This window comes from Oceanicaulis sp. UBA6590 (assembly GCF_002433705.1).
In the GTDB taxonomy this organism is placed as follows: domain Bacteria; phylum Pseudomonadota; class Alphaproteobacteria; order Caulobacterales; family Maricaulaceae; genus Oceanicaulis.
This window is the reverse complement of sequence record NZ_DJIQ01000028.1, coordinates 9,944-91,748: the sequence shown is the minus strand read 5'-3', so window position 1 is coordinate 91,748 and position 81,805 is coordinate 9,944. Positions and strand designations below refer to the sequence as shown.

Genomic DNA, 81,805 nt, shown 5'->3' with positions numbered 1-81,805 from the left:
AGCACGGTGGCGGTGGTGGTGCCGTCGCCCGCTTCGTCATTGGTGCGGGAAGCGACTTCGCGCACCATCTGGGCGCCCATGTTCTCGAACTTGTCTTCGAGCTCGATTTCCTTCGCCACGGACACGCCGTCCTTGGTGGTGCGCGGAGCGCCGAAAGATTTCTCGATCACCACATTGCGGCCTTTCGGGCCCAGGGTGACTTTCACGGCGTCGGCGAGGATATCCACGCCCTTGAGCATTTTTTCGCGGGCGGAAGCGCCGAACTTAACGTCTTTGGCAGCCATTGTTCGTCCCTATCTATTGAGTAGATGTCAGTCTTTGAGCGGAAGGGCGGCGATTAGCCGACCACACCCAGAATGTCGGACTCTTTCATGATCAGCAGATCCTGACCTTCCAGAGTGATCTCGGTGCCGGACCATTTGCCGAACAGGATGCGGTCGCCGACCTTGACGTCCATGGCGATCAGCTCGCCCTTGTCGTCACGGGCGCCCGGGCCCACAGCCACGACTTCACCTTCTTGCGGTTTTTCCTTGGCGGTGTCGGGAATGATGATGCCGCCAGCGGTCTTGGATTCTTCCTCGACGCGCTTCACCACAACGCGGTCCTGGAGAGGACGAAAGTTCATTGCCGGTACTCCGTTTTTGAGCTTTGGCTCGTGTGAAGAACTGTTTGAGCGAGCCGGGAGAGGAGCGTTAGCACTCTCCTGCCCTGGCTGCTAACAGCCGCGGAGGTAAGAGGCTGGCGAGGAACCGTCAAGGGCTCCGGGCGACATTTTTCCGCCCATATTTTCAGCTTCTTCGGAGCCGGTTCAGACTGGGTTCATGCGCCCGTCGCGCATACTTGTTAAGATAGAGCTATCTAGACGCGGAACTTTCAGATTAAGTCTGCGTTTTAGGGGACGCTTACGGGAGAGAATATGATGTTTCGTTCTTTGATCGCCGCTGTCATGGCGCTGGGCCTTGCTGCGGCGTGCACCACCACTGACCAGTACGGCAATGTGACCCGCAACAACACCGGCACCGGCATCCTCGCCGGCGCTGCGGCCGGCGCGCTTCTGGGCACGCTGGCGGGCGGCGATGACCGCCGCAACGCGCTGATTGGCGCGGGCGTGGGCGCCCTCGCGGGCGGCGGCGTCGGCAACTATATGGACCGCCAGGAAAACGCCTTCCGCGAACGTCTGCGCGGTTCGGGCGTGACCGTGCGCCGCGTCGGCAATGACCTGTATCTGGTGATGCCGGGCGATGTGACCTTCGCCACCAATTCCGCACAGATCGACCAGCGCTTCGGCCCGGTCCTCAACGATGTGGCAGACGTGCTGATGACCTATCCGGCCACCTATGTGGACGTGATCGGCCACGCGGACAGCGTGGGCGACGCCAGCTACAACCAGACCCTGTCAGAGCGTCGCGCCAGCTCTGTCGCCGCCGAGCTGATCGCGCGCGGCGTCATGCGTGACCGTCTGTATGTGGCCGGCATGGGCGAAAGCCAGCCGATCGCCTCCAACGACACCGACTCCGGCCGCGCGGCCAACCGTCGGGTCGAGATCAAGATCGCCCCGCACACCTCGTAAGCTGCGAGGCGGGAGACCGCGGTTAACCGAGGGCGCGTCCGCATGTGCGGGCGCGCCTTTGTTTTTTCCGTTTGTCCACGGCTCACAGCGTTAACGTTCTGACAAGCCCCGTTAACGCAGCTTAGTATCGCCGAAATGAGTGTGATTCGCTGCGCTTAGGCCGAAGTGGCCGAAGCGGCGACATTCAGGAGCGACGATGCCGCGCGCAAGCGACATATTGGTGATCCTAACCTATGCGATGGTCGCCATCGTCGCCGCGCTCGCGTTTGATCGTTTCGGGCTGATGTCGGCCGAGCTGGCCTGGATGATGGGCGCGCTGGTCTTTCTCATCGGCGGACAGGTCCACGCCTCGGTCGCCCGCGCCGAAGAGCGCAAGGTCTTTGAGGACGAGATCCACCAGCTCAAGGCCGCAAACCTGACCATGCTGGATGAGCTGAGCAGCGCACAGGACCGGATCGAGGCCCTGGCCGAAAGCGCCTCCGTCGGCAATCCCGCCCAGCCTGCGGAACCGGCTTCTGCGCTGGAACTCAATCAGCCGCTCAATGCGGGCGCGGACGCCCATGGCGCGGATGAGCGCCTGGTCGCAGAGATCCTGGCCCGGCTTGACGGCGGTCGCGGCGCGCCGCTTGAGGCCCAGGCTCCGGACGCTGCGGATCTGGTGCGCCGGGCGCTCGATGACAATCGGGTGGATCTCTATCTGCAGCCGGTTGTCGGCCTGCCCCAGCGGCGAACCTATTTCTATGAGGGCTATACCCGCATCCGGGACGAGAATGGCCAGGTCATTGCGCCGGGCAAGTTCCTTGCGGCGGCGGAAGATGCGGGTCTGATCACCGATGTGGACAATCTCTTGCTGCTGCGCTGCGTGCAGATCGTGCGTCGCCTGACCAAGTCCGATCGCCGCGTCGGCGTGTTCTGCAATGTCTCGATCCGCTCGCTGGCGGATGAAGATTTCTTCCCGGCCTTCCTCGATTTCCTGCGGCGCAATTCCGATCTCGCCGGCGCGCTGATCTTCGAGATGCCGCGCGCCCAGTTCGAGAACCGTTCCGCCACGGCGGCGCGCAACATGGCGCGGCTGGCGGATTTCGGCTTCCGATTCTCCATCGATCAGGTCAACGATCTCAATATCGACCTCGCCGAGCTGCAACGCGCGGGGGTGCGCTTCATCAAGGTGGCGGGCGACCGTCTGATCGCCGCCGCCCACGGCGCCGAACCGATCGCTGGCCGGGAGCCCGGCGCCCTGCGCCCCGAAGACGTGGCGGGGCTTTTCGCCCGCTATGGCGTGGATCTGGTGGCCGAGAAGATCGAGTCCGAAAGCACGGTCGTCGAGGTGCTTGATCTCGATGTGGCGTACGCCCAGGGCCATCTATTCGGCGCGCCGCGTCCGGTGCGCGATGAAGTGCTGAGCGAGGCGGACAACAAGCTGCGCCGCGCGGCGGGTTGATCGGGAAAAGCCTGCCCTGTTAGGGTCAATCACTGATCGCGCAACGCCGGAGGATGATCCATGGCGATGCAAGACACCAACCCGGACACTCCAGGCCATCAACTGCCTGTCTGGTTGCGCGCTGCCCATCTGGGCTTTGGCGCGCTGATGCTGGTTATCGCGGTGCTTCTGCCGGGATTCTTCGTGCCCGTGGCCTTTGTGGCCGCTTTGGTGGTGTTCGCCTTCTTGCAGATCGGCAACACGCTTCATTTCAGAGGCGGCCTGTCGTCACCGGCGCACTGGCGGTCACGGGTCTTTGTCTCGACGTCAGTCAGCAGCCTGGGCGTCATGGCCTTGGCGCTTCGCTATGCAATCGTCCTGGGACTGTTCGGCCAGGCCTAGGGCGTCAGGCCGGCTCCAACTTTCATTTGACGCTCTGGCGGGGCTCACCTAGTCCACGGCCATGACCCAATTCCCCTATCTCTCCGACCTCGCCGCCGATTACGACGCCATTCTGTGTGATGTCTGGGGCGTCATCCGGGACGGTTCCGACCTTCTGCCTGAAGCGCTCGATGCCTTGCGCCAGTATCGCGCTCAGGGCGGGACCGTGATCCTCGTCTCCAACTCGCCGCGGCGGGCGTCCTCGCTGGAAAACTTCCTGCATCAGATGGGCGCCGGTGATGATGTGTGGGATGGCGCGGTCAGCTCGGGCGAGGGGACCCATGCCCTCTTGAAAACCCGTGCGCCCGGCCCCGCCTTCAAGCTGGGTCCTGACACGGATGATGCGCTCTATCGTGATACGGGGCTCGACTTCGCCAGGCTTGAAGACGCCGCCTTCATCTCCTGTACGGGCCTGTTTGACTGGTCACAGGAGACGCCGGAGGACTATGTCGACCTGCTGACGGAAGCGAAATTGCGCCGGCTCGACATGATCTGCGCCAATCCTGACATTGTCGTCCAGTTCGGCGACGGGCTTCGCTATTGCGCAGGCGCGCTGGCGGAGAAGTATGAGGCGCTGGGCGGCAATGTAATCATGGCGGGCAAGCCCCATCCGCCCATCTACGACCTCGCCTATCGCGAGATCGAGCGCCTCCGCGGTGAAGTCGTGGACAAGTCCCGCATTCTCGCCATCGGCGACGGCCCGGTCACCGATATCAAGGGCGCCCAGGCGGAAGGCGTGGACGCGCTCTTCATTGCGGGCGGCATTCTCGCCGAACAGTTCGGGGATGCCTTCGATGCTGACAAAGCGGCCGCCCTCCTGAAGGAGGACGGCCTTGATGCGCGCCATGTCGCGCCGAAGCTGGTCTGGTGATCAGCCCTCGATTTCCCAGGCGCCGTTGACCGTAATCGACACGACAAGCTCGCCGCCGGACACCGGAGTGGCGCTGTCTTCCATGGCCATAGCGCGTGAGAACATCACCGGCTGGGGCGCATAGCCGCCGCTTTCAGAGAAGTTCAGAAGGCGCGTCACGGTGAAGCCGCCGGCTTCCGCGTAAAGATCGCGGGTCTCGTAAAGCTCGGCCACGGCGCGACGACGCGCTTCGGCCTCGGCCTCATCGGCCTCGGAGCTTGAAAAGGTGACGCCATTGAGCGAATTGGCGCCTGCTTCAAACAGGGCGTCGATAGCTGGCCCGACACTGTCCACGCCGCGAACCAGCGCTGTCACGGTGTTCTGGGCGCTATAGCCGGTGATCTGGCGCGTGCCGCCATCGCGGGATGACACCTGCGAATAGATCGGGCTCACATTGAGCTGGCTGGTCTGGATGTCCCGCGCGTCAACACCGGCTTCTTCCAGGGCGGCGAAGACCGCCTGCATGCGCTGGGAGTTGGCGCGCAGGGCCTGCGCAGCGGACTGCGCTTCCGTCACCACGCCTGCAGACACCTGCGCCTGGTCAGGACTGATGCGAACCTCGCCCGTGGCGGACAGGTTCAGTTGCGCGATCTGTTGTTCGGAGGGGCCGGTCTGCGCCAGCGCTTGTGCCGGCAGGACAGTGGAGCCCAACAGGGCGACGGTCAGAAATGCTGTGCGGATCATAATAGCTCTCCCAGTCTGTGTTTAACCAATATGAGCGTTGTCAGGCGACAGGCTCATGACCGAAACGCGGTTCTTTCATGGCCGTTCCCTGAACGGATGTTCAGCTGCGCTTCGCCGTCATCCCCGCTTTGCCAAGTTCGCCTCACGCGCTATCAAACATCCAAGCTGATTTTTCAGCGGGCCTGTAGCTCAATTGGTTAGAGCCGGCGGCTCATAACCGCTTGGTTGGGGGTTCGAGTCCCTCCGGGCCCACCATTTTTACGATTTGTTATCCATAACGGTCATCGTCCGGAAGGTCAGCGACACGCAGCGCGTGCGCGGCGTGCGGTCATGCGCGCGGGCGTGTCTTGTCGTGCGCCCGGATTTGCCAGCCTGTCCGATTGAGTGATACGGAGTCGACGGTCATAGAGCATGACGGGTTTCGAACAGCGTGAGGGCGGGGGGATGGCTGAGAGCACAAGAGGCGGTGGTCTGTCACCCGTCCCGCCCAGTGATGATGCTGAGCAGACTTCAGCCTGGGAAACCCTGAATCATGAGTTCCAGGGGCCGCTTAGAGGCTTCTTCTCAAAGAGGGTTTCGGATCGTGACGAAGTCAGCGATCTCATACAGGACGTGTTCCTGAGACTGATCCGTCGCGGCGATCACGGAGAGATCGATCATATCCGGGGCTATGTGTTTCAAGTTGCTCGAAGCGTACTGGCCGATCATCTGCGACGTCATCAGGTTCGTCGAACGGATGCGCATGAGCCCTTTGATGTCGAGCAGCATGGCGGTTCGGATTTTTCTCCCGAGCGCGTCTTACTCAGCAAGGAGGAGTTGAACCGTCTGATGCAGGCGCTGCAGGAATTGCCTCAGCGCACTCAGGATGTTTTCGTGCTCCGCGCGTTCGAGAACTACAAGTATGCAGATATTGCGCGCCTGATGGCGATCTCCACCCGGTCTGTGGAGAAGCATATGGCTAAGGCGCTCGCCTATGTCGGCGCAGCGCTGGATCGGGACGAGACGGGCCGATGAACATGCGTACGCCAGAACTCGCCAGACATGAGATTGACACGCACCGTGAAGCGGCGGCGCTGTGGAGCGAGCGTTTGCGTGAAGCGGGCGCGGATCCTGACTTGCGTGCCCGTTTCGAGGAATGGTGCGGCGACGACCCTGCCAAGCGTGAGGCCTTCCGGCAGGCTGAGGCCGCCTGGCGTCTTGCACGCTCGGTCGCCGATGAACCCGAGATGCTTGAGCTGCGGAACAAGGTTTTGTCGCGCGCGGCGTCCGAACGAAAGCCAGTGTTCAGCGCGGCGCGACTGAGCGTGCTCGCAGCGAGTGTTCTGGTCTGTGTCGGGTTTGGTTTCGTGCTGGCCAACTGGGCCATGCCTGGCGAATCCGTTGAGCCTTCGATGGTGATTGCCGAGCAGGCGGCGTCTGACTTCGAAACACAGATAGGCGAGCGGTTGACGACGCCTCTTGCTGACGGGTCCACGATGACCCTTGGCACATCCAGCCGGGCGCGTGTCGCCTTTTCAGACCAGGAGCGGCTGGTGGAGCTGGTGTCGGGACAAGCCTATTTCGACGTGGCCCACGAGGACGGACGCGAGTTCGTGGTTCTGGCTGCGGGGCGGCGCGTGACGGCGGTCGGCACAGCGTTTGAAGTGCGTGTGGACAGCGCGCAGCTTTCAGTCACCCTTGTTGAAGGCAATGTTGTCGTCGATGCGCCGGTGTCGGTTGACCAGGGCGCCGCAGGAGAATTTGCACGATCCGAGCGCGCCGAACTCTCCCCCGGCGAACAGCTGGTGCAGGTCGCAGACGCTCCGCCGAGCGTGGCGACAGTGGATGCTCGCCGGTTGACGAGCTGGCTGGATGGCTTGCTGATCTTCGAGGATGAGCCGCTTTCGGCCGCAGTGGCGGAAATGAACAGATATGCCCGCCGTCCCATCGTGATCGCCGATGAGCAGCTCTCAGCCTTGCGATTGAGCGGCGCCTTCAGCGCAGGTCAGTCCTCTGGCTTTGTCGAGGCTCTGGCGGAGTATTTTCCTGAAGTGCGGATTGATGAAACCGATCACGCCATAATCCTGCGCAGCGCGATCTAGCGCCAAAGTCTCAGACCGGCTGAAAGTTTTTTCGTCCCGCATGTTCGGGTTCGGCAGCCGGATGCGTCTTCCCTGTCATGGGCCGCAAACAACAAGACCAGCGGCTGGCATGGGGAGACTTTCATGGTTCGTACGAGCTTTCGTGCAGCGGCGTTGAGCACCGTTGCATCACTCACGCTTCTGACAGGGTCCGACGCGGCATTCGCGCTCGTGCAGTCAGATCCGGGCGCACAGGGGAATGACATTGCGTCCTCGTCTGAACTCGCCGTGGATTTTGATATTGCCGAGCAACCGCTTCAGACGGCGCTGATCGAGTTTGCGCGCCAGAGCGGACAATCGCTTCTCTATTCGCCGGACCTCGTTGAGGGACACACCGCCAATGCGGTTCAGGGCCGGATGACGCCGACGCTGGCTTTGTCACGCCTGGTGTCTGGTGCTGACCTCGATATGCAGCGCAGCGCATCAGGCGCGATCCTGCTGCGCCAGGCCGCGGCTGTGGAAGCGCGCGACACCCCTTCATCACAGCCGACGAATCCAGCACCGACCCGCCCTGAGGGCGCGGCGTCAGAGAGTTTGATCGAGGCCAGTGCCGAAGCTGAGCCTGATGTCTTGCAAATGGACACGATCACGGTGACCGGCACCAGCATCCGGGGCGTGAATCCGGAAAGCTCACCGTTGGATGTTTACTCTCGAGAAGACTTTCAGAGGCTTGGCGTTCTGACGACAGACCAGCTCCTGCGCGCCATTCCACAGAACATCAACACCACAAGCTCGATTGGCGGGCTCGCCGTCAGTCGTGAACTCAATGCCCGTTCGGTCAATGCCGTTGATCTGCGCGGTCTGGGCGCGGGATCGACCCTGACGCTTCTGAATGGACGGCGTTTGCCGCTGGCGGACGTGGGTGAGACGGCGGATGCATCGCTCATCCCTTTGGGAGCAGTGGAGCGTGTTGAGGTGCTTACTGATGGCGCATCCTCGATCTATGGCGCGGACGCTGTTGCTGGGGTCGTCAATTTTGTCCTGCGGGATGACTTTGAGGGGGCGGAAACCTCGGTCAGCTACACCACGAGAGGCGATGGCGGCTATTCGGCGGGGCAATTTGATCAGGTTCTGGGGACCAGCTGGTCTGGAGGCGGAGTGATCGCCTCGCTCTCTGCTGCGACGTCCGGCCCGTTCCTGACGGATGAAGTCGACTTCAGCAATACGCCCGATACCTATCTGGCGCCGCTGGATCAGCGCTATTCCGCCTTTGTCTCGGGGCGCCAGGATCTTGGCGCGTCGGCCGAAGTGTTTGCTGACATTCTGTACACCGATCGGCACACGAAAACCTCGACGCGAGAGGACGGGTTCTTTCAGGCCACATCACTGAGCAACACCCAGACCGAGCAGGTGGTCGCCACAATCGGCGGGCGTATCCAGCCGGTGCGTGACTGGCAATTCGAGCTCCTGGCGACTTATGGCGATTACACGAACAACCTGAACATTGTCAGGTTCTTCGATGACGGGCGCCTGCGTGAGACGAACGGCGCCCAGGATTTCAGCTCGCTCGAGGTGACAGGGAAGCTCGATGGGACTCTGCTCTCCCTGGCCTCCGGGGATGTCGGATTCGCTCTGGGCGGCGGTTATCTTGAGCAGGAACTCGGATTCGGTCCGATGCGGGCTGACCGGGCGACGAGCTACGCCTTTGGCGAGTTGGCTGTTCCATTGATCAATGAGGATATGGCGGTGCCTCTGGTTCAGCGTCTCGAGCTGAACTTGTCCGGGCGTTACACCGACACATCTGATTTTGGAGACAGTTTTGATCCGAAAGTCGGCTTGCTCTGGGCCATCAATGATGAACTCAAGCTGCGTGGCACATATGGCCAGGCGTTTCGCGCCCCCACTCTGCCCGATCTGATCCCGAGCGAGACCAGCTATGTGATCTTGCCAGTCGAGGGACCGCTCGGGACGTTTCCGGATCCATTCTCCAATGATCAATCGACGGTGTATTACGTCGTGGGACCGATCAGCAATCCTGACCTGGGACCTGAAACCTCCGAGGCTTTTACATTGGGCTTCGATTTCGCCCCGGCGCGCATCGAAGGCCTCACGCTCTCGAGCAGCTATTTCAATATCGACTATACAGACCGGATTGCTCAGCCGCCTGACGCGTTCGAAATCGCAGCGGATCCGGAGACCTATTTCGACCTGATCACGGATGAGGTTTCGCCCGCGATCATCGCGGACACCCTGCCAGGGGCGCTCGGCCTGTTTGACGCCCGGACCGGCGACTATTCAACGACGCTGGATCCGGACGCGATCGCGGCCGATGTCACCCACATCATCTATAACGGCCTGACGAACATCGCCTCACAGCAGACCTCCGGCTTCGACGTTTCGCTCGACTATAGTGCGCCTACGTCATTCGGCGCTTGGAATGTCGGGGCGGCGTTCACCTACATGCTCGAAAACAAGGAGCGCATCAGCGCTGGCGCGCCGGTCGTGGAGCGTGTGGGCACGCTCACCTACCCGGTCGAGTTTCGCGGGCGCCTGAACGCCGGGTTCCAGCATGGCGGCTGGTCCAGCCAGCTCCAGCTCAATTATGTCGACAGTTACACCAATACGTCAGTAACCCCGGCTGAGCCGGTGGATCGCTGGGTGACGGTCGATCTGATCACCGGGTTCTCCTTCCAGGAGCGCCATGGCGATCTGCTCTCCGGAGTGAGGGTGGGGTTCAACGTCCGCAATCTGTTCAACGAGGATCCGCCTTTCGCGCGGTCGAACTCGGCGTCGACGATCGGCACTGATCTGGGCGTGAACTACGACCCGACAAATGCCGACCCCTTCGGCCGCCTGTTCACCCTCAGCCTCAGCAAGGAGTGGTAGCGCCATGTCCCGACATCAAAGGGCCTGTCAGACAGACCTTGTGGCGCAGGACCGCCTGAAACGGCGATCGCTCGCCCGTGTCCTGTCGCTCGCTATCGCCAGCGTATCGCTGCTCGGTTTTGAGGCGGTCGCGCTCGAGATCAATGAAGACGGAACGCCGCTCGGCGACTGGTATGAAGAGGCGATCCTTCTGCGTGCCGATGGCGCAATCATCGACACGGCCAGCGATACGCCAAGCCGTTCGGGCGTCTGGTTCGAGGAAGACAAGAACGGGCATGCCGGCCCCACCTTCCATGACTATGATGGAGACGGTCTTGAAGATCTGATCATCGGCGGTTCGGCAGGGCGTTTCCGGCTCTATCTCAATGAGGGCGAGCCCGGAGCGCCAGTGTTCTCAGGCTATGAGTGGATCGAGGCGGCAGGGGAGACGGCGATCGTCCGCAACTGGTGTTGCGTGGCGGCGGGCCCCAGTTTTGCAGATATTGACGGAGACGGTCATGCCGATCTTACCGCCGGCTCGTATTCTCCGGGATTGATCTACTGGTTCCAGGGTCAGGATGGCGGCTTTCGGGCGCGACAATCGCTGACGGACTGGGGCGGCCTTGATGTCATTACTCGGCTGAACGAAGTCGATGAGGGTCCCCATCTCGCTTACGCGGCCAAGCCCGCCTGGCTGGACTGGGACGATGATGGCCGGCTGGATCTCATCATTGGGAATGCTCAGGGCGATCTCGTCGTGCGTCGCAATCATGGTCCGGCGCACCAACCCGGCATCACACCCGTTGAGGGGCAACCGGTCTTCGCCACCTTCAGCTGGGGCGGCAGCCATCAGCTGGACGTTTTCGAAGTGGTGGAAGGCGGCGCAGGACCGATGCAGGACGAGGAATATCTCGTGCCTGCCGTGGGAGACTGGGATGGCGACGGGCATCCGGATCTGATCGTCGGGACACAATCCGGCGCTGTCTACTTCCTGCGCAATCTGGGTGGAGAGGAAATCGCCTTCGCAGCGCCTGAGAGGCTGCTGCCTTCTGTGCGCGGCGGAGAGCATATTCCCGCACACGTGGTCCGCCCCGGGCAATACAGCCCTGTTCGAGGCTCGCGCGCGTCGGTCGCCCTGACAGATTACAACGGCGATGGCGTTCTGGACCTGGTCGTTGGCGACTGGTCTCGCAGCCTGACGCTGAAGAGCGGGCTGAGTGACGCCGAGCTTGAAGCGTTCGAGGCCTTGCAGGACGAGCTTGTGGCGCTCGACCGCAGAGCCGGCGTTGAAGGTCCGGACGAGCCGTTCCGGGATCGGTTCCGCAGCACCTTTGTGTACTTCGACAATGAAGACCTGCGTGAGGAAATGCAGGCGCTCGAACAACGGCTGGGTCAGTTCCTGGAGCCGGTGGACAGTACGCGCCTTCAAATGCTGCGCGGCTATGAGAGGCAACATGGTCATGTCTGGGTCTATGTCCGTTAGAGGGGGGGCGGCCGCGGTGGCGTGTGCTGCAGCAATCAGCGCTGCAGCACACGCCCAGCCTGTCAATGTCGAGGTCGTTGCGCCTGAGTCGGTAGCGCCCGGGACGCCGTTCGAGATCGAGGTTCGCGTTGAACTGGAAAGGGGCTGGTATCTGTACGCCCCCACAGGGGTGAATGCCGGTCAGGGGCTTGTCGAGACGTCCGTGTCGATGCGCGATCATGAGTATGCGCAATTCGCCGACGCCCGGTTTCCCGAGCCCATCTCCTTTGGCGCTTACGATATCCTGACAGGTGAGGTCGTCAGCCTGTTTCAGCCTGTGAGGTTTCACCCCCGCACGCCATCCGGAGACATGCTGATCCGAGGCATGGTGGAATACCAGACCTGCGACGGCGACACGTGTCTGCCGCCTATCGAACACCCGATCCGGGTTTTGCTGCGTGTTGAAGACTAGGCGCAACCGGTTGAGCTTGAGGCGCGTCTCAGGCAGGCTTCAGAACGCTGTTCGCATGCTGGCTGTCGCCCTGGCCCTGTCGCTCTCTTGCCTCGCGCCCAGCCGCGCACAGCCTCTACCCGAAAATGCGTCGCCGGTAGAGGCGACCCTTAGCCCCGTGTCTGTCCGCATGGAGCCGGGTGGCGCCGCCGATGTGCGCATCAGGCTGGAGCATCAGCCCGGCTGGAGCACGTTCTGGATCAATCCCGGTGCGGGTGAAGCCATTGTCGCACGGTGGGAGGCGCCAGAGGGGTGGAGCGTCGAAGCCGAGGGGTGGCCAACGCCGCGTCGGATCATGGACGGGGAGGGGCGTGTTTTTGGCTATGGCTATGATGAAACCCTTTTTCTGCCGTTCCGGATTGTGGCGCCGAACACTGCGCGCCCGGGCGACATCAAGAGCGTAGAGCTCGAGATTCAGTGGCTTGCCTGTCGTGAACGGGACTGTGTTGAGGGTGGCGCAAGCCTGTCGCTCGATGTCGAGGTGTCCGCTTCAGCAGAGACCTCACGACCAGAAATGAACCCGGACGTTCTTACCCTCCCGGAGAGCGCTGATCAGTGGCGGTTTGATGCGAGCACCGCGCAGGGTGAAATCAGGCTGCAGATCATCGCTCCGGAAGTCATCGATGATCTGTACTTCTTCCCTGTAGAGCCCGTCATATGGCACGCGGATCCACAGACGGTGACTCGGGTTTCCTCAACCGAGCATGAGCTCTCCGTGCGGGCTGACCCTTTTTATCAGGGGGACAGGTCTCGCCTTTCCGGCGTTCTCGCTTTCACCGACGGGGAGGGCGCCTATCGGGGTGTGAGTGTTGCTCTGCCGCTGGATGCGCAGAGCCCTTCCAGTGAGGTCGCCGCCTCTGCAACGGCTCAAGGCGTATGGAAGGCGATCATGTTCGCTTTTCTGGGCGGGCTGATTCTGAATCTTATGCCCTGTGTCTTGCCGGTGCTGTCACTCAAAGCGATCGCTCTCGCGCGCACCGCCAGCCTGAAGCCGGCCGCGATGAGGGCGGATGGCTGGGCGTATGCTGCAGGCGTGTTGTCATGTTTCGGACTGATCGGACTGGCGGTCCTGATCGGCAGAAGCGTCATGCCAGCTGCCAGCTGGGGCAGCCAATTGCAGAATCCCGTCGTCGTCATGGGCTTGGCGCTTCTGATGACGGGCGTGGGTTTGAACCTCTTGGGCGTTCTGAAGCTCGGGGGCAGCTTGCAGCGGCTCGGGGGCGCTCTTCAGACGCGTCAGGGCCTGCGCGGCGCGTTCCTGACCGGCATGCTCGCCGTTCTTGTGGCGGCCCCTTGCACGGCGCCATTCATGGCGTCGGCTTTGGGGTATGCGATGATTGCATCCCCTCTGGGCGCACTGGCGGTGTTTGTGTCTCTGGGCGGCGGTTTGGCCCTGCCGTATCTCGTTATCACGCACGCCCCGGCGACGCAGCGCCTGTTGCCGAAGCCTGGCCCATGGATGCAGGCCCTGCAGCAGGTTCTCGCCTTTCCCATGTTTGTAACCGCGATCTGGCTTCTCTGGGTGCTCGGCGCGCAGACCAGTCATGATGGAATGGCCATAGGCCTTCTGGCATGCCTGGCGCTGGCCGCTGCGGCCAAGGCGCTGTCCCATGGAGGGCGGGTTGGCCAGACCCTGGGCGCAAGCCTGATCGTTCTGGGGGCGAGCAGCGTGCTTCCCCTGGCCTGGCTCTCAGACGCTTCTGCATCCGCCGAGCTCGTTGAAAGCCAAGGAGGAGAGGGCTTCTCCCGGCAGGCCCTGGGATCGCTGCTCGCAGACGATCAGAAGGTCTTTCTCTATTTCACGGCTGACTGGTGCATCACCTGCAAGGTGAACGAAGCGACGGCGCTCAGGACGCAGGCCACGCTTGACCATTTTGAGCGCAATGACATTCGCTTGATGGTGGGCGACTGGACCCGTGAGGATCCGGAGATTTCCCGCTTCATTGCCGAGTACGGGCGCGCAGGGGTGCCTCTTTATCTCTATTTCGAGCGGGGGGCGGGGATTGATGAAGGCGTGATCCTCCCGCAGGTGCTGACAGAAGAGATTATCCGTCAGCACACGACCCAGTCGCTCCAAGGCGCCGAAGCCGGTCAATAAAGCGTCTCGCGTCATCGCGGCGTCATCCCAAGACCACCATTTTGTTGAAACCGCCGGGCAGCGCACACGATGCCTGAGGCGTTGAGGACGTCTTCGAGAAGAGACCATCCTGAATCCGGATACGAAAAGCCCCCGTCGAGATGGGGGAACCTCGACGGGGGCAGGGAGGGAAGGAGCAGCTTGGGCGCTCCTAGAATTGCATCCGTCCTCCCAAGCGGATGGCCCCACCGGACTGGTCGCCGTCAAAGGCTTCCCCGGAGAGGCTCAGCACCAGCCCCGCGCCCGTCTCAAAAGAGGCTCCGAGTTCCAGACGGGTGTAGGATCCGGCCGGCTCGTCCTGCAAAGCCAGCTGGCTCGCGCCAGAGGCATAACGGGCCGTGTTCTCACCTGCGAGCTCTTCCACCCGATAGGCCGCTGCACTCGGACGAACCGTCCAGGCGCCGGCAGTGAAGGCGTGACCGACCCGGGCGCCAATCTCGGCCTTCAGGCTATTGCCGTCTTCCAGATCGAACGTGCCGGTGGAGAACGCCGCCTCGTCCAGGGAGGCGGAGACCCAGCTCATCGACACTGTCGGTTCGACATGGGCATTACCGGACTGGAAACGGGCGCCCAGCTCGCCATTCAGACCCCAGGTGGTGACATCCACATTGCTACGCTCATTCGCGCTAACGACGTTAAGGTCGAGCGTCCCGGTATCGAGCTTGCCGATCACGTTGGCGAAATAGCGCTGGGTGCTCCAGCCGCCATAGCCAGACAGGCTGACCGCCTCCATCTCCATCTCGTTGCCTGTGCCGTCAAACTGAGCGCGGCCATCGACATACCCCAATGCGGCTCCGAAATGCGCCGCGCCGGTACGCCAGGTCAGGCCCGCTGAGACCGAGTTGGCGCTGAGATCGCGAGACAGGGTCTGGGACAAGGTGGCCCCGGCATGTTGCGTGCTCAGGCTCACGTCTGCGCCGTTCCGGTCCGTGCTCGCGGCCTCGATCCAGCCTGACAGGCCGTCGCCGCTTCCGCCTTGTGTTGAACGAGAGAGGGCGGCCTGCTGGCGGATGACCTGTACGCCTTCATGCCAGAGGTCTGTGGCGACGCCGCCGGCCTGGACAATCTCAAAGACCTCCACGTCGGGATTGGCGGCCAGGGTGAGACGGTTCGCAGACTGGCGCAGCGTCCACTGCATGAACCCGGCGTCCGCGGTTCCTGCGCTGATGCGGAAAGCGTCATCCGCTACAGGTTCGGTGAAGGTGATCAGGTCCACGCTGGCGTCAAGTGTCAGCCCGGCCTCGGCCGCGATCTCCACTTCGGTCGTGCCCTGAACCAGCCCGAAGGTGATGTCATCGGCCAGGACGCCACCGGCGCCGTCGCTGAGGACGTCGAACGCCAGCACACTGCCTTCGCCGCCCATGAAGGCGATGTCTGACAGATCAAGGCTGTCGCCGGCATCCCCATTGGCCAGGCTGAAGAGGCCCTGGTTTTCAAAACGCTCGAGACCGTCAAAGGCCGCGGCGCCATCAGTCACGAAGACCGAGCCGGTATTGACCAGGACATCCTCGCCGTCGCCGAACAGGCTGGTTCCGGAGGCGAGAAAGCGCCCGGCGATCTGAAGCGTGTCATCCCCGTCCGTCAGCTGGATGCGGCCTTGCAGAACGCCGCCTTCATCCACGGTCAGCGAAGCGCCGCTCGTGACCGGGGTCGCCGTGCCGCCCAGCGATTGCGCCGCGAGAACGCTCACCGGGTCTTCAGGGATGATCGGATCGTCTGGCACAAGGCCGGGCTCGATCACGATCGCGAACGCGCCGTCCGCACTGTCCACCTGACCGCCATCAGCGATAATCAGCTCGATGGCGCCGGCGCTGGCGATGCGAACGCCGGCCCCCAGCTCGGCACGGACATGGCCCTCGACCGTGGCGGTGACATCGCCGGTCTGGCTGACCAGATGCAGGCCGTCAGCATCCTGCCCGGACACCGAGATGTCGCCCGCCTGGACTGTGATGTCGCCTTCGGCCGTTTGTGCGCGAATCCCGTGGGCGCCGGCGCCCAGCGTCGTGACCGACTGGCTCTCTATGGCGACAGCCCCGTAATCGCTGCGGGCGTCGATGCCGTGGGAGGCCGGACCTTCGAATTCGAACAGACCACTCACGCTCAGGCCGAACTGGTAATCCGTGGTGGAGAAATAACGGGTGCGTTCGCCCGTAGTGGTGACGGCGCCGCTGATGATGGTCACATCGCCATTGGCATGGGCCGCAATGCCGCGTGAGGAATCACCCGATGTGCTTACCGAACCGGCAGTGATCACGATGTCTCCATCAGGGATCGCACCGGGCAAGGGTTCATTTGCTGCGGCCTCGCCGGTCCCGAAGGACACACCGTCCTCGCCGGAACCCGGACCTTCATCCGGTTCGCCGTCCCCGATGATATACTCATCCGGATCGCGCATGAGCGGACCTTCGCCGCCATTCAGCCCGGTGCGGTTGATGGCCTGAATGCCATCGGACACATCGCCGGTGGTGACGATCTCACCGACCTCAATGTTCGCGCCTGACTGGCTCGCCGAGAACACCCCGACGGATTGCCGTCCGTCTGTCTGGATTTGACCCACACGGATATCGTTGAAGTTCTTCAGAGAAACGGCTCGGACGCCCGTTATGTAATCGCCGTCTGTCACGATGGAGTTGGCGCGGATATCGGTTCTTCCCCCGTCGCCTTCGTCAGCGCCGCTGAGCGTGCGGATGCCGCCCCCGCCGCCTTCACCGATCACGACGACATCACCGATCTCGGCCAGGATCGAGGCGTTGACGGAGATCACTTCCACACCGGTCATCTTGGTGCCCTCGGTGCGGACGCTATTGGCCTGCACGCGGGCCTGACCGGTGACGGCGCCCACGGAAATGGCCTCGCCAAAGGGATCGGTTTCTCCCGGCGCCGTGTTCTCAAGCGTTGAGACCGCCGTGATGCTGTCGACGATGACGTGTGCGCCCAGATCGCCGCGGGCCCGTAACCCAATGACGCCGCCCACGCCGTCAACGTCCACGGTTCCAGCGGTGACATCGGCGCGACCGCCGGTCGCAAACACATTGATGCCATTCGTGTTCAAGCCGCTGGCAGTGACCTTGTCAGCCGTTACGGAGATGTCGGAATTGAAACTGCTGGCGGCGATGCCGATGACATTGCCATTAATCATGGTCGAAGCCGGGCCGCCGCCGGGATTGGGATCCACAGGCAGTTCGCCGCCGCCATCTCCGGGGATATAACGGTCACCTGAGACATCAATTTCAGTCACGTTGATGGCGATGTCACCATTGAAGGCGACCGCTTCAATGCCCGCGGAACTGTCGCCGGTTGTGGAGATCCGGCCTGCATTGACGGTGACGCCGCCATTGCTCGATTGCAGGCTTATGCCAGCGGACAAGGCGCCGTCCGTGGTGACGTCATTGACTTGAACGGACAGGTCTCCGCCTGCATCGGCATAAATGCCGGCCGCGCTTACGCCGGCCGTGGCGATGGTGTCCGCCGCAATGCTGACATCACCGAAGGTGTTGACGAAGATGCCGTCAGCGCCGTCGCCGACCGTCGAGAGGCTTCCTGAGCTGATCCGGACGTCTGATCCGCCGCCCAGACCGATGACGGAAATCCCGTCGCTATCCTCGCCCTGTGTTATGATGTCGCCGCTGATGATGTCGACTTCGCCCGTCTGGGTGAGAACCTGGATGCCGCTCGAGGAATCTCCGGAGGTTTCGGCCAACTGGCTGTCAACAATGACGTTCTTGTCCGCTGTCACCCGAATGCCCGCGGAGTCAAAGCCTGCTGTGGAGAGCGCTTCGCTTAGTACAAGGACGTTTCCGGACTCACTGAGGAGTGAGATGCCGGTGGAGAAATCTCCCTGAGTTGATACAGCCCCGCTGCTAACGCTAACGTCACCAAAACGACTGCGAGCCAGAAGCCCGATCGCGCTTTCACCTGATGTCTGGATTTCATCGCTGATCACTATCGTATCGGTTTGTGCCGAGGCATGAATGCCGGTCGCGCCCGAGCCTGCGGTTGAGACGAAACCGCTTTCCACAAAGACATCGGCGCCATCGCTTATCGCCAGGATGCCCATGGCGGCGCCATTGGGAGTCGCCGGCAGGGTGTCTACCGGTTCACTGGGCGGGAAGGGATCGCCGCCTCCATCGCCCGGAGGCAGATCGCCGCCATCGCCAGGAGGCAGGTCTCCGCCATCACCGGGCGGCAAGTCGCCCCCATCGCCGCCTGCTATGGCTTCCCCCTGTGTGGAGACGCTGCCGCTGCGGACGGCCACGCTGCCATTGGAGCGGGCCAGGATGCCGATCGCGCCATCGCCCCGGGTCGCCAGGGTCTCGCTTTCCACATAGGTGATCTGGCCTGTACTGGACGCCACGATGCCGTGCGCCTGTTCGCCTTCGGTCTGTACGGATTCGCTGCGCACATAGGCGCTCATGCCGGCCTCTGCGACAATGCCATGGGCGCCGTCGCCAGAGGTGGTCACAGCGAGACTGTCGACAATGACAAAGTCGCTGGCTTCAGCCTGGATGCCGACGGCGTTCAAGCCGGATGTCTTCACTTCATTGCTCAGCAGCTGGACATCGCCGGACTCAGCGTGCGCCTGAATGCCGATGGCGCTGTCGCCGCTGGTCGTGACAGATTGGCTTTCAAGCGTGATAACGCCCGCCATGGCGGTAGCGTGAATGCCTATGGCGTCGGCGCCGGCAGTCGTCACATTGCCGCTGAAAACCTGTGTCCGGCTGCTGGGGAAAGCGCCCTCATTGCGAGCGACAATGCCCCTTGAGCCGATGCCGGCCGTTTCCACATCGCCGCTGACAATCAGGACTTCGCCATCATTGGCGAAGGATTGCGCGAAAATGCCGTCGGACATCGCGCCATGGGTCAGCACGTCCTGGCTGTTGATGGTGACGCCGCCCAGAAAGGACCGCCCCAGGATCGCCGGTTTGCCGTCTTGATCCGTGACCAGAGGCGCGTCCACGACGATATCCACGTCCCCATCGGTCTCGACATGGATGCTCTGGCTCGGGGCGTCCTGAGCGCTGGCCCCAGGCTGCAGGGCCAGCAGGCCGCACCCAAGGGCGCTCGACAGGAGCCGAAGTCTCAAGCCTCGGTCCTTCACCAGGCCGGCTTGAATCAATGAAAACTGTTGCATGCTTGGACATTCTCCCCTCTGTGCCTGGGCGTGGCTTTGGAAGCCCGCCCGTTGAAGCGGGACATACTCTGCGTGCGGGGGGAGCGCGCCAGCGCAAAGTCATGAACGCGGCCATGAGCGCGATCAGAGGCTGGAAATGCCACCAACGACCTGATTTATCGGGTGAACGACCTAGCGGGCAAATTGAATGGCCTGCACGGTCCGGTCTAGTATTGCCGGATGGGGACCACACACATACCGGACCGTCGGCAAAGGCCGTCTTTCATACCCAATTCGCCGCTCGTCAGAGAAACGCTCATTGCGTTCGGGCTGATCATGCTGTGCTGGGGGTTCTATTTCTTCACTCGGATCGTGCTCGACTTTGTGCGCGTCAGGGATGTGCTCGGCTTTCTTCCCGGGCGTCTCGTCGTGATCGGCGTGGGCGCCTGTCTGTCCTTGTGCATGTATGCCGTGTTGCGCTTTTTCTGGGGGCGATCAGTCTGGCTGACGGCCGCCCTCGTAGTGCTGGCCTCCACTGTCACCGCCATCCCCTTCGCGGTCTTCAACTGGTGGATGATCACGACATTTTCGGCGGCCAATCAGCCCTTGCTTCTGCATAGCTTGGTGGCCTGGTCGGCGAGCGTGCACATTTTCTTCGCCCAGAGCGTCGTGCTGGTGGCGTTCCTGTATGCGCGGCAGCTGAGGCAGCGTGAAGCGGATGCGATCCAGGCCGAGAAGTCCCAGCGACAGGCCGAGCTGCGCGCGCTCCGCTATCAGGTCAATCCGCATTTCCTGTTCAACGCGCTGAACTCGGTCTCCGCCTTGCTGACGTCGAGGCGTGTGGAGGAGGCTGAGCGCATGGTGGACATGCTGGCGAGCTATTATGAGCGCGCCCTGATCGCGCCTCAGGCCGAGCTGGCCCCGGTCCGGGACGAGATAGAGGCCCAGCTGCGCTATCTCGATATTGAGCGGATCCGTTTTCCCGACCGGCTGGAGGTCGAAGTGGTTTTGCCCGAGGCGCTGGAGCAGGCGCTGGCGCCAACCTTGATGATCCAGCCCCTGATCGAGAACAGCATCAAGCACGCCGTCTCCGCGCACACGACGACCGTGACCGTTCGTATCGCCGTGTCAAAACTGGCGGATTCACTGGTGATCGAGGTTTCGGACCGGTGTGCCGAGGCGCCCGATGCGAGCGCCCGAGCAGGCACGGGGACAGGCCTGAACAATATCAGAAATCGTCTGGCGGCCGTGTATGGCGATCAGGCGGCGCTTGAAGCGGGCCCGGTTGCGGGCGGCTTCCGCTCTGTGCTGGCGCTGCCATTGCGTTTCAAGGAGAGCCAGGATGAGAGTCTGCTTCGCGGATGACGAGCCGCTGGCGCGTGAACGCATGCGCAAGATGCTCGCCCTTGATGAGGATATCGAGATCTGCGGCGAGGCGCAGAATGGCGAGGACATGATCGCCCTGATCCAGGCTGAGGAACCCGAGCTGGTCTTTCTGGATATCGAGATGCCCAAGCTCGATGGCTTCGATGTTGTGGAGGCGCTGGCGCAAGCCACCTTCCGCGATGAGCCGCCCTTGTTCATTTTTGCGACGGCCTTTCCGGCCATGGCGGCCCAGGCCTATGACACGGGCGCGATCGATTTCCTGACCAAGCCCATCCGGCCCGCCCGGCTCGAGCTTGCGTTGTCTCGCGCACGGCAGCTTCTGCGCTCCCGTGAAGCGATGAGCCGTCTGGAGAAACTGCAATCGCATCTTGAGGGATTGCGCGAGACCCGGTCGCGCTCCAGCCAGGGACCTGTGTCCATCTGGGTGAGCAATGGCGGACAGAATATCCGGGTGGAGCCATCCCAGATCGAATACGTGTCCGCTGAAGCGGAGTATATACGCTTGCATATTGGCGAGCGCAGCCTGCTGCACCGGCAATCCATCAGCGCCTTTGAGGAAGAGATGGCGGAGGAAGGCTTCATTCGCGTCCATCGCTCCTACATCGTCCCCGCTCGCGATTGCATCCAGACCTCACGCACGTCATGGGGCGGGCTTCTGGTTCATTTGCGCAACGGCCAGGTCATTCCAGTCGGGCGCAAATTCAAGGACAAGCTTCAGGCCCTCATGGGCTGAGCTGCAAAGGCAGGGGGCCGCATCGCCTTTGCGATGCGGCCCCTTTTTCATGCGCGTGCAAACGGATCTAGAAGGGCAGTCGGATTTCGAGGCGGCCGCTATTGGCCGAGAAATCGCCGTTCCCAAGTCCGTCGAGCCGGACTTCGCCTGACAGCATTGCGCCGTCTGACAATCTGGCCCGCAGGCTCAGACCCGCATCCGCCCGCAGCGCGCCTGTGGAGATGCGCTGGCCCAGCTCATCCATCAGGGCGGCAGGGTCGTAATCCCAGACGCCGTTCAGGCTCAGGCCCGGCTCCCACCAGCTGCCGTTCCGACGTTCAAAGCGATAGGAGACCTCCGGTCCCGCCTGCAGCCGTCCGATCCAGATCGTCTGTTCGGGAATCTCGATGCCCAGCGAATCCGTGTAACCGCCCTGTGTCTCCTCGAAATGCGCCAGGGAGATCGAGGGCCGGACACGCCAGTTGGCCGATTGCCATTCCCCGCTCAGATTGGCGCGGATCATCAGCCGGTCCGTGTCGAACTCATCTTCATAAAGGCCAAGCGGATCGACAGTGTTCTGTGACTGGCCCCACATCGCCAGCATATCGAGCCAGGCGCCGTCGGCGAGACTCCAGACCATATAAGGCCCGGCCATCCAGCCCTCGCCCTCGACGCGAGCCCCGCGCAAGGCCCCGGCGCTTTCCGCGATCTCGCCTGAGCGATCATCCATCCAGTCGCGCTGGACCATGACCCCTACCAACGCACTGTCACCCAGTGTCCAGTCCGCGCCGATCTGCAACAGACCGAAATCACTGGACACATCTCCCCCGTCGCGATCATCGGACAAGGCGCTGAAATCAGCGCGCATCCAGACGTCAAGTCTGTGACGATCCTGGTCATGAAGGTCCGCAGTCTCCGGCATTTGAGGCTGGGCTGCCTGCACATGATTGCGAATGCCAGACAGGCTGGTCGCCAGGCTCAGCGCCTTGCGGCCGCCCTCGATATGGGCGCTGAACCGGCCGGGGGTATCGGTCTCGCGTTCGCGCAGGCGTTGGGACAGATCCGGAGCCGCCGCCAGAATGCGATCAGCGCGCCGGATCATGAAATTGTTGATGGCGCGCTGGGTCGCCAGCCGGACCGCATCCTCGTCACGGGTATTGGAGAATGTGCAGGTTATGGCTTCGTTCGGATCAAGGTCGATCAGGACCCGCCCGTCGCTCAGCGTGATGACCGAGCCGTCATCCGTATCGCCCGAGCAGCTGATTTCATCGAGACGCCAGCCTTCAGGCGCGGACTGGCTGACGTCATAGAGGCCCGCTTCCTTTTCAAAGCTGGCGGAGGCGGCGGAGCCGCCAACCGTCGTCAGCTGGAGGCCGTCAAGATCCGCATCGCTGGAGGCGTAGAGGAAGGTGGCGTCGCGCTGGACGCCGCCCGGCGTTGTCGCAACCAGCTGGATGGAGCCGAAACGCTCCTCGATGGTCACGGTCAGGGGGATCTCCACAATGATGGATTCCGTCGCCGCCCGGCCCGTCGCGCTGGGTCTCATCAACGGGCTTGCAGGCAGGTCGCGAACGACCGTGATGACGCCCGAATAGACGCCCGCGGGCAGATCGACCGCTTCGGGCAGGACCTGCACATTCAGCAAGATATCGCCAAGCGCCGGAATGACCCCGGACACAGGGTCAACCGCGATCCAGGGCACGTCGACCTCGACACGGAAGTTCAGCGACTGGCTGCCCGGATTGCCGATCCGGACCTCCGCCTTGATATCGGTCACATCGCCCGTGGTCTGGTCGATCACGATCTCCACATCCTCGGTGCCGGTGATCGCTTCTATGATGGCTTGGGCGGCTTCATTGCCATTGCCAGCCTGATCGGACGCGGCCGCGCTCGCGACCTCAACCGTGATCAGGCCTGCGGTGGCGGGCGTGATCAGAGCAGTGAAGCTGCGATCGCTTTCAATCATGAAGTCGGAAACGGCGCCATTGGTGACAATGATGTCGGATGCTTCAAAGCCGCTCACCCTCTCATCAAAGGTGAAGCGGGCGGTGAAGGCGCCTTCCGTTGTGGCGCCGGGCAGGTCGATGGTCAGAACCGGCGCCGTGCTGTCGACGCTGACCCTCAGCGTGTCTGCGGCAAGGTTGGGGTTGCCGGCTGCATCCACGGCGACACCCGCCGCCAGGTCAATCGTCACTTCGGCATCGGTCGTTGGCGTGATTGTCACTGCATACTGCGCCTCAGAGCCGGTCAGGGCGGAAGCTGCGCCATTGCTGACAGCCAGGTTTTCCAGAGCCAGACCGCTCACCGGTTCGGAGAAGTTGATCGTCACGTCGAAGGGGCCCGCAGCGAGACCGTTTCCGGCCCGGCTCAGAGTGACAGTCGGCGATGTGGCGTCGTTGAAAGTGGAAAAGCGGTCTGCCGCCAGATTCCCGTTCCCGGCCGCGTCTTCAGCCGCATTGGCCGCCACGTCCACTGTGACGGGGCCGTCATCGGATGGGGTGATGAGAGCCGTATAAATCTGTTCTGAGGTGGCGTTGAAGTCAGACGCCGATCCGTTGCCTACCTGTATGTCGTCCAGGGTGAAGCCGGATACGATCTCGGAGAAGGTGATCGTCACTGCGAACGGACCGGACAGAGCTGCATCAGACGGACCGCTAATCTCTGCGCTCGGCGCTGTGTTGTCAGTGGTGCGCGACACTTGCGCGGCGGCGCTGTTGGAGTTTCCGGCGGCGTCTGTTGCGACGCCGGCGCCCAGATCCACCGTCACGACGCCATCGTCACTTGGCGAGATCGTCACTGTGTAAGCCGAAGGACTGAGCGAAGTCAGGTCTGACGCAACGCCATTGCTCACCGTCAGGTCGCCAAGAGCAAACCCTGTCACAGCCTCCGTGAAGGTGATCGAGAGCGTAAAGGGTCCCGACGCCGGGGCGTTCGAGGCCGTGGAAAGCGTCACGCCAGGCGAAGTGTTGTCCAGAGTGTAGCTCTGGTCGACGCCGGGTTCGCCCGCTGGCAGGGCGTTGCCTGCCAGGTCCGTGATGTCCTGTCCGCCGGAAAGATTCAGGCTGACCGAGCCGTCCAGCGCCGCCAGATCTCCGCCCGAAAGGGTCAGCGAGTAGTTGGCGCCGGAACCGGAGAGCACGCCTGTCGCCGTTGTGCCCGGATTGTTGAAATCATCGGCAGTGACATTAGACACTGCTTCACTGAAGCTGATGGCGAACACCAGCGTATCCGAATTGGTCAGCGCGTCGCTGGGGCTTTGTCTCTGAAACGCCGTCAGCACCGGAGGCGTCGCATCAGTCGCCGTGAGCGAGGCGGTCGCTGAGGCGCTCGCGCCCAGTGAAGAGGTCAGGGCGCCGGATGTCATGGTGAAGGCGCCTGCTGAATCCGGAATGACGTCGACGCTGATGGAACACGTCGCGCCGGCTGCAACCGAGCCGCTGCCATAGCTGAGGCTGCTGGCCCCGCCAGAGGCCGTCAGCGCGCCGCCCGTACAGGTGGTAGCGGCGTTTGGCGAGGAGGCGAGGGTCAGTCCGGAGGGCAGGGTGGTTGTAAAGCCGAGCGCCGTTGCAGGGACCACGTTACTCCCATTGTTGATCGTGAAGGTCAGGGTCGCCGTGCCGCCGACCGCGACCGTATTGGGTGAGAAGGCGGCGGTGAAACCGGGCGCATTAGGATTGCTAATGATGTAGCTGCGCTCGTCGGTTCCGGAAGGCGTTGTGCTGGCGAGCGCGTTTGCGGACGCATCGGCAATGTCATTGCCGCCCGCGATGTTCAGCGTGATGGTGGCGTTCAAACCGGCCATGTCGCCGCCCGAGACGGTGACGTCATAGGTGCTGCCCGACCCGGTCACGCCTGTGGACGCGCCGGAGGGCCCGCTGATGGTGAAGTCCGCCGCGCCGACATTGACCACGGATTCGCTGAAAACCACGCGCCAGGTCACGGCGTCCGCGTCTGTGGTTTCGCTGGCGGGGGTCAGGCGCGTGATGGAGGTGACGGTCGGCGACGTGCCGTCCGTCACGGTCAGTCCGCCAGATGCGGTCCCGCTATTGCCCAGCGATGACGTCAGGCTTCCTGTCGTGTTTGTGTAGTTTCCGGCCGTGCTGGAGGTGACGTTCACCGACACCGTGCAGCTGCCGGAGGCGGATACGGTTCCGCCGCTATAGCTGATGCTTCCCGCGCCAGACGCAGCGGTCAGGGTTCCCCCTGTGCAGCTGGTTGAGGCGTTGGGCGTCGCCGCGACGATCACATTCGCGGGCAGGGTGTTGGTGAAGTCCAGCGATGTGGCGTTCACCACATTGGCGCTGTTGTCGAGGGTGTAGGTCAGCGTGCTGGCGGCGCCTTGAGCCATGCTCGACGGGGAAAAGGCCAGGCTGAAAGCGGGCGGCGTCGGATTGCTGATAAGGAAAGTGTTGTCATTGGCGCCGATCGGCGTGGTGTTGCTCAGCGCATTGGCCGATGTATCGGCGATGTTCTGGCCTGGGGCGAAGCTCAGGGTGACCGTGCCGTTCATCCCGCTCAGGCTGCCGCCCGTGGCGCGCACCGTATAGCTCGCGCCTGAACCCAGTACCGTGATGGAGGGCGCAACGCTGGCGCCGCTCACCACGAAGTCCGTGCTGTCCACATTGTTCACGGTTTCATTGAACGCCACGGCCCAGTCGAGCGTGCTGGCGCTGGTGGGCGATGTGGTTGGGTTGGACCGCGTGACCGACTGAACACGCGGCGCGGTGGCGTCCGCATCATCATTGTTGATCGTCAGGGTGGCGGTGTCGCTGATGTCTACGCCCAGGCTGGTGCCCGCCAGATTGCTCATGGCGATGTTCACCGTCTCGGCGGCCTCGATGGCGCTATCGCTGGTGGGCGTGACGGTGAAGGTCTGCGTTTCGCTGGCCGTGCCTGCGAAGGTGAGGGTTTGCCCCGAAACCGCGGTGTAATCTGAGTTGGCCGTCGTCGCGGTTCCATCGCTGGTGGACACATCGACCGTGAAGCCGCCCTGCACGGCGTTGGACAGGGTGGCGGTGAAGGTGACCGCGCCTGCATCCTCGTCGCCAAAGGCGTCGGCGATGGTCACAGCCGCCGTATCGTCATTGTTGAAGGTCACCGTGGCGGTGTCGGTGATGGTGACGCTCAGGGCCGTCGCGGCGAGATTGCTCATCGACACGCTGACGGTCTCGTTCGCTTCCAGCTTCGTGTCCGAGGTCGGGGTGATCGTGAAGGTCTGGGTCTCACTGGCCGTCCCGGCGAAGGTCAGGGTCTGGCCGGATAGGGCCGTGTAGTCTGAATCCGCGGTTGTCGCCGTCCCGTCTGCGCTTGAAACATCGACCGTAAAGCCGCCCGCCACGGCATTGTCGAGCGTGGCGGTAAGAGTAATCGCGCCATTGTCCTCATTGGCGGAGACGTCAGCGATCGTGACGGCGGCGCTGTCATCATTGCTGATCGTCAGGGTGGCGGTGTCGCTGATGTCGACCGTGCCGGACGCGCCAGTGAGATTGCTCATGGCGATCATCACGGTCTCGTTCGGCTCGACCTTGGTGTCCGCGCCGGGCGTGATCGTGAAGGTCTGTGTTTCGCCCGATGTCCCGGCAAAGGTGAGGGTCTGGCCCGAAACGGCGGTGTAGTCCCCGTCCGCCACCGTCGCGGTGCCGTCCGCCGTCGACACATCGACGGTGAACCCGCCCTGCACCGCTGCGGACAGGGTGGCCGTAAAGGTCACTGCGCCCCCGTTCTCGGCCTGGGACACATCGGCGATGGTGACGGCGGCGCTGTCATCGTCCGTGATGGTGACGGTCGCCTGTTGCGTTCCGCTCTCGGTCGCGCCATCGCCCCCGCTGACGCTGGAAATGTCGACGATGATGGTCTCATTGCCTTCCGCGATGGCGTCCGAAGCCGCGCTCAGGGTGACCGAGCCGGTCGTGCTGCCGGAGGGGATGGTGATGGAGGTATTGCTCGCGGTGTAATCGGTCCCGCCGCCGGACGCCGTCCCGCTGAAGGCGAGGTTCACCGTGGTCGCCGTGGAGGCCGTATCCGACAGGGTGGCGGTGACGGTCGAGCTGCCGCCCGTCTCGCCCATGCTGGCTGGCGAGGCGGCGAGCGTGACGGTGGGCGGCGTGCCCACATTGCTGATGGTGACTTGGGAAATGGGCTGCAGGGTGTTGCCGTCCGAGGGCACGATGCGGAAGCCGTAAATGCCGTCAAAATCCGTATTGGCGCTCAGATTGATCTCGGTCTGGCTGGAGCCCGGAGAATAGGCGACGGCCGAGCCGATCGGCGCATAGGACGCGTTCAGCGGCTGAATGGTTGTCGAGGCGGTGGCCGCGGTCCAGATGCTGTCGAGGTCGAACTGGCTGGCGGACCGGAATTCGAGCGAGTTGAACAGGCCCGCGCTGCCTTCGCCGCGAATCCAGCCCGCGCTGGGCGCGCCTGTCAGCGTGCTGGTCCCGAGCCGCAGCCGCGTCGTGGTGGCGCCGGGATCGGTCGCGACCACAACCGTCCAGCCCTGTACGGTGGTCGAGAAGGAGCCGCTCGTGCTCTGGTCAATCACAAAGCCGTTCGTGCCCGTGTTGAAGTCCGTGGTTTGCCCCCAGGCGGTCCCACACAACACTCCCGCGAGCGCCATGACGGCCGTGCGCGCCGCATTCCAGACCCAGCTGTTCATAATCGTCCCTCTCCCTCGCGCCGTCTCAGCGGCGCGGGACCCAAAATCTAAGGGAAGCTCTTGTTGTCAGGCGTGAGTGTTCACGACAGAGCGGACGAGTGCACAGGCAGAGCCTGTGACGCTGCGGATTCCTGCATCATGAACTGATGGCCCCCCAGCCTGATCTGCCGCAAAGCCTTGAGAGACTTCCACGTAACAAGGGCTGGATAGGGCGCCGGCCAGGCGCCAGAAAGCGGCCTGGCCCGAGAATGTCATGAACACCCTGATTTACCCGATAAACGACAAGGCGCCCCTCATCAGGGAGGCTGATCGGAGATGTCCGGAAGGCAGGGGTGGTGAGAGTCTTCCGCGCCCCACGCTCAGGTCAGCCGCCTCATTCCGGGGTGATGCCGAATATGACGGCGCCACCCTATTCAGGCGGGGTAAACCGATCTCCTGCTCCGGCTCGGTGAACCTATTGTCCCGAACCGATCAGCTTGATCTCGGTCTGGCGACCGTCGAGGAAGCGGATGGTTTCACCGTCAAAGAAGGCGTCTTCCTCGGTGCGGAAATCCACGATCTGGCCGCCCCATTCGGGTACGGCGTTATAGGAGGTCAGCTCGATGGACCAGGCGGTGTTGGCGTTTATCAGTCCCGCGCCGCGCGGATCGGCGTCCTGATTGTCCCAGAAGCCGATGGCCGGGCCTGCGCCATGGCCGTGCGTGCCGATGGGATGGGAATAAATGGACGGGTCGAGCCCTTCCGCGATCGCCTCTTCGCGCGCCCGCGCGAGCACCTCATTGCCGCTCAGCCCCGTTTCAAAATGCGACATCAGAATGTCCTGAACCCGATTGCTGGCGGCGAGGCCTTGGCGCAGCCCTGCGGGCGCTTCGGTCTCGCCGGGCCTGAGCACATAGGCGAGATGCTGGGTGTCGGTGCTGAGCCTTAGATAGGTGATGCCGAAATCGGTCCAGAGAAGATCGCCCGGTTCGATCACGGTATCGCCGCGCAGCATGCCGTCTGCGCCTTCGCGCTGAATGCCGATGGAGGGGTGGAACCAGGGTTCCAGGCCCAGGCGGGACAATTCCTCGCGATACCACCACACGACGTCGTCAGCGGTGGTCACGCCCGGCGTGATGACGGCATTGGAAAAGGCTTGGTCGATGAGGGCGTGGGCGATGCGCACCACGCCGGGATAGATTTCAAGCTCCGAGGGTGTGCGGGTTTCCAGCCAGCGCACGGCGAGCGTTTCACCCGAGACGATGCGCTCGTGATAGTCGGCGGGCAGGGCGTTCATCATGAGCCGGTACTGGCTCAGCGTCATGCCGTCGCCAAAGGCGGTCAGATCGGAAAAGTTGATGGCGATATTGGCGGGGTCTCTGTCTGCGATGATGTCGGCCACGGCCTGCCACTGGTCCGGCTCTTCGTCGGGATCCCAAGACGGTTCGAACAGGCCCGCCAGACCATAGCGGCTGACGGTCAGCCGCTCGATGGGCTGGCCCTCGCCGGGATCTGAGAAGATGAGGATTGTGCGCCGGCGCGCCGCCATGCTGCGCGCATCCAGCAGGCTTTCCACTACCGGCTCCTCGAAATATTCCCGCGCCATCAGCACCCACATGGAGACGCCCTGTTCGCGCATGATCTGCGGGATGATCGTGTCCAGCCGCTCCTCGAGAATGCGATCGATCACCTCGGCCCGGTCGCGCAATGGCAGGATGGGCGGAAGCTCGGGATGGCTGTGCTCGACCTCGCTCATGGGAAATACCGGCGGAGACGACTCCTGCGCCTGGGCGCTCGTACCCGACATCAGGACGGCCAGCAGCGCCGCCTTGAGCGCGCGTGCGGGGAGCGTGTTCAAACGGGGCATGGCTTGCTCTTTCGGGGCTCGCTAGAGGCTGATCAGAATGCGCTCCGTCCGGCTGACGATCAGAACCCGGACGGGGGATGGACGCCATAATCGCGGCGCTGCGACAGGAATGTCCAGACGGCGTGCGCCTCTTGCCGCGATCTGATCGCGTTCAGGCCTCAACGGAGGCGTCCCGACCTCAGCATGGATGCAAGCCAGGCCGGTCCGTGTCTCAAGCGATAGGCGGCAAGGTTCAGCGCTCGGGTAAACGATACCCCGCCTTGGACAGTTCCAGCTTGCTCTGATCGAAACCCTGGGCCGGGATCGTTTCCTGATCACGGCTGGAAAGTTCGGACCACTGCGTCAGCAGACGCTCGGCCATATCCTCGCCATCGGGGATGTGGATGCCGCGGGTGAGGGTGACATGGCTCAGCTCGAACCCGCCCGCGCCCGCGCAGACGATCTGGGCGGATGGGGCTTCAGTCGCACACAGGGCGAGAACGGCCGGGCTGACCCGATCCGGGTTCAGCAACTCCAGTTCTTCGTCCGGCAAAATGCCTTCCATCATCTGTGTCGCCGCAGTCGGCGCGAGACAATTGACGTGGATGCCGTATTTGCGGCCTTCGAGAGCGAGCGTCTTCATCAGGCCGACAAGACCCATTTTCGCGGCGCCGTAATTGGATTGGCCGAAATTGCCGAACAGGCCTGAGGACGAAGTGGTCATGACGATGCGGCCATAATTCTGCTGGCGCATGGTCTCCCAGACGGCCTTGGTGCAGTTGGCGGCGCCCGTCAGATGCACGTCCACCACCAGCTGGAAGTCGGCCATGTCCATTTTGGCGAAGGTCTTGTCGCGGAGTATGCCGGCGTTATTGACCAGGCCATCAATCCGGCCCCAATGCGACAGGGCCAGCTCGGCCATGGCCGTCATGGCGTCAAGGTCGGTCACGGACCCCCTGAAGGGCAGGGCGGTCCCGCCCGCCTCCTTGATCTCTTCAGCGACCGAGTTGGCGCCCTCGCCCAGATCATTGACGACCACATGAGCGCCCCTGCGCGCCAGCAGCACGGCATGGGCGCGCCCCAGTCCGCCGCCCGCGCCCGTCACGATCACAACCTGTCCTGAAAGATCAATCATGTGCGCTCCTTCCCTGGCGGTGAAACCGCCATTTCTCCCCATGCGTCTTGGCTTCAAGACCTGACGAGACCCTCCCTAGCATGCTGAAACTGCGGATGTGAATTCATTCGCTCACATTAGAATGAATGTTGACACCCTGCGTCAGGGCTGGCTTATTCGACGGGATGAATCCGTGAGGGCAGGCCTTTATCCGGGGCCGGACCGTGTTCCCGCGCGCTCTCCTTTATCGCCCTCCGGCGCTGACAGTGACGCCGGGTCAGAGGCGCAATACGATAATGAGCCCATGCAAGCTTACGCCCTGACGATCGACAAGTTTCTCGCACATGCAGCCAAATGGCATGGAGACGTCGAGATCATCAGCGCTAGCGGTTCAGGGGCGCCGCAACGGATTGGCTATGCGGCGCTCTGCGAGCGGGCGAACAGACTCTCCGGCGCATTTCTCGCCCTGGGCGTATCGCCGGGCGAATGTGTGGCCACCCTGGCGTGGAACACACAGGCGCATATGGAGGCCTATTACGCCGCGATGGGCGCGGGTCTGATCTGCCATACCCTCAATCCGCGTCTCACGCCCGCGCATTTGTCCGAGATGATCAATCTCGCCGAGGACCGGGTTCTCGCGGTCGCCGCCAATCTGGCGCCTCTGGTCTCAGAGCTGCTGCCGCTCTGCCCCGGTGTCGAGCACGTGATCTGGCTGGATGAGCCGTCCTCCATACAGAGCTGCAAGCGTCAGCCTGATGTGAAGTTCTGGGACTATGACACCCTGCTGCTGGAACTGGGGCGGGAAACGGCCTGGGGCCAGTTCGACGAGAACCAGCCGGCGGGTCTGTGCTTCACGTCCGGCACGACGGGCAAGCCCAAGGGCGTCCTCTACACGCACAGGTCCAATTACCTGCATACCCTGCGGGCGCTCCAGGCGGACGCGGTCGCGCTCACGGGTCAGGAGACGCTGCTGGTCGCCGTGCCCATGTTTCACGCCAATGGCTGGGGGTTGCCGTTTGCTGCGCCGGCAGTGGGAGCCAAGCTTGTGCTGCCCGGACGGCAGGCGGATGGAGCCAGCCTCGCCCGGCTCATGCGGGATGAGCGAGTCACCCTGGCTGCAGGCGTTCAGACGGTCTGGCTCGGGCTTCTGGATCATCTGGATGAAACCGGCGAGGACCTGCCGGATCTCAAGCGCATCCTGATCGGCGGATCGAAATGTCCCGCCAGCCTGATCGAACGAATGCAGACCCGCCTGGGGGTGACGGTTCAGACAAGCTGGGGGATGACCGAGCTGTCCCCGGTGGGCGCCATTGCGCCGCCCGGAATGGCGGACGGAATGACCGAGACGGCCGGGCTGGCCCCGATGGGGCTGGACCTTCTGCTGACCGATGCGCAGGGCCAGCCGCTGCCCGTTCAGCGCAATGTGACCGGCCATCTGAAGGTGCGCGGCCACAGCGTGGTGGGTGAGTATTTCAAGAGCGGCGGATCTGCGCTGGATGAGAACGGCTATTTCGATACGGGCGATCTGGCGGTTATCGACTCGCAAGGCCGATTGACGATCACGGGCCGGTCCAAGGACCTCATCAAGTCTGGCGGCGAATGGATCAATCCTGCCGAGATCGAGGATATTGTCGGACGACAACCCGAAATCAGTCAGGTCGCAGTGATCGGCAAGTCTGATCCGAAATGGGGAGAGCGCCCCATACTGGTCGTCGAGCCCAGCCTGGGTCACAGCCCGGATACGCAGAGCCTGCGCCAGCTTCTCAAGGGACATGTGGCCGACTGGTGGATTCCCGATGAGATGATCGTTGTCGAGGCCATGCCGCTCGCGCCGACCGGAAAGATCGACAAGCGCAAGCTGCGCCGTGACTACTCCAGCTGAAGCAAGAAAAAGCCGCGCCTCTCAGCAAGGCGCGGCGGAAGGTGCAGGGATGATCGCGGCGTCTATGGGCAGTCGCGTTGCGGACGAGGCAGGGGAGGCGCCAGTATCCCCACATTCCAGTTCCAGGCCTGATCGCCCTTTTCCCTGCGCCGGCAGACCACTTCATCCATGAGCTCGAACATGCCGGGCATCAGGTCTTCCTGAGCCTGAGGCGTCTCGGCGAAGTGCATGTAGGCTTGGGCGTCGCCGTATCGCGGCCAGTCAGACCAGCCCGGCGCCTGGGGCGCGCCGGACTTGATGAAGCTGACCCAGTAAGCATGGACGGCGTCGACGAAGGCCGTTTCCTCTTCTGTTTCGGGCAGGGGCGGCCAATAGGGCGGCGTGCGGTCCGCCGCATGAAAGACATAGGGCAGTTCCGCCGCATGGAAGGCGTGCAAATCCGCTTCATCCGCCGCCGGATAGCCATGGTCGAAAAGATAGAGATAGCCCGGTTGGCCCAGCGCTTCCTGGGACCGGACAAGCTTTTCGCCGGTCCAGCCATACATGGCGTCCCGCACAAGATCGAAAAGCGTGTCCTGAAGGTCTTCGCCCGGATAGAGCGCCAGAACGTCGTCCGCGAGATCGCGATAACGATCCCGGATTTGCGGCGCATAGGTGGAGGGGCGCTCCGGTACAGGGGCCGCCAGCATCCGGAGTGACCGGATCTCGCCTTCGTTGAAGCCGGCAAGCACGGGAACCGGCGCCTGCTCTCCGTCTTCAAAGGTTTCCACCAGCTGGCGTTCGAGCACGAAACCATCAACAGTCCCGGAGGGCAGATAGCGCTCGGCGACGGCTCTCTCGGTCAATTCTGCAGCGTCCATCTCCCGCAAGCCGTCAATGGACATATGCCCGAGTTGAGTGGACACATAGCGTCCGATGGCTTCAGCCGCGAACTCGCCATGATTGGCTTCGGAGAGCTCCGGCGTCGAGATCATGTACGCGCTCTGGGCGATGGCCTGATCGAACAACCCCTCTGCGAGCGGTGACGCCAGCAGATACATGACCGAGAGCCCGCCTGCGGATTCCCCTCCAATGGTCACCCGGTCAGGGTTTCCTCCGAACGCGGCGATATTGTCCTGCACCCAGTGCAGGGCCGCGATCTGGTCGAGCAGGCCGTAATTGCCGGAGACGCCGTGATCGGATTCTTCACTGAGATCGGGATGCGCCATCCATCCCAGAACGCCCAGGCGATAGTTGATCGAGACCACGACGATCCCCTGGCGCGCCATGGCGGCGCCGTCGTAAAGGGCTTCGCGGCTGGATCCGGCGGACAGCGCGCCGCCGTGAATCCAGACGAAGACGGGCGCGTTCTCGGCGTCATCCGGCGTCCAGATGTTCAGGCTCAGGCAATCCTCGCTGACCGGGCTGACATCGGAATAATAGATGCTGGTGCTGGGCCGGGTGCGCTGGATGCAGGCGGGGCCGAACTCTGTCGCCGCCAGCGGTTCAATCCAGGGTTCAACCGGACGGGGCGGAGTCCAGCGCAGCACGCCGAGGGGCGGCTGTGCATAGGGAATTCCCTTGAAGCTGAGCACGCCATCGCGTTGCTCGCCGATCACGGGGCCTGCGGGCGCGTCTATGCGCGGGCCTTGCGCAGGATCCGCAAGGCTTTGACCGCAAAGCATCAGGGCGCCCATCAGGGAGGCGCAGCACTGCGCGAGTCTTCGTCTCAAGAGGGTCATGGCTGAGCGCCTTTCTTGGCTGCCTCCTGCCGCTTGATCAGACGCGACAGGGCGAGAAACAGGATGATCGCTAGGACGTAGAACGGGACCAGTGTGTAGAGCGCGATCTGAAGGGAATTGTCGGGGAAGCTGGCCCGGAAGAAGTCGCTGGCGGCGCCCACATAGGTCGGCCCGAGCCCCAGTCCGATGAAGTTCATCACGAGCAGCAACAGGGCGCCGGACATCACGCGCTGGTCCGGACGGACTTCCTCCTGCACCAGCGCAACTGAGGATGAGAGGTAGAAATAGTTCAGAAAGCTCGGCCCGATCAGCAGGGTCAGCGCCAGCGGCCAGCTCGGGGCCCAGACGAAACCGATATAGAACGGGATGCACAGAGCCAGAGAGGCAGCGGGTATCAGCGCATATGCCTGCTTGTGGATCCTGGTGAACCGGTCAATCGCCCAGCCCGAGACCAGGATGCCCGCGCCCATGCCGAAGCCGACGACAAGCGCATACCACAGGGCGACATCGCTCAGGCTCATGCCTTTCTCGCGCATCAGGAACAGCACGGTGAAATTGCCGAGACCGTAGGTGATGAACTGGGTCGACCCGCTCCCCAGGGCGGCGAGCATGAGCACGGGATGGCTGAAGAACATTCTCAGCGTCGACCAGAAGCCGGACTGGCCTGCCGGGATGGCGGCCGCCGGACCGTCAAGACCGCCGCGCTTGGGCTCCTTGATGAACACAGCCACCACCACCGCGGCGACCAGCCCGACGGCGCCCAGGACGATGAAGGCGTCACGCCAGCTGAAGGCGGCGGCGACGGAGGCGCCAAAGCCAATGCCCAGGGCGGCCCCGATGGGCGGCCCCAGATTGAACAGTCCCAGAGCCGTGCCGCGCCGGCCCTTCGGGAAATAGTCGGTGATGATGGCGTAGGAGGGCGGGACGCCTCCGGCCTCGCCAAAGCCCACGGTCATGCGGGCGACCACGAGCTCGCCATAGGTGCGCGCGAGTCCGCACGCGATGGTGGCGGCGCTCCAGATGGCGCAGGCGGCAGCCAGGATCCCGACCCGGTTGGTCTTGTCCGCGATCCAGCCGACAGGGATGGCGATGAAGCAGTAGAAGAAGGCGAAATAGAGCCCGCCGATCAGCCCGAGCTGGCTGTCTGAAACCCCCAGAGTGTCCTGTATGGGTTTGGCCAGAATGGACAGGAGTTGACGGTCCAGGAAGTTCAGGACGTAGACAAAGCACAGAATGGCCAGCACGATCCAGGCCCGGGCTGTCGGCTTGTGTTCGACGACGGCTCCGTCAGGTCCGATATCGGGGATGACGCCAGGCTCGGCAGGCGTTGCGGCCGCGTCGGCTGACGCGTCAGTCGTAGTCATCAGGTCTCCCTTCCCCTGTAAGTCTGAGAGGGAGTGACGCCACTCACCCACCGCACCGGCGACGCTCGGCGCATGTGGACGGCGCGACGTCCGTTCCTCCCCTGATTTCAGACCGTTCTGGTTCTTGTGGCCCCATCATGGGGGGTGGTTTTCGCTCAAGTCAACATTCATTAAACTCTGAGTGAATGAAATGGCGGACAGGTTTCACGACCCGGCTTTACGTTTCACAGGAGGGCTGTACGTTCACGCCCACCCCCAGAAACCATTGTTCTCCGGCTTCACGCTGACGGCGGACCCATTCGCCATGAACCTCATACATGCCCGGGAACAGATCATGAGAGAGCCGTGGAGTTTCCGAGAAATGCATGAAGGCCTGTCCGTCGGAATAGGGCGCCCAGTCAGGCGCGTCCGGCGCAGTTGGTAAGCCGGTTTTTGCAAAGCTGGTCCAGTAGGCGACCATGGCGTCGGAAAGCGCTTGATCCACAGGGCCTTCAGGCATGGGCCAGTTCGGGCTGCGAGCGGCCTCGGGGCCGACCTGGCCAAAGACGAAAGTGAGCTCGCTGGCGTGAAAGGCGCAGAGCCCCTGTTCGCGTGCGGCGTCATAGCAATGGTCAAAAAGATAGAGATAGGAGGGCTGTCCGATCTCGGCTTGCGCGGCCGCAAGGCGCTCCCCGGCCCAGCCATAGATGGTGTCCCGGAAGGCATCGAGCGTGGACTGAACCGGATCGTCTGCAGGGTAGACCGCCAGATAATCATCCGCCAGATCGCCATATCCGCAGCGAATGATGGCTTCATAGGCTTCAGGGGAGTCCGGCGCCGTGGGCAGGAGCCGGGTCTGGGTGCGCAGCTCGTCCCTGTTGAACCCTGCAAGAAGGGGAACGGGGGCTTGCTCACTGCGCTCCAAAACTGCGAGCAACTGATCGGGCAGGACCAGCCCGTCTATGACACCCTGGCTGACAAACCCGGCGCGCGCCGCCCCTTGGGTCAAGCTGTCGGCGTCCATATCGCGCAGCTCGGACAAGCGCTCTGCACCCAACGCTTCAGACACGCTCAGGCCTGTGCTTTCGGCGGATGGCAACCCATGGGCGGCCTCGCGCAGCCGCGGAAAGGCGCGCAGATTGGTGCTTTCGATGATGGCCCTGCTGAAGAGGCCTCGAGAGAGCGGAGAGATCAGGTGATAGCTGACGGAGAGCGCGCCTGCGGACTCCCCCATGAGGGTGACCTGATCGGGATCGCCGCCGAAGGCGCTGATGTTGTCCTGTACCCAGAGGAGCGCGGCGATCTGGTCGAGAAAGCCGTAATTGCCGGACACTCCCTCGGGAGATTCCGCAGACAGCTCGGGATGCGCCATCCATCCCAGTGCGCCCAGGCGGTAGTTGATCGAGACAAACACAACATCCTGATGCGCAAAGACCGCTCCATCATAAAAGGGCTGGGCCGCCCCCCCGATGCGCAGCGAGCCGCCATGGATCCAGACAATGACCGGCAGGTTCCGGGCGTTTTCCGGCGCCCAGACATTCAGGCTCAGACAATCCTCGGACTGGACGATGGGCGGATCGAAATAGATGCTGGACCTGGGAATGCTGATCTGTGTGCAGCTGGGGCCAAACTCCGACGCATTCCGGACGCCGGGCCAGGGGGCAACCGCTTGCGGCGGCGCCCAGCGCAAGTCTCCCACTGGCGGTTGGGCATACGGTATGTTCTTGAAAATGTTGATCCCGCCCTCCCGGCGTCCTTCCAGGACGCCCGTCTGCACAGTCACGCGCGGTTGAGCTGTCGGCTCAGCTCCGCCTTGTCCAATGGCTAGACCGGTCAGCGAGGCCATCATCATTGCGGCGCTGGCGAGTTGGAGAGCGAGCATACGGATCATGGTTTACCTCAGGGCCTCTTGAAGCAGGCGTTGGAAGGCGAAGCTGGTCTCCGCAACCGCGTCAGGGGAGACGCAGCGGGCGTCATCTTCCCTGACATGGTGATAGCGATGAACGCCGAAGACGCCGGCGACATTTCGATAGCCCGCCGCCAGGACATTGCTCAGCTCGCCGGCGGACAGCTCATCGCTGGAATAGGGCGCGGATAGTCCGGCCAGGCCGCGGAAACTTGCACGCGCTGCTGGCAGAAGGGACGGGCTGACGACCAGATAGCGCTGGGAGTCCGTGCCGGGCAGAGGTTGAAGTCCGCCCACGCTGTCGTGCCAGTCGCGCGCCGCGAGATTGGCGCCCAGATGCAGCCAGAAGTCGGTCTGTTCCGGCGGCGGTGCATGGTCTCGCAACAGTTCCTCTGCGCCAAGGTACTGATATTCATGCCCGCTATTGCATACGAAGAGCAGGTCATGGCCGGGCGCATGACGGGTCGCCCATCGCGCCATATGCAGGAAAGCGGCGACGCCGCCGCCCCGTTCTCCGGCGCAGGTGAACCATCCCGAACGCGGGGTCGAGATCACCAGCCAACGGCCCGCGCCACGATCCAGTCGGCCCATCAGATTGAATGCCGGGCGTCTGCCCTTGACGCCGGTCAGTGTCAGCCGCCCCGATGAAGCTCTGTGGGCAGCAGCCAGAAAGGGTGCTGCATCTTCAGGCGCCAGAAGCGCGATCGGCGCCTCGTAGAGCGGATCGCGTCCGTCGGTGTTCAGGGCGATGATCTTGCCGGAAGGGCCATTTGTAATGATCACGCACGCTCGGGCGCCGGCTGCGAAGGCGGCGCGCACCGGATCCGCAACGCCTGACCAGAACATCGAGGACCAGCGCGCATGCGCCAGATCAATCAGCGCAATTGCGCCAGACAGCGCATGAGAGGTCTGACCTTGGGCGTCTACGCGCACCAGGGGGGCCGTCAGCCCTTCCGGCGGCGTGGGAACCACGATGGGTTGAGCCCAGACATGCGCCTCTCCGCCTTCGGCGCTGAGCGTGCAGTTGCGCGGTTCGAAAAACGGCGCTGAGAAGCTTTGACGCTGAGTTTCAAACCCGAGATCGGCCAGGCTCTGCTCCATCCAGTCTCCGCAGGCATTGTCGCCGGCGCCGCCTGAGCGCTTTTCGCCGAAGCCGATATACCGTTCGAGGTCCTGGCGAATGAGCGCCGCTGGATCCGGTGTCTGCGCCAGCGCCGCGCCGGTGCGGGCCACGACAGGCGTGACGGCCGTCGCCGTCAGGAACTGACGCCGGGTGGCGAAGCCTGTCTTGGAGCGCCGATCAGTCATCAATCTTCCTCCTGAAGGTCTCAGGGAGAAAGAGCAGACCGATCACAGCGGTCAGCCCGGCGATGACAACCGGATACCACAGCCCGAAATGGATGTTCCCCGTGGCCGCGACCATGGCGAATGCGGTGGTGGGCAGGAACCCGCCGAACCAGCCATTGCCGATATGGTAGGGCAGGGACATGGAGGTGTATCGCACCTGAGCGGGGAAGAGCTCGACCAGCATGGCGGCGAGCGGGGCATAGGCGGCGGTGACCATCAGCATGATCAGAACGATGATGCCGATCACCAGCGGCCGGTTGACCTGTTGCGGGTCAGCGGCGTCCGGATAGCCAGCATTGACGAGCGCGGTGTGAACTTCGGCCTGGAAGGCGCTGATGGAGGTTTCAAGCGCAGCGTCGTCCAATCGGGCCGGGATCGGGGCTTCGAGTGTCACGGCTTCGCCAATGCGCACCCGGGCGGGCTCGCCGGCTTGCGCGCGCTGATTGATATAGTTCACGCCATTGCGAGCCAGATACGCCTTCGCGATGTCACAGCTGGAGCCGTCAAACCGGTTCTTGCCGATGGGATCGAACTGGATCGAGCACTCTTCGGGATCCGCCAGCACCGTGACCGGGGCGGTCTCAACAGCCCGGGCGAGTGCGGGGTTGGCGGCGTGAGTCAGCGCCTTGAAGAGCGGGAACAAGGTCAGCGCCGCCATCAGGCACGCGGTGAGAATGATGGGTTTGCGCCCGATCTTGTCGCTGAGCCAGCCAAAGAAGACGAATGTGGGCGTGGCGATGACGAGCGCGATCACCAGAAGGATGTTTGAGGTCGCCGGGTCCACATCTGCAATGCGCTCAAGATAGAACAGCGTATAGAACTGTCCTGTATAGCCGATCACCGCCTGCCCGGCGACGCCGCCAAAGAGGGCGACCAGGATCATCTTCAGGTTGGACCAGCGGCCGAAAGCGTCCGCCAGCGGCGCCTTGGAGACCGTGCCCTCATCCTTCATTTTCTGAAAGGCGGGGCTCTCCGCCAGCTGAAAGCGGATCCACAGCGAAAGCGCGAGCAAGAGAATGGAGAACAGGAAGGGCAGGCGCCAGCCCCACTCCGAGAACGCCTCTTCTCCGATGAGGGCGCGAAGCCCGATCACCAGCAACAAGGCCGTGAACAGGCCAACTGTGGCCGTGGTCTGGATGAAGCTGGTGTAGAAGCCCCGACGGCCTGCTGGCGCATGCTCGGCCACATAGGTGGCGGCGCCGCCATACTCGCCGCCGACCGCCAGCCCCTGCACGAGCCGCAAGCCGACGAGAAGGATGGGGGCCGCCACGCCGAGGGTTGTGTAATCGGGCAGGAAGCCGACCGCGAAGGTGGACAGCCCCATCAGGCCCATGGTGACCAGGAAGGTGTATTTGCGTCCGACCAGGTCGCCCAGCCGTCCGAACACCACCGAGCCGAGCGGACGGATCGCGAACCCGGCGGCAAAGGCGGCCAGAGCCAGGATGAACGCTGTCGTTTCGTTCACGCCCGAAAAGAAATGCGTGGAGATGTACGTGGCCAGAAGGCCGTAAAGATAGAAATCATACCACTCGAACATCGTCCCCAGGGACGATGCTGCGATTACCTTGAAGTCCTTGCGTTTTATGGAGTCTTCAGCTCCTGCCTTGCGCACGGTGTCCGTCATGGCCGCCTCCCCTGTGACCCGGCAGGTCTGACGCCTGTCTCGGGCTGGTCGCGCTAGCTCATGGCTAACGTCATTTATTTTCGCTCACGCGAGAGTTAATGACAGAATGTCGGAATTCTCTGCCGCGTCAAGCATTGTTCCCTGAAGGGGGAGTAAGGGGAGGGGTGGGTTTAGCCGCCGCAGATTTCCCGGAAACCCGCCGCCATGAAATGGGCCATCCGGGATTTGACGGCGGCATAATCCTCGGACTTGCAGGCCCCGCCGGAGAGTTTGTCGATCCGTCCGGTGCGCGCGAGCGTCAGCATCAGCGAGCCGCTGACGAAATGGTAGCCCCAGAACAGGTCTTCCTTGCTGGCGTGAGGCAGAGCTTTCTGAAGCAGGTCGATCAGGCGCAGGACGACAGGGTCGAAGTGTTCATCCATCATCTTCGCACCCCATTCAGGGGTGTTGGCGACCTGGGCGCTCAGCGCGCCATAATTGCGCCAGCCCTCCCCGCCTTCGATGTAGAGGTCCAGATCGGTGTCCAGAAAGGCGTGCAGGGCGCCCTCGACCGTGGGTTTGCCGTCACACGACGCCTCATACGCATCCAGCGCTTTCATGCGGCGTTCGCTCGTCACGGCGGCGCGGCGTGCGAAAACCGCATCGAAAAGGTGCTGCTTGTCGTCGAAATAATAGTTCAGAAGCGTGTGATGGACGCCCACATCCCTGGCGACATCCTTCAAGGTGACGCCATGCAGTCCGTTTCGTGAAAACAGATACTCGGCCACATTCAGAATCTGCTCAATCGTTTCGGCACGCTTTTCAGCTTTTGTCTGTTTCTTGCGCTGGTTTGTGCGTTCCGCGGCCACTGAACTTCCTCTTGCATCTGTCAAACGAGACCAGGATCCAGCCTTAGTCTTACCCGCCTGACGTGGGGCTATACAACAGCTTCAGCCTCATATTTCGCCACTTAAGCATCTGACGACGCCGGAACATGCCGGCCTGGATGATGGTCTAAAAAATACGCAATCAAGTTATTCACACGCTTGTCAGTGAATATGATTGAATTTAGGGTGACCTCACAGACAAGAGGTTGGCGTCAGACCAGCCTGGGGAGGAATCGAAATGAAAAACGTGCTTTGCGCGTCCGTGTCCGCGGTCGCACTGCTGGCTCTGCCGTTCATGGCGATGGGCCAGGAAACCCAGCCTGAATCCGAGGAAAACGCTCAGTCCAGCCAGGCTGGCGGCGATGTCATTCTGGTCACCGCCACCCGTCGCGAGATGGATGTCCAGGACATCCCGCTGAGCGTCACCGCCTTCAATCAGGATGAGCTGACCGAGAAAGGCATCGTCGGGTATGAGGGGCTGGCCCTTGAAACGCCGGGCGCTGTCCTGAACAAGCCAACCGCGAACTTCAACACCTTCTCCGTGCGGGGCATCGCGACGAACGGCTATGGGGCCAACCTTCAGAACACGGTGGCGGTCTATATCGATGAACTGCCCATTTCCGCGAATGGCAACTCGACCCAGCTCGATTCAACCCTGTTCGATGTGGAGCGCGTGGAATTCCTGCGCGGCCCCCAAGGGACGCTCTTCGGATCCGGCTCGCTCGCCGGCGCGGTGCGCATCCTGACTCACAGCCCGGATCTGGACGAATTCGAAGGCGAGGTGCTGGTCGATTGGGGGCAGACTGACGGCGACGCCTTCCGTCAACGCTATAACGGCATGCTGAATGTGCCGATCGTCGAGGACAAGCTGGGTCTGCGGGTCGTCGGCTTTTATCGCAATGAAGAAGGCTGGGTCGACAATATCGGCACGGGCGTTGAGAACGCGAACACGCTCGAGAACTGGGGCGGCCGCGCCATCCTGCTCTGGGAGCCGACGGACCGCACCTCGGTGCGCCTCATGGCGCTGCATGAGACCAGCGAGCCCGAAGACTCCCAGCTGATCAATCCCACACTGGGCAGTGACCGGGACCAGCGAAACACCCGCAGGCCGGATATATTCGCCGCCGAGCTCAACTCTCTGAACGCGACCGTGGACCATGATTTCGGATTCGCGAATTTCACGAGTTCGACCACCTATTCGCTCTACGATCAGAAATTCATCATCGATCTTGATGCGACATTTGGCGGTGCGGTGCCGTTCGCCCTTGATGCGCTGGCCTATGACGAAGCCTTTGTGCAGGAGATGCGTCTTGTCTCCGCCAACCCCGGTCCCTGGGAATGGGTGGTGGGCGGCTTCTATTACTACAAGCGCCGTGATGTGGATTCCGCCTATCGCTCGGACCCGGCCTTCCTGGCCGCCCGGGGCATGACGAACCTGCCCAACGAGTACTACCAGGTCACCAACACCCATTTCGTCACCAATGAGCTGGCCGCGTTCGGCGAGCTGACCTACCGGTTCAATGACAATCTCTGGGTGACGGGCGGCTTGCGCTACGGGCGGCTGGATGTGCAGGGCTTCACAGAGGACAGCGGCTATACGAGCAACTATCTCGTGAACGCCCTCTACGGCATCAACGGACCGCTGACCATTGGCCAGAACACGCCGCTCACGGGCGATAAGGGCGTTGAAGAAGGGCCCTCCTACAAGTTTTCGGTCTCCTACAGCCCGGTCGACAACATGACGATGTATGCGACCTACTCCACCGGCTTCCGTACGCCGGCGGTGAACGCACGCGGCGGTGCGCCCAGCACGGTCGATCCGACGGACATCATCATTCCTGACGGCGCATCCTCGGATGAGCTGGAAAACATCGAGATCGGTCTGAAGGGGCGCTGGTTCAACAATCGCCTGCACGCCAACATCGCCGCATACACGATTGACTGGAGCAATATTCAGGTTCAGGCCAACCGTGTGTCCGATCAGGTCCAGTTCGCCACCAATATTGGCGGAGCGACCTCGCGCGGCGTCGAGTTGGAAATCAACGCCTTCCCGACCGAAGGCCTGCTGATCGGCATGAACGCGTCCTGGAACGATTCCGAGGTGGATGATCTGTCCGCCACCGAGGCGGCCATTTCAGGTGCGGTTCGCGGGGCGCCCCTGTCCTTCCCAGAATTCCAGGGCGCGATCTATCTGAACTATACGCGTCAGTTGACGGCCAATATTGAAGGCTTTGCTGCCGTCAACGCCCGTCATGTCGATGGCTTCGTGAACCAGTTCCCCAATGTTCCCGGTCGTCCCGGTGTGCAGTCGCCGACCTATGCGCCGACCGAGGACTATCAGAGCGTGAACGCCTCCGTGGGAGCGTATATCGGCGATAATGTCACCGCCACGCTGTACGTGGAGAACGCGTTCGACAACGACTCCCTGGTCTATGCGCACCCGGAAGCCTTTGCGGACGCGCGGTTCAGCACCCTGCGCCCGCGCACAGTCGGCGTGCGACTGGACTACAAGTTCTAGACGCGCTGTTGCGCCTGACGTGAACCTCAGTCATGTCGGGCGAGGCCGCCGGGATGCGTTGCGCGGGGGTGCGGCGTATTCTGGCGGCTTTGACGTTTCTGCTCGCCCGGAGACAGCCCATGATCGAACTTCAGGCCCGATGCGGGCCCATTCTCGGCGAGAGCCAGGACGGTGTGACCTGTTTCCGGGCCATTCCTTACGCTCAGGCGGCGCGATGGACGCCGCCGGCGTCAGTGCGGAACTGGACCGTGCCGCATGATGGCCGGTCTCCGGGTCCGGCATGCCCCCAGCCCCGTCGGCGGACGGGCAGTCTGTATGAGGATCCGGACGCGTCAGAGAGCGAGGACTGCCTGCATCTCAACATCTGGACGCCGGACGACGCTCAGGACGCTCCGGTCATGGTGTGGATCCATGGCGGATCCATGATCTGGGGCTCCAACGGGCAAAGCCTCTATGATGGCGCAGCCCTGGCGCGCCAGGGCGTTGTCGTGGTCTCGATCAATTATCGGCTGGGTGTTCTGGGCTATCTCGCCCACCCTGAACTCAGCGCCCGGTCGCAACAGGGCGTATCTGGAAACTATGGCCTTCTGGACCAGATCGCGGCCCTGAAATGGGTGCGTGAATTCATTCGTGATTTTGGCGGTGATCCGGCGCAGGTGACCCTTGCAGGTGAGTCAGCGGGTGCGCTGAGCGTTTTGTACCTGATGGTGTCGCCGCTGGCGCGCGGACTGTTTCACCGGGCGATCGCCCAAAGCCCCTACATGCCAACCCATCCGCGTCTCAGAGAGGCGGAGCAGGGAGTGGATTCCGCGGAGGCTGTGGGTCTGGCGCTCCAGAGAGCGCTTGGCGCGCCGGATCTTGATCACCTTCTCGCCCTGCCAGCCGCAGACCTCGTGCAGGCCGCCCAGGATCAGGGTTACCTGCCCTGGGGTGCGATTGACGGCCTGATCCTGACGGGCCAGCTGGCTGAGCTGTTCGAGACCGGGCAGCAGGCGCGGGTTCCGTTGCTCACAGGGTTCAATGAAGGCGAGTTGCGAAGCCTGCCTTTCCTGCTGCCGCAAAAGCCCGCCTCGGCGTCACAGTATCGTCAGGCCATCAAGGCCAGCCATGGACGCTTCGCCCCTGACATGCTGTCGCACTATCCCGACACGGACTTGGAGGAGAGCCGGCTCGCTTTGTTGCGAGACGCCTTTTATGGCTGGAGCGCTGCGAAAATCGCGCAATGCCAGTCCGCGGCGGGTCTGGAGGCGTATCTGTACTATTTCGATCATGGCTACGAACCGGCGCGATCCCAGGGGCTTCACGCGTTCCATGGCTCCGAGCTGCCCTATGTCTTCAATACGCTTCAGTATACGGCGAGTGCATGGCCGTCGCCGCCTCTGGATGAACGCGAGCAAGGCCTTGCCGATCTGATGTGCGGGTACTGGAGCGCCTTTGTGCAAGGCCGGGTGCTGGATGATGCCGGACCTGTCTCATGGCCACGGCACGGAAGGGATCGAGCCATCATGCACTTCACAGAAGCGAGTGCGACGAGCATGAGTCTGGATGTCGACGTTTTCGAGCTCCACGACGCGGTTTACAGGGCGCGACTTGCCCGGGGCCTGGGATGGTCATGGAATGTGGGTACGGCGTCTCCGGTGATCTCTGCGCGAGAGGCTGGACGGGACTGAATCTCTGCATGCCCTGTTGCGTCGGGCCGACGCAGGGCAGGATCGAGTGGAATGAGTGAGAAAGAGGCGTTGTGGTGACAAGCGGGACCCAGGCGACGAAAAGCAAGATGACGAAGGCCGAGCGTCGCGCGGAGTCCATTCGACACATTCTCGATTGCGCCGAGCGACTGTTTGCCGAACGCGGGTTTCACGGCGTGTCCCTCAAAGACATCGCTGCTGACGCGGACGTTCATCATACGCTGATCCACTATTACTTCGGCGACAAGAATGCCGTTGTGGACGCCGTTTTCGCCCGGCGCGCGCCGCTGTCATGCCAGCGACGGATGGAAGCGCTCAAGGAGTATGAAAGGGAGGCCGCGGGCGCTCCGACAGTGGAGGGCGCGCTGTCGGCCTTCCTGTCCTCCGACTTCGACCTCTACCAGGAACAGCCTGACGAGTGGAAGTATGCGCTCGCGCTGGGCGCCCAGGTGGCCAACGCCCCGGACTGGGGCGCAGACATCATGGAGAAGCATTTCGACCCGGTCGTGCAGCAGCTCATTGATATCCTCGAAGTCGCCTTGCCCGCCTGCAGCCGGGAAGACCTGTACTGGGGCTATCATTTCGTGACCGGGGCTTTCATGCTCACGCTGGCGCGGACGGGGCGGATCGACAAACTGTCGGATGGTCTGTGCCGCTCCGACGATCTGCCGTCCGCCCGCAAGCGCTTGTCCGCCTTCATGGCGGCCGGTTTCCGGGCGCTGCACGCCTGCCGGCAGGCCGGCCTCAGCGCTCAGGACATGCTAGAGCAATTGCCCGTCATCCAGGGTGAAGGCTGATCCGGTGATCTGCCGGCCCGGCGCGCCGGCCAGCATCAGCAGCGCGGCGTCCAGCCCGTCCTCGTCCATGAGGCGGCGGCGCGGGAAGGTCTGGATCTGACGTTGTCCGCCTTCGGTGGCGAACCAGTCGGCGTTGATTTCCGTCTCGATATAGCCCGGACAGATGGCGTTGACCGAGATCAGGCGCCTGGCCCATTCACGCGCCAGCGCCTTGGTCATGGACACCACAGCCGCCTTGGAGGCGCAGTACGCCGACAGGGCGGGGAGCTGTGTGAACGCTGCGATCGAGGCGATGTTGATGATGCGCGCACGCCCCGCTTCCGCTTCGCCATTCTTCAGCATCCGTCGCGCCGCTTCGGTCGCGCCGAAATAGACGCCTCGCACATTGACGTTGAACGTGTTGTCAAAGTGCTCCTGGCTCATTTCCAGGGCCATGCCGTCACCGCCGACGCCCGCATTGTTGATCATGATGGAGAGCGGGCCGAGTTCGGCCTCGACCTGATCCAGAGCGGGGCCGATATCTGCAGTTTGAGAGACATCGAGAGCGCAGGTCATGGCCTTGCCGCCCCTGGCGCGGATCTCCTCGACCAGCGCTTCCAGCCGGTCGGTGCGTCGCGCCATCACGGCGACGGCAGCGCCTTCTTCACTCAGCTTCAGGGCGAACCGGCGCCCCAGCCCGCTCGATGCGCCGGTGATCGCCGCCACGCGGCCCTTGAGTTGGAAATCCATGGCTCTTCTCCCCTGGTCTCTTGCTGGTCAGCACGCCAGCTTATGCGACCGGGAGGATATTTCATTCTCACACATGTGAAAATCTTTTCGGTGTGATTTCCTCATCTGAAAGCACCACGCCCGGGCCGCGTCCTGAGACGGGCCCGGGCGTTGCCCGAATGGTCTGTGTTGAGGCTATGGGCGGAGCGGCCTAGCCCTAATCGGCCTCCACATAGACATATTCGTGCTGACTATCGCGCGCTGTCAGTGTGCGAAGCCCGTCCTGTTCGCCGATCTCCGCTTCCAGACTGATGATGCCGGGGCCCACCGACACGATGGAGACGGTGCCGTCCGCGTTCACACGCGTGGCGATGGGGGCGCGAATGGCGCCGGCCTCGACCCAGGTCTCGCCATCCTGTTCGAAAATGCTGAGGGGCCCCAGGCCCGGGCTTTCATAGCGAGACGCCAGGGCGTCGAGCACTTCGGGATCGCCGGGCAGGGTCAGGCCTTCGCGCCGAGCGCTGGCCTGGGCTTGCAGGCTTGCCGCCATGGCCTCGATTTCCGCCATGGCTTCAGGGCGGCCATCATAGAGCACTTCCACCAGACGGCGCAGGAAGGGTCGCAGAATGGCTGCGCCTGTATCGGCATTGGTCAGGATCACCGCGCCGACGCCGGCCTCGGGCAGGGCGTACCAGTTGCTGTGATAGCCGACGAGCGTGCCGCCATGGGTGACGACGGGGACGCCCCAATGCTCTTCATTGAACAGACCCATGCCGTACCAGACGCCTTCGCCGACCTGAACGCCGGGCTCGCGCCGGGCCAGCAGGTTTTCCTCGCTGACGAGACGCTCGCCCTCCGGCGTAAGCCCCCTGGACAGCTCAAGCTGGACGTAATGGGCCATATCCGACGCCGTCGAGAAGGCCCCGCCCGCCGGACGATAGGGATAGACGCTCTGATTGAAATAGTTGGACATTACGGTCTGTTCGCCGTCGATGTTCAGCCCGTGCGGCGGCGCCCAGTTCCCCGCTTCACCCTCAGCGTAATCGAAGGTGGTGTCATCCATGTGGAGCGGTTCAAAGATCAGCTCTTCCATGGCGCGGTCATAAGCGGCGCCCAGCTCCATGTCGGGATAGGCGAGCGCACCGCCCACATAGCCGGCGGCCGCCGCCATATTGTTGTTGTACTGGAACAGTTCTCCGAAAGCGCTCGTCGGCGCGGTTTCGGACAGTTGGCGGAAGACGTCTGAAGCGGGCGTATCAAGATCCGCGAGGATGAAGCCCCAGTCCTTGCGCGGCAGGCCCGTACACGCGCAGAGAAGGTGACGGACCAGCGTGGCGTTGGTGGTTTCATCCGAGCCCAGACGGAAGGACGGATAGAGATCGACCACAGGCTGGTCCCAGTCCAGCAGGCCCTGATCCACCAGGATGGACAGCAGCAGCGTGGACATGCCCTTGGTGTTGGACGCGATCATGAACTTGGTGTCTGCGGTCACCGGCGCCTCACCGCCCAGCTCGCGTACGCCGACCCCGCCTTCATAGACGACCTCGCCCTGATCAATCAGCGCCAGCCCGACGCCGGGGACATCCAGCAGCTCTGCGGCTTCGGCGACGAAATCGCGGAGCGCGGCGATGCGCTCCGCGGTCAGCGGATGGGCGGTCTGACCGGAAAAATCCTCCTGCTCGAAGCCTTCCGCGCGAACGGAATCACGCACAAGGGACAGGGCGGCGGAGCGCACATTGGCGGTCGACTGGGCGCCGTTGACGATGATCACCGTCCAGTTTTCGCCCTGACGCAGGGCCAGGGCGCTGACGATCGCCTGTTCGGACGGGGCGGTGACATAGCTGATCGAGACGCGTTCTTCCCAGCCATTGTCCGGCGCGGCGTTGGTGGTCAGCTCGACCTCGCGTCCGGCGTCCGCATCATAAAGCGCCCAGGCGGCGTTAGCGGCGGCCAGCGCGTCCTCGGCCGGTCCGACCTCGATCACCGCTATGTCGAGATTGCCTTCGGGGGCGGTGACGACCGATACGCTGTCTGATTGCTCGAGGCTCCAGTTCTCGGGCTGGGTCAGCTCAGGCGCGTCCTGCGCCAGCGCCGGGGTTCCGAATGCGGCCGCCGACAGCGCGACCACGGAGGCGAGGGTTTTCAAATCGGGCAGGGTCATCAGTCTTGCTCCTCGGCCGCAAGGCGGCGATAGGCCATGTAAGGTTGGGAATTGAAGGACAGGACGAGCGTCTCGTCGCCACCATGGAACTGGATGCGCTCATAGGGTCCGCCATTGCGCGCGCCCGTGACCTTTTCATAGGTCAGCGGTCCGATCCGCTCCCAATAGGTCGTCTCGCCCTGATTGGTGATTTCCAGCCCGTCTTCGCCGACGCGCTCGACTGTAATGTCATAGGCTTCGTTCGGCGGGCGCGAATAATTGCGGCGGTTCACGCGATAGGTCCCTGCCGGAGACACTTCACCGGCGGGGCGCGCCTGACGCGGGGCAGGGGTCTCGGGGAAGACCCGTCCGATAATGGCGTTGGACAGGTCGGTGCGCGCCGCCGAACTTTCAGCGCCGCCTGTTGTGGACACGAAGAAACCGAAGCCGTGTTCCGGCGCCAGGATCAGATTGGAGTGAAAGTCGCCGGTATTGCCGGCATGCCCGACGAGCCGGGGGCCCTCTTCGCGCACCACATAAAAGCCGTGCGCCATGCCCGGCAGGTCCAGTGCGTTGCGCAGACTGTCGCTGAACAGTGTGGACACCGAAGACGGTTCGAGAATGCGCGCGCCCTCATAGGCGCCGTCATTGAGCATGGCGAGCATGAAGCGCGCCATGTCATGTGCGGTCGAGGAGGCGGAGCCCGCGGGCATGATATTGCTGAACAGCTCGAAAGGCTGCTCGATCAGGCGTCCGTTCTCCAGCTCGTATCCCCTGGCCATGCGCGGCTGAAGCGCCTCTGGCAAGGGTTCGCGGAAGCTGGTGGAGGTCATGCCCAGCGGCGTGAAGATGTGACGCTCGACATAATCGGCGAACGGCTCGCCGGACACCCGTTCGACGATGTAACCGGCCAGAGCCGTGCCGTAATTGGAATAGGCCGCTTCCTTGCCGGGCGCCCATAAGCGCTCGGGCACATTGTCCCTGATCCAGAGATCGTAGGGCGTGAGTTCTTCGACGGTGGGCGCGGTTATGCCGCTCACATCGCTCATGCCCGGACTGTGAGACATCAGGTCGACGATGCGGACCGGCGCGCCCTCAAAGGGCGGAATCTCGAAATCGAGATAGCTGTTCACATCCGCGTCGAGCGCCACCCGCCCAGCTTCAACCTGTTGCATCAAAGCGGTCCAGGTGAAGAGCTTGGACACCGATCCCGGGCGGAACAGGGTCTGCGCCGGGTCCACTGGCGCGCCAGCCTCGATATCGGAAAAGCCGTAGCCGGCCGAGAACAGGATCTCGCCCTCATGCACCACGGCCAGGGTCGCGCCCGCCAGTTCATGGCTGACGATCTGCTGGGCCATCACGCCATCAATGAAGTCTTGAAGGCCTGCCAGATGAGCAGGCTGCATCTCGCTGAGCGCGCCCCCTGCGCCCCCGGCTTGCGCCTGGACGGGCGCCGGCAAGGCTGTGATCAGGGCGAAGGCGGCGATGGCGCCACGCCAGACGGTTCTCTTCTGTTTCCAGGTCACACTTCTCTCCCCATGTGACGGGTCGCCGGCCCGCCTTGTTCGGCGGTGTCCGGGCGGAGCTGGGCTATTGCGTCGGTCGCCGGACCGGTCGTCCGGGCCGGACCTCGGTATCGAGCCGGCCTTCGCGAACGACCGGCGTCCCGCCGACGATCACGTAGGAATAGCCAGTCGATGTCCGGGCGGGCGCCTCATAGGTCGCCTGGTCGCTGACCGTGGCGAGATCGAAAATCACGATATCCGCGTCCATACCCGCTTGCAGGCGTCCCTTGCGGCGCATCTGGGGCACGGCGTCCGCCAGGATCCGGGCGGGGATGAGGCTGGTTTTCGCCAAGGCCTCACTCAGACTGATCGCTTCGCGCTCACGCACATATTCACGCAGGAACCGCGAGAAGGTGCCGGCGCTGCGCGGGTGAGAATCCGCATTGTCAGGCAGCGGCCAGGTCTCCGCCGGCAAGACCTCTCCGTTCACCATCCAGTCGCCGCCGTCAGACGCGATGGCGCCGCCCGGAAACAGGATGGACTGGGACAGGATGGCCCGGTCGGCGGGGTCGTTCTCGATATCGAGGAAGTGCACCACGATCGTGGTGTCCGGGGCCTCCGCCTGCAGGCGGTCGAAGGCCTCATCGCTCAAGGGCGTTCCGGCGAGGGTGAAATCGGATTTCTCGATGCCGCCGAACCGGGCCTGCCAGTCTGCGCCTTCGAACAGCGCTGTCCCGATGGAGGTCGAACCTGCGCCATACGGATAGGCTTCCACCGTGATGTTCACGCCGTGCGCCTGAGCCGCCTCGATCATGGGGCGAATGACATTGATGTCGCGCAGGCTGATGCTGTTGAGGTGGGAAATGTGCATGTCCGCGCCCGTGGCGGCGGAGACGGCGATCATTTCCTGAAAGCCTTCAAGCGAGCTGTCCGGTTCGAGATTCGACAGATACCGCGCATGGGTGAAGCTGGGCACGTCATAGGCAGCGGCCAGCTCGTGCAGGGCGTAATATTCCGACCGTCCCGATCCGGGCACATAACCCAGTAGAACGCCAATGCCGAGCGCGCCTTCATTCAGACCGTCCCGCACGCGTTCCAGGACGGTGGCGGTCTGCTCTGCACTGGCCGGCGTGTAGCGCCAGTCCGGCCCGTCCTCATGGGCGTGAAGCGCACCGGCCTCATCAGGCTCGGCGCCGGTCAGCACCGCGTTGCGGGCGGCCGCCCAGTTGACCGCGGCGCCATAATTGATCGTGCGGCCCTCTTCGGCGGCGTCTGCATAGAAGTCCGCAACAGGATAAACCCCGGCCTCAAGCTCAAGGGCGGTCGTAACGCCATCCAGCGCCTGAACGCGGCCCGCCAGGAGGGTCTGGCCATGCGCGTGAAGGTCGATGAACCCGGGAGCGACGACGAGACCCGTTGCGTTGATCACGAGTTCCCCCTCGATCGGGTCTTCGGTGATCAGCGCAATCTCATCATCGCGGATCGCCACGTTGCGGATCGCGTCGAGACCGGTTTCGGGATCGATCACGCGTCCTTCGAGGATGACGATGTCATAGGGCTGGGCGACCTGAGCGAGTGCGGGGGCTGAAGCCGCCGCGAGCGCCAGTCCCAGCGTCAGTGTCTTGAGCATGGTCCGGACCTCCTTGCAGGCGTTGGACCGGCCTTCCGGCCTAGTCGCGCTTGGTGAAATCGAGATCGTGGAAATCGAAGGAGAAGTCAGTGGTTTCTGACACCGCCTGCATGGTCATGCCGGTGACCTGTCCGTCTTCCACCGTGAAATCCACATAGGCGTCCGCATTCAGGCTGCGGTCCGGCCAGCGCGCTACAAACCGGTCCGGCGCAACGGCGATCAGCGGTGCATCCAGCACCTCGGACCGGCTCATGTCGATGAACAGGCCGTCCTCGCGCTGCTCGATGGTCACAAGCCCGTACCAGGGATCGATATACTCTCCGGAATAATCATCCAGATCGCGCACCGGCTCGATAGCGACATCGGCCGTTTCGCCAGCGCCTGAGTCCTCGAGGGCCGTTTCACGATTGGCGGCGTACACGCTTTGCAAAAGGCCCAGCCAGTCCGCTTCCGCCTCGGGGGCTGCGGCGTCGCTGAGCAGCTGCAGGGCCAGAGCGGTCGAGGCGTAGGTCGACACATTGCTGGTCACCACTACGGCTATGTCCTGATCGGGAAGGAGGCCGAGATAGGAGGAGGCGCCCAGAAGGCCGCCGCTATGGCCGACGAAATACTCGCCGTGAAAATCCCGCACAGACCAGCCATGCGCATAGAGCGAGAAATGGGAGTCTGCGAGCTGCGCCAGCAGGGGGCTCACAGATTGCGGCGTAACGGGCGACCACAACTCTGCAACCTGGCCTTCTGACAGCAGGCGTTCGCCATCCGGACCCACGCCTTCATTGAGCCAGAACTGGGCCCAGGTCGCGAGGTCGGCGATGGAGCAGCTCAGCCCGCCTGCCGGAGAGGTGCTGTCGCCAATGATGTAAAGCGGGTCGATCGGGACGGCTTCGGTCTGTCCCGGCGCGCGGGTGTGCTGGGTGACGGTGTTCTCCGCCGCTGCGGCTTCGGAAGGCAGGGCTTCGCAGCTGTCCATGCCAAGCGGCGTGAAGATCCGGTCGTCAATCACATCGTGCCAGGGCTGGCCGGCTGCGCGTGCGACCACTTCGCCGGCGATGATGTACATCAGATTGTCGTAGGCGTATTCGGAGCGGAAGCTGGTGGCCGGCGGGATGTTGCGGATCGCAGCCAGAATGTCTGAGACTTCGGGCTTTCCATCGGGGAAGACCAGCAGATCACCCGCGCCCAGCGGCAGGCCCGAACGGTGGGTGACGAGGTCCCGCACAGAGAATTCCGCGGTGATGTAGGGATCGGACATCTCGAATTCCGGGATGAAGTCCCGGACCGGGTCATCCCAGTCCATCACCCCGTCATCAACCAGCATGGCGATCGCCGTGGTCGTGAAGGCCTTGCTGACCGAGGCGAAGGGAAAGATCGTGTCAGTGGTCACCGGCACATCCGGCTGACGGACATCCCGCACGCCATAGCTGTTCATGAAGACGATTTCATCGCCCTTCACGACCGCAACGGAGAGCCCGGTCACGTCAAAATCCTCGACGGCCTGCCTGGCCGCCGCGCTCGCTCGTTCGGCTGTGAGTTCCTGAGCGGACGCAGTCGCCGAGCCCAACAGCAAGGCGGTCGCGGCCGCAGCATATGCAGTGCGTGTCATTGTACTCTCCCCTCGGTGCGCGAAGCGGCGTGTTTTTTATTTCCAGATTTCGCCAAGCACGCGTTTGAAGTTGCCGCCGAGCATGAGCGCGATATCGGTGTCGGAATAACCGCGCCGGATCAGCCCTTCGGTCAGATTGAAGATTTTCTGCGGCGTATCGAAACCATCGGTGTCGATGCGGCCTCGGAAGGCGTAGGACTCGTCATACCCGCTGGTCAGTCGGGCATGTGCGGCAGGCGAGACATCGTCATATCCGTCCGCATCCATGTCCGTGCCGATTCCCACATGCTCCACGCCGACAAGGCGCGCCACATAGTCGTAATGGTCCAGCATGTGCTCGATGGTCGTGGGTTCGCGGTCGCGTACGAAATTGCGTACGCCGGAAATCCCCATCACGCCGCCTGAGCGCGCCATGGCCTGGATCGCCTCGTCGGGCTTGGCCCGCGGATGGTCGCCGACCAGGGCGCGGGCGTTCGAATGCGTGATCAGGACAGGCGCGGTGGACAATTCAAAGGCGTCCAGCGTGGTCCGGTCGCCGCAATGGGATACATCCACCGCCATCCCCACCTCGTTCATGCGGGCCACGATGGCGGCGCCGAAATGGGTGATCCCCCCATCCACGCGTTCGGTGGAGCCGGCGCCGATCCGGTTCTGTGAATTGTAGGTGAGCTGGCTGACCCGCTGTCCCAGCGTGTAGAACTCGTTCACATCGTCCGGCGTATCGAAATGATGGGCGTTCTGGACCCCCACGATATAGCCGAGCCGGCCCTCTTCCATCACGCGATCGAAATCCTCGACCGCGTCGATGCGGCGGAACACGTCGGGGCGTTCGGCGGCATAGGCGTTCAGTCTCGCGATGAAGGAGAGGGCGCTGTCGCGTCCGCCCAGACCCACCGCAGGGTGGAAGACATTGACGCCGGAGCTGCGCAGTTTCTCAAGATGCTCGTCGGTCACGCCCAACCCGTCTTCGAGCTTGGGACGCGGACTGTACATGGCGTCGAGCATGTCGCCGAGATCGGCGATGATCGAGAGCATGTCGATGACGACATTGTTCTCGATCAGCTCGATCGTGCGGGCGGAATAAGTGGTCTGAGATTGAGCGAAGACCTTGAACTGACCCGAATTGATCATGGGCGCTGCAAGCGCTGCGGCGAGGCCGCCCTTCAGAAGGCGGCGCCGTGTTGCGCCAGTCTGTTTCGCTGCGGTCCTGTGCGTCAGATTGGCCATGACAAACTGCTTCCTCATCCCCGGTATGGTGGGTACGCTAACGGAAACAGATCATTTAATACAGCCTTATTTTAAAATAAGGCCTCCATACCAATCTCTGCTGGGGCGGATCATGAGCAAGACGGCGCAGAACAAGCAGGCGAAACCGGCGGCGACGGATCCGGCTTCGGCCTATGACGTCATCATGGACGCCATCGTGACCCAGAAGCTCGCGCCCAGTCAGAAGGTCAGCGAGAACATTCTCACTGAAATGTTCGACATCAGCCGGACCACGGCGCGCAACATCATGGAGCAACTGACCGCCCAGCAATTCCTGGTCTCTGTGTCGCCCAGAATCACGCGCGTCGCCCCGCTGACCTTGCTGGACGTGAAGCAGAATTTCGCCATGCGCAAAATGCTGCAGCCGGAGATCTTCGCCATGGCGGCGTCCCAGGTGGATGCCGATCTGATTGCGCGGATGAACGAGGACACCTCCCACAAGGCGCCGCTGGATGACGATGAAATTGCGCTTAAACTTCTGAAAGCCAACAAGCAATTCAACGTCTACATGGCCCAGCACGTGAAATACCCCCTGCTGATCCACTGGATCCGGCAGCTGGAGGACACCACGATGCGGATTTACTGGCTGTATGTGAAACTGAACCGGACGCTGCCCTATTCATGGGAGCATCAACGCGCTCTGGTCGAGGCAATCCGCAAGGATGCAACGGACGAGATACGCGCCCAGGTTCACAAGATCCTGACCAGCTCAGAGGAGCGGGTTCTGGACGCCGTCTTCATGCATGACCAGCTCTATACCCAGGACCTGAAGGTTCCCGGTCAGCCCTGAATTCCAGCCTGAATCGAAATCCGGAACCGCCCCGCGCCCTGTGCGCGGGGCGGTTTTGTATGTGCGTAACGCATTGAGCCTGTGCAGCTCTTCAGCTTTCTGCTCCGGCTCGGGATAAACAGTTCTATCGAAATTAGAGTTCATCCTTCCCATCGCAATAAAACTGCCATAAGGTTTTTTAAGGCAGCCAAAAGAGCCGATATGCGCCATGGCCGCGAAATGGGGAGACCAACATGACCAATCATCTGAGAATAGCGCTGCTGGCCAGCGTTGCGTTCGCGGCCCCCGTGGCCGCCCAGGAAACGAGCCCGGACGCCGACGTCCGGTCTGTGACGGACGATGTGATTACCGTGACCGCGCGGTTCCGGGAGGAGACGGTCCAGGATATCGGCGCCAGCGTCGCCGGCATTTCGGGAGCGGAAATCCGGGAGCGGGGCATTCAGGACATCGAGGATCTGGCGCGAAGCATTGCCGGCATGGCGAACGTGAAGACGCGTCAGAACTCCAATGACATTGCGATCCGCGGCGTGCGCAGCGCAGGCAGCGGATATGAAACCAGCACGGTCTTCAGCGTTTTTGTCGATGATGTCTCGGTCACGGGCGCCGGCAATCTGCGGGACTTCAGTTCTGTTGACCTGAACCGGATCGAGGTCATTCGCGGACCGCAGCCGACCCTGTTCGGTGAAGGCGCGGTCGGCGGAGTGATCCGCTATTTCACCAACGATCCCGATCTGGACGGTCCGCGCATCACCGGCGAAGCGGCGGGGCGCTATGAAACCATTACCGATGGCGGGACGGCCTACACGGTCCAGAACGCGACCTCGCTGGTGCTCGTGCCGGGCAAGGTCGGCCTGCGCCTGTCCGGTTTTCATCGCAACGATGACGGCTTCATCGACAATCCCAGCGAGGGAGAGGACGTCAACGATTTCGAGACCAGCGGCGGTCGCGCCGTTCTTCTGGCGCAATTGTCGCCCCGGCTGGAAGTCAGGCTCTCGGCCTTCCTGTCCCGGGACGAACTCGGGGAATCCACCCAGATCGATCCCGGCTCGGATCCCGAGGACCTGACCTTCTCGGCCTCGCCGCGCTCTGGCAGCTACACCGACGATTTCGATCTGTACGCCGGGCGGGTCACCTACAGCTTTGACGCGATCGATGTGACCTCGATCACCGGTTATTACGAGCGCAGCACGGCCTCGGCCCTGTTCAGCGCAGGCAATTCTTTCGGCCTGGCGCCCTTCTTTCCGACGATTGACACGACGGCGTTCAACACGAGCTCAAGCGAGTTCGAACAATTCTCCCAGGAGTTCCGGTTCGTGTCAGACTTCAGCGGTCCGCTGAATTTCACCGCCGGCGTCTATTATCGCGATCGCGAGGATGTCAGCGGTCAATTCCTGACCGGCGACGGGTTCGTCACCGTGACCAATCCGTCGAGCTCGAATCTTGCGACCCGCTTGTCCAGCACCCAGTCTGAACAGTATTCCGCCTTTGCCGAATTCACGTTCGAGCTGACCGAGCGTCTGCGCCTGATTGGCGGCGTCCGCTATGTGAACGACACCGTCACAGCCATTCTCCAACAGGATGATGTGGTGAACCTCGTTCCCCAGTTTGACGGCCAGGGCAATCTCATTCCCTGGACGGAAAGCAACCCGATCGGCTTTGTCAGCACGCTGGATCTTTTGACCGGCGCCGGCTTCGGCACCGAGTTCGAGTTCGAGCTTGAAAAATTCCTGCCGCGTGCCGGCGTGGAGTTCGAGCTGTCCGAAGACATGCTGCTCTACGCCAACATTGCGCAGGGCGCGCGCAATGGCGGCATCGGCAACGCCATTGCCGCCCTGGGCGCATCGGGCGGCAGCCAGGATGTGTTCTTCCAGAACCTGACCTTCGACGATGATCAGGTGCTGTCGGTGGATGCAGGGGTGAAAGCCTCCTGGTTCGATGGTGATCTGATCACCAATCTCGGCGTCTTCCACACCACTTATGAAGACACCCAGATCCAGGTGAACACGCCGGCCAACAACACGGTGAACGGGCCTGAACAAACCATTCTGGGTCTTGAGCTGGAAACCCGGCTGCAGGTCAATGACAGCCTGTCGACCTTCCTGAACCTCTCGGTCATCGACGCCGAGTTCGATCAGGGCAAGCTGATCACTTCCGCGCCCGGCGGGACCTATGGCCAGTTTGACCTGCGCAAGGGCAATGCTCCGGCCAATATTCCCGAATACACGCTTGCCGCCGGTTACTCCTTCGAGCGGCCGATCGGCGCGTCAGGCTGGAGCCTGAACTCCAACGGCTCCTTCCAGTATGTCGGGCAACGCTTCTCCAACGTTCAGAACTTTGAGTCCGCGGAACTTGATTCCCTGGAGCTGCTGAACCTGCGGATTGGCGTCTCGAATGATCGGTGGGGTCTGCACCTGTACGGCACGAACCTGCTGAATGATGTCGAGGCGGTCAGCATCGGATCGAACCCGCTCCAGCAGTTCGTGACGGCGGACGGCGCGCTTGATGCGCCCATCATCGCCGCGAGCGTCAACCGGCCGCGTGCGGTCGGGCTGAGCCTCTCCCTGCGCTACTAGGGGACGCGGCGACATGTGTCCGGCGAGCTTTCCCCTGGGCTCGCCGGACCGGGGCGCGGCAGTCGAGCCGGGTCCAGACATGAATGCGTTAGCGAATGACATGACCTCCATTTTCAAGACCTACCTTTTGCCAGGCCTGGTGTTCCAGTCCGTCATTATTGGCGGCGGCTACGGCACGGGACGGGAAATCGCGGAATACTTCCTGTCTCATGGCGCGCTTGGCGGCTTGCTGGGCTTTGGCGTGACGGCGTTGACCTGGGCCGTGCTGCTCGCTGTCGGCTTCGAGTTCGCCCGGGTGTTCAAGGGCTATGACTACAAGACTTTCTTCTCGGCTCTGCTGGGGCCGTTCTGGCGTCTGTTTGAAATCCTGTATCTTCTGATCGCCCTGCTGGTCCTGTCGGTGCTGGGCTCCGCCGCCGGGCAGATGATCGCCACCGCTTTCGGGGCGCCCACCGTGGTTGGCGCGCTGGGATTGCTGTTGACCATTGGCGTCCTCGCCTTTTTCGGAGGCGGCGCGATCGCGAAGGTCATGACCTGGTGGTCCGTGCTGCTGTTCAGCCTGTACGGCGTGTTCTTTGTCTGGGTCAGCGTTTCCCAGGGCGAGGCCATAGCCTCCGCCCTTTCAGGCGCGAGCGCCGAGGGCAACTGGGTGCTCGATGGCGTGCGCTACGCCGCTTACAATCTGGTCGCATTCGCCGCCGTCCTGTTCGTCCTTCCGAACCTGAAGACGCGGCGGGAAGCGGTGACGTCCGGCGCTATCGCCGGGGCGGTCAGCATATTGCCCGGCGTTCTTGTCTTCATCGCCATGCTGGCCCGGTTTCCCGGCATCGAGACCGAAGCGGTTCCGGTGGTGGTCCTTCTGGGCTCGCTCAATGCGGTCTGGCTCGCGGCGGCCTTCCAGATCGTTCTCTTCGGCACCTTCGTTGAAACCGGGGTCGGGATCATCCACGCCATCAACGAACGCGTCGCCATCGCGCTCAAGGCCAGCGGACGCCGTCTCCCCCAATGGGCGCGCTTCGTGCTCGCCACCGGATTTCTCGCCATCGCGATTTTCCTGGCCGAGGCCGTCGGGATCATCGACCTCATCGCGGGCGGCTATGGCGCCCTTTCTTACGCCTTCATCGCAGTGGTCGTCGCGCCATTGCTGACGCTCGGCATTTTCAGGATCGCAGCGTCTGACAATCCAGTTACGGAGGAACCCCGTGTCTCTCGCCAGTCATGACGAACTCCACGGCGAAGCCGTCGCCCCGGACGGGCTCAGGGCGGTCCAGCTCAAGCCTCCCTATCTGATCTATTTCGGGGATGTCCGCGATTACGGTCACGCCAAGACAGGTCTCGGCCTGATCCAGTGGCGACGCGAGCTCTGCGCTGGGCAGTTGCGCGCTGCCGGATGCCAGGTCGATGGCGGTCTGCGCGATATGAGCGTGACCGAGGCGGCCGCCCAGGGGCTGGGCTCGATCATAATCGGCGTCGCCTCCGAGGGCGGCTCAATTCCGCGCGCCTGGGTGAAGGATCTGGCCGAAGCGGCGCGCGCCGGTCTCGATGTCGTGTCCGGCATGCATGTGCGCCTGTCAGATTTTCCGGAAATCGCCATGGCGGCGCGCGCGTCCGGCGCGCGGCTGATCGATGTGCGGACGCCGCCAAAGACCATTCCGATCGGGGTCGGGACAAAGCGCCCGGGCAAGCGACTTCTGACCGTGGGCACCGATTGCGCCGTCGGCAAGAAGTACACCGCCCTGGCGATTGAACAGGAAATGCGTCGGCGCGGACTCGACGCCGATTTCCGCGCCACCGGACAGACCGGCATCATGATCGCCGGAACGGGCGTGCCCATGGATTGCGTGGTGTCCGACTTCCTGTCCGGCGCCGCCGAGATGCTCTCGCCGGCGGCTGCGTCGGACCATTGGGACGTCATCGAAGGTCAGGGCGCCTTGTCTCATCCCAGCTTCGCCGGGGTCAGTCTGGGCCTGCTTCACGGCGCACAGCCTGATGCGCTGGTGCTCTGTCACGACCCGTCGCGCACCTATCTGCTGGGCGCTCAGGACCGTCAGGAATTTCCGATCCTGCCGATCCCGGAAGCCATCGAGCAATGCCTGACCTTCGCCCGCCGGGTGAATCCCAAAGCGCGCTTTGTGGGGCTGTCGGTGAACAGCTCCTCGCTCTCCGATGCCGAGCGGCGCGAGCTCTTTACCCGCTATGAACGCGAGACGGGCCTTCCGGTCGCCGATCCGATCCGGGACGGCACGGCCCGCATCGTCGACAAACTGCTTGAAGAATAGGACTTCCCCATGCGTTTGAGCGTGCATCGCACAAGCTGGCCCATGACGGCGCCTTTCGTCATCACGGGGCATGTCTTTGACAGTCTCGAGGCTGTGGTCGTGACCCTGGAGCGTGAGGGCGTCTGCGGATCGGGAGAGGGCGTGCCGGTCTACTATCTTCAGGAAAGCGCCGTCGAAATGCTGGACCAGATCGAGGCGGTGCGAGCCGAGATCGAGGCCGGGATCACCCGGGAAGGGCTGCTGGATCTGATGCCGGCCGGCGGGGCGCGCAACGCGGTTGATTGCGCCTTGTGGGACCTGGAGGCCAAGAGCACCGGTCAATCGGTCTGGGACATGGCGGACATCCGCCCTCAGCCGTGCCGGACGGCGTACACGCTGGGCATTCAGAAGCAGCCCGATCTCATGGCCGCACAGGCCACACGCGCTCGGGATTTCAAGCTCATCAAGATCAAGCTCGACGGCGTGGATCCGGTAGAGAGGGTCATGGCGGTGCGCAAGGCGCGCCCGGATGTCCAGATCATCATAGACGCCAATCAGGGCTTCACATTCGACATGCTGCAGTCCGTGCTCGAGCCCTTTGCGGCGCTGGGGGTGGCCATGGTGGAGCAGCCCTTGCCGCGCGGCGATGACGCGGCGCTGGAAGGGTTCAAGTCCCCGATCCCCCTGTGCGCGGATGAAAGCTGCCTGCATCGCGGCGAGCTGGCTCAGGCTCTGGGCCGCTATGACATGATCAATATCAAGCTCGACAAGACAGGCGGGCTGACGGAAGCGCTCCTGCTGGCGCGCGAGGCGCGGGCGGCGGGCAAGGGCCTGATGGTGGGCAATATGCTGGGCACATCCCTGTCCATGGCGCCAGCCTTTGTCATCGCCCAGCTCTGCGACTTCGTCGATCTGGACGGACCGCTCAATCTCAAATCCGATACTGCGCCGGCCATGCGCTATCATGAGGGTCTGGTCGAGGCGCCGACCCGGAATTTCTGGGGGTGTGCGTGACCCTGCACCCCCCCTGCCTGTTCGCGCGTGAGCGTGGGAGTGCGGCCTCATGATCGGAGCGGAGAACATCTTCGGTCTCATGGCGGCGCTTCTGGGCATATGCGCATTGGCCGCGGGTCTGGAACGCACAGCCTGGGGACGCCGCATCTCCGGAGCAGGGATCATCCTGCTGACGGCGCTGCTCGCGGCGCAGTTCGGCGTCATTCCCAGAAGCGCGCCGCTCTATGGAACGATCTGGACCTATCTGGTGCCTCTGGCGATCGCGCTGTTTCTGCTCAAGGCGGACCTGATCAAGGTCTTCACCGAAGGCGGGCGCGTCCTGATCGCGTTCCTGGCCGGGATGGCGGGCACGATCGCCGGTGCGGCGCTCGCGGCGCTGATCGTTGATCTGGGCGTCAATGAAGCCCGGATCGCCGGCGTGTTCGCCGCCACCTATACCGGCGGCTCCCTCAATTTCGTCGCCGTGGCGGAGGCGGTGGGCCTGCAGGACAGCTCCCAGCTCTCGGCTGCGCTCGCCATCGACAATATCTTCGGCGTCGGCTTCATCCTCCTGCTCAATCTTGCTGCGGGCTGGAGCCTTTTCCAGCGCTGGTATGGCTGGCGGGCGGACTGGCTTGGCGAACGCCTCCTTCCCGTAGAGGACGCAGACGCCGGCGGCGCCAGCCTGTTCGGTCTTCTGTCCGCGCTTGCGGTTTCAGCGGCGGCTGTTGCGGTCAGCGGCGCCGTTTCAACCGCGCTGGGCATCGCCAATTACGAGATGCTGGTCCTGACGGTGATCGTGACCGTCCTTGCAACACTCGGTCGCTCAGTGCTCGCAGGACTGAAGGGCGAGGACGTGCTGGCGATGATGTTCATGTATCTGTTCTTCGCCATAATCGGCGCCGGGGCGGATCTGGGCGAGATGCTGCAGGCCGCGCCGGGCATGTTCGTGATGGTGGGCTGCATCTTCGTGGTGCATGCCCTTGCGGTCCTGGCCGTCGGGCGGTTGTTGAAGTTGAACTATGCCGAGATGGTCACCGCCTCTCTGGCCTGTATCGCCGGCCCGCCCATCGCGGCGGCGATCGCAATTCTTTTCAAATGGCGAAACCTGGTCGCGCCCGGAATCCTCACGGGGATTCTTGGCTATGTGCTGGGCAATTTCGCCGGCGTGGGTCTGTTCACCCTGCTCCAGGGCGGCGCCCCATGAGCTTTCACCTGAAATGTCGGGAGGCGTTGATGTCTTTGAGAACGCACATGAAATGGCTTGGAAGCCTGGTGCTGGCGCTCAGTTGCGCCACCGCGCTGGCGCAGGAGGGCGGGGCCGATCCGCAACCGCTCGACAGCCCGGTTCCGCGTGTTGAAACGCCAGAGCCTGTCTCGCAGGGGCCGGCCAGTCTGACCCGCACCGATGTGGACGCCTGGCTGGACGGCTTCATGCCCAATGCCATGAGCGTGGCCGATATTGTCGGCGCTCAGGTTGTGGTGGTGAAGGATGGCGAGATCCTGACGGCCCGGGGCTTCGGGTACTCCGACCTCGAGGCGCGCACGCCGGTGGACGGGTCTGGAGACATGTTCAGGCCGGGCTCCATCTCAAAGCTCTTTACCTGGATCGCGGTCATGCAGCAGGTGGAAGCGGGGCGGATCGATCTCGACGCGGATGTGAACACCTATCTCGATTTCGAGATTCCCGACGCATTCGACGCACCGATCACCATGCGAAACCTGATGACCCATACGGCCGGTTTCCAGGAACGGCTTTACAACCTGATCATCGGGGATCCTGCGCTCAACCTGTCGCTGGAGGAGTTTCTCAAACAGGCGCCGCCGCCCTCACGGATCTTCCCGCCGCGTGAAACGCCGGGCTATTCCAATTACGGTACGGCGCTCGCAGGCTATATCGTTCAACGCGTCACGGGGCAGGGCTTTGAGGACTATGTGGACGAGCATGTCTTCGCCCCCATGGGCATGGAGCGGGCGACCTTCCGCCAGCCTCTGCCGGCCGAGTTCGAGCCTTTCATGGTCAATGGGTATGCCAGCGCATCTGATGGCGTGGCCCAGTATTACGAGCTGGTGCCCATGTCGCCCGCCGGATCGGTCGCCGCGAGCGGCGAGGCCATGGGCCGGTTCATGATTGCGCTGCTCGAGCGCAATCCCGAGGTCATGTCGGCGGAAACCTGGGAGCAGATGTACGAGACGCTCTACCCGCTGACGCCCCCCTTGAACGCGATGGCGCTGGGCTTCTGGCAGCTCGACAAGGGCGATTTGCGCATTCGCGGGCATGGCGGCGACACCAATTTCTTCCACTCCGACCTCAACGTCATGCTTGATGACGGCGTGGGCATCTATGTCACGGTGAACAGCACCGGGCCGGCCGGTGAAGCGGGGGCGCTGCGCTTCGCCGTGACCACGCGGTTCGAGGAACGCTATTTCCCCGAAGTCACCCAGCCGGTCGGGCCGCGCCTGGATACGGCGATGGAGCACGGCGCGCTGGTCGCCGGGACCTATGAGAGCTCGCGCACCATCGAGACCAATTTCGCCGCGATCTTGCGCTTTGCCGGTCAATCGACAATCTCGCAGAACGCCGACGGCGATCTGGTCTTTCCGCTGTTCGGCCCACCCGTGGTCTGGCGAGAGGTCGAGCCGTTCGTCTGGCGACATGTGGGCGGGTATGAACGCATGGCCGCCGTTCTCGATGAGGACGGTCAGGTCGAGTATGTGACCTTCGAGCCGGTCTCTCCGATCATGCATCTGATCCCTGCGCCCTGGTGGCGCACGGCTTCACTGGTCACCCCGGTCCTGATTCTGGCGATCCTGGCGCTTCTGTCGACATTGGCGCTCTGGCCGGTCCGCGCGATCGTGCGCTGGCGCTACAAGCGGGCCTTCCCGCTGACGGGGCGGGAGGCGCTGGCCTATCGCGCCGCTCGCGGCGGCATTGTGCTGGTCTTCGCCTTTCTGCTGATCTGGGGGCTGACCTTCCAGACCATGTTCGCGAACCTGACGGGCTTGGGTTCGGGCTTCATCAGCCAGCTCTACATCGCCATCGCCGCGCAGTTCCTGTTGTATCTTGCGCTGGCGGCGACGGTCTGGAACGCCTTCGTGGTGTGGACCAGCGCCCAGAGCTGGTTCGCCAAGCTGTGGAGTGTTGTGATCATCGCCTCGGTGGCGATGGTGCTCTTCTTCGCCGGCACGAACGGTCTGCTGAGCTGGGAGACCAGCTTCTAACTCCGCCGACCCTGGCGCGTCTGCGTTCCGCTGATCCCCCCGGCCTCCGCGCCGGGGGGATTATGCGTTCAGGCGGGCTTTGCCCGGTGCAATCGCAAGGATTTTTCCGTGCTGGAGGCTAGACTGTCCCCCAGCATGGAAGGTCAGCACATGAAGCTTGGATACGGATTGTTGTCGGGCGTTGCAGCCCTGGCTCTGACAGGTTGTGACGCCGCCCCATCCACGCCGAGGCTTGAAGGGGCGGGGCGGTCCCTGGAATTGACCCTAGCGCCTGTCGCGGCGCCGGAGGGCGCCCGCATCGATGCAGTCGAACTGACCTATGTGTTTGAAGGCGTCTCTGTCAGCGCGGGGGAGCCCTTGTTCCGCCTGCCCCTCATCGCCAGCAATGTGGACACAGTTGCGACGGTTCTTGATGAGCTCATCGCCGCGGATGATCTGGGCGAGATCCCGCTCAGCTTCGAGGATGTCGATCTGCCCGAAACCGCCGCGCGCGACGCGGTCAGCGGCGGTCCGACCCGGCAATGGATCGCGGGGCGTGACACGCAAGGCCCGGTGACCGTGCGCTATACCGTGCCTGCGGACGCCACTCTGCCCCCGCGCGGACCGGCGCCGCCCTTCGGCTTCAGCAATCAGGGTGAAGGGGTGTCCGCCGCCGGGCATGTCTTTGTCATCCTGCCGCCGGGCGATGAGCGCTATGACACGGTGATCAGCTGGGACATGAGTCAGGCGCCGGAAGGCGCGCGCGGCTTCAGCTCGCTCGGGGAAGGCCGGGTCGAGGCCTCCCAGCCGATGAGCGGGCAGGAATTGCGCATGAGCTTTTACATGGCGGGCGCGCTCGATAGCTGGCCCGAACCGACCCCGGATACCGGCTTCTTCGGGGTCGTGCAGGGTGAGCCGCCCTTTGACGGACAGGCGCTGCTAGGCTGGGCGGGCGAGCTTTACGAGGACTATGCCGGTTTCTTCGGTCAGGAGGAGACGCCCACTTACGGGGTCTTCATCCGCTACAACCCGATCAATGGCGGGGGCGGGGTGGGTCTGCACCATTCCTTCGTGCTGACCTACAAGGAGGACAGCACCGATGTGGCGGCGCTCCAGTCCACGCTGGCCCATGAAATGTTCCACACCTTCCAGCCCTTCATTGCAGAGCCGGGGGGGCTTGAATCCTCCTGGTTCGGCGAAGGTCTGGCGGTGTTCTATCAGGCGCGGCTGCCCTTGCGGTTCGGCATGCTGAGCCCGGAAGACTTTCTTGAAGACCTGAACTTCCATGCCGGGCGTTATTATACGAGCCTGATGGCCACGGCGCCCAACTCTGAAGTGCCCGCGCGCTTCTGGGCCGATACCCGTATCCGGACGCTGCCCTATGACCGCGGCATGCTCTACTTCGTCACCATCGACCATGCCGTGCGCGAGGCCAGTGAGGGCGCGCGTTCGCTGGATGACCTGATGCTGGAGATGCTGCGCCGCGCGCAAGCGGGCGAAACCCTGACCAATGCCGTATGGGAAGAGGTCCTGGAAGCGGAGCTGGGGGATGCGGCGGTGACCGAATTCCGCAATTTCCTGGAGGGCGAAATGCCGGTTCCGGCCTCGGACGCCTTCGGTCCCTGCTTTGAGCGCACCACCCGTCCCATGCGACGTTACGAGCTGGGCTTTGATACCGCGGTTCTGGCCGAACCCACCCGCATCATTCGTGGACTGGAACCAGGGACAGCGGCGGCTGAAGCCGGTCTCCAGAACGGGGACGAGATTGTCCGCCCGGTGCCGCAGGATGCGCTGCAGGGTGATCAGGACGCGCTTTTGACGCTGGACATCCGCCGCGGGGAAGAAACCTTCACGGTCACGTATTCGCCGCGCGGCGAAACCGTGGACGCCTATCAGTGGGTGCGTGTCGAAGGCGTGCCGGCGCGCACCTGCGGTCTTTGAGGGCGGCCGACCGATTGCGGAACGTCAGACGACTTTGCGCAGACGGGTCTCTCGATACAGTTCAAGGCCTTCGCCGAAACGCGTCAGGGCGTCTTCAAGCTGGGCCGGGTCCTGCATGAAGCCCAGCCGCACATGTCCGGCCTGACCAAAGAGCTCGCCCGGCGCAACGATGACGTTGTTGTGCGCCATCAGCCAGTCCGAGAAGGCGTGGGTGTCTTCGATGTCGCTGAGCTTGAGAAAGGCGACGCAACCGTGCTCGGGCCGTTCGCCCTCGACCCAGCCTGCATCACGCCAGCGGCCGAGATGGTGATCCATCACAGGCCTGGCGGCGACTGACAGCCCCTGGACATAAGCATCAAACCGGTCGCTCCGTTCCAGCACCAGAGCCGCCATGGCGTGACCGAGCTTGGAGACGCCAAAGGCGTAGTGGTCGTTGTAATGGCGCAGGGTCCGAAGCGCCTCGCCGGACGCGATGATCCAGCCGCAGCGAAGCGTGCTCAGCCCGTAGATCTTGGTCAGCGAGCTGATGGTGATGAGGCGCTCCGAACGCTTCGCGCTGATGGAGGTGCGGTTCCGGAGCGGGCCATAATCGCGATAGACCTCGTCCACCACGACCCAGAGCCCCTTGGCCTCTGCAAGTCGGGCGAGGGCGTCAAGTTGCGCCTCCGGTACGGGATGACTTGAAGGATTGTGCAGATCGGAGATGACGATCATGCGGGTTTTCGGCGTCAGCGCGTTTTCGAGCGCCTCAAGATCAAGCGTGAAGCGGGGGGCGAGACGGGAAAAGTGTGAGACCTGGAGATGGTTGGCCGACGCCAGACTGTCGAACAGCTCGAAGCGGGGCGTTTCCACCAGCACATGATCGCCGGGCTCCAGCAGGGCCCGGTAGACCGTGTGGAGTCCTTCGGTCGCCCCGGTGGTGCAGATGATGGCCTCTCGGGCCACGTCATAGCGTCGCGCCAACGCAGCGACCGTATACGGATTGCCGCCAATGAAGGCGCTCGCATAGCGCGAGGTCAAAGGCTCCCGGAACGCTTCGGAAACCAGCTCCTGAACGAGAGCTTTCGGTTCCGGCACCGCACTGTCAAACAACGCCAGGGCGTCGCGAGGCTCCCGAGAGAGCCTGTCGATCATGCTGCGTATCCACGACGCATAGTCCATGCCGTCTGTACTTCCTGCTGATGTGCAGCCGCTGTCGCCGAGGCCTTCACCCTCCGTTTTCTATCGGAGGGCTGGAGGCTTTTTTATGTGATCCGCGGCGCGGCCTCTGAGCGGGCCGCATAAAAGTTTCCTGCGTCATGTCAGGGAGATGACAGTCCCGGAGACGCAGAGCGCAATCGGGAGCGCCCCCTGGAGGCGCTCCCGTCACTGTCAGCTAGAAGCGATAATTGGCGCCGACGAACCAGCGACGTCCAAGGATGTCGCCATAGCTGAGCGAGGGGTAGGACGGCTCTTCATCAGTGAAGTTGATGACGCCGGCCCGCAGGCTCAGATCCTCGGTCAGCTGGTAGATGCCCGAGATGTCATGGGTGATGTTGGAGTCCAGCACCGGGTTGGGATTGTTCTCGATATTCGCGCCCGGCGCGGCGAGCGACTGATCAAGATAGTAGGCCTGATAGGTCATGCGCAGCGGACCGCGGGTCCAGGCTGCATCAAACCGGCCCACCCATTCGGGCTGATCAACCGTGCCGTCAGTGCGGATGAAGGTCGACCCCGTGGCCGAGGTGGTCAGGAGGCTCGTATGGGTCGCCTGCAGACCCAGGCTCAGCTGGCCCGGATCGAAGCTGGTGAACCAGCTCTCGAGCGGAACCTCGTACTGGGCGTAATAGACCTCGCCCTCATAGCGGATCTCACCCGCGTTCACCGTGGTCGTGCGGCCGGCCACCACCGTGCCTGCCGGGCTGGCGCCATCCGCCGCCGCCAGACGGGTAAAGGCGGCGCAGATGTCGGCCGGCTGATCCACGCTGTCATAGCAGGTCGCCATGAAGTCTTCAGTGGTGAAGGCGGACAGGCCATCGGTGAGGTCGATTTCGATCCGGTCCACGGTCAGGGTCAGACCCGGAATGAAGCTCGGCTCGAATACGAAGCCATAGGTCCAGGTGTCGGACACCTCGTTCTTGAGCTGACTGTTGCCGCCCGTGGTCACGTAGGTGAGCGAGAAGTTCTCGGCCGGGTTCTGGAAGCTGGCGAGGTCGCCATAATTCGGGTTTGCGGCCCATTCCGCTTCGCAATTGGCGCGGCGTACGGCCGGATTGGGGCCGCCATCAATGCGGTCTGCATCACACGGATCGATGCCCGAATTGCTCAGCTCGACGCTTGTCGGCGCAAACAGCTGGGTCAGCGTCGGCGCCCGGAAGTTCCGGCTGCGGGACGCCCGCACCATCAGGTCCTCGCTGATCCGCCAGCGCAGGCCCGCGCCCCAGACGGTCTCGGCATCGGTGATGGAATTGTCCACATAGCGGAACGAGCCGGAGAATTCGAGTTCCTGCACGAAAGGCAGGGTGAAATCGCCGCCCACCAGCGGGGCCAGAAGTTCGAGGGAGGCTTCGTGCGTCTTGTAGTCGCCGTCCTGGGGTTCGACCTGAGTGCCCGTGCCCACAAGCCCCAGCCGGTTGGCCTCAAGCGGGGTGAACTCCGCATCCTCGGAGCGATGCTCATAGGCGAGCACATAGTCCACCGGACCGGCAGGCAGATCGAACAGGGTGCTGCCGATGGTCGCCAGGAAGTCGAACTGACGGTTGGTGAAGTCCTGGCCGGTTCGGGCCGACACATAGTTCTGCGCTTCGGCCGAGATATTGCCGAATCCGAACGGGTTGAGCGGCGCACAGGCCGGATCGTCATTGCTGGCGTCAGCATCGGCGTTGATGGCGCAGACAATCTCGCCAGAACCGTTCCGTACGGCGTTGAGCGCATTGTTCATGTGGGCGTTGTTCGCGCCCCAGGAGCGGATCTCGCCCTCGACGCCGGCGTACGAGCCCGACAGGGTCCAGTAGAAGTCGCGATCCGCCATCACGAACTCGCCTTCGGCGCCCAGCATGGCGCGCCAGGTGTCGGTGGTGTGGGTCTGGCGATTTTCCGGGAACAGCTGACCGTCAAAATGCTTGGACATCCACATGGGCGCGCCGAAGGCGAAGCCGGGATTGACCTGGCTGAGCGCCGCAATGGCGTTGTCGGTCAGGAAGGGGTTGTTGATCGTGAACATGATCGGCCCCGAGCCGCTGGCCGCGCTGTTCAGCACGGTGCGGGAAGCGCCTTGCGGACGCTCTTCGGCCTCTGTGGAGGAGTACATCAACTCACCCGTCAGGCGCAGGGTCGGAGAGACGTCGTAATGGCCGATGACATTGGCCGCCAGGCGCTCGACGCCCGTGCGAAGACCGGCCAGATCGCTGTAGCGGAAGCCTTCGCCGCCTTCGGCGAACGGAATGCCCAGAATGTTGCCCGGATCATAGGGGATCACGTCGCCATTGGCGCCGAACTGGATCGGGCTGCCGTTCAGGCGCGCCAGGAAGTTCGGGGGCGGAGCCGGCGTGGTGTAGATCACGCCATTGGTGTTGAAGTTCCAGAAATAGGCCGGGATCAGCTCACGCACGGACGGAATGCCGTCATTGGGACCGGTGTCGAGCGGATTGCCCTGGGTGATGCGCGACAGGTTGGAGCGCGGGCGATCCGAGAACTGCAGGCTCGGGGTGTCCGACCATTCCAGATTGAAGGCGATATTGCCCTGGCCATCGGCGAAGTTCGTGCCGCCGGTGACGCGGATCGCGGGCTGCTCGTAATCATTATACTCCCAGGAGTCGCCGTATTGCAGGTCGATCTCAAGGCCTTCGAAATCATCGACCAGAATGTAGTTCACCACGCCGGCGATGGCGTCAGAGCCATAGACGGCCGCGCCGCCGCCCTGGACGATCTCGACCCGTTCGATCAGGCCGGTCGGGATGATGTTGGCGTCAACCTGCGCATCGCCAAGGCCGCTGGAGGTTGTCACGAAGCGGCGTCCGTTCACGAGGCTCAGCGTGCGGCCGGCACCCAGACCGAACAGAGACGGGTATTGCTGACCTGAGCCGCTGGAATTGCCGCTGCCGTCAGCCTGATTGAGCTGCGGCGCCATGGAGGGAATGTCGTTGAGCGCGTCTGCAGCGCTCAGATAACCACGGTCCTCGATAGTCTGGGCGCCGATCTCCGCGACCGGCGCAGGCGTCGAGGACACCGAGCGGCGAATGCGCGAACCGGTGATGACGATGATTTCGGCTGAAGTCGCATCTTCGGCTTCGCTGTCGGTGTCAGTTTGCGCCAGAACGCCGGGCGCGGCGCCCAGTACGAGGGCTGTCGCCAGCGCGCTTGTCGCATACAGCCGTTTCAGAGTGTGACGTTTCATACTGCTTCCCCATTAGGCTTTTGCTTGCACCCGGTCCTTTGATTGTTGTGCTGACCTGGGTCCGTCCTGAATTCCAGTTTCATGCATGAGGCGCGAAATATTTAGGCGTTCTGGGGGAGCCGGAGGTTAAAATGAGGAGGGTCTATGCGCTGTTCTGATTGAAGCGCGCAAAATTTCGCCTGAGATGACAGGCGTGCGACATCGGTATGGCGCAAAAGAAAACCCCGCAGATATCCGCGGGGTTCTCTCTGCTGGGATGTCATCGGTTCAGAGCGGACACTCGTCCTCGTCGACACTATCAACGCGGGTCCAGGTGTAGACCGTCGTCGGTTCGCCGCGTGGCAGGTATTCCAGGGTGAACTGTTCCTCGCCGCGTCCCACCGATAGGGTCAGCGTCCGGCCTGGATCAGATTGCACCGCCTCCAGCGCGACAGGCTCCAGGATACGGTCGCCATTCCGCAGTCCGGCCGCTTCAGCGGTCGAACCTTCGATCAGACCCGAGACGATGCGGTCCTCGCTGCTCAGGGTGGCGGCGTCAAAGCCAAGCTGGAAGACGCGGCTCGGCGTCTCCTCTCGCGTGAAACAGGGACCGAATGCGTTTGAGGGCGGGATCTGGATTGCCCCCGCCATCATCTCCTGAAAGCGCGTTCGAGCCTCATCGCCGAGTTCTGCGGCGATGAGGTCTTCCCAGACTTCGGGTGTAAAGGGTTCGCCTGCCTCACGAATGGCGTCGATCTGGAAGAAGATGTCATCCATGCTCCGCTCGCCCTGGCTGGCTTCGCGGATGCGCGCATCCTCGCCGGCGAAATACATGGATCCACGATCATAGGGCAGGGTGCGAACCCGGGTGTCGCGCCAGAACAGATATGGAATCTGATCGTTTGGCAAATCATTGATCGCATTTGTGTAATAGCGCCGAGCGTGCTTGTTCACATCCTCGATGAAGGCATCCGGGCTCAACAGGCCGTACTTCAGCGGCACCCGACGTGTATAGAAGACGTTCATGCCTTCGGAGAACCAGGAGGTGGCTCCGGGCGGTCCCGCAACGCCGCCAATCCACTTGTGGCTCATTTCGTGGATGATCGTGATCGCGATGTCATCGAGATTGGCCGTGTCCTGAGGATAGGACAGCATGAAGGAATTGGTGAGTCCTGCGCCGCCGCCGCCCGGATAGGGGTTCGGGCGGGACATGAAGGTGTAGGGTTCGGGGTTCTCGATACCGAAGAAATCGAGCTGCGCCTCATAGACCTCTTCGGACCAGGGCATGGTCTCGACCGGATCAAAGGGAGGTTCGCCGATCCAGTAGGCGCTGAACGGGTGATCTTCTCCGTCCGTGGGGTAGCGGCCCACAGGTCCCGCCATGTAATAGGCGGTCGAAAGCTGTCCGGGAGGGCCTTTCAGCTCGGTTCGGTTCCGTCCGAAACTTGAGACGCCAATTGAGTTTTCAGGCATCTCGCTCAGATCCCAGTCGATCGTGATGTCGAAAGGATCCTGGGTGTCCGGCGTCACCAGGAAAGTCACGCCCGCGCCTGTGACCACAGTCTCATTGAGGCGCAAGTCAAAGGGCGGCCCGGCTCCCAGCGTCGGCGGGACCAGCTGGATCGGCGCGCGATAATGCACCGTGATCGGACCGACAGTGTCGCGGTCAGCCAGCCAACGCCGGAAATAGATGAAGTTATTGGGATCGGCGGGATTGTCATCGCGGCTCAGCGGGATCGGACCGTTTGCGTCGGATGCTTCCACAGGCGCCACATCGCCCTCTCCATAAGGCGCGCCCAGAACGCCGGCGAAGATCGCGGGCGAGGTCAGGAAGGGCTCGCCCGCCGCAAAGCTCTGGCCGTCTATCTCCACCGTCACATCCACAAAGGCCTCTGAGGACAGGCCGCCGGGCATGAGGGTGACGGTCATGTCTGGAAAGTCTGGCCCCGCTTCGGTTTCAGGCGCGGTGGAGGGCGGGTTCTGCAGGGCGTCTGCGCAACCGGCGAGGAGCGCCAGGCTCGTCGCCGCCACGCCAAGCGCCCCCAGACGCGTCTGTGTCACATTAGCCATTCAACGTCTCCTCATTCGTCTTGTCCGCCCCGGTGGGACGTTTGCGCCAGTCTATCGAGCAGTGTGCGGAAGGATTTGCCGAATCGTCCGGGTCGAGCGGCTTTTTTATGCCGATGCGAGGGCTGAAGTCCGGGCGGACGCCCCTCTCTATGCGGGCCAGGCGCAGCCATCTGAATGGCGAAACTCTTCCCGAATTCAGCGTGTGGCGCATTCATTATGCGCTCACGGCATCTGCCGGGCTTGAATTGGCATGAATTAGGGGAGGAAGCTGGCCTATCCTGTGGGACATCAGCGAGCAGCGCCAAAGACCAGGCCGGGGAGATCACCATGAACGCAGCACACAAGGGTGTCCGTCTGACGCGTCGCGCCTGCCTGGTCGGGGCGGGCGCTGCGCCTTTGGCGGCCAGCGCCGCCGGCAAGGCCGCGGCAAAGACCCTGAAGAACACCGGCGCGCTGCCTGATCATGACGAGTTCGGGGACATTCAGGGCGTCTATCTCAATTCCGGCTCGGTCCATCCCTTCAGCCGCGGCGCCCGCCGTTCCGTAGAGCGCTTCCTGCAGTCGCGCAGCATGAGCGGGGAGCCCGAAGGCTACAGCATGAACCAGATGCGCGACAGCGTGCTGGCGCGCTATGCGGCGCTGATCAATGCCGAGGTGTCTGAAGTCGCCTATGTGTCCAGCACGTCGGCGGGCGAGGCGCTGGTCGTCAAGGCGCTGGGTCTGCCGCAACGCGGCGGACGCATCGTCACGGACGCCCTGCACTTCTTCGGCTCCTTCCATCTTTATAACGAGTTGAGCGCTGCGGGCATGGATGTGGTCATCATCCGTCCCCGCGAGGATCACCAGATCCATCTTGAGGACATGGCCGCCGCCATGACCAATGACACGGTGCTGGTGGCGGTGTCGGCCATCTCCACCATCAACGGTTTCCAGCATGACCTCGCCGCCGTCGCCGAAATGGCCCATGCCCATGGCGCGAAGGTCTATGTGGACGCGATCCACGCGATCGGGGCGGTTCCCTTTGACGTTCGGGCCAGCAATATCGATTTTGCCGCAGGGTCCAGCTTCAAATGGCTGATGGGCGATATGGGCCTGGGCTTCGCCTATATCCGCCAGGACCTGATCGCTGAGGTTCAGCGCCCCTGGGCGGGCTATCACCAGCTCGCCAGTTTCGCCAGTCATGTCTACCCCTATGACGCGCCGGGCGACGTCGCCTTCGAAACGGGCGCGCGGGAGGACGCGACGGGCCTCTTCGCCATGGGCACCTTCTCAAATACCGGCGTCGCGCATCTGGACTGGTCGCTCGATTACATCAGCCGTCTCGGCGTTGAGACCATTCAGGCGCATCGCCAGCCGCTGATCGAGAAGGCCCGCCGTGAAATGCCGCGACTGGGCTTCGAGCCGCTGACGGCGGAGGACAGCACCGGACCGCTGATCAGCTGGGCGCGTGAAAACGCGCGCGCCGAGCTTTATGAGCGCCTGGCTGCGGCGGGCGTGGAGGTGTCACTGTCGCGTCACCGGCTTCGCATCTCGCCTTCCGTCTTCAACACAGAGGCGGATATCGACCGGGTCCTGGAGGCGCTGTCTTGAGGACTGCGCCCCTGTTTTTCGATGCTCAGACGGTCGCCGAGACGCTTGACTATGCCAGCTGCATGACTGCGCTGCGCCCCGCGATGATTGCGCTCTCCACGGGGGCGGACAATCCTTTGCTGCGCAGTTTCATAGGGTTGGGCGAGGGGCGGACCTTCGCCCTGATGCCGGGCAATCTGGGCGAACTGGGCTTCGGCGCCAAGCTTGTCAGCGTGTTTCAGACCGAGCAAGGCAAGACCCATGAGGGTCTGGTCATCCTGTTTGACGCTGAAACCGGCGCGCCGGTTTGTGTGGCGGATGGCGGCGCAGTCACGCGCATCCGCACTGCGGCCATGAGCGCGCTCGCCACTGATGTCCTGGCAAGACCCGATGCGCGCCGCCTTGCGCTTCTGGGCGCCGGGGCGCAGGCGCGCGCGCATGCCGAGGCGCTGATGAAGGTGCGGCCGTTTGAGGCCATCGTTCTCTGGGCGCGAAACCCGGATCAGGCCCGCGATCAGGCCAGGGCGCTTGAGGCGCAGACCGGCGTCGCGGTTCAAGTCGCAAATACTGCAGAGGCCGCCGTCACGGGGGCGGATGTCATTTGCACCGTCACGGGCGCCCGCGATCCAGTGCTGTCGGGCGACTGGGTGCAACCGGGCGCGCATATCAATCTGGTCGGATCGTCCGGACCGATGGCGGCGGAAACGGACGCCGCCCTATTGCTGAAATCCACCGTGTTTCCCGATCACCGCCCGCATGTGATCGCCCATGGCGGCGAGGTGCTGCGCGCGGTCGAGGCGGGACAGTACGCCACAGATCAGCTGGGACCGGAGATCGGTCAGGTGCTGGCCGGGGACAAACCGGGGCGCCAGTCGGATCAGGAGATCACGGTCTACAAGTCGCTGGGGCACGCCGTTCAGGATCTGAGCGCCGTGGCCTGGATATACAAAACGCATGGGGAGAGCTGAATGAGTAAGGACGATCAGCTGAGGAAAGGCGTTGGCCTCTTCCCGGTCATTGCGCTGGGCCTGGGCACGGCGATTGGCGTGTCGATCTTCTCGGTCATCGCCCCGGCCACCGCGCTGGCCGGCCCGGCCATGCTGCTCTCGGTCGTGCTGGCCGCGGTCCCCATGTTCGTCATTGCGGTCACCTACGCCTTCATGGGATCGGCATTGCCCGCGTCGGGCGCGTCCTATGAATGGCCGCGGCGCTTCGTGTCCGAAAAGCTCGCCTTCATCATCGTCTGGCTGCGGATCGCGGGGAATGTGGGCGCCATGTTCATCCTGGCGCTGGTGCTTGTCAGATACCTGTCCTTCCTCGTGCCGCTGCCGACCAAACTCACCATGGCGGGCCTGTTCGTGCTGGTGTTCGGGCTCAACATTCTGGGCGTCTCGATCGCAGCGACGGTGCAGACCGCGCTGATGGTGGTGCTGGTGGGGTTCTTCGCCATCTTTGTCGGGTTCGGCGGCACAGGCGTTCAGCCTGACGCCTTCAGCCCCTTCCTGGGCGGCGGATGGAGCGGTGTGTTCGCCGCCATCCCGTTGCTGGTGGGGCTGTTCTTCGGTATCGAAGCGGCGACGGAAGTCGGCGGCGAGGTGCGAAACAGCCGCCGCAACATTCCGCTCGGCATCGCGCTGGCGATCAGTACGGCCGTGGTGGTCTACCTCCTGGTCGGTGGAGTGACGCTGGGTCTTCTGGGCGTTGAACGCCTCGCGGCAAGCGAAACGCCTATCCTCGACGCCATGGCCGAACTGGTCGGCCGCGATCTCGCTCAACCCATTGTCGCACTGGCGGCGGTCGCGGCGATCGGCACGTCTCTGAACGCGCTTGCCATGGGCTTCAGCCGTTCGCTCTACGCCATGGGGCAGAGCGGGGCGCTGCCGTCGGCGTTGGGGCGTGTGCATCCGCGTTTCGGCACGCCCTATGTGGCGCTGGCGACCATGTTCGTCGCCTGCATTCTGGGCCTGTTCATGCCGACCAGCCTCGCGCCGCTCTTTCTGGCGGTGAATATCCCGACCTTGCTGAAATTCTGCACCACCTGCCTGTCATCCATCGTGGTCGTCCGCACCCGACCGGAGCTCTATGAAAGCGCCGGTTTCAAGCTGGGCAAGGCCGCCACCCAGATCTGGGCGGTGCTGGGCATGGTGATGGCGCTGCTCGTCACCGCACTGGGCGTCTCCACCGACTGGCGGCCCTATCTGGCGCTGAGCCTGTGGGGGGTGGTGGGCGTCGGCGTCTATCTGATGCGCCCGCTCTGGACCAAGGAGACCTCTCATGACGCTGTTTAAGCGATCCATTCTCGCAAGCGCTGCGCTCACTCTCGCACTCTCGCTTGAAACAGCCTGCGCGCAACAGATTGAGCTCGGCCAGACGGCGCAAACCACGCATGAAGGCGTCTTCCACGGTGAAGCTGTCGCCTATGACGCGCTCGTGGAGACCTATCTGCTGTCCGGACCGGATGGTGAAACGGCGGGCCGGCTTGTGACCACCAGCTATGTGGCGCAGGGCGCAGGCGATCCGGCGGAGCGCCCGGTGCTGTTTCTGTTCAATGGCGGGCCCGGCGCCTCCACCACGCCGCTTCATCTGAGCGCTTTCGGGCCCATGCGCCGGTTCGGCGACGGCGAAACCGCCTATATGCAGCCCAACCCGGACAGCCTTCTGGATACAGCCGATCTCGTCTTCATCGATCCGGTGGGGACGGGCTTCTCCATCCCTGAAGCCGAGGAGGACGGCGCACAGTTCTGGAGCCGGGAAGGGGATGCGCTGTCGGTGGCGGCGGTGATCGAGCGCTGGCTGGACCGCCATGGCCGTACGACCTCGCCTCGCTATGTGCTGGGACAGTCCTATGGCACGTTGCGCGCCGCGGAGATCGCCCGACTGGCCCCTGAACTGGAACTGGACGGAATTCTCCTCTTCGCGCTTGTCCCTGACAGGGCGGAGGGCGACGTCTCCTACGCGCTCAGCTTTCCGAGCATGAGTGCGGCGGCCTGGTATCATGACCGGATCGACCGGGAGTGGCGCAGCGGCTCTGATGTCTTTGAAGAGGCGGTCGCCTACGCCCGGACCCGCTATCTGCCTGCGCTGGCTCAAGGTGACGCGCTCAGCACAGCGGACGAGGACGAGATCGCAGAGGCGCTGTCCAGCTTTGTCGGTCTGACCGCGGACTACATCCTCGAAAAGGATCTCCGGCTGAGCAATGAGGACTTCATGTTCGAATTGCTGGCCGATGAGCGCCTGCGCACGGGGCAGCTGGATGCGCGCGCCACGCGGCGCCTCGATGCGCCCGCCCAGCGTCCGCCCTATGACGATCCGGGCCTGAGTTATCACCCCGGTGAGCCTTCAGAGCCCGAAGGCGAGCCCGCCTTCAGCTTTGACGCAGCGGCCTATCCCTCGATCGTCGAGGCCTATTACGACGAAGTGTTGGGATTTGATCCGGAGCGGCCCTATCGCGCGCTCAATCTCGAGGTGAATGCGGCGTGGGATCATCAGGGCTGGCGGCCGGCCATTCCCTATATCGCGACGGCGATGGACAATGATCCCCGGTTGCGGGTGTTCTGGGCAGCCGGAATCTATGACCTCTCCACCCCGGCCTTCGGTGGGCGCTACGCGCTTGAGCAGGCCGGCATACCCGCAGACAGGCTGACCGCCGCCTACTTCCCGGCCGGTCATTCCGTCTTTGTCGGTGAAGAGAACCGCGCGCTTCTGGGCGAGGCGGTGCGCGCCTTCCTGACCGCGGAGGACTGAGGCGGCAGCCTGCGCGGCCCTAGAAAGGTTGTGCAGGCACGCCCAGTTCTTGCGCTTTCATTTCGAGATAGCGGCCACACACCAGGTCCTGGACGATATGGCCGAGCGATTTGTAGGCGGTGATCGTATCGCTGTCAGGACGGCCGCAGAGCTGGCCGTCATAGACCTCGCCGATTTCCCCAACCACATGGGCGTCACTGATGCGCCCGGACGCCCTGGCGTTCAGGAATTCCGCCCCCTGCGCCAGCACGCCCTCGCGGTGGTCGGCGACGAAGTAGCTTTGCGCCACCAGATCCTCATCGACCTCGACGGGGCCGGCATAGCTTGAGCCGACAATGTTGATATGGGCGCCGGGCGACACCCAGGCGCCCTTCACCACCGGGGTTTGAGAGGCGGTGACCGTGCAGATGATATCAGCCTGTTCGACCGAGGCGCGGATGTCGTCGCTGGCCTTGAGGTCCAGCCCTGTCCGTCCGCGCAGCGTGTCCGCCAGCGCCTGGGCCTTGTCGATATTGCGGCCTGTGATGATCACCTGTTTGAGCGCACGCACCTTGGAGATGGCGAGGACGTGGGAGGCGGCCTGTTCGCCATAACCGACCACGGTCAGGCGTTCGGCGTCGTGGCGCGCCATGGCGTTCGTCGCCGCCGCACTGGCCGCGCCTGTCCGGATGGAGGTGACCTCTCCGGCATGCACCAGCGCCGTTGGTTCGCCGGTTTCAGGGTTGAACATCAAGATGCCGCCCTGATGGGATTGGCGGCCCCGGTCGGCATTGCCGGGAAAGACGCTGACCAGCTTGGCCCCGAAGGCATCCGAGGCTCCCATGGCGCCGGGCATCACACCGAACATCCGGCTGTCGGCCATGCGCAGGATCGAGCGCAGGGGCTGGATGCTCTGTCCGCGCGACAGAGCGATCATGCCTTCATGCATCAGCGCGATCGTTTCCTCATAGGTGAGGTGTTCGCGCACGAAATCCTGTCCGATCACTCTCACTGGGTCGCTCCCGGCAAGGTGACAGGCTCCGCGAAGGGCTGGATGCCAAGGGCGCGATGGATCTCGGCGGGCAGATAGGCGACGCCATCCTTCATCACGAGGCGGATCTCGCGAATGTTGGAGATGTCTTCCAGCGGATCGTTCGGGATCAGGAAGAAGTCCGCTCTTTTGCCGATCTCGATGCTGCCCAGCCAGGCGTCGCGGCCCAGATAGCGTTCCGCTTCCAGCGTCGCCAGCGCCAGCGCTCGCGCCGGGCTGAGGCCCGCCTCAACATAAAGCTCCACCTCGCGCAGGGCGGGGAAGCCATAGGCGGAATCCGTTCCGGGCAGCAGCTGCACGCCGCGCTCGTCCAGAAGCTTCATCGTATCGAGAAGGCTCTGGAAACCGTTGCGGTATTCCGCATCAGTCTCGTCGCTGTCTATGGTCACGAAGGCGCGGCGGCGATTGCGCTGAAAGCCGATGGGCATGTGATCGGCATGGCCGGCCGCGGCGCTCGGGAACTCGCCCGACCGGCTGAGCATCAATAGTTCGAGCGTGACCGCGGTCGTATCGAGCGCCGTGCCATGCTCGACCATCAGATCAACCGTGTGCTGGACCTTGTCGCTCTGAAGGTCGAGCGTCGCTGCGCGGCGCATGCCGGTCAGGCGGATCGGGGTGCGTGTGTCTTCGTCGGCTTCCAGCAACCAGCCCAGCATCAGCTGATTGATGTGGGAGATGTCGTCATACCCGGCCTCGATGGCGTAATCGGGCGTCACGAAGGCGGGGACATGGCCCGTCACGCCAAGACCCCAGGCATGGGCTTCGGCGATGACGGGCGCGATCCAGTCGCCGGGCAGGGAGTTGTAGATCTTCACCTGCCAATAGCCGTGGCTGGCGTACCAGCGCACCGCATCCAGCGCATTGTCCAGCGTGTCGGCGATGATGCCGGTGCGCACCGAATAGGGGGAGCGGCCTTCCAGCATGCCGTTGCGGACGGTGCGCGGCCCGGCCAGTTCGCCCGCATCAATGCGATTGATGAGGCGGATCAGTCCTTCGGGATCATTGCCCATATCGCGCACGCTGGTGACGCCCGCGGAGAGATAGCGCAGCCCGGTGGCGGTGCTGATATGGGCGTGCATGTCATGAAGGCCGGGAACCAGAACGCCGCCTTCGCCATCGATGAGCTGATGGTCCTCGCCGATCCAGGCGGCGTCATCCGGCTGCACGCCGACAATCTCTCCCTCGAACACCGTGACGGCGGACAGGCCCGTCAGCGCGCCAGCCTCCGGATCGAACAGGCGCACATTGCGGATCACCACCGGCGTGTCGAACCGATGGGCCAGCTGCTCCTGCAGCGCTTCCTGATGCTGCACATCGAAGTCCGAGCGCAACCGGGCCAGTTGCGGCGCCAGGTCCGCGTACTCCTCAAGAATGGTCATGCCCGACAGGTTGGCGATCAGGCGGAGATCTGAGTCCATCACCACATAGCTGGCGTCGAGATTGAGCCCGGTCAGGCGATAGACCGTGGCGTCCTCCAGCCCTTCGATCGGGGCGTCGAGCGGGACAGGCTCCACCGTCAGCTCGCCTGCGGGCGCGACGGGCAGGCTGTCGCCATCGCTCGCCAGCACGGCGCGGACATACATCCCCTCGCTCCAGGGGCTGTCATCGGCGGCGATATAGAGACGGGGTTCGCTGACCTCGATCGAGCCGCTATCGGACTGGCTTGTCCAGCTCAGCGTGTCGCCGGACTGGATCAGGGTTTCTTGGACGGGATCGCCGAACAGCGAATGTCCTTCGATGGTCCAGCTTAACGGGATGCCGTCTGCGTTGAGGGTCAGCGTCTGATGGTTGCCTGGCCCCCGCCCGTTATTGTCCACGTCATAGTCGATCTCGACCTGATCGCCGGTCCGGGTCGCCTGAAGATAGCCCACCTGTTCGA

52 protein-coding genes and 1 tRNA gene are annotated in these 81,805 nt (G+C 63.2%); 29 read left to right on the top strand and 24 right to left on the bottom strand.

Annotated elements, in window-relative coordinates:
* Window positions 1-284, bottom strand: a 284-nt coding sequence (locus tag B2Z70_RS06595; RefSeq protein WP_292982073.1) for a TCP-1/cpn60 chaperonin family protein, incomplete at its 3' end; no start/stop codon positions are given.
* A gap of 53 nt (window positions 285-337) precedes the next feature.
* Window positions 338-625 carry a co-chaperone GroES gene (gene groES, locus B2Z70_RS06590; protein ID WP_009801580.1) on the bottom strand — a complete coding sequence of 96 codons (288 nt, stop codon included), beginning with the start codon at window positions 623-625 and terminating at the stop codon, window positions 338-340.
* A 291-nt stretch (window positions 626-916) separates the two neighbouring features.
* Between groES and B2Z70_RS06585 the strand changes: the two genes are divergently transcribed.
* The 4 genes from B2Z70_RS06585 (at window position 917) to B2Z70_RS06570 (ending at window position 4,302) form a co-directional block, all read left to right on the top strand.
* Window positions 917-1,570 (top strand): YiaD family glycine zipper/OmpA-like lipoprotein, encoded by a 654-nt coding sequence (locus B2Z70_RS06585; RefSeq protein WP_009801579.1) that lies wholly within the window; start codon window positions 917-919, stop codon window positions 1,568-1,570.
* Window positions 1,571-1,790: 220 nt separating this feature from the next.
* A complete protein-coding gene (locus B2Z70_RS06580; protein ID WP_241760695.1) occupies window positions 1,791-3,011 on the top strand; it encodes an EAL domain-containing protein in 1,221 nt (406 codons plus the stop codon).
* A gap of 60 nt (window positions 3,012-3,071) precedes the next feature.
* Complete coding sequence (locus tag B2Z70_RS06575; RefSeq protein WP_292982072.1) at window positions 3,072-3,392, top strand: hypothetical protein; 321 nt, start codon at window positions 3,072-3,074, stop codon at window positions 3,390-3,392.
* A 61-nt stretch (window positions 3,393-3,453) separates the two neighbouring features.
* On the top strand, window positions 3,454-4,302 hold the full coding sequence (locus B2Z70_RS06570) for a TIGR01459 family HAD-type hydrolase (RefSeq protein WP_292982071.1): 849 nt from the start codon (window positions 3,454-3,456) through the stop codon (window positions 4,300-4,302).
* Here the strand turns inward: B2Z70_RS06570 and B2Z70_RS06565 are convergent, their stop codons facing one another.
* Window positions 4,303-5,025: an SIMPL domain-containing protein gene (locus B2Z70_RS06565; protein WP_009801575.1), complete on the bottom strand. Its 723-nt coding sequence runs from the start codon at window positions 5,023-5,025 to the stop codon at window positions 4,303-4,305.
* A gap of 178 nt (window positions 5,026-5,203) precedes the next feature.
* Between B2Z70_RS06565 and B2Z70_RS06560 the strand changes: the two genes are divergently transcribed.
* From B2Z70_RS06560 to B2Z70_RS06530, 7 genes are all read left to right on the top strand, one after another.
* A tRNA-Ile gene (locus B2Z70_RS06560) sits at window positions 5,204-5,280 on the top strand.
* A 189-nt stretch (window positions 5,281-5,469) separates the two neighbouring features.
* On the top strand, window positions 5,470-6,039 hold the full coding sequence (locus tag B2Z70_RS06555) for an RNA polymerase sigma factor (protein ID WP_292982070.1): 570 nt from the start codon (window positions 5,470-5,472) through the stop codon (window positions 6,037-6,039).
* Window positions 6,036-7,106 (top strand): FecR family protein, encoded by a 1,071-nt coding sequence (locus B2Z70_RS06550; RefSeq protein ID WP_009801551.1) that lies wholly within the window; start codon window positions 6,036-6,038, stop codon window positions 7,104-7,106. The genes B2Z70_RS06555 and B2Z70_RS06550 overlap by 4 nt, the downstream gene beginning before the upstream one ends.
* A gap of 123 nt (window positions 7,107-7,229) precedes the next feature.
* Complete coding sequence (locus tag B2Z70_RS06545) at window positions 7,230-9,971, top strand: TonB-dependent receptor (RefSeq protein WP_292982069.1); 2,742 nt, start codon at window positions 7,230-7,232, stop codon at window positions 9,969-9,971.
* A gap of 4 nt (window positions 9,972-9,975) precedes the next feature.
* Complete coding sequence (locus B2Z70_RS06540) at window positions 9,976-11,433, top strand: FG-GAP repeat domain-containing protein (protein ID WP_292982068.1); 1,458 nt, start codon at window positions 9,976-9,978, stop codon at window positions 11,431-11,433.
* Window positions 11,411-11,884 (top strand): protein-disulfide reductase DsbD domain-containing protein, encoded by a 474-nt coding sequence (locus B2Z70_RS06535; protein ID WP_292982067.1) that lies wholly within the window; start codon window positions 11,411-11,413, stop codon window positions 11,882-11,884. The genes B2Z70_RS06540 and B2Z70_RS06535 overlap by 23 nt, the downstream gene beginning before the upstream one ends.
* A 157-nt stretch (window positions 11,885-12,041) precedes the next feature.
* Window positions 12,042-14,021 (top strand): protein-disulfide reductase DsbD family protein, encoded by a 1,980-nt coding sequence (locus tag B2Z70_RS06530; RefSeq protein WP_292982066.1) that lies wholly within the window; start codon window positions 12,042-12,044, stop codon window positions 14,019-14,021.
* A 190-nt stretch (window positions 14,022-14,211) separates the two neighbouring features.
* Here B2Z70_RS06530 and B2Z70_RS06525 read toward each other — a convergent pair whose 3' ends face one another.
* Window positions 14,212-19,143, bottom strand: a complete 4,932-nt coding sequence (locus tag B2Z70_RS06525) for a beta strand repeat-containing protein (protein WP_292982065.1) — start codon at window positions 19,141-19,143, stop codon at window positions 14,212-14,214.
* A gap of 363 nt (window positions 19,144-19,506) precedes the next feature.
* Between B2Z70_RS06525 and B2Z70_RS06520 the strand changes: the two genes are divergently transcribed.
* Both B2Z70_RS06520 and B2Z70_RS06515 read left to right on the top strand, forming a co-directional pair.
* A complete protein-coding gene (locus tag B2Z70_RS06520; protein ID WP_292982064.1) occupies window positions 19,507-20,535 on the top strand; it encodes a sensor histidine kinase in 1,029 nt (342 codons plus the stop codon).
* The gene (locus B2Z70_RS06515; RefSeq protein ID WP_009801543.1) at window positions 20,513-21,289 is read left to right on the top strand and encodes a LytR/AlgR family response regulator transcription factor; all 777 of its coding nucleotides are present in this window, start codon (window positions 20,513-20,515) and stop codon (window positions 21,287-21,289) included. Before B2Z70_RS06520 ends, B2Z70_RS06515 begins: the two co-directional genes overlap by 23 nt.
* Window positions 21,290-21,356: 67 nt before the next feature.
* On the opposite strand, the gene B2Z70_RS06510 is transcribed toward B2Z70_RS06515, so the two are convergent.
* The 3 genes from B2Z70_RS06510 to B2Z70_RS06500 all read right to left on the bottom strand — a co-directional run bounded on the left by B2Z70_RS06510 (window position 21,357) and on the right by B2Z70_RS06500 (window position 30,880).
* A complete protein-coding gene (locus B2Z70_RS06510) occupies window positions 21,357-27,920 on the bottom strand; it encodes a DUF7933 domain-containing protein (RefSeq protein ID WP_292982063.1) in 6,564 nt (2,187 codons plus the stop codon).
* Between the two features lie 454 nt (window positions 27,921-28,374).
* Window positions 28,375-29,766: a M24 family metallopeptidase gene (locus B2Z70_RS06505; RefSeq protein ID WP_292982062.1), complete on the bottom strand. Its 1,392-nt coding sequence runs from the start codon at window positions 29,764-29,766 to the stop codon at window positions 28,375-28,377.
* Window positions 29,767-29,998: 232 nt separating this feature from the next.
* Window positions 29,999-30,880 carry an SDR family NAD(P)-dependent oxidoreductase gene (locus tag B2Z70_RS06500; RefSeq protein ID WP_292982061.1) on the bottom strand — a complete coding sequence of 294 codons (882 nt, stop codon included), beginning with the start codon at window positions 30,878-30,880 and terminating at the stop codon, window positions 29,999-30,001.
* 283 nt (window positions 30,881-31,163) lie between these two features.
* Here B2Z70_RS06500 and B2Z70_RS06495 point away from each other — a divergent pair, with 283 nt between their 5' ends.
* The gene (locus B2Z70_RS06495; protein ID WP_292982060.1) at window positions 31,164-32,741 is read left to right on the top strand and encodes an AMP-binding protein; all 1,578 of its coding nucleotides are present in this window, start codon (window positions 31,164-31,166) and stop codon (window positions 32,739-32,741) included.
* A gap of 62 nt (window positions 32,742-32,803) precedes the next feature.
* On the opposite strand, the gene B2Z70_RS06490 is transcribed toward B2Z70_RS06495, so the two are convergent.
* The 6 genes from B2Z70_RS06490 to B2Z70_RS06465 form a co-directional block, all read right to left on the bottom strand.
* Window positions 32,804-34,462 (bottom strand): carboxylesterase/lipase family protein, encoded by a 1,659-nt coding sequence (locus B2Z70_RS06490; protein WP_292982059.1) that lies wholly within the window; start codon window positions 34,460-34,462, stop codon window positions 32,804-32,806.
* A complete protein-coding gene (locus B2Z70_RS06485; protein WP_292982058.1) occupies window positions 34,459-35,826 on the bottom strand; it encodes a spinster family MFS transporter in 1,368 nt (455 codons plus the stop codon). The genes B2Z70_RS06490 and B2Z70_RS06485 overlap by 4 nt, the downstream gene beginning before the upstream one ends.
* Window positions 35,827-36,043: 217 nt before the next feature.
* On the bottom strand, window positions 36,044-37,696 hold the full coding sequence (locus tag B2Z70_RS06480; RefSeq protein ID WP_292982057.1) for a carboxylesterase/lipase family protein: 1,653 nt from the start codon (window positions 37,694-37,696) through the stop codon (window positions 36,044-36,046).
* 3 nt (window positions 37,697-37,699) lie between these two features.
* Entirely contained in the window at window positions 37,700-39,019 is a 1,320-nt protein-coding gene (locus B2Z70_RS06475; protein WP_292982056.1) for a PA domain-containing protein, read from the bottom strand.
* Complete coding sequence (locus B2Z70_RS06470; protein WP_292982055.1) at window positions 39,012-40,682, bottom strand: MFS transporter; 1,671 nt, start codon at window positions 40,680-40,682, stop codon at window positions 39,012-39,014. The genes B2Z70_RS06475 and B2Z70_RS06470 overlap by 8 nt, the downstream gene beginning before the upstream one ends.
* A 170-nt stretch (window positions 40,683-40,852) precedes the next feature.
* Window positions 40,853-41,530: a TetR/AcrR family transcriptional regulator gene (locus tag B2Z70_RS06465; protein WP_292982054.1), complete on the bottom strand. Its 678-nt coding sequence runs from the start codon at window positions 41,528-41,530 to the stop codon at window positions 40,853-40,855.
* A gap of 256 nt (window positions 41,531-41,786) precedes the next feature.
* Here B2Z70_RS06465 and B2Z70_RS06460 point away from each other — a divergent pair, with 256 nt between their 5' ends.
* The 3 genes from B2Z70_RS06460 (at window position 41,787) to B2Z70_RS06450 (ending at window position 46,551) form a co-directional block, all read left to right on the top strand.
* A complete protein-coding gene (locus tag B2Z70_RS06460) occupies window positions 41,787-44,066 on the top strand; it encodes a TonB-dependent receptor (protein ID WP_292982053.1) in 2,280 nt (759 codons plus the stop codon).
* Between the two features lie 119 nt (window positions 44,067-44,185).
* On the top strand, window positions 44,186-45,736 hold the full coding sequence (locus B2Z70_RS06455) for a carboxylesterase/lipase family protein (protein WP_292982052.1): 1,551 nt from the start codon (window positions 44,186-44,188) through the stop codon (window positions 45,734-45,736).
* A 107-nt stretch (window positions 45,737-45,843) separates the two neighbouring features.
* Complete coding sequence (locus B2Z70_RS06450) at window positions 45,844-46,551, top strand: TetR/AcrR family transcriptional regulator (protein WP_292982051.1); 708 nt, start codon at window positions 45,844-45,846, stop codon at window positions 46,549-46,551.
* Here the strand turns inward: B2Z70_RS06450 and B2Z70_RS06445 are convergent.
* The 6 genes from B2Z70_RS06445 to B2Z70_RS06420 all read right to left on the bottom strand — a co-directional run bounded on the left by B2Z70_RS06445 (window position 46,516) and on the right by B2Z70_RS06420 (window position 55,364).
* The gene (locus tag B2Z70_RS06445; RefSeq protein WP_292982050.1) at window positions 46,516-47,280 is read right to left on the bottom strand and encodes an SDR family NAD(P)-dependent oxidoreductase; all 765 of its coding nucleotides are present in this window, start codon (window positions 47,278-47,280) and stop codon (window positions 46,516-46,518) included. The two genes, B2Z70_RS06450 and B2Z70_RS06445, sit on opposite strands and share 36 nt — an antisense overlap.
* A 196-nt stretch (window positions 47,281-47,476) precedes the next feature.
* The gene (locus B2Z70_RS06440; protein ID WP_292982049.1) at window positions 47,477-49,420 is read right to left on the bottom strand and encodes a serine hydrolase domain-containing protein; all 1,944 of its coding nucleotides are present in this window, start codon (window positions 49,418-49,420) and stop codon (window positions 47,477-47,479) included.
* Complete coding sequence (locus B2Z70_RS06435) at window positions 49,420-50,925, bottom strand: serine hydrolase domain-containing protein (RefSeq protein WP_292982048.1); 1,506 nt, start codon at window positions 50,923-50,925, stop codon at window positions 49,420-49,422. The genes B2Z70_RS06440 and B2Z70_RS06435 overlap by 1 nt, the downstream gene beginning before the upstream one ends.
* Before the next feature lie 64 nt (window positions 50,926-50,989).
* Window positions 50,990-52,534: an amidohydrolase family protein gene (locus tag B2Z70_RS06430; RefSeq protein WP_292982047.1), complete on the bottom strand. Its 1,545-nt coding sequence runs from the start codon at window positions 52,532-52,534 to the stop codon at window positions 50,990-50,992.
* Window positions 52,535-52,574: 40 nt separating this feature from the next.
* Window positions 52,575-54,137 carry a serine hydrolase gene (locus B2Z70_RS06425; protein WP_292982046.1) on the bottom strand — a complete coding sequence of 521 codons (1,563 nt, stop codon included), beginning with the start codon at window positions 54,135-54,137 and terminating at the stop codon, window positions 52,575-52,577.
* Between the two features lie 36 nt (window positions 54,138-54,173).
* On the bottom strand, window positions 54,174-55,364 hold the full coding sequence (locus tag B2Z70_RS06420) for a dipeptidase (RefSeq protein WP_292982045.1): 1,191 nt from the start codon (window positions 55,362-55,364) through the stop codon (window positions 54,174-54,176).
* A gap of 112 nt (window positions 55,365-55,476) precedes the next feature.
* On the opposite strand from B2Z70_RS06420, the gene B2Z70_RS06415 reads away from it, so the two are divergent.
* The 8 genes from B2Z70_RS06415 to B2Z70_RS06380 all read left to right on the top strand — a co-directional run bounded on the left by B2Z70_RS06415 (window position 55,477) and on the right by B2Z70_RS06380 (window position 67,159).
* On the top strand, window positions 55,477-56,193 hold the full coding sequence (locus B2Z70_RS06415; protein ID WP_009801534.1) for a GntR family transcriptional regulator: 717 nt from the start codon (window positions 55,477-55,479) through the stop codon (window positions 56,191-56,193).
* 233 nt (window positions 56,194-56,426) lie between these two features.
* Window positions 56,427-58,766 (top strand): TonB-dependent receptor, encoded by a 2,340-nt coding sequence (locus tag B2Z70_RS06410; protein ID WP_009801533.1) that lies wholly within the window; start codon window positions 56,427-56,429, stop codon window positions 58,764-58,766.
* Between the two features lie 100 nt (window positions 58,767-58,866).
* A complete protein-coding gene (locus tag B2Z70_RS06405) occupies window positions 58,867-59,988 on the top strand; it encodes a YkvI family membrane protein (RefSeq protein WP_292982044.1) in 1,122 nt (373 codons plus the stop codon).
* A complete protein-coding gene (locus B2Z70_RS06400; RefSeq protein WP_292982043.1) occupies window positions 59,969-61,045 on the top strand; it encodes an N-acetyltransferase DgcN family protein in 1,077 nt (358 codons plus the stop codon). The genes B2Z70_RS06405 and B2Z70_RS06400 overlap by 20 nt, the downstream gene beginning before the upstream one ends.
* A gap of 9 nt (window positions 61,046-61,054) precedes the next feature.
* Window positions 61,055-62,038: an N-acetyl-D-Glu racemase DgcA gene (gene dgcA, locus B2Z70_RS06395; RefSeq protein WP_040612491.1), complete on the top strand. Its 984-nt coding sequence runs from the start codon at window positions 61,055-61,057 to the stop codon at window positions 62,036-62,038.
* A gap of 49 nt (window positions 62,039-62,087) precedes the next feature.
* On the top strand, window positions 62,088-63,224 hold the full coding sequence (locus B2Z70_RS06390; RefSeq protein WP_292982042.1) for a DUF819 family protein: 1,137 nt from the start codon (window positions 62,088-62,090) through the stop codon (window positions 63,222-63,224).
* A 47-nt stretch (window positions 63,225-63,271) separates the two neighbouring features.
* Window positions 63,272-65,239 (top strand): serine hydrolase domain-containing protein, encoded by a 1,968-nt coding sequence (locus B2Z70_RS06385; RefSeq protein WP_292982041.1) that lies wholly within the window; start codon window positions 63,272-63,274, stop codon window positions 65,237-65,239.
* A gap of 150 nt (window positions 65,240-65,389) precedes the next feature.
* Entirely contained in the window at window positions 65,390-67,159 is a 1,770-nt protein-coding gene (locus tag B2Z70_RS06380; protein WP_292982040.1) for a M61 metallopeptidase family protein, read from the top strand.
* A gap of 24 nt (window positions 67,160-67,183) precedes the next feature.
* Here the strand turns inward: B2Z70_RS06380 and B2Z70_RS06375 are convergent, their stop codons facing one another.
* From B2Z70_RS06375 to B2Z70_RS06365, 3 genes are all read right to left on the bottom strand, one after another.
* On the bottom strand, window positions 67,184-68,293 hold the full coding sequence (locus B2Z70_RS06375; protein ID WP_292982039.1) for a pyridoxal phosphate-dependent aminotransferase: 1,110 nt from the start codon (window positions 68,291-68,293) through the stop codon (window positions 67,184-67,186).
* A 241-nt stretch (window positions 68,294-68,534) separates the two neighbouring features.
* Window positions 68,535-71,534: a TonB-dependent receptor domain-containing protein gene (locus B2Z70_RS06370; protein ID WP_292982038.1), complete on the bottom strand. Its 3,000-nt coding sequence runs from the start codon at window positions 71,532-71,534 to the stop codon at window positions 68,535-68,537.
* Window positions 71,535-71,801: 267 nt separating this feature from the next.
* Window positions 71,802-73,583, bottom strand: a complete 1,782-nt coding sequence (locus B2Z70_RS06365; protein ID WP_292982037.1) for a M61 metallopeptidase family protein — start codon at window positions 73,581-73,583, stop codon at window positions 71,802-71,804.
* 327 nt (window positions 73,584-73,910) lie between these two features.
* Between B2Z70_RS06365 and B2Z70_RS06360 the strand changes: the two genes are divergently transcribed.
* Genes B2Z70_RS06360 through B2Z70_RS06345 form a run of 4 tightly spaced genes read left to right on the top strand, consistent with a single transcriptional unit; the run spans window position 73,911 to window position 78,896 of the window.
* Window positions 73,911-75,173, top strand: coding sequence for an aminotransferase class V-fold PLP-dependent enzyme (locus B2Z70_RS06360; protein ID WP_292982036.1), 1,263 nt, complete (start codon window positions 73,911-73,913; stop codon window positions 75,171-75,173).
* A complete protein-coding gene (locus B2Z70_RS06355) occupies window positions 75,170-76,120 on the top strand; it encodes an ornithine cyclodeaminase family protein (RefSeq protein WP_292982035.1) in 951 nt (316 codons plus the stop codon). Before B2Z70_RS06360 ends, B2Z70_RS06355 begins: the two co-directional genes overlap by 4 nt.
* Entirely contained in the window at window positions 76,121-77,440 is a 1,320-nt protein-coding gene (locus B2Z70_RS06350; RefSeq protein ID WP_292982034.1) for an APC family permease, read from the top strand.
* Window positions 77,427-78,896, top strand: coding sequence for a S10 family serine carboxypeptidase-like protein (locus B2Z70_RS06345; RefSeq protein WP_292982033.1), 1,470 nt, complete (start codon window positions 77,427-77,429; stop codon window positions 78,894-78,896). Before B2Z70_RS06350 ends, B2Z70_RS06345 begins: the two co-directional genes overlap by 14 nt.
* Before the next feature lie 19 nt (window positions 78,897-78,915).
* On the opposite strand, the gene B2Z70_RS06340 is transcribed toward B2Z70_RS06345, so the two are convergent.
* Both B2Z70_RS06340 and B2Z70_RS06335 read right to left on the bottom strand, forming a co-directional pair.
* Complete coding sequence (locus tag B2Z70_RS06340) at window positions 78,916-79,887, bottom strand: ornithine cyclodeaminase family protein (RefSeq protein WP_292982032.1); 972 nt, start codon at window positions 79,885-79,887, stop codon at window positions 78,916-78,918.
* A partial coding sequence (locus B2Z70_RS06335) for an amidohydrolase family protein (RefSeq protein ID WP_292982031.1) occupies window positions 79,884-81,805 on the bottom strand: 1,922 nt, incomplete at its 5' end. The genes B2Z70_RS06340 and B2Z70_RS06335, both read right to left, overlap by 4 nt.

Excerpts from the sequence above, each read along its gene's own strand:
- B2Z70_RS06345 (WP_292982033.1), top strand. The coding sequence starts at position 77,427 with ATGACGCTGTTTAAGCGATCCATTCTCGCAAGCGCTGCGCTCACTCTC.
- B2Z70_RS06370 (WP_292982038.1), bottom strand. The coding sequence starts at position 71,534 with ATGAAACGTCACACTCTGAAACGGCTGTATGCGACAAGCGCGCTGGCG.
- B2Z70_RS06375 (WP_292982039.1), bottom strand. The coding sequence starts at position 68,293 with ATGATCGACAGGCTCTCTCGGGAGCCTCGCGACGCCCTGGCGTTGTTT.
- B2Z70_RS06365 (WP_292982037.1), bottom strand. The coding sequence starts at position 73,583 with ATGGCTAATGTGACACAGACGCGTCTGGGGGCGCTTGGCGTGGCGGCG.
- B2Z70_RS06585 (WP_009801579.1), top strand. The coding sequence starts at position 917 with ATGATGTTTCGTTCTTTGATCGCCGCTGTCATGGCGCTGGGCCTTGCT.
- B2Z70_RS06575 (WP_292982072.1), top strand. The coding sequence starts at position 3,072 with ATGGCGATGCAAGACACCAACCCGGACACTCCAGGCCATCAACTGCCT.
- B2Z70_RS06350 (WP_292982034.1), top strand. The coding sequence starts at position 76,121 with ATGAGTAAGGACGATCAGCTGAGGAAAGGCGTTGGCCTCTTCCCGGTC.
- B2Z70_RS06480 (WP_292982057.1), bottom strand. The coding sequence starts at position 37,696 with ATGATCCGTATGCTCGCTCTCCAACTCGCCAGCGCCGCAATGATGATG.
- B2Z70_RS06405 (WP_292982044.1), top strand. The coding sequence starts at position 58,867 with ATGACCTCCATTTTCAAGACCTACCTTTTGCCAGGCCTGGTGTTCCAG.
- B2Z70_RS06495 (WP_292982060.1), top strand. The coding sequence starts at position 31,164 with ATGCAAGCTTACGCCCTGACGATCGACAAGTTTCTCGCACATGCAGCC.
- B2Z70_RS06415 (WP_009801534.1), top strand. The coding sequence starts at position 55,477 with ATGAGCAAGACGGCGCAGAACAAGCAGGCGAAACCGGCGGCGACGGAT.
- B2Z70_RS06440 (WP_292982049.1), bottom strand. The coding sequence starts at position 49,420 with ATGACCCTGCCCGATTTGAAAACCCTCGCCTCCGTGGTCGCGCTGTCG.
- B2Z70_RS06385 (WP_292982041.1), top strand. The coding sequence starts at position 63,272 with ATGAAATGGCTTGGAAGCCTGGTGCTGGCGCTCAGTTGCGCCACCGCG.
- groES (WP_009801580.1), bottom strand. The coding sequence starts at position 625 with ATGAACTTTCGTCCTCTCCAGGACCGCGTTGTGGTGAAGCGCGTCGAG.
- B2Z70_RS06455 (WP_292982052.1), top strand. The coding sequence starts at position 44,186 with ATGATCGAACTTCAGGCCCGATGCGGGCCCATTCTCGGCGAGAGCCAG.
- B2Z70_RS06535 (WP_292982067.1), top strand. The coding sequence starts at position 11,411 with ATGTCTGGGTCTATGTCCGTTAGAGGGGGGGCGGCCGCGGTGGCGTGT.
- B2Z70_RS06490 (WP_292982059.1), bottom strand. The coding sequence starts at position 34,462 with ATGACCCTCTTGAGACGAAGACTCGCGCAGTGCTGCGCCTCCCTGATG.
- B2Z70_RS06510 (WP_292982063.1), bottom strand. The coding sequence starts at position 27,920 with ATGAACAGCTGGGTCTGGAATGCGGCGCGCACGGCCGTCATGGCGCTC.
- B2Z70_RS06520 (WP_292982064.1), top strand. The coding sequence starts at position 19,507 with ATGCTGTGCTGGGGGTTCTATTTCTTCACTCGGATCGTGCTCGACTTT.
- dgcA (WP_040612491.1), top strand. The coding sequence starts at position 61,055 with ATGCGTTTGAGCGTGCATCGCACAAGCTGGCCCATGACGGCGCCTTTC.
- B2Z70_RS06445 (WP_292982050.1), bottom strand. The coding sequence starts at position 47,280 with ATGGATTTCCAACTCAAGGGCCGCGTGGCGGCGATCACCGGCGCATCG.
- B2Z70_RS06450 (WP_292982051.1), top strand. The coding sequence starts at position 45,844 with ATGACGAAGGCCGAGCGTCGCGCGGAGTCCATTCGACACATTCTCGAT.
- B2Z70_RS06505 (WP_292982062.1), bottom strand. The coding sequence starts at position 29,766 with ATGCCCCGTTTGAACACGCTCCCCGCACGCGCGCTCAAGGCGGCGCTG.
- B2Z70_RS06500 (WP_292982061.1), bottom strand. The coding sequence starts at position 30,880 with ATGATTGATCTTTCAGGACAGGTTGTGATCGTGACGGGCGCGGGCGGC.
- B2Z70_RS06570 (WP_292982071.1), top strand. The coding sequence starts at position 3,454 with ATGACCCAATTCCCCTATCTCTCCGACCTCGCCGCCGATTACGACGCC.
- B2Z70_RS06425 (WP_292982046.1), bottom strand. The coding sequence starts at position 54,137 with ATGACACGCACTGCATATGCTGCGGCCGCGACCGCCTTGCTGTTGGGC.
- B2Z70_RS06470 (WP_292982055.1), bottom strand. The coding sequence starts at position 40,682 with ATGACGGACACCGTGCGCAAGGCAGGAGCTGAAGACTCCATAAAACGC.
- B2Z70_RS06390 (WP_292982042.1), top strand. The coding sequence starts at position 62,088 with ATGATCGGAGCGGAGAACATCTTCGGTCTCATGGCGGCGCTTCTGGGC.
- B2Z70_RS06360 (WP_292982036.1), top strand. The coding sequence starts at position 73,911 with ATGAACGCAGCACACAAGGGTGTCCGTCTGACGCGTCGCGCCTGCCTG.
- B2Z70_RS06555 (WP_292982070.1), top strand. The coding sequence starts at position 5,470 with ATGGCTGAGAGCACAAGAGGCGGTGGTCTGTCACCCGTCCCGCCCAGT.
- B2Z70_RS06430 (WP_292982047.1), bottom strand. The coding sequence starts at position 52,534 with ATGCTCAAGACACTGACGCTGGGACTGGCGCTCGCGGCGGCTTCAGCC.
- B2Z70_RS06475 (WP_292982056.1), bottom strand. The coding sequence starts at position 39,019 with ATGACTGATCGGCGCTCCAAGACAGGCTTCGCCACCCGGCGTCAGTTC.
- B2Z70_RS06460 (WP_292982053.1), top strand. The coding sequence starts at position 41,787 with ATGAAAAACGTGCTTTGCGCGTCCGTGTCCGCGGTCGCACTGCTGGCT.
- B2Z70_RS06545 (WP_292982069.1), top strand. The coding sequence starts at position 7,230 with ATGGTTCGTACGAGCTTTCGTGCAGCGGCGTTGAGCACCGTTGCATCA.
- B2Z70_RS06380 (WP_292982040.1), top strand. The coding sequence starts at position 65,390 with ATGAAGCTTGGATACGGATTGTTGTCGGGCGTTGCAGCCCTGGCTCTG.
- B2Z70_RS06565 (WP_009801575.1), bottom strand. The coding sequence starts at position 5,025 with ATGATCCGCACAGCATTTCTGACCGTCGCCCTGTTGGGCTCCACTGTC.
- B2Z70_RS06515 (WP_009801543.1), top strand. The coding sequence starts at position 20,513 with ATGAGAGTCTGCTTCGCGGATGACGAGCCGCTGGCGCGTGAACGCATG.
- B2Z70_RS06485 (WP_292982058.1), bottom strand. The coding sequence starts at position 35,826 with ATGACTACGACTGACGCGTCAGCCGACGCGGCCGCAACGCCTGCCGAG.
- B2Z70_RS06540 (WP_292982068.1), top strand. The coding sequence starts at position 9,976 with ATGTCCCGACATCAAAGGGCCTGTCAGACAGACCTTGTGGCGCAGGAC.
- B2Z70_RS06550 (WP_009801551.1), top strand. The coding sequence starts at position 6,036 with ATGAACATGCGTACGCCAGAACTCGCCAGACATGAGATTGACACGCAC.
- B2Z70_RS06420 (WP_292982045.1), bottom strand. The coding sequence starts at position 55,364 with ATGGCCAATCTGACGCACAGGACCGCAGCGAAACAGACTGGCGCAACA.
- B2Z70_RS06410 (WP_009801533.1), top strand. The coding sequence starts at position 56,427 with ATGACCAATCATCTGAGAATAGCGCTGCTGGCCAGCGTTGCGTTCGCG.